At 72.3% G+C, this 93128-nt stretch carries 88 protein-coding genes and 2 tRNA genes; 65 read left to right on the forward strand and 25 right to left on the reverse strand.

Annotated elements, in window-relative coordinates:
- On the forward strand, positions 1-307 hold a 307-nt coding region (locus TR48_RS03720), incomplete at its 5' end, for an aminotransferase class IV (protein WP_174501664.1).
- A 51-nt stretch (positions 308-358) separates the two neighbouring features.
- The gene (locus TR48_RS03725; protein ID WP_042364368.1) at positions 359-1255 is read left to right on the forward strand and encodes a GNAT family N-acetyltransferase; all 897 of its coding nucleotides are present in this window, start codon (positions 359-361) and stop codon (positions 1253-1255) included.
- A 28-nt stretch (positions 1256-1283) separates the two neighbouring features.
- On the opposite strand, the gene TR48_RS03730 is transcribed toward TR48_RS03725, so the two are convergent.
- Positions 1284-1772, reverse strand: coding sequence for a DsbA family protein (locus TR48_RS03730; RefSeq protein WP_042364369.1), 489 nt, complete (start codon positions 1770-1772; stop codon positions 1284-1286).
- Between the two features lie 80 nt (positions 1773-1852).
- Between TR48_RS03730 and TR48_RS03735 the strand changes: the two genes are divergently transcribed.
- The gene (locus tag TR48_RS03735) at positions 1853-2302 is read left to right on the forward strand and encodes a hypothetical protein (protein ID WP_052442376.1); all 450 of its coding nucleotides are present in this window, start codon (positions 1853-1855) and stop codon (positions 2300-2302) included.
- Here TR48_RS03735 and TR48_RS03740 read toward each other — a convergent pair.
- The 3 genes from TR48_RS03740 to TR48_RS03755 all read right to left on the reverse strand — a co-directional run bounded on the left by TR48_RS03740 (position 2283) and on the right by TR48_RS03755 (position 4830).
- A complete protein-coding gene (locus TR48_RS03740) occupies positions 2283-3575 on the reverse strand; it encodes a low temperature requirement protein A (RefSeq protein ID WP_052442377.1) in 1293 nt (430 codons plus the stop codon). The two genes, TR48_RS03735 and TR48_RS03740, sit on opposite strands and share 20 nt — an antisense overlap.
- Entirely contained in the window at positions 3572-4165 is a 594-nt protein-coding gene (locus TR48_RS03750) for a CGNR zinc finger domain-containing protein (RefSeq protein WP_042364371.1), read from the reverse strand. Before TR48_RS03750 ends, TR48_RS03740 begins: the two co-directional genes overlap by 4 nt.
- A gap of 251 nt (positions 4166-4416) precedes the next feature.
- Complete coding sequence (locus TR48_RS03755; protein ID WP_034091203.1) at positions 4417-4830, reverse strand: SsgA family sporulation/cell division regulator; 414 nt, start codon at positions 4828-4830, stop codon at positions 4417-4419.
- A gap of 287 nt (positions 4831-5117) precedes the next feature.
- On the opposite strand from TR48_RS03755, the gene TR48_RS03760 reads away from it, so the two are divergent.
- A tRNA-Val gene (locus tag TR48_RS03760) sits at positions 5118-5189 on the forward strand.
- A 122-nt stretch (positions 5190-5311) separates the two neighbouring features.
- On the opposite strand, the gene TR48_RS03765 is transcribed toward TR48_RS03760, so the two are convergent.
- Positions 5312-5749, reverse strand: coding sequence for an isochorismatase family protein (locus TR48_RS03765; protein WP_052442378.1), 438 nt, complete (start codon positions 5747-5749; stop codon positions 5312-5314).
- A gap of 107 nt (positions 5750-5856) precedes the next feature.
- On the opposite strand from TR48_RS03765, the gene TR48_RS03770 reads away from it, so the two are divergent.
- Positions 5857-5928: transfer RNA gene (locus TR48_RS03770), tRNA-Val, on the forward strand.
- Positions 5929-5974: 46 nt separating this feature from the next.
- Here the strand turns inward: TR48_RS03770 and TR48_RS03775 are convergent.
- Positions 5975-6700 carry an exonuclease domain-containing protein gene (locus TR48_RS03775; RefSeq protein WP_042364372.1) on the reverse strand — a complete coding sequence of 242 codons (726 nt, stop codon included), beginning with the start codon at positions 6698-6700 and terminating at the stop codon, positions 5975-5977.
- 223 nt (positions 6701-6923) lie between these two features.
- Between TR48_RS03775 and TR48_RS03780 the strand changes: the two genes are divergently transcribed.
- From TR48_RS03780 to TR48_RS03795, 4 genes are all read left to right on the forward strand, one after another.
- Entirely contained in the window at positions 6924-7487 is a 564-nt protein-coding gene (locus tag TR48_RS03780) for a DUF4365 domain-containing protein (RefSeq protein ID WP_042364373.1), read from the forward strand.
- 115 nt (positions 7488-7602) lie between these two features.
- Positions 7603-8847: a hypothetical protein gene (locus tag TR48_RS03785; protein WP_152627777.1), complete on the forward strand. Its 1245-nt coding sequence runs from the start codon at positions 7603-7605 to the stop codon at positions 8845-8847.
- A gap of 231 nt (positions 8848-9078) precedes the next feature.
- The gene (thrS, locus tag TR48_RS03790) at positions 9079-11055 is read left to right on the forward strand and encodes a threonine--tRNA ligase (protein ID WP_042364375.1); all 1977 of its coding nucleotides are present in this window, start codon (positions 9079-9081) and stop codon (positions 11053-11055) included.
- Positions 11056-11125: 70 nt separating this feature from the next.
- The gene (locus TR48_RS03795) at positions 11126-11683 is read left to right on the forward strand and encodes an HIT family protein (protein ID WP_042364376.1); all 558 of its coding nucleotides are present in this window, start codon (positions 11126-11128) and stop codon (positions 11681-11683) included.
- A 15-nt stretch (positions 11684-11698) separates the two neighbouring features.
- Here the strand turns inward: TR48_RS03795 and TR48_RS03800 are convergent, their stop codons facing one another.
- The 3 genes from TR48_RS03800 to TR48_RS03810 all read right to left on the reverse strand — a co-directional run bounded on the left by TR48_RS03800 (position 11699) and on the right by TR48_RS03810 (position 14387).
- Positions 11699-12379: a YidC/Oxa1 family membrane protein insertase gene (locus TR48_RS03800; protein WP_084728742.1), complete on the reverse strand. Its 681-nt coding sequence runs from the start codon at positions 12377-12379 to the stop codon at positions 11699-11701.
- Between the two features lie 80 nt (positions 12380-12459).
- Positions 12460-12750: a DUF6412 domain-containing protein gene (locus TR48_RS03805; RefSeq protein WP_052442379.1), complete on the reverse strand. Its 291-nt coding sequence runs from the start codon at positions 12748-12750 to the stop codon at positions 12460-12462.
- Positions 12751-12752: 2 nt separating this feature from the next.
- Complete coding sequence (locus TR48_RS03810; protein ID WP_042364377.1) at positions 12753-14387, reverse strand: AbeC-like domain-containing protein; 1635 nt, start codon at positions 14385-14387, stop codon at positions 12753-12755.
- A gap of 122 nt (positions 14388-14509) precedes the next feature.
- Between TR48_RS03810 and TR48_RS03815 the strand changes: the two genes are divergently transcribed.
- Positions 14510-14893 (forward strand): thiol-disulfide oxidoreductase DCC family protein, encoded by a 384-nt coding sequence (locus TR48_RS03815; protein ID WP_042364378.1) that lies wholly within the window; start codon positions 14510-14512, stop codon positions 14891-14893.
- 15 nt (positions 14894-14908) lie between these two features.
- Here the strand turns inward: TR48_RS03815 and TR48_RS39995 are convergent, their stop codons facing one another.
- Both TR48_RS39995 and TR48_RS03820 read right to left on the reverse strand, forming a co-directional pair.
- On the reverse strand, positions 14909-15070 hold the full coding sequence (locus tag TR48_RS39995) for a histidine phosphatase family protein (protein ID WP_236651998.1): 162 nt from the start codon (positions 15068-15070) through the stop codon (positions 14909-14911).
- A gap of 108 nt (positions 15071-15178) precedes the next feature.
- On the reverse strand, positions 15179-17329 hold the full coding sequence (locus TR48_RS03820) for an elongation factor G-like protein EF-G2 (protein ID WP_042364379.1): 2151 nt from the start codon (positions 17327-17329) through the stop codon (positions 15179-15181).
- A 257-nt stretch (positions 17330-17586) separates the two neighbouring features.
- On the opposite strand from TR48_RS03820, the gene pgsA reads away from it, so the two are divergent.
- From pgsA to TR48_RS03835, 3 genes are read left to right on the forward strand one after another with little or no spacing between them, the layout of a single operon-like run.
- Positions 17587-18255: a phosphatidylinositol phosphate synthase gene (gene pgsA / locus TR48_RS03825; RefSeq protein WP_042364380.1), complete on the forward strand. Its 669-nt coding sequence runs from the start codon at positions 17587-17589 to the stop codon at positions 18253-18255.
- Complete coding sequence (locus tag TR48_RS03830; RefSeq protein WP_042364381.1) at positions 18252-19196, forward strand: phosphatidylinositol mannoside acyltransferase; 945 nt, start codon at positions 18252-18254, stop codon at positions 19194-19196. The genes pgsA and TR48_RS03830 overlap by 4 nt, the downstream gene beginning before the upstream one ends.
- Positions 19193-20356, forward strand: coding sequence for a glycosyltransferase family 4 protein (locus TR48_RS03835; protein ID WP_042364382.1), 1164 nt, complete (start codon positions 19193-19195; stop codon positions 20354-20356). The genes TR48_RS03830 and TR48_RS03835 overlap by 4 nt, the downstream gene beginning before the upstream one ends.
- Positions 20357-20599: 243 nt before the next feature.
- Here TR48_RS03835 and TR48_RS03840 read toward each other — a convergent pair whose 3' ends face one another.
- Positions 20600-21601: a DUF2332 domain-containing protein gene (locus TR48_RS03840; protein ID WP_042364383.1), complete on the reverse strand. Its 1002-nt coding sequence runs from the start codon at positions 21599-21601 to the stop codon at positions 20600-20602.
- 98 nt (positions 21602-21699) lie between these two features.
- Between TR48_RS03840 and TR48_RS03845 the strand changes: the two genes are divergently transcribed.
- From TR48_RS03845 to TR48_RS03940, 20 genes are all read left to right on the forward strand, one after another.
- Entirely contained in the window at positions 21700-22926 is a 1227-nt protein-coding gene (locus TR48_RS03845; RefSeq protein ID WP_042364384.1) for a citrate synthase, read from the forward strand.
- 11 nt (positions 22927-22937) lie between these two features.
- Positions 22938-23477 carry a hypothetical protein gene (locus TR48_RS03850; protein ID WP_042364385.1) on the forward strand — a complete coding sequence of 180 codons (540 nt, stop codon included), beginning with the start codon at positions 22938-22940 and terminating at the stop codon, positions 23475-23477.
- 242 nt (positions 23478-23719) lie between these two features.
- Complete coding sequence (locus TR48_RS03855; RefSeq protein WP_052442380.1) at positions 23720-25561, forward strand: ABC transporter substrate-binding protein; 1842 nt, start codon at positions 23720-23722, stop codon at positions 25559-25561.
- A gap of 159 nt (positions 25562-25720) precedes the next feature.
- Complete coding sequence (locus TR48_RS03860) at positions 25721-26806, forward strand: ABC transporter ATP-binding protein (RefSeq protein ID WP_084728743.1); 1086 nt, start codon at positions 25721-25723, stop codon at positions 26804-26806.
- Positions 26803-27912 (forward strand): ABC transporter ATP-binding protein, encoded by a 1110-nt coding sequence (locus tag TR48_RS03865; RefSeq protein ID WP_084728744.1) that lies wholly within the window; start codon positions 26803-26805, stop codon positions 27910-27912. Before TR48_RS03860 ends, TR48_RS03865 begins: the two co-directional genes overlap by 4 nt.
- On the forward strand, positions 27909-28922 hold the full coding sequence (locus TR48_RS03870; protein ID WP_084728745.1) for an ABC transporter permease: 1014 nt from the start codon (positions 27909-27911) through the stop codon (positions 28920-28922). Before TR48_RS03865 ends, TR48_RS03870 begins: the two co-directional genes overlap by 4 nt.
- Positions 28923-28937: 15 nt before the next feature.
- Positions 28938-29897: an ABC transporter permease gene (locus TR48_RS03875; protein WP_042364386.1), complete on the forward strand. Its 960-nt coding sequence runs from the start codon at positions 28938-28940 to the stop codon at positions 29895-29897.
- 167 nt (positions 29898-30064) lie between these two features.
- Positions 30065-30979, forward strand: a complete 915-nt coding sequence (gene pdxS / locus TR48_RS03880) for a pyridoxal 5'-phosphate synthase lyase subunit PdxS (RefSeq protein WP_042364387.1) — start codon at positions 30065-30067, stop codon at positions 30977-30979.
- A gap of 87 nt (positions 30980-31066) precedes the next feature.
- On the forward strand, positions 31067-31693 hold the full coding sequence (gene pdxT / locus TR48_RS03885; RefSeq protein ID WP_042364388.1) for a pyridoxal 5'-phosphate synthase glutaminase subunit PdxT: 627 nt from the start codon (positions 31067-31069) through the stop codon (positions 31691-31693).
- 57 nt (positions 31694-31750) lie between these two features.
- Entirely contained in the window at positions 31751-32512 is a 762-nt protein-coding gene (locus tag TR48_RS03890) for a YebC/PmpR family DNA-binding transcriptional regulator (RefSeq protein ID WP_042364389.1), read from the forward strand.
- 181 nt (positions 32513-32693) lie between these two features.
- A complete protein-coding gene (gene ruvC, locus TR48_RS03895; protein WP_042364390.1) occupies positions 32694-33218 on the forward strand; it encodes a crossover junction endodeoxyribonuclease RuvC in 525 nt (174 codons plus the stop codon).
- Positions 33215-33835: a Holliday junction branch migration protein RuvA gene (gene ruvA / locus TR48_RS03900; protein ID WP_042364391.1), complete on the forward strand. Its 621-nt coding sequence runs from the start codon at positions 33215-33217 to the stop codon at positions 33833-33835. Before ruvC ends, ruvA begins: the two co-directional genes overlap by 4 nt.
- Positions 33836-33873: 38 nt before the next feature.
- On the forward strand, positions 33874-34965 hold the full coding sequence (ruvB, locus tag TR48_RS03905) for a Holliday junction branch migration DNA helicase RuvB (RefSeq protein ID WP_042364392.1): 1092 nt from the start codon (positions 33874-33876) through the stop codon (positions 34963-34965).
- A 249-nt stretch (positions 34966-35214) separates the two neighbouring features.
- A complete protein-coding gene (yajC, locus tag TR48_RS03910) occupies positions 35215-35694 on the forward strand; it encodes a preprotein translocase subunit YajC (protein ID WP_236651999.1) in 480 nt (159 codons plus the stop codon).
- Between the two features lie 146 nt (positions 35695-35840).
- Positions 35841-37703: a protein translocase subunit SecD gene (gene secD / locus TR48_RS03915; RefSeq protein WP_439654434.1), complete on the forward strand. Its 1863-nt coding sequence runs from the start codon at positions 35841-35843 to the stop codon at positions 37701-37703.
- Between the two features lie 4 nt (positions 37704-37707).
- Positions 37708-38829 carry a protein translocase subunit SecF gene (secF, locus tag TR48_RS03920; protein WP_042364393.1) on the forward strand — a complete coding sequence of 374 codons (1122 nt, stop codon included), beginning with the start codon at positions 37708-37710 and terminating at the stop codon, positions 38827-38829.
- Positions 38830-38875: 46 nt separating this feature from the next.
- Positions 38876-39424, forward strand: coding sequence for an adenine phosphoribosyltransferase (locus TR48_RS03925; RefSeq protein WP_042364394.1), 549 nt, complete (start codon positions 38876-38878; stop codon positions 39422-39424).
- A 267-nt stretch (positions 39425-39691) separates the two neighbouring features.
- Entirely contained in the window at positions 39692-42124 is a 2433-nt protein-coding gene (locus TR48_RS03930; protein WP_042364395.1) for a RelA/SpoT family protein, read from the forward strand.
- 87 nt (positions 42125-42211) lie between these two features.
- Complete coding sequence (locus TR48_RS03935; RefSeq protein ID WP_042364396.1) at positions 42212-42982, forward strand: class I SAM-dependent methyltransferase; 771 nt, start codon at positions 42212-42214, stop codon at positions 42980-42982.
- 55 nt (positions 42983-43037) lie between these two features.
- Entirely contained in the window at positions 43038-44240 is a 1203-nt protein-coding gene (locus tag TR48_RS03940; protein WP_042364397.1) for a cytochrome P450, read from the forward strand.
- A 225-nt stretch (positions 44241-44465) separates the two neighbouring features.
- On the opposite strand, the gene TR48_RS03945 is transcribed toward TR48_RS03940, so the two are convergent.
- Complete coding sequence (locus TR48_RS03945) at positions 44466-45695, reverse strand: DUF349 domain-containing protein (RefSeq protein ID WP_042364398.1); 1230 nt, start codon at positions 45693-45695, stop codon at positions 44466-44468.
- A gap of 208 nt (positions 45696-45903) precedes the next feature.
- Positions 45904-46770, reverse strand: a complete 867-nt coding sequence (locus TR48_RS03950; protein WP_042364399.1) for a peptidylprolyl isomerase — start codon at positions 46768-46770, stop codon at positions 45904-45906.
- Between the two features lie 230 nt (positions 46771-47000).
- Between TR48_RS03950 and TR48_RS03955 the strand changes: the two genes are divergently transcribed.
- The 3 genes from TR48_RS03955 to aspS are packed head-to-tail and all read left to right on the forward strand — an operon-like array spanning position 47001 to position 50782.
- Positions 47001-47708, forward strand: a complete 708-nt coding sequence (locus TR48_RS03955; RefSeq protein WP_042364400.1) for an MBL fold metallo-hydrolase — start codon at positions 47001-47003, stop codon at positions 47706-47708.
- Between the two features lie 12 nt (positions 47709-47720).
- Complete coding sequence (gene hisS, locus TR48_RS03960; protein WP_042364401.1) at positions 47721-49001, forward strand: histidine--tRNA ligase; 1281 nt, start codon at positions 47721-47723, stop codon at positions 48999-49001.
- A complete protein-coding gene (aspS, locus tag TR48_RS03965; protein ID WP_042364402.1) occupies positions 48998-50782 on the forward strand; it encodes an aspartate--tRNA ligase in 1785 nt (594 codons plus the stop codon). Before hisS ends, aspS begins: the two co-directional genes overlap by 4 nt.
- A gap of 66 nt (positions 50783-50848) precedes the next feature.
- On the opposite strand, the gene TR48_RS03970 is transcribed toward aspS, so the two are convergent.
- Positions 50849-51505 (reverse strand): TetR/AcrR family transcriptional regulator, encoded by a 657-nt coding sequence (locus TR48_RS03970; protein ID WP_042364403.1) that lies wholly within the window; start codon positions 51503-51505, stop codon positions 50849-50851.
- Between the two features lie 156 nt (positions 51506-51661).
- Between TR48_RS03970 and TR48_RS03975 the strand changes: the two genes are divergently transcribed.
- Positions 51662-53137 (forward strand): MFS transporter, encoded by a 1476-nt coding sequence (locus TR48_RS03975; RefSeq protein ID WP_042364404.1) that lies wholly within the window; start codon positions 51662-51664, stop codon positions 53135-53137.
- 58 nt (positions 53138-53195) lie between these two features.
- On the opposite strand, the gene TR48_RS03980 is transcribed toward TR48_RS03975, so the two are convergent.
- Positions 53196-54533: a cation:dicarboxylate symporter family transporter gene (locus TR48_RS03980; protein ID WP_042364405.1), complete on the reverse strand. Its 1338-nt coding sequence runs from the start codon at positions 54531-54533 to the stop codon at positions 53196-53198.
- A gap of 161 nt (positions 54534-54694) precedes the next feature.
- On the opposite strand from TR48_RS03980, the gene TR48_RS03985 reads away from it, so the two are divergent.
- From TR48_RS03985 to TR48_RS03995, 3 genes are read left to right on the forward strand one after another with little or no spacing between them, the layout of a single operon-like run.
- The gene (locus TR48_RS03985) at positions 54695-56404 is read left to right on the forward strand and encodes an ATP-binding protein (protein ID WP_042364406.1); all 1710 of its coding nucleotides are present in this window, start codon (positions 54695-54697) and stop codon (positions 56402-56404) included.
- Complete coding sequence (locus TR48_RS03990) at positions 56401-57138, forward strand: response regulator (RefSeq protein ID WP_042364407.1); 738 nt, start codon at positions 56401-56403, stop codon at positions 57136-57138. Before TR48_RS03985 ends, TR48_RS03990 begins: the two co-directional genes overlap by 4 nt.
- A gap of 10 nt (positions 57139-57148) precedes the next feature.
- Positions 57149-58534 (forward strand): replication-associated recombination protein A, encoded by a 1386-nt coding sequence (locus TR48_RS03995; protein WP_042364408.1) that lies wholly within the window; start codon positions 57149-57151, stop codon positions 58532-58534.
- Here the strand turns inward: TR48_RS03995 and TR48_RS04000 are convergent.
- Positions 58499-59953, reverse strand: a complete 1455-nt coding sequence (locus TR48_RS04000) for an amidase (protein ID WP_042364409.1) — start codon at positions 59951-59953, stop codon at positions 58499-58501. The genes TR48_RS03995 and TR48_RS04000 overlap by 36 nt on opposite strands.
- Before the next feature lie 399 nt (positions 59954-60352).
- Between TR48_RS04000 and rpsD the strand changes: the two genes are divergently transcribed.
- Positions 60353-60967 carry a 30S ribosomal protein S4 gene (rpsD, locus tag TR48_RS04005; RefSeq protein WP_042364410.1) on the forward strand — a complete coding sequence of 205 codons (615 nt, stop codon included), beginning with the start codon at positions 60353-60355 and terminating at the stop codon, positions 60965-60967.
- On the opposite strand, the gene TR48_RS04010 is transcribed toward rpsD, so the two are convergent.
- Positions 60955-63117, reverse strand: coding sequence for an ATP-binding protein (locus TR48_RS04010; RefSeq protein ID WP_042364411.1), 2163 nt, complete (start codon positions 63115-63117; stop codon positions 60955-60957). The genes rpsD and TR48_RS04010 overlap by 13 nt on opposite strands.
- A 245-nt stretch (positions 63118-63362) precedes the next feature.
- Here TR48_RS04010 and TR48_RS04015 point away from each other — a divergent pair, with 245 nt between their 5' ends.
- The 11 genes from TR48_RS04015 to TR48_RS04065 all read left to right on the forward strand — a co-directional run bounded on the left by TR48_RS04015 (position 63363) and on the right by TR48_RS04065 (position 74412).
- Positions 63363-63848, forward strand: coding sequence for a DUF948 domain-containing protein (locus tag TR48_RS04015; protein WP_042364412.1), 486 nt, complete (start codon positions 63363-63365; stop codon positions 63846-63848).
- Positions 63849-63852: 4 nt separating this feature from the next.
- A complete protein-coding gene (locus tag TR48_RS38580) occupies positions 63853-64257 on the forward strand; it encodes a DUF6167 family protein (protein ID WP_052442381.1) in 405 nt (134 codons plus the stop codon).
- On the forward strand, positions 64257-66929 hold the full coding sequence (gene alaS / locus TR48_RS04025; protein WP_042364413.1) for an alanine--tRNA ligase: 2673 nt from the start codon (positions 64257-64259) through the stop codon (positions 66927-66929). The genes TR48_RS38580 and alaS overlap by 1 nt, the downstream gene beginning before the upstream one ends.
- Before the next feature lie 20 nt (positions 66930-66949).
- Positions 66950-67417: a Holliday junction resolvase RuvX gene (ruvX, locus tag TR48_RS04030; protein ID WP_042364414.1), complete on the forward strand. Its 468-nt coding sequence runs from the start codon at positions 66950-66952 to the stop codon at positions 67415-67417.
- 211 nt (positions 67418-67628) lie between these two features.
- Positions 67629-69320, forward strand: a complete 1692-nt coding sequence (mltG, locus tag TR48_RS04035; RefSeq protein ID WP_052442382.1) for an endolytic transglycosylase MltG — start codon at positions 67629-67631, stop codon at positions 69318-69320.
- Entirely contained in the window at positions 69311-70141 is an 831-nt protein-coding gene (locus TR48_RS04040) for a shikimate dehydrogenase (RefSeq protein WP_042364415.1), read from the forward strand. Before mltG ends, TR48_RS04040 begins: the two co-directional genes overlap by 10 nt.
- Positions 70142-70444: 303 nt before the next feature.
- Positions 70445-71629, forward strand: coding sequence for a chorismate synthase (gene aroC / locus TR48_RS04045; RefSeq protein ID WP_152627779.1), 1185 nt, complete (start codon positions 70445-70447; stop codon positions 71627-71629).
- Positions 71629-72144: a shikimate kinase gene (locus TR48_RS04050; RefSeq protein WP_042364416.1), complete on the forward strand. Its 516-nt coding sequence runs from the start codon at positions 71629-71631 to the stop codon at positions 72142-72144. The genes aroC and TR48_RS04050 overlap by 1 nt, the downstream gene beginning before the upstream one ends.
- Entirely contained in the window at positions 72141-73232 is a 1092-nt protein-coding gene (gene aroB, locus TR48_RS04055; protein ID WP_042364417.1) for a 3-dehydroquinate synthase, read from the forward strand. Before TR48_RS04050 ends, aroB begins: the two co-directional genes overlap by 4 nt.
- A complete protein-coding gene (aroQ, locus tag TR48_RS04060; RefSeq protein WP_042364418.1) occupies positions 73232-73669 on the forward strand; it encodes a type II 3-dehydroquinate dehydratase in 438 nt (145 codons plus the stop codon). The genes aroB and aroQ overlap by 1 nt, the downstream gene beginning before the upstream one ends.
- A gap of 47 nt (positions 73670-73716) precedes the next feature.
- The gene (locus TR48_RS04065; protein ID WP_042364419.1) at positions 73717-74412 is read left to right on the forward strand and encodes an AAA family ATPase; all 696 of its coding nucleotides are present in this window, start codon (positions 73717-73719) and stop codon (positions 74410-74412) included.
- Here the strand turns inward: TR48_RS04065 and TR48_RS04070 are convergent.
- The gene (locus TR48_RS04070; protein ID WP_084728747.1) at positions 74409-74816 is read right to left on the reverse strand and encodes a DUF5958 family protein; all 408 of its coding nucleotides are present in this window, start codon (positions 74814-74816) and stop codon (positions 74409-74411) included. The genes TR48_RS04065 and TR48_RS04070 overlap by 4 nt on opposite strands.
- Before the next feature lie 98 nt (positions 74817-74914).
- On the opposite strand from TR48_RS04070, the gene TR48_RS04075 reads away from it, so the two are divergent.
- The 10 genes from TR48_RS04075 to TR48_RS04120 all read left to right on the forward strand — a co-directional run bounded on the left by TR48_RS04075 (position 74915) and on the right by TR48_RS04120 (position 84349).
- Positions 74915-76000: a M24 family metallopeptidase gene (locus TR48_RS04075; protein WP_042364420.1), complete on the forward strand. Its 1086-nt coding sequence runs from the start codon at positions 74915-74917 to the stop codon at positions 75998-76000.
- Between the two features lie 95 nt (positions 76001-76095).
- Positions 76096-76662, forward strand: a complete 567-nt coding sequence (gene efp / locus TR48_RS04080) for an elongation factor P (protein ID WP_042364421.1) — start codon at positions 76096-76098, stop codon at positions 76660-76662.
- Positions 76663-76664: 2 nt separating this feature from the next.
- A complete protein-coding gene (nusB, locus tag TR48_RS04085; RefSeq protein WP_042364422.1) occupies positions 76665-77105 on the forward strand; it encodes a transcription antitermination factor NusB in 441 nt (146 codons plus the stop codon).
- A 255-nt stretch (positions 77106-77360) separates the two neighbouring features.
- Entirely contained in the window at positions 77361-78206 is an 846-nt protein-coding gene (locus TR48_RS04090) for a DUF8829 domain-containing protein (protein WP_042364423.1), read from the forward strand.
- 117 nt (positions 78207-78323) lie between these two features.
- Positions 78324-79388 (forward strand): glutathione S-transferase family protein, encoded by a 1065-nt coding sequence (locus TR48_RS04095; RefSeq protein WP_084728748.1) that lies wholly within the window; start codon positions 78324-78326, stop codon positions 79386-79388.
- Positions 79389-79402: 14 nt separating this feature from the next.
- Positions 79403-80554: an NAD(P)/FAD-dependent oxidoreductase gene (locus TR48_RS04100; protein ID WP_084728749.1), complete on the forward strand. Its 1152-nt coding sequence runs from the start codon at positions 79403-79405 to the stop codon at positions 80552-80554.
- Entirely contained in the window at positions 80551-80862 is a 312-nt protein-coding gene (locus TR48_RS04105) for a (2Fe-2S)-binding protein (protein WP_042364424.1), read from the forward strand. The genes TR48_RS04100 and TR48_RS04105 overlap by 4 nt, the downstream gene beginning before the upstream one ends.
- Positions 80846-82306, forward strand: coding sequence for an FAD/NAD(P)-dependent oxidoreductase (locus TR48_RS04110; protein WP_042364425.1), 1461 nt, complete (start codon positions 80846-80848; stop codon positions 82304-82306). The genes TR48_RS04105 and TR48_RS04110 overlap by 17 nt, the downstream gene beginning before the upstream one ends.
- Positions 82293-83195, forward strand: a complete 903-nt coding sequence (locus tag TR48_RS04115) for a dihydrodipicolinate synthase family protein (protein WP_042364426.1) — start codon at positions 82293-82295, stop codon at positions 83193-83195. Before TR48_RS04110 ends, TR48_RS04115 begins: the two co-directional genes overlap by 14 nt.
- 146 nt (positions 83196-83341) lie before the next feature.
- Positions 83342-84349, forward strand: a complete 1008-nt coding sequence (locus TR48_RS04120) for a proline racemase family protein (RefSeq protein ID WP_042364427.1) — start codon at positions 83342-83344, stop codon at positions 84347-84349.
- 13 nt (positions 84350-84362) lie between these two features.
- On the opposite strand, the gene TR48_RS04125 is transcribed toward TR48_RS04120, so the two are convergent.
- Positions 84363-85475, reverse strand: a complete 1113-nt coding sequence (locus TR48_RS04125; protein WP_042364428.1) for a sugar ABC transporter substrate-binding protein — start codon at positions 85473-85475, stop codon at positions 84363-84365.
- 148 nt (positions 85476-85623) lie between these two features.
- Positions 85624-86931 (reverse strand): alpha/beta fold hydrolase, encoded by a 1308-nt coding sequence (locus TR48_RS04130; protein ID WP_042364429.1) that lies wholly within the window; start codon positions 86929-86931, stop codon positions 85624-85626.
- A 136-nt stretch (positions 86932-87067) separates the two neighbouring features.
- Here TR48_RS04130 and TR48_RS04135 point away from each other — a divergent pair, with 136 nt between their 5' ends.
- Positions 87068-87715: a GntR family transcriptional regulator gene (locus TR48_RS04135; protein ID WP_042364490.1), complete on the forward strand. Its 648-nt coding sequence runs from the start codon at positions 87068-87070 to the stop codon at positions 87713-87715.
- Between the two features lies 1 nt (position 87716).
- Here the strand turns inward: TR48_RS04135 and TR48_RS04140 are convergent, their stop codons facing one another.
- Both TR48_RS04140 and TR48_RS04145 read right to left on the reverse strand, forming a co-directional pair.
- Positions 87717-88109, reverse strand: coding sequence for a hypothetical protein (locus TR48_RS04140; protein WP_052442383.1), 393 nt, complete (start codon positions 88107-88109; stop codon positions 87717-87719).
- A gap of 116 nt (positions 88110-88225) precedes the next feature.
- Positions 88226-88837, reverse strand: coding sequence for a LysE/ArgO family amino acid transporter (locus TR48_RS04145; RefSeq protein WP_042364430.1), 612 nt, complete (start codon positions 88835-88837; stop codon positions 88226-88228).
- Positions 88838-88902: 65 nt separating this feature from the next.
- On the opposite strand from TR48_RS04145, the gene TR48_RS04150 reads away from it, so the two are divergent.
- Positions 88903-89829 carry a LysR family transcriptional regulator ArgP gene (locus TR48_RS04150; protein WP_042364431.1) on the forward strand — a complete coding sequence of 309 codons (927 nt, stop codon included), beginning with the start codon at positions 88903-88905 and terminating at the stop codon, positions 89827-89829.
- Positions 89830-89893: 64 nt separating this feature from the next.
- Here TR48_RS04150 and TR48_RS04155 read toward each other — a convergent pair whose 3' ends face one another.
- Together TR48_RS04155 and TR48_RS04160 are read right to left on the reverse strand one after the other, a co-directional pair.
- Complete coding sequence (locus TR48_RS04155; protein WP_152627780.1) at positions 89894-91354, reverse strand: MFS transporter; 1461 nt, start codon at positions 91352-91354, stop codon at positions 89894-89896.
- A gap of 103 nt (positions 91355-91457) precedes the next feature.
- Complete coding sequence (locus TR48_RS04160) at positions 91458-91835, reverse strand: nuclear transport factor 2 family protein (RefSeq protein ID WP_042364432.1); 378 nt, start codon at positions 91833-91835, stop codon at positions 91458-91460.
- A 175-nt stretch (positions 91836-92010) separates the two neighbouring features.
- Between TR48_RS04160 and TR48_RS04165 the strand changes: the two genes are divergently transcribed.
- The coding region (locus tag TR48_RS04165; protein WP_042364433.1) for an AAA family ATPase at positions 92011-93128 on the forward strand (1118 nt) is incomplete at its 3' end.

The following is a 93128-nucleotide window of genomic DNA, read 5'->3' on the forward strand; positions in this document are numbered from 1 at the left end:
CCGGGGAGGCCCCGGTCAAACCTTTTCCTTCGCCCCCGGCGGCCGCCTGCTCCCCCCGCCGCTGAGCTCCGGCTGCCTCGCCGGCATCACCCGCGCGCTCGTGCTGGAGTGGACCGACGCGGAGGAGGCCGACCTGCCGTACTCGGTGCTGGAGGAGGCCGAGGAGGTCTTCCTGACCGGGACGCTGCGCGACGTCCAGGCGGTCGCCCGGATCGACGGGCGCGACCTGCCGGGCGCCCCGGGCCCCGTCGCAGCCAAGGCCATGTCCGTCTTCGTCGAGCGGATGGCCGCCGACTTCGAACCCTGACCGCCCCTCTCCCAGCGTCCCCTGAGGCCAGCGACCCGTGAGGAGCACTGCTTGACCACCACTCTGCGGCCGACCGGCCCTGAACGCGTCGACGAGCACGGCAGCCGGGAGCGCGGGTACGTCGTCTGCGTCAACGGCCGTACCGTCGGCGGCATCCAGCTCCAGGCCTCAGCCGCGGGGAGCGGACGGATCCGCGGGCTCGCGATCGAGGAGCGGGACCGCGGACGCGGACGCGGCACCACGGCGGTGCTGGCCGCCGAGGAGATCCTCCGCTCGTGGGGCTGCACCCGGGCCGAGGGATCCGTCGTCGGGGCGGAGGGCCCGGAGATCGAGCGGGTGCTGCGCTGGACGCGGAGCCTCGGCTACGGGCCGACCGCGCGCAACATGGTCAAGGCCCTCCCGCCGGTGCCGCCGGAGCTGCCCGCCGGTCTCACCCCCCGGCCGCTGACCGCCGCGGAGTTCACGGTCTGGCACGACGCGCAGCAGGCGAGCTACGCCGAGATGCTGGTCCGGCACACCGGGCACAGCCCCGAGCAGGCCGCTGCCAAGTCGGCCGCGGACCACGCGCACCTGTTCCCGCAGGGGCAGCACTCCCCGGGCGTCTCGATCGACAACCTGCTGGCCGGGGACGAGGTGGTCGGCACGATCTGGGTCTCCACCCTGACCGCGGACACCGCCGCGGAGGCAGGCGCGGGCACCGGCACGGACGCCGGTACGGACGCGGTCGCGGAGCCGCGGGCCGCGTGGGTCTACAACGTCAAGGTGCGCGAGGCGTTCCGCGGCCGCGGCTACGGCCGCGCGCTCATGCTGCTGGCCGAGCGGGTGACGCTCGCCGCGGGCCTGCGCGAGCTCGCACTGAACGTCCACGCGGGCAACGTGCCGGCCGAGCGGCTCTATGAGTCGCTCGGCTACCGCACCTTCCGCTGGGCGGTGGCCAAGCAGCTCTGAGCCGCGCCCCCGACGGCTCGGGATCAGGTCATCCCAGGAGGGACTCGATCCGCTCCCGCAGCCCGTCCTGGCTCTTCGAGCCGTCGAGGAGCTTGCCCGCGACGACGTAGGTCGGCGTGCCCTTGACGCCGATGGCCTTGGCCTCGGCGTGGTCGGCCTCGACCGTGAAGCTGTGGCGGCCGTCGATCAGCGCGGTGTCCAGCTCCTCGCCGTCCAGCTCCAGCTCGTTGGCCAGCTTGACCAGGAAGCCTGTGCCGCCGCGGTCCAGCTCCTCCACCCGGCCCAGCAGCGCCTCGACGAACGGCCAGCCACGGCCCTGGGCGAAGGCCTCCTCCGCCGCCTCCGCGGCCGGGAAGGCGAACTTGTGCTTCTCGAGGGGGAAGTGCCGCAGCACGATGTCGACGGCGTCACCGTGCGCGGCGCGCAGGGCCCGGACGTCGTCGAGGGCGGTCGCGCAGTCGGGGCACTGGAGGTCGCACCAGAACTCGACGGTCCTGGGCGTGGAACTTTCGGTCATGCTCGCAAGTCTCCCATTGTGGGAAGGAGTGAACGCAGCGGGCAGGATGGAATGGCAGCCGCAGCAAGGGGAGCACGATCATGACAGCGATCATCTGCATGGCACTCTCGGCCCTCGGCGTCGTGATCGCCGTGCTGACCGCCCTGCGCGGCCGGAGGCGGGCGGCGTTGCGCTGGCTCGCGGTGGCGCTGGTGCCTACGGGCCTGTATCTGACGGGCCTGATCCCGGTGTTCCACACCATCGGCACCACGCTCGCGCACTGGGCGACCCACCTCGTCTTCGACCCCAGGGTCTGGGTCGGCATCGCCATGCTGGGCGGCACCGTGCTGCTCCTGCTGGCGACGGGCGTCCGCTTCGGGCGAGGAGGGGGCGGCAAGGAGAAGGGCGAGGTGCCCGCCCGCGGTGGGAAGCCCACCGCTCCGTCCGGACGTCCCGCCGGGGCCGCGCTGCCGGCGAAGAAGGACGCGCCGACGGCGGATCTGGGCGACTTCTCGGACGTCGAGGAGATCCTCAAGCGTCGAGGGATCTGAACGGGGCGGGGGAGCCGGGCTGCGGCCTCACCCGGGCCTGCCGCTCCCAGAGGACGAGGCCGACGAGCAGCGCCGTCGTCACGGCGAGCGCCGTGCCGCCGCCGGACCACCGCAGCGCGGGGACGCCGGCGGCGAGGACCGCGACCGCCGCGACGAGGCGCCGCAGCGGCCAGTCGTCGGCCAGCGCGCGGTGGAAGCAGGTCATGCCCAGGAGGAACAGCGCGACGCCGAGCGGGAGCAGGACGGCGGAGAGCGCGTGCAGGGGGTGGGTGAACGACTCCAGCGACTTCTGCATGCCGACCGCCGTGACCGCGATCCCGAAGATCAGCACCAGATAGGCGTACCCGAAGGACCAGAGCGCGGCGTGCGGTCGCCGTTCGGCCGGGATCCGCTCCAGCAGGGCGGCGCTGTCCTCCTCCTCGCGGTCGAAGTAGAGCCACCACATCGCCGCGGTGGCCGCCAGCGCGAAAAGCGAGCCGACCAGGACGGTGGTGAGGTCGTCCAGGCGGCTCGCGGCTGCGCCGACCTCCGTGATCGACTCGCCCAGCACGATGATCACCGCGAGCCCGTGCCGTTCGACGAAGTGGCCGACGCCGACGGTGAATCCGCCCACGCCGGAGAGGAACGGCGTGACCCACTCCATCAGGCATGCGAGCAGCCACACCCAGGCACGCTGCTCGGCGGGCACGAAACCGGCGCCCAGCACGACCAGCGCGCTGGCGATGTTGTACGGGCCGATCCGGTGGATGCCGCGCTGCCCGGACGTGCCCAGGAATCCGACGAAGTGGACGGCGACCACGGCCAGGTAGGCGGCGCCGAAGACCACGCCCCACGGCCCCGGTCCGGAAGCGCGCGGCACGGCCAGCGACATCACGAAGAAGCCCGCCGTGCCGAGCAGCAGGTGCAGCCGGGGCCCGGTGCGCTCCAGATCGAGCGCGTTGGTCAGCCAGGCGAAGCCCCCGTACATCCACCAGGTGATCGTCAGCAGCAGAGCGGAGCGGGCCAGCCCGCCGAGGTCCGGGTGCTCGGCCAGGACGCCCGCGATCTGCGTGATCGTGAAGACGAAGACCAGGTCGAAGAAGAGCTCCAGCGACCGCACCGACTCGGCGGCGTCCGGAGCGGCCCCGGAAGCCTCCGGAGCATCCGACGCGGGCGACGCGGGCGACGCGGACGGCTCGGACGACGCGGACGGCTCGGACGACGCGGACGGCTCGGGCGGCTCGGACGGCTCGGAGGAGGCTGAGGGATTGCCGGCGGAGGGGTCCGGCGTCACGAACCGACGCCCACGCCGCCGCGCTCGGCCTCCGCCGGCGGCGCGGTGCGCTGCCGCGCCCGGTAGGCGGCGACGTGCAGGCGGTTGCCGCAGGTGCGGCTGTCGCAGTAGCGGCGGGAGCGGTTGCGGGAGAGGTCCACGAAGACGCGCACGCAGTCGGGGGCCTCGCAGTGGCGCAGCCGGTCGCGCTCACCGGCGACGATCACCATCGAGAGGGCGATGCCGGACTCGGCGGCCAGCCGGTCGGCGAGGGCGGCGCCGGGCGCGAAGTAGTGGACGTGCCAGTCGTGGCCGTCGTGGTCGGTCAGCCGCGGCGTGGTGCCGGCCCGGGCGATCATCGCGTTGAGCAGCTCGGCCGCGTCCCGGGTGCTCGTCGCGTCAAGCACCTCCCAGAACCGCTGCCGCAGCCGGCGCACGGCGTCCAGATCGGTCTGCGTGAGCTGCCCGACGTCGCTCAGCTCGCGCCGGACGACGAACCCGCGCAGCGCGGCGAGGTCCGCCAGCCCCTCGTGGCCGCAGGCCTGGGGGGAGGTGTTCAGCAGTTCCACCAGCGCGTCGAGTGCGCACTCGGTGTCGTGGGTGATCAGCACGGCGGGGCTCCTGGCTCGTCCGTACGTGGCGCGACTGGTAGCGGAGAGCCTACATGGACCGGCTCGTTGTCGTTCATGTCCACGCCGAGTCGCGTCACGCCGGTGCGACCTGCAACGACGACGCCGCCACGATCGCTTGGATCGCAGCGGCGTATCGCGCCGCGCCGCGCGCCCCCGAGTCAGCACGCCTGCGCAGTTGGTTGAGTGCGTTGTACGGGCCTCGGACGCCCGGGGTACGGGCGCCGGAAGCCTCAGCTCTCGGCCAGGATGTGGCTCAGCTCCCTGTCCAGGTCGAAGTGGCGATGCTCCGTCCCCGGAGGGACGGCGGCGTCGGTGCGCTTGAGGAAGGACTCCAGCGCTCGCGCCGGGGCCTCCAGCAGGGCTTCTCCTTCCGGAGAGCTCAGGGCGATGCAGACGACTCCTTGTCCGTGGCTGCGGGAGGGCCACACCCGGACATCGCCGGTCCCGGTCGGCCGGTGCAGCCCCTCCGCGAGGAGGTCGCGGGCGAACACCCAGTCGACGGTCTCGTCGGCGCCCGTGTGGAAGGTGGCGTGCACGGCATAGGGGTCGGCCGTGTCGTAGCGCAGCCCCGCCGGAACGGGGAGGGAAGACTCGCTCGACACGATGAGGCGCAGGTGCAGCTCGCAGCTGACCGTGGTGTTCATAAGCGCCAAGGCCTTTCGCTCAGTGTGCGCTCGGGGATCGCACGTCGGCGAACGGACCATCCCACCTTCCGGCCCGGTGTAAACCCGTCTGTCCGGATTAGTGCGCTGCTGATACCCCATCCGGCGCAGCAGTCACAGTCGTCACACACGTCACAGTCTTGGCTGGTCGGAGCGGGCGAGCGGGCGAGGAAGGAAGGCTTACACGGATCATTTTCAGCCACCGCGTCCGCAGGGCGTTGGGCGTGCCGGAGCAGGTCCCGGCATGCGGTAGTGTTTTCCCTGCACCCGGGCGATTAGCTCAGTGGGAGAGCGCTTCGTTCACACCGAAGAGGTCACTGGTTCGAACCCAGTATCGCCCACCCGGATGCAAAGGCCCGCAGGTCAGCGACCTGCGGGCCTTTGTCGTTCGAAAAGTTCACCCGGGCGGCTCAGTCCGTCGGCTCCGGTCGGCCCGCGCTCGGGTCGGGCCGGGTCGGCCGCTTCAGCTGAAGGCCACGGCGTCCGCTCCGGCGATCACCGCGCCGGCCGTCGCCAGCTCGTGTTCGATCCGGGGGGCCGCATCCGGGGCGTAACCCTCGTGCGCGCCGGAGATCAGCACGACGCGGTAGCCGCGCTTGATCGCGCCCAGCCCGGTGGTGCGCACCGCCTCCTCGCTCCACACGCCCGCGAGCGCGATGCGGCACCCGAGCGGAAGCGCGTCCGTCAGCGCCGAGCCGAGGAAGGCGTCGTCGGCGGTGTGCTCGACGATCTGCTCGCCCGGCCACGAGCCGAAGATCAGCTCCTCTCTGCCCGTGCGCAGGTGGACCACGGGTGCGCCCTCGTTGCGGGCCCGGTTCAGCAGCTCCCGCAGGGCGGTGGTCACGGAGGGGGAGAGCAGCATGTCGCGCTGCACATTGATCAGGACGAGCACGGTGGGCATGCCCTCAAGGTAGCACTGGCGTTCGATTCGTTCGAGGCGAAACGCCGCTCGTCGGAAACGCGTTTTTCGGCATAGGCCCTGGCAGTGCTAATGTTCTCTGCGTGCCCGGGCGATTAGCTCAGTGGGAGAGCGCTTCGTTCACACCGAAGAGGCCACTGGTTCGAAACCAGTATCGCCCACCCGTGCAGCACCTGAAGGCCCCTCAGTCGAGGGGTCTTCAGTCGTTCAGGCCGCCTGCTCCAGTGGCAGCCGCAGCGGCCAGGCCCGCTCGACCCGGGCCGGGGAGCCGCTGCGGGCGAACCACTGCTCCAGGCCCCGGGCTTGGGCCGCGTGCCAGGTCGCCTGGCGCAGATGCAGCTCGGCCACGCTCAGCCCCTCCAGCGCACCGTGGTGCCGCCGCCCTATCGCGCGCGCCAACTCCAGTGCGGCGGTGGCGTCCGCAGCCGCGTCGTGCGCGGCGGTCAGCGGCACCTCGTAGTGCGCGCACAGGGCGGTCAACGTCCGGCGTCCCTTGCGGTAGCGGTCGACATGGCGGTCCACCACCCACGGGTCGACGACCAGCAGCGGTGATCCGGACGTGTACTGAGCAAGCGTCAGCCCCCGATGCCGACGCAGCTCGCGGTCCAGCAGGGTGAGGTCGTACGGGGCGTTCATCACCACCAACGGACGCCCCGTTCGAGCGTTTTCGGCCAGCGCCCGGGCGATCCCCTCCATCGCGGGGCCCGGCGCCGCGCCGTGCTCGCGCGCCCAGGCGTCGGTGAGTCCGTGCACGGCGGTGGCCTGCGCCGGGATCGGCAGGCCCGGGTCGACGACCCAGTTCTGACGCAGCAGCGGACCTCCCGGCCGCTCCTGGACCACGAGCGCGGCTGTCACGATCCGGTCGCGTTCCACGTCCACGCCGGTCGTCTCGGTGTCGAAGGACGCGAGTGCGCCCTCGTACCAGAGCGTCATCCCCGACCGCCTCCCTCGCCCTTCTCGCCTGGCTCCGTCTCCGCCGTTCCCCGAGAACCGCGAAGTGCTCACGATCGGGTGATACCCGGTCACTTTCCGCATTCAACCCTCGATCTGCCAGGTGTTTTTTCGTTTCATGCCACCCGCCGGTGGAAAGACCGGATTTGACGGGGTGTCCGGGACCGGACGGGCTTCCCCGTCGCCCAGACCGAGAGCGGCAGTGATGGCAATCTCCCTGCCCGAGCCGGCCGAGCGACCGGACGACGGGCGCACGCTTCGCGGCCAACTGGCCGTCACTTCCTGCATGGAGACGCTGCAGGTCGGCTATCTGCACGCAGTGGCCGCCGCGGCGGGCTGCGCGCTTGCCTCCCCCTTTCCCGACAACGGGATCGACTGGCACCTCAGCCACGGCAGCCCGCTGCACGTCGAGGATGACGAGGTCACCATCAAGGTCCAGCTGAAGTGCACTTACCAGATCGCGCCGAATCCGGGCGGACCCTCGTTCGGCTTCACGCTCGACAACGAGCACCTGCGCAAACTCGCCCATCCGCGGGTCGCGGTCCACAAGATCCTCGTCGTGATGCTGGTACCGCGGGAGGTCGACCAGTGGCTGCTGGCTGGACCCGACCGGCTGGAGGTGCGGCACTGCTGCTACTGGGTCAACCTGGCCGGCCATCCCGTCACCGGGCGGCGGCGGACGAATGTCCGGATACCGACTCAGCAGGTCTTCGACGATCGCGCGCTGTGCGCCATCATGGCGCGTGTGGGGGCAGGCGAGCGGCCCTGATCGACCTGATCCAGGGCACCCGGCCGCGGACCGCGGCCACCGATCGGCACAGCACCCCACCGGCGCGGGAGGCGAGGGCGTGACAGCCAGGCGGCGTGACACCACGGCAGATGCGGTGACCCCCGTGGCGCGCGCCGCCGTACGCGCGAGGGGCCCGCGTGCGGCCCTCACGGACAGCGAGGCGACCGGTGACGAGCCGGCCGTCCCCGACGCGAGCCGCGTCGACCCCGACGTGCTCACCACGCTGCTGACCCGGCATGGCTGGGTACGACGCGGCGGCGCGGGCGGCCGGTACAGCCGCTGGGCGCCACCGGAGGACCAGGAGCCCGACACCAGCCTGCTCGTCCCCGCCGACCGCGGGTTCGACGACAGCGTGGACCTGATCGAGGAGAGCCTCGGCACGCTCGCCCGCTCCGGCGTGCCCTCCGCCCGCGCCATCCTTGCGGCGCTGCTCGTGCCCGGCGACGAGATCCACTGGCGCCGGGAGGTGCCGGGCGTCGGCGGCGCGGTGTCGTGGGCGAGCGAGACGGAGCTGCGAGACGCGGCGACCGCGATGCTCGCTGCCGCCGCGAAGGCCGGACGCGCGCGCTGCGCCTACTTCGGCGCGCGGCTGGACCGGCACGCCGCCCGCTTCCTCGACCGCGTCCTGGTCGTCGCCCCGGGCACCGGCGCGGGGCTGCTCACCGCCTACACGCCGGCGCCGACCGACCGTCCCGCCGCGACCACCCTCGTGCTCGCTCTGGAGGCGCTGCGCGAGGCCGTCGACCTGCAGCGCGCCACCGGACGCACGGACGCCTTCGACAACGGCGTCCGGCTCGGGCTGAGCCGGGAGCTGATCTGCTCCGTCGTGCTGCTGGTGCGCGGCAGCGAGGGCGCCCGGGTCAGCCTGCACTGGTCCGCGCAGGTCGGCCCGCCGCCGGGCTTCGGCAGCCGGCGCCCCGCGATCGAGTTCTCGCCCGGCGACCTGCCCGCGCTCACGGACGCGGCGGCGCGGCTCGAACGCAGCGAGCCGCCGGTCGAGGTCGAGCTCACCGGGGCCGTCGTCCGGCTCAAGCGTGCGGCGCCCGGCAGCGCCGGCACGGTCCGCCTGCGCGTCCTGAGCGGCGCGGACGTGGACGAGGTCCGCGTCAAGCTCCCCGACGCCGAGTACCGCGTCGCCGTGGCCGCGCACCTCGACGGCACCCCCGTCCGCCTGCGCGGCCGCCTCGAACGCAAGGGCGGCTTCCGCAGGGTCGCCGGCGCGCGCGACCTGACCCCGGTCGAGCTGGACGACGCCGAGCGCGAGCGGCTGGCCAAGACCCTCCGCCTCCGCGCGGGCCTGGCCGGAGGCGGCGCGGACCCGGAGGACGAGACGGACTGAGCCGGTCGCACCGCCCAGGGGCGTGAGGCTCTGCCCGATACGCGGCTCCGCCGCTCCGCCGCGTGGGCGCGAGAAGCCCACCCGAGCGGGATGGCTCTGCTCGCTCGGGATCTCCATGCGGCGGGTGGCTGGTCCCGCAGAGCCTCGCGCCCCTGATGAGTGCGACTTCCCGGGTAACATCGTGCTCGCGCAGCGTTCCAGCTGCCGTCAGCCGAGAGTCAGGAGAGTCCGGTGTCGGACGTCCGTGTGGTCATCAGTCGCGAACCCGATCGGGAAGACCGCGTGGTGACGACGGGCACGACGGCCGCCGAGCTCTTCCAGGGCGAGCGCGCCGTCATCGCCGCCAAGGTCGGCGGCGAGCTCAAGGACCTCACCTATGTCGTCCAGGACGGCGACGAGGTCGAGCCGGTCGAGATCACCAGCGAGGACGGCCTCAACATCCTGCGCCACTCCACCGCGCACGTGATGGCCCAGGCCGTGCAGGAGGTCTTCCCGGAGGCCAAGCTCGGCATCGGCCCGCCGATCAAGGACGGCTTCTACTACGACTTCGACGTCGAGAAGCCGTTCACTCCCGAGGACCTCAAGGTCATCGAGAAGAAGATGCAGGAGATCCAGAAGCGCGGCCAGCGCTTCCAGCGCCGCGTGGTGACCGAGGACGCCGCCCGCGAGGAGCTGGCGAGCGAGCCGTACAAGCTGGAGCTGATCGGCCTCAAGGGCTCCGCGAGCTCCGAGGACGGCGCGAACGTCGAGGTGGGCGGCGGCGAGCTGACCATCTACGACAACCTGGACGCCAAGACCGGCGAGCTCTGCTGGAAGGACCTCTGCCGCGGTCCCCACCTGCCCAGCACGCGCCTGATCCCGGCCTTCAAGCTGATGCGCAACGCCGCGGCGTACTGGCGCGGCAGCGAGAAGAACCCGATGCTCCAGCGCATCTACGGCACCGCCTGGCCGTCCAAGGACGAGCTGAAGGCGTACCTCGACTTCCTGGAGGAGGCCGAGAAGCGCGACCACCGCAAGCTCGGCTCCGAGCTGGACCTCTTCTCGATCCCCGAGCAGATCGGCTCCGGCCTCGCGGTCTTCCACCCCAAGGGCGGCATCATCCGCCGGGCCATGGAGGACTACTCGCGCAAGCGGCACGAGGAGGCGGGCTACGAGTTCGTCTACACCCCGCACGCCACCAAGGGCACCCTGTTCGAGCAGTCGGGCCACCTGGACTGGTACGCCGACGGCATGTACCCGCCCATGCAGCTCGACGAGGGCGTGGACTACTACCTCAAGCCCATGAACTGCCCGATGCACAACCTGATCTTCGACGCCCGCGGGCGCTCCTACCGTGAGCTGCCGCTGCGCCTGTTCGAGTTCGGGACGGTGTACCGGTACGAGAAGTCCGGCGTGGTGCACGGCCTGACCCGCGCCCGCGGCTTCACCCAGGACGACGCGCACATCTACTGCACCAAGGAGCAGATGGCGGACGAGCTCGACTCGCTGCTGACCTTCGTGCTGGATCTGCTGCGCGACTACGGCCTGAACGACTTCTACCTGGAGCTCTCCACCAAGGACCCGGAGAAGTACATCGGGTCGGACGAGGTCTGGGAGGAGGCGACCGAGACGCTGCGCAAGGCCGCCGAGAAGCAGGGCCTGCCGCTGGTCCCGGACCCGGGCGGCGCGGCCTTCTACGGCCCGAAGATCTCCGTCCAGGCCAAGGACGCGATCGGCCGCACCTGGCAGATGTCGACCATCCAGGTCGACTTCAACCTGCCGGAGCGCTTCGACCTCGAGTACACCGCGCCCGACGGCTCGCGCCAGCGCCCGGTCATGATCCACCGCGCCCTGTTCGGCTCGATCGAGCGCTTCTTCGCGGTGCTGCTGGAGCACTACGCCGGCGCGATGCCGCCGTGGCTGGCCCCGGTCCAGGCGGTCGGCATCCCGATCGGCGACGCCCACGTCGAGTACCTGCAGGAGTTCGCCCGCGAGGCGAAGGCCAAGGGCCTGCGGGTGGACGTGGACGCCTCCGGCGACCGGATGCAGAAGAAGATCCGCAACCACCAGAAGCTGAAGACCCCGTTCATGATCATCGTCGGCGACGAGGACATGGCGGCCGGCACGGTCTCGTTCCGCTACCGCGACGGCTCCCAGGAGAACGGCGTCGCGCGCGCCGACGCCCTGGCCAAGCTCGTCGACGTGGTCGAGCGCCGGGTGCAGGTGTGAGCGGCAGCCGAGTCTGACCGCCGAGTAGGGCGAAGGTGAGGGCGGTCCCGACCGGACCGCCCCCACGTCTATGCTGATCAGCATGACGACGGAGCCGGAGCAGCAGTACGGAGCGGGCGCCCCCGACGGGTTCGGGCGCCTGTGGACCCCGCATCGGATGGCGTACATCCAGGGCGAGTCCAAGCCCACCGGCCCGGCCCCCGACGACGGCTGCCCGTTCTGCGCGATCCCGTCCATGACGGACGAGGACGGCCTCATCGTCCGCCGCGGCGTCCACGCGTACGCGGTCCTCAACAAGTACCCGTACAACGGCGGTCACTTGATGGCCGTCCCGTACCGCCACGTGGCCGACTACACGGAGTTGACGGCGGACGAGACCCTGGAGATCGCCGAGCTCACCAAGCAGGCCATGACGGCCCTGCGCAAGGCGTCCAACGCCCACGGCTTCAACATCGGCATCAACCAGGGCTCCGCCGGCGGCGCCGGCATCGCCGCCCACCTCCACCAGCACGTGGTCCCGAGGTGGGGCGGCGACACCAACTTCATGCCCGTCGTCGGTCACGTGAAGGTGCTGCCGCAGATGCTCGGCGACACCCGCAAGCTGATCGCCGACGCCTGGCCGGAGTAGCCGCCGGGCAGCCGGCTACATCAGCAGGGCGCGTTCGCCGAAGGTCCAGGCCGTCGTGGTGAGCAGGTAGAGCGCGCCGGCCAGCGGCAGCACCAGCGCGAACAGCGCCGTACCGAACGGCAGCAGGGCCAGCAGACGCGGGCCCTGCGGTGAAAGACGCCGTCCTCGGCGGTAGTTGAGAAAGCCGAGGGCCAGCAGGACGAGCAGGATCGCGCCGAAGACCATCGCGGTGGGCAGGCTCGTGCCGGCCACGGCCAGGTGGGCGCCGAGCGGCACGCCGAGAAGCGTGTGCGCGAGCAGGGCCTGGCCGGTCGGGTCAGCGACGCCGGTGAAGAGCCGGTACATCACCGAGAAGACCGGGATCTGCAGCAGCATCGGCAGGCACCCGGCCAGCGGCGAGGCGCCCTCCTCCCGGTAGAGCGCGGAGAGCTCGCGCTGCATCCGCTCCGGGCTTCCCGCGTGCTTCCTGCGCAGCGCGGCCACGCGCGGCGCAAGGCGGGCGCGGGTCTTCTCGCCCCGGGCGGCGGCCCGGGCGAACGGGTGGAGCAGCAGCCGGATGACCACCGTGAACAGGACCACGGCGAGCGCGGCCGGGACCAGGTGGGCGAGGGCGGCGACGAGCTGTCCCGCCTCCCGGGCCACCGGATCGAGGAGCGCGAACGGGGAGAGCGCGGGCAGCGCGAGGTAGGCGTGCATGACAGAGGAACCCTTCGACGGCGTCGCGTGACGCGGTGATGTGCCGGGACGCGGAAGGGCGGGTACGGACTGCGGCTGCGCTAGTCGGTGACCGCCCGGAGGCGGGCGGCCGGGGCTCGTGGGCGGCGTCGGCCGCGCGCGTCCGGGTCGCGTTGCGGCATGAAGTCGGTGTGCCACGCGTACGCGCGCAGCGGCCCCCGCCGCCGTGCGGCTCCAGCGTCGGCCGCCAGCAGCCGGACGCTCTCGCGGACCGCGCGGTGGGTCGCGGAGCTCACCAGCAGGGCGAGTGTGGCGAGGGCGGCGACCGCGAGGAGCGGCCCGTGAGCGGGCAGCAGCAGGTGGAGCGTCTGCGCAGGCAGCAAGGTCAGCACGGTCAGTCCGCGTCGTAGACGTCGGCCTTGAAGGGCCGGATGTTCTGGACCTCGCCGCTGAGCATCGCGGAGCGGGCCTGGAAGCGCTCGAGGTTGATGTCGTGGTCGGCCAGCAGCTCCATCGCGCCCGCGTGGCAGGCACGGAGGAACGGGGTGGCGACGCGGATCGCGTCGTCCGCCATGAAGCGGTGGGTCCACGGACGGCCCGCCCAGGCGGAGCGGATGCCGAAGGGCTCGGGGAGCTTGACCGAGCCGCCGAGCCAGTTGAGCAGCGTCGCGCTCCACGGCCAGGTGAAGGGCGCGCGGGTGGCGAGGCGGACCACCTCGGCGTTGTTGACGATCGGCAGCTTGACCGTCACCTCCTCCCAGAACTTGCCGCGCTTGGCGACGGTCTTCTCCGGGGGCGCCGCCTTCTTGCCGAAGAGCGGGTTGACCGGCCCGAGCGCGTGGCCGGTCACCTCGATGCGCAGGGTGTCGTGCAGGACGGAGACGTTCGCCATCAAGGTGACGATCAACTGTCCGTTCCAGAGCACGAACTGGGCCCCCAGGTAGTGGCGGGGGCCCTCGCCGAAGGTCTGCTTGTTGGCCAGGTCCGCGACCGAGACCTGGCGCATCCGGAAGCCGTCCATGTCCGGGCCCGAGGGCCGGGAGATCTCGTCGGCGCCCTCGCCGACCGGTAGCAGCACCCAGTGGTCCACCCGGACGCCGGGGATGCCGCCCTCGGAGACCGCGCTGCGCCCGAGCCGGTGCAGATGCTCCTCGATCTTGCGGACCAGGTCGAAGTTGTGGAACGGCCGGATCTCCTGGTGCCCCTCGGCCGGGGTCAGCTGCTCCGCCAGACTCCAGGAGGCCCAGCGCGGGCCTATCCCGAGGATGCCCTTGGAGCCCGCGTAGTGGCCGATGTTGGAGTCCTGCTCGGCCAGCAGCTCGGCGAGGCGCTGACGCTGGTTCTCCGCCTTGTGGTCGTCCGGCCCCTTCGGCACCGCGCCCGGCACGGTCGGCCCGAGGGCGGTGCCCTCCAGCAGCCCGTTCCACCGGTCGCGCAGCTTCTGCGCCGTGTTGAGGCAGATCCGTCGCGCCAGGTACCAGCCGACCAGCGGCACGATCGTCATCACGCGCAGGTAGAGCCCCCAGAACCCGCTGGTGTGCGGCCGCCAGGCGAGCAGCCCGGCGATCACCATGACCACGCCCAGGCCGATGTTCTGGTACAGCTCGCGGTTCTTCTCGGGCGTGCGGCGGGCGATCTCGAACACCAGCAGCCACAGCAGCGTGCCCGGCAGGAAGAGCAGCCCGAAGACCGCCGCGACCAGCGTCAGCTGCTTGTCCCGCTGGTGCCGCACGTCCTCCGCCTCGAGGCAGTGCTCGACGACGATGCGCGGTTGGAGGCCGTACGACGGCACGATCGGCTTGCGCTTCGCGCCCAGGGTGCGGGCGATCAGCGCCTCGCAGAAGGCCTCGCCCAGGTTCGGGGAGAGCAGCTTGATCCGTCCCGGCTTGGACTTGGTCTCCGGGTGCAGATCGATCAACTGCTTGAAGTCGCCGTCCCGGTAGGCCATGGACGACAGGGAGGTCGTGGCCCCGGAACTGGGCGACGGGTCGGTACGGAGCACCTGGGGCCCGAAGGGTCCATCGCTCATCGTCGCGGTTCCTCCCCTGAACGCGTGTCAACGGGCGTGCCCTGCCAGGGTATCGCTGTGGATCACGCCATGTCAGCGGGTTGCCCCCACGCACTCGCGGAGGGACCTGCGAGAATGCGTTCATGGACATCTCGGCGGGCACACCGGTCCTGGTCTACGACGGCGACTGCGCGTTCTGCACGTCCTCGCTGCTGTTCGGCGAGCGCCTGCTGGGCACGGAGGGGTGGGCCTCGGTCCCGTTCCAGTTCGCGGACCTGGACCCGGCGCTGCGGGCCCGCGCCCGGACCGAGGTCCTCTGGATCACCCCGACCGGCCGCGTCTACGGCGGGGCCGACGCGGTCGCCAAGGTCCTGCTGCGGACCCGCCGCGCGCCGTGGAACGCGCTCGGCGGGGCGATGCTGCTCCCGGGCGTGCGTGCGGCCACGGCCGCCCTCTACCGCCTGGTGGCCCTGAACCGCCACCGCCTCCCGGGCGGCACCCCCGCCTGCGCCCTCCCGCCCCGCTAGGGCCGGTCCGGGGAGCTACCCCTGGACCAGCCCCGGAGCCCGGCTTTCCGGCCGTCCCAGCTCCGCGGCCTGACGGCGGCCCAGCTCCGAGAGGCGGCTCGGGAGCCGGCCGGTGGCGATGCCCGCCGCGTTGTCGGTGGTCGTGCAGTGGGTCTCGTAGACGATCTCTACGGCCATCGGACTCCCTCGGCGGAGTCGCCGGGTCGGCCCGGTCGAGCCCTTCGGCGCCGAGTGGCTCCCCCAGCCGGGGCCGGGGGAGCCACTCGCAGGTGGATCGGGAAGGTGCTACTTCGCCGCGGCCTTCAGAACCTTGGTGGAGATCGCGTCCGGGAGGGTCTCGTGGCGGGCGTAGGCGCGGGTGAAGGAGCCCGCGCCGTGGCTGAGGCTGCGGAGGTCGACCGCGTAACGGACGATCTCGAGTTCCGGGACCTCCGCGTGGACCGCGGTGCGGCCGCCCGTGCCGACCGGCTCCGTGCCCAGCACCCGGCCCCTGCGGCCGGAGAGGTCGCTGAGGACGGCGCCCACGTAGTCGTCGGGGACGAGCACGTGCACCTCGGCCACCGGTTCCAGCAGTCGCACGTTGTCCGCCGCGGCCTCGCGCAGCGCCAGCGCTCCCGCCGTCTGGAACGCGGCGTCGGAGGAGTCGACGGAGTGGGCCTTGCCGTCGACGAGGGTGACCCGGACGTCGACGAGCGGGAAGCCCGCCGCCACGCCGCGCGCCAGCTGCGCGCGGACGCCCTTCTCGACGGAGCCGATGAACTGGCGCGGGACCGAGCCGCCCACCACCTTGTCGACGAACTCGAAGCCCCCGCCGGTCGGCAGCGGCTCGACCTCGATCTCGCAGATGGCGTACTGCCCGTGGCCGCCGGACTGCTTCACGTGCCGGCCGCGGCCCGTCGCCGGACCGGCGATCGTCTCGCGGAAGGGGACGATGTAGTCGACCGTGTCGATGTGGACGCCGAACCGCCCGCGCAGGCGCTCCAGCATGACGTCCGCATGGGCCTCGCCGAGGCACCACAGGACCAGCTGGCGGGTCTCGGGGTTCTGCTCCAGACGCAGCGTCGGGTCCTCGGCCGCGAGGCGGGCCAGACCCTGGGAGAGCTTGTCCTCGTCGGCCTTGCTGTGGGCCGCGATGGCGACGGGCAGCAGCGGCTCAGGGAGCGCCCAGTGGTCCAGGCCCACGTGGTGCTCGGGGAGGCTCAGGGTGTCCTCGGTCGTGCCGTGGCTGAGCTTGGCGACGCAGACGATGTCGCCGGCCACTGCCTGCGGGACGGGGCGCAGCGTCTTGCCGAAGGGGGACGACAGCGCGCCGACGCGCTCGTCGGTGTCGGCGTCGGCCATGTGGACCTGGCCGTCGGGCCGGAGCGTGCCGGAGAAGATCCGGCACAGGGTGAGCCGGCCGACGTACGGGTCGCTGGTGACCTTCAGGACCTGCGCGGCCAGCGGTCCGGCCGGGTCGCAGGCGATCGCCTCCTCGCCCTCGTGGACAGGCGTGACGTGCTCGACGGGGGAGGGGAACGCCGAGGTGACGAGCTCCAGCAGCTCGGCGGTGCCGACGCCCTCCTTGGAGCCGTCCGCCGCCGGGAGGACCGCGATGACGGGGTGGAAGTGACCGCGGGCGACCGCGCTCTCCAGGTCGTCGATGACGGTCTTGGTGTCGATGGTCTCGCCGCCGAGGTAGCGGTCCAGCAGCGTCTCGTCCTCGCTCTCGGTGATGACGCCCTCGATCAGCCGTTCCCGCGCGGCGTCGATCTCCGCGGTCAGCTCGGGGCCGGCCTCGGCGTCGACGCGCTTGCCGCTGGCGTAGTCGTAGGTGTGCCGGCTCAGCAGGCCGACCAGGCCGGTGACGGCGGGGACGCCGTCGGAACCGGGCGCGCCCTCGCGCAGCGGCAGGTAGAGCGGCAGGACCGTCTCGGGGGCGTCGAGGGCGAACGCCTCGCGGCAGCGCTCGACGGTGGCGTCGAAGTCGCCCTGGGGCGCGTCCAGCTTGGTGACGAGCAGGGCGCGGGGCATGTTCACCGCCGCGCACTCGTCCCACAGGCCGCGCGTCGCGCCGTCGATCTCCTCGTTCGCCGGGACGACGAAGAGCGCGGCGTCGGCGGCCCGCAGACCGGCCCGCAGCTCGCCGGTGAAGTCGGCGTAGCCGGGGGTGTCCAGGAGGTTGATCTTGAAGCCCGCGTGTTCCAGCGGGACCAGGGACAACTGGACCGAGCGCTGCTGGCGGTGCTCGATCTCGTCGTAGTCGGAGACGGTCGTGCCGTCCTGCACCCGGCCGGCCCGGTTGATCGCCCCCGTGGCCAGGGCGAGGGTCTCGGCGATCGTCGTCTTCCCCGCTCCGCTGTGGCCGACCAGCACCACGTTCCGAATCTGCTCGGGCCGGTCGGCCGCCGGTGCCCTGCCGGCGGCTCCTGCGGCTGTGTTCGCCTTGTCAGCCATGTTCGTGATCTCCTCCCGCACGCGCGCTGCAGAGACGCCACGGGGCCGCGTCGGTTGAACCGGTCGGTGATTCTGGAGGGACGTCTGATGTGACGCAGGTCACCCGCGGTACTTTGGAGCCTCCCACTCTGTTCGCCGCAGGTCCATACGCCGGTCAGGTGCAGTCGGCCCGATACCATGACGCTCACCTGGACAACGCGCTGCCGACGCGTGCGCACCCGCCGGAACCTGCCTGAAACGGAGCGGTCGGAAGACCCATGCTCAACAAATACGCCCGAGCGTTCTTCACCCGCGTCTTCACCCCTCTCGCGGCGTTCCTGCTGCGCATGGGCGTCAGCCCGGACGCGGTCACCCTGGTCGGGACCGCCGGGGTGGTGGCCGGGGCGCTCGTCTTCTTCCCGCGCGGCAGCTTCTTCTGGGGGACGCTGGTCATCACCGCCTTCGTCTTCTCCGACCTGGTCGACGGCAACATGGCTCGTCAGGCCGGCCGCTCGGGGCCGTGGGGCGCGTTCCTGGACTCCACGCTCGACCGGGTCGCCGACAGCGCGATCTTCGGCGGCATCGCCATGTGGTACGCAGGCAAGGGCGACAACCTGATGCTCTGCGCGGTGACGCTGTTCTGCCTGGCCAGCGGCCAGGTGGTCTCCTACACCAAAGCCCGCGCCGAGAGCCTCGGTCTCAAGTGTGCCGTCAACGGCGTCGTCGAGCGCGCCGAGCGGCTGGTCGGCACACTGGTCGCGGCGGGCCTCGCCGGCCTGCACCAGTTCGGCGTGCCGGGTATCGAATGGCTGCTGCCGGTCGCCCTGTGGGCGGTCGCCGCAGGCAGCCTGATCACCGTGTTCCAGCGGGTGCTCACGGTCCGCCGCGAGGCGGCGGAGTGGGTGGCACTGAACGCCGCACCGGCGGCGGAGGGGGAGGCCCAGTGAAGGACCAGCTCACCTATCTCGCCTACGCGACCGGCTGGGGCCTGGTGAAACGCCTGCCCGAGCCGGCCGCCGACGCGCTGTTCCGGCGCATCGCCGACTCCGCGTGGAAGCGGCAGGGCAAGAGCGTGCTGCGCCTGGAGTCCAATCTGCGCCGGGTCCGTCCGGACCTGGACGAGGCGGGCATCCGTGAGCTGAGCCGCGAGGGCATGCGCTCCTACCTGCGCTACTGGTGCGAGTCCTTCCGCATGCCGGTGTGGAGCAAGGACAAGATCCGCGGCTCCTTCACCCCCGAGCACATCGAGCGCCTCGACGACACCCTCGCCGCCGGGCGCGGCGTGATCCTCGCCCTGCCGCACATGGGCAACTGGGACCTGGCCGGCGCCTGGGTCGTGGTGCGCGGCTACCCGTTCACCACCGTCGCCGAGCGGCTCAAGCCCGAGAAGCTGTTCGACGCCTTCGTCGCCTACCGCGAGGGTCTCGGCATGGAGGTGCTGCCGCTGACCGGCGGCGCCCACACCATGGCCACCCTGGCCAAGCGGCTGCGCGCCGGCAGGCTGGTCTGCCTCGTCGGAGACCGCGACCTCTCCGCCTCCGGCATCGAGGTCGAGTTCCTCGGCGAGAAGACCCGGATGCCGGCCGGTCCGGCCGCGCTGGCCGCGCAGACCGGCGCCGCGCTGCTGCCGGTCACGCTCTGGTACGACGAGACGAAGACCATGCGCGGCTGCGTGCACGAGGAGGTCCTCGTCCCCGAGGAGGGCACCCGCCGCGAGAAGACGGCCGCGATGACGCAGGCCATGGCCGACGTCTGGGCCGAGGGCGTGCGCGCCCACGCCGAGGACTGGCACATGCTCCAGCGGTTCTGGCTGGCCGACCTCGAGCCCCGGCCGGGCAGTCCCGCCGACCCGGACTCCGACGCGCAGCCCGTGGAGGCCCAGGCGTGAGGATCGGCATCGTCTGCCCGTACGCCTGGGACGTCCCCGGCGGCGTCCAGTTCCACGTCCGCGACCTGGCCGAGCACCTGATCGGCCTCGGCCACGAGGTCTCCGTGCTCGCCCCCGCCGACGACGAGACCCCGGTGCCGCCGTACGTCGTCTCCGCCGGTCGTGCCGTCCCGGTGCCCTACAACGGCTCGGTGGCCCGGCTGAACTTCGGCTTCCTCTCCGCCGCGCGGGTGCGCCGCTGGCTGCACGAGGGCAAGTTCGAAGTCCTGCACATCCACGAGCCGGCCACGCCCAGCCTCTCGCTGCTGGCCTGCTGGGCCGCCAACGGCCCGATCGTGGCGACCTTCCACACCTCGAACCCGCGCTCGCGCGCGATGATCGCCGCGTACCCGATCCTCCAGCCCGCGCTGGAGAAGATCTCCGCGCGCATCGCGGTCAGCGAGTACGCCCGCACCACGCTCGTCGAGCACCTCGGCGGCGACGCGGTCGTCATCCCCAACGGCGTCGACGTCGAGTTCTTCGCGAGCGCGGAGCCGCGCCCCGAGTGGCAGGGCGACACCATCGGCTTCGTCGGCCGCATCAACGAGCCGCGCAAGGGCCTGCCGACGCTGCTGGACGCGCTGCCGACGATCCTCGCCTCCCGCCCGCAGGCGCGGCTGCTGGTCGCCGGCAAGGGCGACGAGGAGGAGGCCGTCAAGGACCTCCCGGCCGAGATCCGCGAGCGGATCACCTTCCTCGGCATGGTCTCCGACGAGGAGAAGGCGCGGCTGCTGCGCAGCGTGGACGTCTACGTCGCGCCGAACACCGGCGGCGAGAGCTTCGGCATCATCCTGGTCGAGGCGCTGTCGGCGCGAGCGCCGGTCGTCGCCTCCGATCTCGACGCCTTCCGGCAGGTCCTCGACGGCGGCTCCAGCGGCGAACTCTTCCCCGTCGAGGACGCGGACTCGCTCGCCAAGGCCGTCCTCCGCCTTCTCGCCGATCCCGCCCGCCGCGAGGCGCTGCGCGACACCGGAGCGCGGCACGTCCGCCGCTTCGACTGGTCCACGGTGGGCGCGGACATCCTCGCCGTCTACGAAACCGTCGCCACGGGCGCGGCGGCGGTGACGGAGGCCGAGCCCACCCCGGGCTGGCGCTCCAAGCTGGGCCTGGCCCGCGACTGAGCCAAGGCTCTGCTTCCGCAGACGGCCGCACCGTCCAGGGGCGCGGGGAACTGCGCGACAAGCCACCGGCGTGCGGATGGTCCTCGTCGAACAGGGCCCTCCGCACAGGGTGTTGCTCGCGCAGTTCCCCGCGCCCCTGAAGAGTGCGACTGACGGGGGGAAGGACGCCTGCGGCTGCCTCGCGGTCACGCTGCGGAGCCGCACATCAGCAGAGCCTCGCGCCCCGTTGTGGTGGCAACTTGCTCAGTGGGAGAACCAGTCGAGGCGTTCGCCGTGGGGGCCGGTGAAGGCGACGGGCTTGCCGTCAAGGGCGAGGATGTTGACGCCGCGTTCGGTCGGAGCCGGATAGGGGAGGCGTGCGTCGATGTCCGTCAGGACGTCGGGGGCCTCGTTGGAGATCCAGCGGCAGGGCAGGTCCCGGACCGTGGTGGTGAAGGCGTGGCGGGCCTCGGACGGCAGGTAGCAGAGCACCGAGGTGTGGAAGACCACCGGCGTGCTGCCCTGCGGCGCGGCCGCGACCAGCTCGGCGACGCGGGCGTTGAGGTCGCCGCGCACGATCCGGGCCGGATCGGACGCGTCGCGGGCGACGGAGAGCGCGGCCCGGAGCCGGTCGAAGCGTGCCTGCTGGCCGGGCCAGACCAGGCTCTCCAGCCAGCGGGCGTCGTCTGCGTCGGCGGGGTCCAGCGGGTTGAGGTCCACCCCCGTGCGGGAGACGACCCGCGGCAGGCGGTCGGGCCGGGGGAGCGGGACGGGGCCGGTCGTCGCGCAGGGGATCGTCACCGGGCTCCCGTCTGCGCCGAACGCGGGGGTCCCGTCGTAGCGGTACCGGTAGCGGTCCGGGTAGAGGCAGAGCCCCGCCGAGGCGCCGACCTCTATCAGGGCCAGCGGCTGCGGGAGGGACGCGAGCAGCGGCAGCAGGGTCGCGCAGCGGCCCGCCTCGTTGGTCTGCGTGGCACGCGCCAGGATCACCGGACGCACCTCCTCCCAGTGGTCCAGCGCCCAGGCGACGAACGCGTCGCCGGAGTCGACCGGGCCGCCGAGATAGCGCACGGCGGCCAGCAGCAGGTTCGGCTGCCGCTTGATCGGCGGCAGCGCCGTCAGGCGCTCCACCAGCTCCGGCGACTCGGCGACGGCCACGCCGATCCGCTCGTAGGCGGGGGAGTGGTCCTTGGTGTGCACCGTCCCGAAGACGTGGTAGGCCTCGGCGGTCTCTTCGCGCAGCTGCTGCAGCTCGTCGGCGTTCATATTGCCAATCTCGCCCGGGTCGTCAATAGTTGTCAACGTTGATCGACTCAATCAATGTAAGAGCGGAGGCGGCGCACATGCCGGGTGCCGGTGGGGGAATGCTGACGACGCAGCAGGCCGCGGAGCGGCTGGGGGTGAAGCCGCAGACGCTGTACGCGTACGTGAGCCGTGGGCTGATCACCCGCGTGCGCGCCGCCGACGGCAAGGGGAGCCTCTTCGCGGCCGCCGACGTGGACGCCCTCGCCGACCGCGGCGCCGTGGGCCGCGGCGGTGCGGCCGGGGCCGCGCCCGCCATCCGCACCGAGCTGACCCTGCTGGAGGACGACCGGCTGTTCTTCCGCGGTCGCGACGCGGCCGGGCTCGCCGAGCGGGGGACCTTCGAGGCGACGGCGGTGTGGCTGTGGACCGGCCGGGACGAGCCCGAGGCGCGGTTCGCCCCGCTGCGCCCCGGGCTGCGGGAGGCGGTGCGGGCCTGCGCCGACGCGCTGCCCGCCTCGGCACGGGTGGTCGACCGTTTCAAGGCCGCCGTGCTGGCCGCGTCCGTGGCCGATCCGCTCAGTCTCGACCTGCGGCCGGAGAGCGTCGCCGCCACGGGCCGCGCGCTGATCGGCGCGCTGCTCGCCGCCGTGCCGGAGCGGAGCGCGGCCACGGGGGAGTCGGTGGCCGAGCGCCTCTGGGCGCGGCTGAGCGCGGACGCGCCGAGCGCGGAGGCGCTGCGGGCGTTGGACGCGGCGTTGACCCTGTTGGCCGACCACGACATCGCCACCTCCACCTACGCGGCCCGGCTCGCCGCGTCCACCCGGGCCAATCCGTACGCCGTGGTCACCGCAGGCCTCGCCGTCCTCGACGGCCCGCTCCACGGCGGCGCGGGGGCGCTGGCCCGCCGTGTGCTCGTGCGCGCGCACGAGACCGACCCCGTCACCGCGCTGGCGGCGACCCTGCGCGAGACGGGCTCCGTCCCGGGCTTCGGCCACGTCCTCTACCGCACGCGCGACCCCCGGGCGGAGACGCTGCTGCGCCTGCTCGACCCGCTCCCGGACCCGCGCGGGCTGCGCGGCGTCACCGCCGAGCTGGTCCAGGTCGCGGCGGACCGCTTCGGCGCGTTCCCGAACAGCGACCTCGCCCTGGCCCTCCTCGCCGAGCTCTGCGCCTTCCCCCTGGACGCGGAGGAGGCGATCTTCGCGCTGGCGCGCACGGTCGGCTGGATCGCCCACGCCCTGGAGGAGTACGCGGCCCCGCCCCTCCGCCACCGGCCAGCCGGCCTCTACACCGGCCCGCGGCCCGGAGCCGGTGCAGCGGCTCTCCAGCCCCGGCGTGCCCGATAGGGTCACCCCCTGTGAGCACATGGATCTGGATCGGCGTCGTCGTCCTCGCCTTCGGGCTGTACCTGAGCTGGACCGCCGGGCGTCTCGATCGGCTGCACGCGCGGATCGACGCGGCGCGGGCCGCGTTGGACGCGGCGCTGCTGCGGCGCGCCTCCGGTGCGCTGGAGCTGGGGACGTCGACGATGCTGGACCCGGCCGCGTCGATCCTGCTCTACCAGGCCGCGCACGCCGCGCGGACCGCGCAGGAGGACGCCCGGGAGGTCGCCGAGAGCGAGCTCTCGCAGGCGCTGCGCGCCGTCTTCGCGGAGCAGGAGCAACTGGAGGCGCTGGCCGCGCTGCCCGGCGGCGCGGAGGCGCTCGTGGAGCTGGGCGAGGCCGTGCGACGGGTGCCGATGGCACGGCGGTTCCACAACGACTCGGTACGCGCGGCGCGCGCGGTGCGGCGGCACCGGATCGTCCGGCTGTTCCGCCTGGCGGGTCGCGCGCCCTTCCCGTTGGCCTTCGAGATGGACGACGAGCCGCCGCGCACACTCGAAGCAGTACGCACCTGAAGGGGTGACAATCGGTGGCGATCTGATAACGACATCAGGTCGATGACGTCCGCCCTGTGGACAGAACGCCCCGTCGCCCGGAAATTACTGACGGTGCCTCACCCGGCACCGCGACGTCGTGGACTCCGAGCGGCGGCTCGACCCAGGGGTGCGCCTCCGCCTGCCCGTGGTTCGGCGCCTGACGCCCCCACGGCGCCACTTGTGCATCGAACCTCGTACCTCGATCGCAGGAGGCGCTCCACATGCCACGCACACCCCGAAGAACCCGCACCCTGGCGCTGGGCGCCATGCTGACGACCGTCGCACTCGCGGCCGCCGGCTGTTCCTCCGGAAAACCCGCGCCCGGTCCCAGCCAGGGGACCTCCTCCGACAACGCGGCCAACATCAACGCCACGGGTCAGCCGGTCAAGGGCGGCACGCTCAAGCTGATCGGCAGCGGAGACGTCGACCACCTCGACACCGCCAGCGGCTACTACACGGCCACGTACACCCTCGAACGCGCCTACACCCGACAGCTGTTCACCTACCCGGCGTCGACGGACCCGACCAAGTCCACCACGATCGTCCCGGACCTGGCCACCGAGATTCCGACCACCGCCAACAACGGGATCAGCGCGGACGGCCTCACCTACACGGTCCACCTGCGCCCGGATGCGATGTGGGACACCTCCCCGGCCCGCGCGGTCACCGCCCAGGACGAGGTCCTGGGCATGAAGCGGCTGTGCAACCCGACGCCCAACGCGGTCGGCGCGCCGGGCTACTACGAGGGCGTCATCGCCGGCTTCCAGCAGTACTGCGACGGTTTCGCCAAGGTCAGCCCGACCATCCCGGCGATCAAGGCCTACATCGACGGCCACGACATCTCCGGCATCAAGGCCGTGGACGCCACGACCGTCCAGTTCACGCTGGTGAAGAAGGCCAACGACTTCCTGAACATCCTGGCGATGCCGTTCTCGTCGCCGGCGCCCGTGGAGTACCTGAACTACCTCCCGGACGACGCCAACTTCCGCTCGCACACGATCTCCGACGGTCCGTACGCCATCACGTCGTACACCGCCAACCAGTCGATCAAGCTGGACCGGAACCCGGCCTGGACCAAGGCGTCCGACCCGGCCCGCGACGCCTACGTCGACCACATCACCGTCACCGAGGGCCAGGACGAGGGCCCGGTGCAGCAGCAGCTCCAGGCGGGCACCGCCGACATGCAGTGGGACACCACCGTGCCGACCGCCTCCGTGCCGGCGCTGAAGGCCACCAAGGACCCGCGGCTGGGCGTCTACCCCTCCGGCAGCACCAACCCGTTCCTGGTCTTCAACGAGCAGAGTCCGAGCAACCAGGGCGCGCTCGGCAAGGTGGCGGTGCGTCAGGCGCTGGAGTACGCGGTCGACAAGGTCGCGATCGGCCAGATCTACGGCGGCCCCACGCTCAACACCCCCCTGGGCCAGGCCATCCCGCCGGGCAGCCTCGGCTACGAGAAGTACGACGCGTACCCGACCCCGGGCAGCAAGGGCGACCCGGCCAAGTGCAAGTCGATGCTGGCCGCAGCCGGTTACCCCAACGGTCTGGTGCTCAAGGACCTGGCCCGCAACGCCGGCAAGCACCCGGCCGTGGCCCAGTCCGTCCAGGCGGACTTCAAGGCCTGCGGCGTCACCACGCAGATCGTCCCGGTCTCGCAGGGCGACTACTACGGCAAGTACCTGAACCTGCCGAGCGCCGCGAAGGCGGGCAGCTGGGACATCACCGAGCCTGGCTGGGTGCCGGACTGGTTCGGCAACAACGGCCGCGCCAACCTCGAGCCGCTCTTCGACGGCCGCAACTACGGCCCCGGCTCGACCGACTGGGGCGACTACAACAGTCCGGCCTTCAACGCCCTGCTCGACCAGGCCATGACCGCGCCCGACCAGGCCACGGCCGAGTCGCTGTGGCACCAGGCCGACCAGCAGGTCATGAAGGACGCGGCGATCATCCCGTTCGAGACGCAGAACGACGCGATGTTCCGGTCCAGCCGGGTCCACAACGCGATCTTCGAGCTGTTCTCGCAGAACTACGACGTCACCGAGGTCTGGCTCTCGCCCGGCAGCTGAGCCGCAGCTGACGCGCCGTCGGCTCCTCGAAGCCGACGGCACCGTGGCCCCACCCCGTCCGGCACGGCGACCCCGTGCCGGCGGGGTCCCGCATGTCCCCACGCCCCAACGGGCCGGGGGCGCGAGCCCCCCTCGCCCGTTCATGAGCTGCGAGGCGCCATGAGCCTTCTCGAGGTCTCCGACCTCCATGTCTCCTTCCGCACCACCGACGGCGACGTCCAGGCGGTGCGAGGGGTCTCCTTCGAACTCGATGCCGGCCGCACCCTGGGCATCGTCGGCGAGTCCGGTTCGGGCAAGAGCGTCTGCACCCAGACGCTGCTCGGCCTGACGACCGGCGCACGCGTCCGCGGCACCGCCCGCTTCGAGGGCGAGGACCTGCTCTCCGTGAGCGAGGACGAGTTCCGCGCGGTGCGCGGCGCGAAGATCGCGGCGATCTTCCAGGACCCGCTCTCCAGCCTGCACCCGCTCTACAAGGTGGGTTGGCAGATCGTGGAGATGATCCGCGCCCACGAGCCGGTGAACCGGGCGGTGGCCCGCAGGCGCGCCGTCGACCTGCTCGGCCTGGTCGGCATCCCGCACCCCGCTCAGCGCATCGACGACTACCCGCACCAGTTCTCCGGCGGCATGCGCCAACGCGCGCTCATCGCCATGGCGTTGGCGCTGGATCCGAAGCTCGTGATCGCGGACGAGCCCACCACCGCCCTCGACGCCACCGTGCAGGCCCAGATCCTGGACCTGCTGCTGCGGTTGCAGCAGGAGAACGGGATGGCGCTGATCATGATCACGCACGATCTCGGCGTCATCGCCGGTCTCGCGGACGAGGTCATGGTCATGTACGCGGGCCGCGCCGCCGAGCGCGCGGACCGGCGCGGGCTCTACTACCGCGCCCACCACCCCTACACCAACGGCCTGTTGGAGTCGATCCCGTCCTCCGGCGCGGCCGGCGCCCGGCTGCGCCCGATCCCCGGCCAGCCGCCGAGCCTGATCCGCCTGCCCTCCGGCTGCGCCTTCCACCCGCGCTGCGAGTTCGCCATGGACCGTTGCACCCGCGAGCAGCCCGAGCTGGTCCCCGTCGAAGACGGAGTCCGGCACGCCTCCGCCTGCTGGCTGCCGGGCCGTCTGCTCGGCACGACCGAGGAGATGAAGCGGGCCCGGCAGGACGCCGGCGCCGCCGGACGCACGGTGGAACGCGTGCCGGGACAGAGCACGGGCCAGGACGCAGCAGTCGAGGAAGGCGCGGCATGAGCACCGACAGCACGAGCGGCGGCGCCGAGGTGGGGCAGCCCCCGACGGCCGAGTCGGCGGCGACCGGGCCGCTGGTCGAGGTCCGGGAGGCGGTCAAGTACTTCCCGATCAGGCAGGGCATCGTCTTCAAGCGCGAGGCGGGCCGCGTCCACGCCGTCGAGGGCGTGTCCCTCACGGTCCGCCGCGGCGAGACGCTGGGCCTGGTCGGCGAGACCGGGTGCGGCAAGTCGACCCTGGCCCGGTGCATCACCAAGCTGCACCCGCTGACGTCCGGGACGCTGCTGTTCGAGGGCCAGGACATCACCGGACTCAGCCGGTCCCAGGTGCGCCCGTTCCGGCGCCGGATGCAGATGATCTTCCAGGACCCGTACGGCTCGCTCAACCCGCGCCGCCGGGTCGGCTCGATCATCGGCGACCCCTTCGCCATCCACGGCGAGGGGGCACGGGACGAGCGCAAGCCCAAGGTCCAGGAGCTGATGGAGCTGGTCGGGCTCAACCCCGAGCACTACAACCGGTTCCCCGCCGAGTTCTCCGGCGGCCAGCGCCAGCGCATCGGCGTCGCGCGGGCGCTCGCGCTCAAGCCCAGCCTGATCGTCGCCGACGAGCCGGTCTCCGCGCTGGACGTGTCGATCCAGGCGCAGATCCTCAACCTGCTGGAGGACCTCCAGCGGGAGTTCGGGCTGACCTACGTGTTCATCAGCCACGACCTGTCCGTGGTGCGGCACGTCAGCGACCGGATCGCGGTGATGTACCTGGGGCAGGTCGTCGAACTGGCCGGGTCCGAGGAACTGCACGGCCGACCACGTCACCCGTACACCAACGCCCTGCTCTCGGCGGCGTCGGTCGCCGACCCCGACCAGGCGGCGGCCCGGCAGCGGATCGTGCTCACCGGGGACGTGCCGTCCCCGATCGCGCCGCCCACCGGCTGCCGGTTCCATCCGCGCTGTCCCAAGGCGCAGGAGATCTGCGTGGAGCAGACCCCGCCGCTGGTCGCCCGTGCGGGCGATCCCGACTCACACCTGACGGCCTGTCACTTCCCGGTGGCGCCGGGAGAGGACCTCACCCGCGTCACCGCGACCATTCCCGAGGAGGAGCGGGCCGAATGAGCGCAGACCCGACCCCCGGCGGCGCCCCCGAGCCCGCCGACCGCACCCCTGCCCTCGACGGCGCCGGCCTGGCCCTCGCCGAGCCGCCCGCCGCAGCCGCGCCCCGGCCTGGGGCCGCCGACATCGAGGGCCGCAGCCCCTGGCAGCTCGCCTGGATCCACGTGCGCAGGGACCGGGCCGCGATGATCTCGCTGGCCTTCATCCTGCTTCTCGCGCTGCTCTCCGTCTCCGCCCCGCTGCTCGCGCACTGGATCGGCTGGAGCCCCACCGACCAGGACCGCACCCAGGGCCTGACGGTGGACGGCCTCCCGGTCGGCCCGAGCGGCCGCCACCTGCTCGGCACCGACAACCTCGGCCGCGACATCCTGGTCCGCGTCCTGTACGGCAGCCAGGTATCGCTGCTGGTCGGCGTGGTGTCCACGCTGCTGGCGGTGGCCATGGGCGTCCTGGTCGGCCTGGTGGCCGGCTACTTCGGCTCCGCCGTGGACACCGTGCTGTCGCGGGTGATGGACCTGGTGCTCTCGTTCCCGTTCCTGCTCTTCGCGATCGCGCTGGTGTCGATCTTCGGCTCCAGCCTCGCCATCTCGGTGTTCGTGATCGCCTTCTTCTCCTGGGCGGCGGTCGGCCGCATCGTGCGCGGGCAGACGCTCTCGATCCGGGAGAAGGAGTACATCGAGGCGGCCCGCTCGCTCGGCGCCAACGACCTGCGGATCATGTTCGTGGACGTGCTGCCCAACCTGCTCGCGCCCGTGATCGTCTACACCACGCTGCTGATCCCGATCGCGATCGTCTTCGAGGCCACGCTGTCCTTCCTCGGCCTCGGCGTCGTCCCGCCGTCGCCGACCTGGGGCAACATGCTGAGCGACTCGCTGGACTTCTACCAGGTCGCCTGGTGGTTCCCGCTCTTCCCCGGCCTGGCGCTGCTGCTGACGACGCTGGCCTTCAACCTGCTCGGCGACGGGGTGCGCGACGCGCTCGACCCGCGCGCCGAGCGCCTGTTCCAGGACTGAGCGGGAGGCTCGTCGATGTTGCGGTTCCTCGTCCGCCGGGTCCTCTCCGGCGTCCTGGTGCTCTGGCTGATCAGCCTGTTCACCTTCGGGCTGTTCTACGTGGCGCCGTCCAACGTGCCGCGGATGATCTGCGGCCGTCTCTGCACCCAGAGCCAGGTCGAGCTGATCACCAAGCAACTGGGCCTCAACCAGCCGCTGCCGGTGCAGTACTGGCACTTCCTCGACCGTCTGCTCCACGGCGACCTCGGCTACTCGTACTACAACTCCCAGCCGGTCTCCACGCTGATCGGCAACGCGCTGCCGATCACCGCCTCGCTCGCGATCGGCGCCGCCGTGCTCTGGCTGGTCGGGGGCGTCGCCATCGGCGTCGTCTCCGCCGTGCGCCCGCGCAGCCTGCTGGACCGGGCCGGGACGATCTTCGCGCTGATCGGGCTGTCGATGCCGTCGTTCCTGATCGGCATCCTGTTGCTGTACTTCCTCTTCTTCAAGCTCACCACGGCGGGGCTGGCCTGGTTCCCGCCCTCGGGATACGTGGGCATCACCAGCGACCCGCTCGAGTGGGCCCACCACCTGCTCCTGCCGTGGTTCGCGCTCGCCTTCATCACCGCGGCGACCTATGTGCGGCTCACCCGCAACCAGATGCTCGAGGTGCTGGGGGAGGACTACATCCGCACCGCCCGCTCCAAGGGCGTCGCCCGCAGCCGGGTCACCATCCGGCACGCGCTGCGGGCCGCGCTGACGCCGGTGGTCACCCAGTTCGGCATCGACCTCGCCGGGCTGCTCGGCGGGGCCATCGTGACCGAGCGGCTGTTCGGCCTGCCCGGCCTCGGAGAACTGGCCGTGAGCTCGGTCACCCGGCAGGACCAGCCCGTCGTCATCGCCACGGTGCTGCTGGCCGCGGTGTTCATCGTCGTCGCCAACATCGTGGTGGACCTGCTGTACGCGGTCCTCGACCCACGCGTCCGCCTCGGCTGAGCGGGGGGGCGGGAGGGGGAGCGGAGGCACACGAACCGGCCTGCGAGGTGCTACGAATCGGCGCGATCGGTGGCGTCCGGCTGGACCGGGTGGAGCATCGGATAAGGTCGGTACACGCCTACCATTGGGCTTATCGCACCGAATCCGCGTCTTCAGTGAGGTCATTCGTGTCCACCAACACCCCCTCCACCTCCGACCAGCCTGCGGTCGGCACCGCCCGCGTCAAGCGCGGCATGGCCGAGCAGCTCAAGGGCGGTGTGATCATGGACGTGGTCACCCCGGAGCAGGCGAAGATCGCCGAGGACGCCGGTGCCGTGGCCGTCATGGCCCTCGAGCGCGTCCCCGCCGACATCCGCAAGGACGGCGGCGTGGCCCGCATGTCCGACCCGGACATGATCGAGGGCATCATCAACGCCGTGTCCATCCCGGTCATGGCCAAGTCGCGCATCGGCCACTTCGTCGAGGCCCAGGTGCTGCAGGCCCTCGGCGTCGACTACATCGACGAGTCCGAGGTGCTGACCCCGGCCGACGAGGTCAACCACTCCGACAAGTGGGCCTTCACCACCCCCTTCGTCTGCGGCGCCACCAACCTGGGCGAGGCCCTGCGCCGCATCGCCGAGGGTGCGGCCATGATCCGCTCGAAGGGTGAGGCCGGCACCGGCAACGTCGTCGAGGCCGTCCGCCACCTGCGCCAGATCAAGGGCGAGATCGCCAAGCTGCGCGGCTATGACAACAACGAGCTCTACGCCGCGGCCAAGGAGCTGCGCGCCCCCTACGAGCTCGTCGCCGAGGTCGCCGAGCTGGGCAAGCTCCCCGTCGTGCTCTTCTCCGCCGGTGGCGTGGCCACCCCGGCCGACGCCGCGCTGATGCGCCAGCTGGGCGCCGAGGGCGTCTTCGTCGGCTCCGGCATCTTCAAGTCGGGCGACCCGGCCAAGCGCGCCGCCGCCATCGTGAAGGCCACCACCTTCTACGACGACCCGAAGATCATCGCCGACGCCTCCCGCAACCTGGGCGAGGCCATGGTCGGCATCAACTGCGACACCCTGCCGGAGACCGAGCGCTACGCCAACCGCGGCTGGTAGTCCCGGTTCTTCGCGCGTGGTAGCCCCGGCCCTTCCAGGACCGGGGCTCCTCCCGTTCGTCCGTTCGTCCATTGAAGAGGTCCTCTCGTGTCGTCCAGCTCCACTCCCGTCATCGGCGTCCTCGCCCTCCAGGGCGACGTGCGTGAGCACCTGATCGCCCTCGCCGAGGCCGACGCGGTCGCCCGCCCGGTCCGCCGGCCCGAGGAGCTGGCGGAGATCGACGCCCTCGTCATCCCCGGCGGCGAGTCCACCACCATGTCCAAGCTCGCCCTGCTCTTCGGCGTGATGGAGCCGCTGCGGGCCCGCGTCGCGGCTGGTATGCCCGTCTACGGCACCTGCGCGGGCATGATCATGCTGGCCGACAAGATCCTCGACGGCCGCGACGACCAGGAGACGGTCGGCGGCATCGACATGGTCGTCCGCCGTAACGCCTTCGGCCGCCAGAACGAGTCCTTCGAGCAGGGCGTCGCGTTCAAGGGCCTGGAGGAGGACGGTGACGTCCACGGCGTCTTCATCCGCGCCCCCTGGGTCGAGTCGGTCGGCGCCGACGTCGAGGTGCTGGCCTCGCTGTACGCCGACACGGCGGACGAGCACATCGTGGCGGTCCGTCAGGGCAACCTGCTCGCCACCTCGTTCCACCCGGAGCTCACCGGCGACCACCGCGTGCACGCCTACTTCGTGGAGATGGTCCGGGCCGCCCGTCACGGCGGGTGACGGTAAGATCTCTTCGTTCGTTCACTTCCACCTGGGCCTGTTCTAAGGAGCAACTCGATGTCCGGCCACTCCAAGTGGGCTACCACCAAGCACAAGAAGGCCGTCATCGACGCGAAGCGCGGCAAGCTCTTCGCCAAGATGATCAAGAACATCGAGGTGGCGGCCCGCACCGGCGGTGGAGACCCCACCGGTAACCCGACGCTCTACGACGCCATCCAGAAGGCGAAGAAGAGCTCGGTCCCCAACGACAACATCGACCGCGCCGTCAAGCGCGGCTCCGGCGCGGAGGCCGGCGGCGCCGACTACTCCACCATCATGTACGAGGGCTACGGCCCGAACGGCGTGGCGGTGCTGATCGAGTGCCTCACCGACAACCGCAACCGCGCCGCGTCCGACGTGCGCGTCGCGATGACCCGCAACGGCGGCTCCATGGCCGACCCTGGCTCGGTGTCGTACATGTTCTCCCGCAAGGGCGTCATCATCGTGCCGAAGGCCGACAAGGTCGACGAGGACACGATCATGGAGGTCACCCTCGAGGTGGGCGCGGAGGAGGTCAACGACCTCGGCGACAGCTTCGAGATCCAGACCGAGGCCAGCGACATGGTCGCGGTCCGCACGGCGCTGCAGGACGCGGGCATCGACTACGACTCGGCCGAGGCGAACTTCGTCCCCTCCGTCCAGGTCCAGCTGGACGCGGACGGCGCGCGCAAGATCTTCAAGCTGATCGACGCGCTCGAGGACAGCGACGACGTCCAGAACGTCTTCGCCAACTTCGACCTCACCCCCGAGGTCGAGGCGGAGCTCGACGCCGAGGACTGAGTCCCCCAGGGGCGCGGGGAACTGCGCGAGCAGCCATCGCCTACGTGACTGGGTGGCTGGGCGCGCAGTTCCCCGCGCCCCTGATGTGCACGGTCCCCGTGCCCCTGATCAGTCCCCGTGCCCCTGATCGGTCCCCGTGCCCCTGAACAGTTCTGTCGGTCGCAGCCGATAGCCTGCGGGCATGCGTGTTCTCGGGGTGGATCCAGGGCTGACCAGGTGCGGGGTCGGGGTTGTCGACGGTGCGCCCGGGCGGCCGCTCACGATGGTCGCCTGCGGTGTCGTGCGGACCCCGGCGGAGGAGGACGTCCCGCTGCGGCTGCTCAGGATCGAGCAGGGCATCGAGGAGTGGCTGGACCTGCACCGGCCGGACAAGGTCGCCGTCGAGCGCGTCTTCGCCCAGCACAACGTGCGGACGGTCATGGGCACCGCCCAGGCCAGCGCCGTGGCCATGCTGTGCGCCACCCGGCGTGGGATACCGGTCGCGCTGCACACCCCCAGTGAGGTCAAGGCCGCCGTCTCCGGCTCGGGGCGGGCCGAGAAGGCCCAGGTGGGCGCGATGGTCACGCGCATCCTGCGGTTGGACGCGCCGCCCAAGCCCGCGGACGCGGCCGACGCGCTCGCGCTCGCCATCTGCCACATCTGGCGCGGCACCGCCACCAACAGGATCGCCGCCGCCCTCAGCCGCGTCAGGGAGCCCCGACCGTGATCGCCTTCGTCAGCGGCCCCGTAGCCGCGCTCACGCCCTCCAGCGCCGTGATCCAGGTCGGCGGCGTGGGCATGCTCGTGCACTGCTCCCCGGGCACGCTCGCCCGCCTGCACCTGGGGGAGGAGGCGCGCCTGGCCACCTCCCTCGTCGTGCGCGAGGACTCCCTGACGCTCTACGGCTTCGCCGACGACGACGAGCGGCAGACCTTCGAGCTGCTGCAGACGGCCAGCGGCGTAGGGCCCAAGGTGGCCCAGGCGATGCTCGCCGTGCACAGCCCGGAGGCGCTGCGGGTGGCCGTCGCGCGCGGCGACGCGAAGGCGCTGACCGCCGTGCCCGGGATCGGGCCCAAGGGGGCGCAGAAGCTGCTCCTGGAGCTCAAGGACCGCCTCGGCGCGCCGACGGGCGCCGTCCCGCCCCAGCAGGCCGCCGCAGCCGTCGCCACGGCCCCCGCGCCGTGGCACGAGCAACTGCACGCCGCGCTCGTCGGCCTCGGGTTCGCGCCCAGGGAGGCCGAGGAGGCCGTCGCGGCGGTGGCGCCCGAGGCCGAGGCCATGGAGAAGCCGAACGTCTCCGCGCTGCTGCGCACCGCCCTGCAGAGCCGCAACCGCACCCGCTGAGCCCGCCCGACCCCGTCCGACCGAGGAGCCGAGAGAGCATGTACGACGACGCCGCAGCCGACCGCCTGGTCACCGCCGCCGCGGACGGCGAGGACCGGGCCGTCGAGGCGGCGCTGCGCCCGCGCGACCTGGGCGAGTTCATCGGCCAGGAGCGCGTCCGCGAGCAGCTCTCGCTCGTCCTGCAGGCGGCGCGCCACCGCGGCGCCTCGCCCGACCACGTGCTGCTCTCCGGCCCTCCCGGGCTCGGGAAGACCACGCTGTCGATGATCATCGCGGCGGAGATGGGCGCGCCGATCCGGATCACCTCCGGCCCGGCCATCCAGCACGCCGGCGACCTCGCGGCGATCCTCTCCTCGCTGACCGAGGGCGAGATCCTCTTCCTCGACGAGATCCACCGCCTCTCCCGGCCCGCGGAGGAGATGCTCTACATGGCGATGGAGGACTTCCGCGTCGACGTGATCGTCGGCAAGGGGCCGGGCGCCACCGCCATCCCGCTGGAGCTGCCGCCGTTCACGCTGGTCGGGGCCACCACCCGGGCCGGCCTGCTGCCGCCGCCGCTGCGCGACCGCTTCGGCTTCACCGGCCACATGGAGTTCTACGCGCCCGAGGAGCTGGAGCAGGTCATACACCGGTCCGCCCGGCTGCTGGCCGTCGAGATCGACCCGAAGGGCGCCGCCGAGATCGCCCGTCGCTCGCGCGGCACGCCGCGCATCGCCAACCGGCTGCTGCGCCGGGTCCGCGACTACGCGCAGGTCCGCCACGACGGCCTGATCACCCCCGAGATCGCCGACGCCGCGCTCGCCGTCTACGAGGTGGACCCGCGCGGGCTGGACCGGCTGGACCGGGCCGTGCTGCACGCGCTGCTGAAGCTCTTCGGCGGTGGGCCGGTGGGCCTGTCCACACTGGCCGTGGCGGTGGGGGAGGAGGCCGAGACCGTCGAGGAGGTCGCCGAGCCCTTCCTGGTCCGCGAGGGCCTGCTGGCCCGCACCCCCCGCGGCCGGATCGCCACCGCGGCCGCCTGGCAGCACCTGGGCCTGACCCCGCCGCCGCAGGCCGCCGGGCCTGGCGTCCCGATGCAGGCGGAGCTGTTCGGCCCGGCGACGCCCCCGGAGGGGCCGACGAAGGCCTGAGCGGGGGCCTGCCGGCCACCCCGGGAGCGGGTGGCCCACGGGTGCCCGGGCGGCCTCGGAGCAGCCCTTGACGGGCTATGTGCACGTCGAGTCCGTCACGTCACTCGCCATTCGGCTCTCTCGGATGACATGCTGGACGTTGTTGTACTGCGTGCGGTCCCCTAGACTCCGCCCGCTCCCGCCCTTACGGGGTGGGCCCCGATATCGACTGGCCGCCGCCTCCTGCGGCCTCGCAAAGGACTGTCTGCCGTGGGTAACCCGCTCATCTTCATGGTCATCGTCTTGGCCGGACTCATGTTCGTGACGATGCGGAGCAACAAGAAGCGCCAGCAGCAGGCGCAGGACATGCGCACCCGCCTGGAGCCGGGCGCGGGTGTGCGCACCATCGGGGGGATGTACGCGCTGGTCAAGGACGTGACCGACGAGGCTGTCGAGCTCGAGGTCGCCCCGGGCGTCCACGCCCTGTACGCGAAGCAGGCCATCGCGCAGGTGCTGGACCCGATCGAGTACAACCGCATCGTCCACGGCGAGGAGCCGGAGACGGACGAGGCGGCCGACGGCGCCGAGGCTGACGCCGAGGCCGTCGTCGAGGACGCCACCCCCGCCGAGGCGGCGAAGGACGAGGCCGGCCAGGCCGAGACTCCCGCTGAGACCCCCGCCGCGGCCGACACCGAGGCCGGGAAGGTCGACGCCAAGGTGGGTGGCGACAAGGACGCTTCCGCCAAGTAGCCTTGCCCGCTACGGAACCCGGTCGGTCGTAACCGTCCGACCGGGCCCAAGGACCGCTGCGTCGTGGCCGAGCCGCCCCCTGTCCGCCGGTACGCCGGTGTGGGCGACTTGACCTGCCCACGGCATGGACAGAGAGAATCGAGAAGGTGGCATCACCCAAGTCCCGTCCCCGTGACGGATACCCGGGGCGTGCGCTGAGCCTGATCCTCGTGATCATGGTGGCCCTGGTGGCGACCATGGTCGGGACCGGCAACATCAAGCCGCGGCTCGGCATCGACCTCGCCGGTGGTACCAGCGTGACGCTCCAGGCGACGTCGAGCGACAAGAACGCGATCAACCCCGCCAACATGGGGATCGCCTCCGGCATCATGCGCGACCGCGTCAACGGCACCGGCGTGACCGAAGCGACGGTGCAGGTCCAGGGCAACGACGAGATCGTCGTCAACGTTCCCAAGGGCACCAGCTCGACTCAGCTCGCCACGGAGCTGGCCCAGACCGCCAAGCTGTACTTCCGCCCGGTGCTCGCCGAGCAGCAGCAGGTCAACGCGGCCTCCCTGCCCAAGAGCAGCGCCTCGCCGTCCGCCTCGTCCAGCGGCGGCGCCAAGCCGTCCGGCTCGGCGAGCCCGGCCGCGAGCAGCTCCGGCAAGCCGAAGGCGTCCGGTTCCGGCGCGGCCGCCGCGCCGAGCGCGAGCAAGACGCAGGGTGACGCCCTCTCGCAGGACCTGAAGGCGAGCTCGTCGGCCTCCGCGAAGGCCTCCGCCTCGGCCAGTGCGCACGCCTCCTCCTCCGCGGCCGCGGCCGGCACCCCCAAGGCCGCCGCGACCCCGAGCGCCGTCCCGACCACCGGCACGGTCGCCGGTCAGCTCGGCGGCACCGTGCCCGCCGCGCTGCAGCAGCAGTTCAACGCGATCGACTGCACCACCAACGCCGGCCGCCTGGCCGCGCAGAACGCGGCGAACAACGCCCACGAGACCGACCAGGTCGTCTCCTGCTCCACGACCGCCGGCAGCAGCGGCGCCTGGACCAAGTACGCGCTGGACAAGGTCGCCGTCGACGGCACCTCGATCAGCAAGGCCCAGGCCAACCTGAGCACCCAGACCGGGCAGTGGGAGGTCGACCTCTCCTTCAACTCCCACGGCAGCAGCCAGTTCGCCGCCATCACCGGTCAGCTCGCCAAGAACCAGACGCCGACCAACGAGTTCGCCATCCAGCTCGACGGCCTGGTCCAGTCCTCGCCCTATGTCAGCAACGCGATCACCGGCGGCCAGGCGACGATCTCCGGCAGCTTCGACCAGGCGAGCGCGACCTCGCTGGCCAACGTGCTCAGCTACGGCTCGCTCCCGCTGAACTTCAAGCAGCTCGAGGTCGTGACGGTCTCGCCGGAGCTCGGCGGCAGCCAGCTCGACGCGGGTCTGATCGCCGGCCTGATCGGCCTGATCCTGGTCGTGCTGTACTCGCTGGTCTACTATCGCGGCCTCGGCCTGGTGGCGGTCGCCTCGCTGCTCGTCTCCGCGATCCTCACCTGGTCGCTGATGTCGCTGCTCGGTGGCGCGATCGGCTTCGCGCTGAACCTGCCCGCCGTCTGTGGCGCCATCGTCGCCATCGGCATCACCGCCGACTCGTTCGTCGTCTACTTCGAACGCGTCCGTGACGAGCTGCGCGAGGGCGCCACGCTGCGCCCGGCCGTCCGCAACGCCTGGCCGCGCGCCCGCCGTACCATCCTGGTGTCGGACTTCGTGTCCTTCCTGGCCGCCGCGGTGCTGTACTTCTTCACCGTCGGGAAGGTGCAGGGCTTCGCCTTCACGCTGGGCCTGACCACCCTGCTCGACGTCGTCGTGGTCTTCCTGTTCACGAAGCCGCTGATGACGCTGCTCGCCCGCCGGAACTTCTTCAACTCCGGTCACCCGTGGTCGGGGCTCTCGCCCGAGCGCCTCGGCGTCCGCAACCCGCTCCGTGACAGCCGCGGCTCGCGGCGTCCGGTCCGTCCCACCGCCGGCAAGGAGGCCTGACCCGATGTCTCGCTTCGGCAATATCGGCCACCGCCTCTACACCGGTGAGGTCAGTTTCGACTTCGTCGGTCGGCGCAGGCTGTGGACGATCATCTCGGGCGTCATCCTGGTCGCCGCCATCCTGGGCCTGTCGGTCCGGGGCCTGAACCTCGGCATCGAGTTCAAGGGCGGCCAGATCTACACCGTCACCAAGCCGGGCGTCACGGTCGCCCAGGCCCAGAAGGCGGCCAACGACCTGACGCACGACAGCTCGGCTCTCGTGCAGACGGCCAACGGCGCCAAGGGCGAGCAGATCCTCATCCAGATCAGCTCGGCCGAGAAGATCGACCCCACCACCGGGCAGAACACGCTGTCGCAGTCGCTGGGCCTGAGCCAGAACCAGATCAGCACCCAGTCGCTGAGCGCCAGCTGGGGCCACGACATCAGCCAGAAGGCCCTCGAGGGTCTGGTCGTCTTCATGGTGCTGGTGACGTTGTACCTGGCCTTCGCCTTCGAGTGGCGGCTCGCGCTCGGCGCGCTGGTCGCGCTGCTGCACGACCTGGTGATCACCGTCGGCGTCTACGCCCTGGTCGGCTTCGAGGTCACCTCGGGCACGGTCATCGGCTTCCTGACCATCCTCGGTTACTCGCTCTACGACACCGTCGTCGTCTTCGACGGCCTCAAGTCCGCGACGAACAAGCTCACCAAGCAGAACAAGCTGACCTACAGCGACGCCGCCAACGCCTCGCTGAACAGCACCCTGGTCCGCTCGATCAACACCTCCGTACTGGCGCTGCTGCCGGTCGCCGCGCTGCTCTTCATCGGCGGCGGCCTGCTCGGCGCGGGTGTCCTCAACGACATCTCGCTGGCGCTGTTCGTCGGTCTGACCGCCGGCGCCTACTCCTCGATCTGCGTGGCCACCCCGATGGTCGCCTGGCTCCAGGAGAAGCGCCCGGAGTACATCGAGCTGGCCCGCAAGGTGAAGCAGCGCCGCGCGGCCGAGGCCAAGGCCGCGGCCGAGGGCCGCACGCTCGAGGACGACGCCCCGCAGGCCGAGGTCACCGTCCCCGCGCCGACCGGCGGTCCGCGCAACCAGCCCGTCAACCGCACCCGCAGCGAGCGCCGGTCCTCCGGCGGCCGCCGCTGACGGCGTCGAAGCAGACGCCGTCAACACCAGAGGAGCAGACGACCGCATGAGCGGCAACGACCTGGCGGGCCTTCTCGCCGCCAAGATCCGCGACGTCCCGGACTACCCGAAGCCCGGTGTGGTCTTCAAGGACATCGCACCGCTCCTCGCCGACGCCGAGGCGCTGGCCGCGCTGGTGGACCACCTCGCGGCCCGCGCGAAGGCGCTGGGCGTGACCAAGGTCGTCGGCCTCGAAGCCCGAGGCTTCATCCTGGCCGCGCCGGCGGCGTACGCCGCCGGCGCCGGCTTCGTCCCCGTCCGCAAGGAGGGCAAGCTCCCCGGGGACTGCTACCGCCAGGCCTACGACCTCGAGTACGGCTCGGCGGTCATCGAGGTCCAGATGGACGCGTTCCTCCCGGGCGAGCGGGTCCTGGTCGTCGACGACGTGCTGGCCACCGGCGGCACGGTGGAGGCGGCCCTGGACCTCATCCACCGCGGCGGCGCGGAGCTCGCGGGCGTCGAGGTCCTGATGGAACTCGGCTTCCTCGGCGGCCGCGCCCGGCTGGCCCCCCTCATGGGGGACGCACCGCTGAAGACCGTGATCTCGATCCAGTAGTTGCACTGTCGAGGGGGCGCGGGGAACGGCGAGAGCAACCACCCCCCAGCCTTCGGCCGGGAGGCGCCCCTATGCGGATGGCCCTGCGGGTTCGGGGCTCTCCGTGGGTGAGTGGCTTGTCGCGCAGTTCCCCGCGCCCCTGACGTTTGCAACGGATCCCGGGTAGCCCAGGCCGAGGCGCCTCTGGGCGTTCGCGCGGGGCCGTGAACGCAGGTGGCTGTGACGCTCGGTACCATTGAGATCCGGTCTCGCTCCCGAGGAGTGCAGTTGCCCGAAGAGGTCGTGCCCAAAGCCGCTGGAACGCAGGAGGAGCGTCCGAAGCCGGCTCCCGCCGCGCCGAAGCCCGCGCCGCCGGCCGTACCGGCCACGTTCCAGCGCGACGGCGGCGCGCCCGCCGTCGCACCGCGCCCCGTCGCGCCCTCGCCCTCTCGGGTCCGTGCCCGGCTCGCCCGTCTCGGCGGCCAGCGCAGCAGCACCTTCAACCCGGTGCTCGAACCGCTGTTCCGGATAGTGCGCAGCAACTACCCGAAGGCCGACCTGCACCAGCTCGAGCGTGCGTACCAGATCGCGGAGAAGTGGCACCGCGGCCAGAAGCGCAAGAGCGGTGACCCGTACATCACCCACCCGCTCGCGGTCGCGACGATCCTCGCCGAGCTCGGCATGGACGCCCCGACGCTGATGGCGGGCCTGCTGCACGACACCGTGGAGGACACCGACTACGGTCTCGACCAGCTCCGCCGCGACTTCGGCGACACCGTCGCCATGCTGGTCGACGGCGTCACCAAGCTGGACAAGGTCAAGTTCGGCGAGGCGGCGCAGGCCGAGACGGTCCGCAAGATGGTCGTCGCCATGGCCAAGGACCCGCGCGTCCTGGTCATCAAGCTGGCCGACCGCCTGCACAACATGCGCACCATGCGTTACCTCAAGCGGGAGAAGCAGGAGAAGAAGGCCCGCGAGACGCTGGAGATCTACGCCCCGCTGGCGCACCGGCTGGGCATGAACACCATCAAGTGGGAGTTGGAGGACCTCGCCTTCGCGATCCTCTACCCCAAGATGTACGACGAGATCGTCCGGCTGGTCGCCGAGCGCGCGCCCAAGCGGGACGAGTACCTCGGCACAGTGCTGGAGCAGGTCACCGACGACCTCAAGACCGCTCGCATCAAGGCCGAGGTCAAGGGCCGTCCGAAGCACTACTACAGCGTCTACCAGAAGATGATCGTGCGCGGCCGGGACTTCGCCGACATCTACGACCTGGTCGGCGTGCGGGTCCTGGTCGACTCGGTCCGCGACTGCTACGCGGCGCTGGGCACCATCCACGCACGGTGGAACCCGGTGCCGGGGCGGTTCAAGGACTACATCGCCATGCCCAAGTTCAACATGTACCAGTCGTTGCACACGACGGTCATCGGGCCCGAGGGCAAGCCGGTCGAGCTGCAGATCCGCACCTTCGACATGCACCGCCGCGCCGAGTACGGCATCGCCGCGCACTGGAAGTACAAGCAGCAGGCCGTCGCCGGCGCGTCCAAGGTCCGCACCGACACCCCCGCCGGGCAGGGCGAGACCGTCAACGAGATGGCCTGGCTGCGGCAGCTGCTGGACTGGCAGAAGGAGACCGAGGACCCGAGCGAGTTCCTGGAGTCACTGCGGTTCGACCTCTCCAACAACGAGGTCTTCGTCTTCACCCCCAAGGGCGACGTCATAGCGCTGCCCGCCGGGGCCACCCCGGTGGACTTCGCGTACGCGGTCCACACCGAGGTCGGCCACCGGACCATAGGGGCGCGCGTCAACGGCCGCCTGGTGCCGCTGGAGTCCACCCTCGAGAACGGCGACACCGTCGAGGTCTTCACCTCCAAGGCGGAGAACGCCGGACCGTCCCGCGACTGGCTCTCCTTCGTCAAGTCGCCGCGGGCCCGCAACAAGATCCGTGCGTGGTTCTCCAAGGAGCGCCGCGAGGAGGCCATCGAGCAGGGCAAGGACGCGATCACGCGGGCCATGCGCAAGCAGGGCCTGCCGCTGCAGCGCATCCTCACCGGCGACTCGCTGGTCACCCTCGCGCACGAGATGCGCTACCCCGACATCTCCTCGCTCTACGCGGCGATCGGCGAGGGCCACGTCGCGGCGCAGACGATCGTGCAGAAGCTGGTGCAGTCCCTCGGCGGTGAGGAGGGCGCGAGCGAGGACATCGAGGAGCTGACCGCTCCGTCCCCGACGCGTAACCGCCGCCAGCGGCGCGCGACGCAGGACCCGGGCGTGGTCGTCAAGGGCGTCGCGGACGTGTGGGTCAAGCTGTCGCGCTGCTGCACGCCCGTCCCGGGCGATCCGATCGTCGGCTTCATCACCCGCGGCAACGGCATCTCCGTGCACCGCACCGACTGCGTCAACGTCGACTCGCTCGCGCAGAAGCAGGAACGCATGGTCGAGGTCGAGTGGGCCCCCACTCAGTCCTCGGTCTTCCTGGTCGCCATCCAGGTCGAGGCGCTGGACCGCTCGCGCCTGCTCTCCGACGTGACGCGGGTGCTCTCGGACCAGCACGTCAACATCCTGTCGGCGGCGGTGCAGACCTCGCGCGACCGGGTCGCGATGAGCCGTTTCACCTTCGAGATGGGCGATCCGAAGCACCTCGGCCATGTGCTCAAGGCCGTCCGCAGCGTCGAGGGCGTCTACGACGTGTACCGGGTGACGTCGGCCAAGGCGCGGTAGGGCACCACAGCGGCACCTGAGCTCCCCTGGAGACGGAATCGAGGATTCGTCCAGGGGGGCCCGAGCGCGCGGGCGAACGATCGCGCCATGACTCCAAGAGAAGAGCGGTACGGGGACCGCCTCTACTCGCACCGAAACCCTGGCGAGGCGGACCGCCTCGGGGCGCTGGCGCGGGTCTTCGACCCCTACTCGTTCCAACGCCTGCGTCCGCTCGTCACGCCCGGCCTGCGCACCTGCGACGTGGGCGCGGGCCTCGGCACCGTCGCCGCATGGCTCATGGACGCCTGCGACGAGCAGGCCACCGTCGTCGACCTCGACGTCCGCCACCTGGGCGGTCGAGGCTTCCACGAGATCCAGGCGGACATCACCGAGCCGGCCTTCACGCCCGGCCTGTTCGACCTGGTCCACACCCGGTTCCTGCTGATGCACCTGCGCGAGCGCGAGCAGGTGCTGACGCGCATGGCGCAGTGGGTCCGTCCCGGCGGCTGGCTCGTCGTCTCGGACGCCTGGGACATGGGCGCGTCCAGCTCACCCAACGCCGCCTACCGGGAGACCGCCGCGGTCGCGAGCGAGCTCGCCGCGCGGACCACCGGCAGCGACCTCAACCTGGGACGCGGCTACCCGCGGCCCCTCGCCGATCTCGGCTTCACGGAGGTCGGCCTCGCCGTCGACGTGCCGGTGCTGAACGGCGGCGGCCCGCTGGCCCGCTTCTGGTCCGGCACCGCGAACGCCTCGCGCCCCGCCCTGGTGGCACGGCTCGGTGAGGCGACCGTCGACGACGCGCTGGCCTATCTGGCCGATCCCGCCACCAAGGACCTCGGCATCGCCATGGTCACCATGTGGGGCCGACGCCCGTGAGCGCGCCCCGCCCGTCAGGTCCATGGGCAGACCCATGTGTTCACCGGAGGCATCGATGACCACCGCCGACATGCTCTTCAACCCCTTCGCCCCCGGCTTCGCCGACGACCCGTACCCCACCTACCGCCGGATGCGGGAGGTGGACCCGGTGCACCGGCACCCCTTCGGCTTCTGGGTGCTGACCGCCTACGACGACATCGCGGCCCTGCTGCGCGCGGGGCTCTCCGTCGACGACCGGCAGGTCCTCGACGGACAGATCCGCGAGCAGATGGACCGCCTCGACCTCGGCGTGATCAACATGTCGATGGTCCACCGTGACCCGCCCGACCACACCCGGCTGCGCTCGCTGGTCGGCAAGGTCTTCACCTCCCGCTCCGTCGCCGCGCTGGAGGGTGAGATCACCCGGCTTCTCGACGCCGCGCTGGACCGCATCGCGGAGGAGGGACAGGCCGACCTCGTCGAGGCGCTCGCCTTCCCGCTGCCGTTCGCGGTCATCTCGCAGATGCTCGGGATGCCACCCGCCGACCACGCCCGCATCCGCGAGCTGACCGGCATCCTGGCGCTCACCCTCCAGGTCGTCACCGACCCCGAGGAGATGCGGCGCATCAGCGAGGCGGCGCGGGAGATGACCGCGCTGGCGCGCGAGCTGATCGCCTGGAAGCGCGCCAACCCGGCCGAGGACCTGCTCACCGCGCTGATCGCGGCGGAGCACGAGGGCGGCCGGCTCAGTGACGACGAACTCGTCGCCCAGGTCGTCATGCTGTACATCGCCGGCCACGAGACGACGGTCAACCTCATCTCCAACGGCACGCTCGCGCTGCTGCGCAACCCTGAGCAGCTCGCGCTGCTCCGGGCGCGGCCCGGGTTGGCGGCCAACGCGGTGGAGGAGTTCCTGCGCTACGACAGCCCCGTCCAGCAGTCCAAGCGGATCACGCTCACCCCGCACGCGGTGCGCGACCGCACCATCCCGGCGGGCGCGTTCGTCTTCGCGTGCCTGGCCTCAGCCAACCGTGACCCTGACTACTGGGGCCCCGACGCGGACGAACTCCGCATCGACCGCCCCAACGCCCGCCATCACGTCTCCTTCGGCGCCGGCCCGCACCACTGCCTGGGCGCCGCCCTCGCCCGTCTCGAAGGCCGGCTGGCGATCGGGACTCTCGTCCAGCGCTTCCCCTCGCTCTCGCTCGGGGGCGACGTCACCTGGAACGGCCGCATCAACCTCCGCGGACCGTCCACCCTCCCCATCACCGTGGGGTAGGACCGTGAGAGCGACCAGGCAACGCCAAAGGGGCGCGAGGAACCGCGCGAGCAACCACCCTGTACGGATGGCCCTGCTCGTGCGGCGACTCACCACACTGCGTGGCTTGTCGCGCAGGTCCCCGCGCCCCTGAGGAGGTGCAACTGACTGCGGCTGGTCGTGCCCTGGCGGCGGAGCCGCAGGTCGGTACAGCCTCGCGTTCCTGAGGTAGTGCAGCCGGCTGCGTCAGCCGCTGAACTCCTCGAGGCCCTTTTGGGCCTGGGCGAGCAGTTCCTTGCGGCCGGCGAGTTCGGACTGGAGCTTGGCGACCTGGCGGGCGTCACCCTTCGCCTCAGCTGTGGCGATCTGCTTCTCCAGCTTGTCCACCGCCGCCTGCAGCAGGCCCGTCATGCCCGCGGCACGCGCCCGCGCCTCGGGGTTGCTGCGCTGCCACTCGGCCTCCTCCGCCTCGCGGATGGCCTGCTCCACGTGGCGCAGGCGGGACTCCAGGCGGGGGCGGGCGTCGCGCGGGACGTGGCCGATGGCCTCCCAGCGCTCCGCGATGTCGCGGTAGTGGGTCTTGGCGACCTTCAGGTCGCCGATCGGGAGCAGCGCCTCCGCCTCGACCAGGAGGGCCTCCTTGGCGTGCTGGTTCTCGCGCTCGTCGGCGTCGCGCTCGTCGAAGACGGCCGAGCGGGCCTGGAAGAAGACATCCTGCGCGCCGCGGAAGCGGGTCCACAGCTCGTCCTCGGCCTCGCGCTGCGCACGACCCGCGGCCTTCCACTCCGCCATCAGCTCGCGGTAGCGGGCGGCCGTGGCGCCCCAGTCGGTCGAGTCGGCCAGCGACTCGGCCTCGAGGACCAGCTTCTCCTTCTTCAGGCGGGCCTCCTCGCGCTGCTGGTCCAGCTGCGCGAAGTGCGCCTTGCGGCGCTTGGAGAACGCGGAGCGGGCGTGCGAGAAGCGGTGCCACAGCTCGTCGTCGGACTTGCGGTCCAGTCGGGGCAGGCCCTTCCAGGTGTCGACCAGGGCCCGCAGGCGGTCGCCCGCCTCGCGCCACTGGGTGGACTCCACGAGCTGCTCGGCCTCGGCGACCAGGGCCTCCTTGGAAGCGCGGGCCTCCTCCTGGGCCTTGGCGCGCGCCGCCTTCTTCTCCTCGCGGCGGGACTCGACCTCCTCGGCCAGCGTCGTCAGACGCTTGGCGAGGGCGTCCAGGTCGCCGACCGCGTGGCCCTCGGTCACCTGCGCCTGCAGGTGCTCGATGGCCGTCTGGGCGTCCTTCGCGGCGAGGTCCGTGGTGCGCACGCGGCGCTCCAGCAGGCCGATCTCCACGGCGATGCCCTCGTACTTGCGGGTGAAGTAGGCAAGTGCCTCCTCGGGGGAGCCCGCCTGCCACGAACCGACGACGCGTTCGCCGTCGGCCGTCCGCACGTAGACGGTCCCCTCGTCGTCGACACGGCCCCACGGGTCGCTGGTCACAGCGCCTCCTCCATATGGCGGCCGCGGGTCCTGCACCTGGCAGGGCGGCCGCCGTCCACGTTCGATTGCCCGGCCGGTTTGGTCTCCGCGCCGCCGGGAAGCGCAGAAGCGCACCCTACAAGACGCCAACATAGGCGACGGGCAGGGGCGCTGTCCGTATCCCCGCGAGGTTGATTTGGCTGCGCCGCCCGCCCGTCACCTAAAGCGTTCAGTTCTTGGTCGCAGTGACCGTGTTCATGACGACCGGATCGACCGGCTTTCCGTCGCCCGGACCGTTGGCGCTGTCGGAGCCCTTGGCGGCGATCGCGTTCAGCACGTCCATGCCGCCGGTGATGGTGCCGAACGGCGTGTAGTTGGCCGGCAGCGGGCTGTCCTTGTAGACGAGGAAGAACTGCGAGCCGTTGGTGTTCGCGCCCGAGTTCGCCATCGCGACCGTGCCGGCCGGGTAGGTGCCGCCCTTGAGGGACGGGGCGGTCAGGTTCTCGTCCTTGAAGGAGTAGCCGGGCCCGCCGGAGCCGGTGCCGGTCGGGTCGCCGCACTGCAGCACGTACAGACCCTCGGTGGTGATCCGGTGGCAGTACACGCCGTCGAAGAAGTGCTGGCCGGCGAGGAACACGAAGGAGTTCACCGTGTGCGGCGCGTCCTTGGCGTCCAGCTTGAGGGTGACCAGGCCCTGACCGAGGTTGATCTTCGCGGTGTAGGTCGCCGAGGTGTCGATCGTCATCGGCGGCTCGGTCTTCCAGCTGCCCTCGTTCTTCTTGGGCGTGATGGTGTAGTTCGCCTTCGCCGCGGACGGGGAGCTCGCGGCCGACGGCGAGCTGCTCGCGGTGTCCGCGGAGGCCGTCGTCTTGGGCTTGCCGCCCGACGGCCACAGGACGACCGTCCCGACCGCGATCGCCGCGACGGCGACGACGCACGCGCCGATGATCGCGGTGCGCTTGCGCGCCTCGGCGATCCGCGCGCGGCGCAGCTGGGCCTGACGCTCCAGCTTCCTGCGCTGCAGTTCGCGCCGGCGCTTCTCCGGGTCCTTGGGGAGAGGCCCAGCCTTCGGCCGCTGCGTGTCGTTGGGGGCCACCGCCCACACTCCTGCCGTGAAGTCGTTCGTACGTCGTCGGTCTGTGTGCTGTCGCGGGGGATCTTCCCACCCGACGGCGGCCCAGTGTAGGGAGCAATTCTGTAAACGCGCGGTGAAAGCGGCCGATGGGGCGACAGGCGGGCGCCGGATACGGTTCGCGATCGGTCCCCTGCCGCCGGTACCCTGCTGACAGCAGTCACCGCCATTTCTCGACGTGAGTAGGGACCCACGTGTTCATCGCCGGCTTTCCCGCTGGAGCCTGGGGCACCAACTGCTACCTCGTGGCCCCGGCCGCCGGCGAGGAGTGCGTCATCGTGGACCCGGGGCACGAGGCCGCCGCCGGTGTCGAGGAGGCGGTGCGCGAGCACGGGCTGAAGCCGGTCGCGGTGGTGCTCACCCACGGGCACATCGACCACGTGGCCTCGGTCGTTCCCGTCTGCGGCGCGCGCGGCATTCCGGCGTGGATCCACCCCGAGGACCGCTACATGCTCTCCGACCCGGAGAAGGCCCTCGGCCGTTCGTTCGGGGCGCAGCTCATGGGCGAGATCACCGTCGGCGAGCCCGACGACGTGCGGGTTCTCACCGACGGCAGCGTGCTGGAGCTCGCGGGGCTGAGCCTCACGGTCGACCACGCGCCCGGCCATACCGGGGGGTCGGTGACGTTCAGGACGCCCGCCGCCCCGGAGCTGCCTCCGGTGCTGTTCTCGGGCGACCTGCTCTTCGCCGGCTCCGTCGGACGCACCGATCTCCCCGGGGGCGACCACGACGCCCTCCTGCGGTCGCTGGCCCGCGTGTGCCTGCCGCTGCCGGACGAGACCGTGGTCCTCTCCGGACACGGCCCCCAGACCACCATCGGTCGCGAGCGCGTCGCCAACCCGTACCTGCTCCAGGTCGCCGGCAGCGCCGCGCCGACCGGCGCCCAGCGCCGCGGACTGTAGAAGAGACGAGACGTGAGCAGTACTTCCCAGGCTTTCCAGGCCCCCAAGGGCACCTACGACATCCTCCCGGCCACCGCCGGCACCGTCCTCGCCGTGCGCGAGGCGCTGGCCGCGCCGCTGCGCCGGGCCGGCTACGGCTACGTGGAGACCCCCGTCTTCGAGGACGTCAAGCTCTTCTCGCGCGGCGTCGGTGAGTCCACCGACATCGTGACGAAGGAGATGTTCACCCTCACCTCCCGCACGGAGGAGGGCCAGGACCTCGCGCTGCGCCCCGAGGCCACCGCCTCCGTGCTGCGCGCGACGCTCCAGGCCAACCTGCACCGGACCGGCAACCTCCCGGTCAAGCTCTGGTACAGCGGTTCGCAGTACCGCTACGAGCGCCCGCAGAAGGGCCGCTACCGCCAGTTCTGGCAGGTCGGCGCCGAGGCGATCGGCGCGGAGGACCCGGCGTTGGACGCCGAGCTCATCATCCTGGCCGACGACGCCTACCGCTCGCTGGGCCTGCGCAACTTCCGCATCCTGCTGAACAGCCTCGGCGACAAGCAGTGCCGCCCGGTCTACCGCGAAGCGCTGCAGAACTACCTGCGCGGCCTCGACCTCGACGCGGAGACGCTGCGCCGCGCGGAGATCAACCCGCTGCGTGTGCTGGACGACAAGCGTCCGGAGGTCCAGGACCAGCTCGGCGGCGCGCCGATGCTCGTCGACTACCTCTGTGAGGACTGCAAGGCCTACCACGAGCAGGTCCGCGAGCTGCTGCTCGCCGCGGGCGTCCGCTTCGAGGACGACCCGAAGTTGGTCCGCGGCCTCGACTACTACACCCGCACCACCTTCGAGTTCGTCCACGACGGCCTCGGCGCGCAGTCCGCGGTGGGCGGCGGCGGTCGTTACGACGGCCTGTCCGAGATGATCGGCGGCCCCGAACTGCCGTCGGTCGGCTGGGCCCTGGGTGTGGACCGCACCGTGCTCGCGCTGGAGGCCGAGGGCATCACCCTCGACATCCCCGCCACCACCGACGTCTTCGCCGTCCCGATGGGCGAGCAGGCCCGGCGGGTGCTGTTCGGCAAGGTCACCGAGCTGCGCCGGGTCGGCGTCTCCGCGGACCTGGTCTTCGGCGGCAAGAGCGTCAAGGCCGGCTTCAAGGCCGCCGACCGCTCCGGCGCTCGCTACGCGATCGTCGCCGGCGAGCGTGATCTCGCCGACGGCGTGGTTCAGTTGAAGGACCTCGGTTCCGGTGACCAGACCCCGGTCGCCCTCGACGCTCTCGTCACCACTCTGAAGGAGAAGCTCCAGTGATCCGCACCCACGAGGCCGGCACGCTCCGCCCGGAGCACGCCGGCACCACCGTCACCCTCGCCGGCTGGGTCGCCCGCCGCCGCGACCACGGCGGCGTGGCCTTCGTCGACGTGCGGGACTCCTCCGGTACCGTCCAGGTCGTCTTCCGCGACCTGGAGGCCGTGGGCGAGCTGCGCTCCGAGTGGTGCGTCAAGATCACCGGTGACGTCCGGGTCCGTCCCGAGGGCAACGAGAACCCCGACATCCCGACCGGCCAGGTCGAGGTCGTCGTGACCGACCTGACGGTGCTCTCCGAGGCAGCCGCGCTGCCGTTCCAGGTCGCCGAGTACGAGCCCGGTTCGGTCAACGAGGAGGTCCGCCTCAAGTACCGCTACCTGGACCTGCGCCGCGAGGGCCCGGCCCGCGCGCTGCGCCTGCGCTCGCGCGCCACCCACATCATCCGCACGGTGATGGAGGAGAACGGCTTCCTCGACATCGAGACGCCGTACCTCACCCGCTCCACCCCCGAGGGCGCCCGCGACTTCCTCGTCCCGGTCCGCCTGCAGCCGGGCCACTGGTACGCCCTGCCGCAGTCGCCGCAGCTGTTCAAGCAGCTGCTGATGGTCGCCGGCATGGAGCGCTACTACCAGATCGCGCGCTGCTTCCGTGACGAGGACTTCCGCGCCGACCGCCAGCCGGAGTTCACCCAGCTCGACATCGAGGCCTCGTTCGTCGACCAGGAGGACATCCTCAAGCTGGGCGAGGAGGTCGTCTCCCGCGTCTGGGGCGAGGTCCTCGGCTACGAGGTGCCGCTGCCGCTGCCGCGCATGTCCTACGCGGACGCGATGTCCCGCTACGGCTCCGACAAGCCGGACGTCCGCTTCGACAACGAGCTCACCGAGCTGACCGAGTACTTCTCCGGCACCTCGTTCCGCGTCTTCCAGGCCCCGTACGTGGGCGCCGTGGTCATGCCGGGCGGCGCCTCGCAGCCGCGCAAGCAGCTGGACGCATGGCAGGACTGGGCCAAGGCGCGCGGCGCGCGCGGCCTCGCCTACGTGCTGATCGACGAGGAGACCGGCGAGCTGCGCGGCCCGGTCGCGAAGAACCTCAGCGAGGAGCACCTCGCCGGCCTGGCCGACGCGGTCGGCGCCAAGCCGGGCGACTGCATCTTCTTCGCCGCGGGCAAGAAGACCGCCTCGCAGGAGCTGCTGGGCGCGGCGCGCCTGGAGATCGGCAAGCGCTGCGAGCTCATCGACGAGTCCAAGTGGGCCTTCCTCTGGGTCGTCGACTTCCCGATGTTCGAGCCCATCGAGGACGACAAGGGCGAGTTCCAGGGCTGGCACGCGGTGCACCATCCCTTCACGGCCCCGACGGCCGAGTCGATGGCGACCTTCGACACCGACCCGGGCAGCGCGCTCTCCAACGCGTACGACCTGGTGCTCAACGGTTCGGAGATCGGCGGCGGCTCGATCCGTATCCACCAGAAGGACGTGCAGAAGCGCGCGTTCGACGCGATCGGGCTCTCGCAGGAGGAGGCCCAGTCGCAGTTCGGCTTCCTGCTGAACGCCTTCGACTTCGGCCCGCCGCCGCACGGCGGCATCGCGCTGGGCCTGGACCGTCTGGTCACCCTGCTGGGCGGCTACGACACCATCCGCGACGTCATCGCCTTCCCGAAGACCTCCACCGGCGGCGACCCGCTGACCGGCGCCCCGACGCCGATCACCGCTGCGCAGCGCAGGGAGGCCGGCGTCGACGCGACGCCGAAGTCCGAGCAGCAGGCCGCCGCGAAGGCCGAGCAGTAACACCACGCACCCACACGCGCGAACAAGCGGGGCCCCTGCCGATGGCAGGGGCCCCGCTTGTTCTGCTCATCCGACTCGGGCCCCGGCCTGGAGGCGCAGGCCCGCGAGGGTGAGTTCCAGGGCGGAGCGGAACTGGTCGGCGTCGTCGTGGCCGTCGAACTCGTCGACGATCTCATGGACGAAGGGGTAGGCCGCCGGGTCGAGGTCCCGCCAGGCCGCGGCGGCGCGGCCGAGGTACGTGTCGCGGTCGACGGCGCCGTCGAGGACCTCCTGGGGCGGTTCCTGGCCGAGGTCGACCGCGGAGCCGACCACGACGCCGATGATCGCGGAGACGGCGTGGAAGCGCTGGCGCGCGCTGAGGTCGAGGCGGAGGGTCTGCTCTCCGAGCCGCTCGTACAGGCGGATCGAGTTGCTCTGGGCGTTGATGTTGCGCATGAAGTACGCGCCCAGCCAGGGCCGCGCCACGATCGCGTCGAACAGGGTGACCGACATCGCCCGCAGGTCGTCGATCGGGTCGGCGCTGCCCGGGAGAGCCTCGATGTCGGCCAGGACCGAGCCGATCACGTGGTCCGTGGCGAGGTCGAGCAGCTCGTCCTTGTTGGCCACGTACCAGTAGATGCTGGCGACGCCGCCGCCGAGGCGCTCGGCCAGGGCCCGGAAGGTGAGCGCGGGCGGGCCCGCCTCGTCCAGCAGGGCCACTGCCTCCGTCAGCACCGACTCCATCGAGTGCGAAGCGCGTCGGCGTCCCTGACCCGGACGGTTCTGCAGGCGTGCCATGGCTCGCGTCCCTCCACCTTGCACCAGCATCGAACGTTGTTCTATCGTACGTCATCGTACGGCGTTCGATACTCGGACGATGTTCGATCGAAGGGGGATGTCATGACGACCGCCACGCTGCAACGCCCGTTGCACACCTACCCGTCGCTACGCGCGGCCTGGATACCTCTGGCCGCGCTCTGCCTGGCCTTCTTCGTCGAGATGGTCGACAACACGCTGCTGTCGATCGCGCTGCCCACCATCGGCCGCGACCTCGGCGGCGGCACCACCGCCCTGCAGTGGGTCACCGGCGCGTACTCGCTGACCTTCGGCGGGTTGCTGCTGACGGCCGGGTCGACGGCCGACAGGTTCGGCCGCCGCCGGGTGCTGCTGGTCGGGCTGGCCGTGTTCGGCTCGCTCAGCCTGTGCGTCGTGTTCGTGGGCACGGCGGGTGAGCTCATCGCGCTGCGGGCCGCACTCGGCGTCGCGGCGGCGGCGATGGCCCCGATCACGAACTCGCTCGTGTTCCGGCTGTTCGACGAGAAGACCCTGCAGATGCGCGCGATGACGGTGATGATCGTCGTCGGCATGTCGGGCTTCGTCCTCGGTCCGCTGCTCGGCGGCACCGCGCTGGCCCACGTGAGCTGGCAGTGGCTGCTGGTCGTCAACGCCCCGATCGCGGCGCTCGCGTGCATCGGCGTCCGGCTCGGCGTGCCGGCGGACCAGCCGGAGGGTCTGACGAGCGATGCGCTCGACCTGGCGGGTGCCGCGCTGAGCATCACCGCCATCGGGCTCGCCTGCTACTCGCTGACCAGCGGCGTCCAGAACGGCTGGCTCTCCCCGCTCACCCTCGCCTCGATCATGGGCGCGCTCGTGGCCGGGTTCGCGTTCGTCCGCCACGAGCGCCGAAGCACGGCGCCGATGCTGGACCTGCGCCTGTTCGCGAACGGCACGGTCCGCGGCGCCGCCATCGCGCAGATCGGCACCTCGATCGCCATGGCCAGCGTGATGTTCGGGCTGATCCTGCACTTCCAGTACGCCTACGGCTGGAGCCCCGTCAGGGCCGGCCTGGCCAACCTGCCCATCATCGTGACGATGCTGGCCGCGACCCCGCTGTCCGAGTGGCTCGCGCGCCGGTTCGGCCACCGCATCGCCTGCCTGATCGGCGCGGCCTGCCTGGCCGGCGCGCTGGCGGGGCTGTCCTGGGCCGTCGGCCACGGCTACGCCGCCATCGCCGTCTGCATGGTGCTCATGACCGTGGGGCTCCGCACCGTGATGACGATCTGCGCGGTGGCTCTCGTCGACGCGATGCCCGGCAACCGCACCTCCGTCGGCGCGGCCCTCAACGACACCGCCCAGGAGGTCGGCTCCAGCGTCGGCACCGCCGTGGTCGGCACCATGATCGCCGCCCTGGTCACCACCCGGCTGCCACGCGGTACGTGGAGCAGCAGTCTCGTCGAGTCCTTCTTCCGGGGCGAGCGGATCACCTACGCCCTGCTGGCTGTGGTCGTGGGCGTGATCGCGGTGGGCGGCGCGCTGAGCCTCACGGACTCCCACAGCGTCGAGGAGCATCACGGCGACGAGGAGGATGCGGCCTGACCGGCGGGCGCGCCCTGACCGGCCGGGCGCCTCGGCCCGGCCGGTCTCGGGTCAGGGCTCAGGCCGTGGCCGGTGCCTGAGTCGGGACGGCCGACGGAGCGTCCGGCGTCGCCGCGTCCACCGCGGACTCGTCGAAGGCGAGGCGGCCGGTGAGGACGAGGCGCATCCGGTCGTGGTCGAGCTCGCCGGTCCAGTGGCCGATGAGAACGGTGGCGACGGCGTTGCCCGCGAAGTTCGTCAGGGCGCGTGCCTCGCTCATGAAGCGGTCGATGCCGACGATGAGGCCGACGCCGTCGACCAGGGCCGGCTGGTGGGACTGGAGGCCGCCCGCGAGGGTGGCGAGGCCCGCGCCGGTGACGCCGGCGGCGCCCTTGCTGGCGATCACCATGAAGAGCAGCAGCGAGACCTGCTGGCCGATCGACATCGGCCGGTCCATCGCCTGGGCGATGAACAGCGAGGACATCGTCAGGTAGATGGCGGTGCCGTCCAGGTTGAAGCTGTAGCCCGCCGGGACGGTGATGCCCGCGACCGGTCGGCTGACGCCCAGGTGCTCCATCTTCGCGATGAGGCGCGGGAACGCGCTCTCGCTCGAGGAGGTGGACAGGATCAGCAGGAACTCGCGGCCGAGGTAGGTGAGCAGCGCGAAGACGTTGACGCCCGCGACGAGACGGAGCATCAGGCCGAGGACCACGATCACGAAGATCGCGCAGGTCAGGTAGAAGCCCAGCATGATCATCGCCAGCGACTTCAGCGCCGCCCAGCCCGACGCGCCGACCACGGCGGCGATCGCGCCGAACGCGCCCACCGGGGCCGCCCACATGATCATCGACAGCACCCGGAAGACCAGCTTCTGCAGGTGCTCGACTCCGCGCAGGATCGGCGCGCCCGATGCGCCGAGGGACTGCAGGGCGAAGCCGACCAGCAGCGCGACCAGCAGGGTCTGCAGCACCTGGCCGCCGGTGAGGGCGGAGACCAGGGTGGTCGGGATCATCCCCAACAGGAAGTCGGAGGTCCCCTCCGCGCCGCCGGTCGCGGCCTGGGCGTGGCCCGCCTTCGCCAGCTCCGCGGTGAGGTGCAGTCCGTGGCCGGGGTTGATCACGTTGCCGACGACGAGGCCGATGGCCAGCGCGACCGTCGACATCACCAGGAAGTAGCCGAGCGCGAGGCCGCCGACCCTGCCGACCTTCGCGGCCTTGGACACCGAGCCGATGCCCAGCACGATCGTGGTGAAGATGACGGGGCTGATCATCATCTTGATCAGGTTCACGAACCCGGTGCCGACCGGCTTCAGGTTCACGGCGAAGTGCGGCGCCGCCAGGCCGACGACGATGCCCAGCACGACGGCGGCGATCACGGCCAGATACAGATACTGCGTGCGTTCCCGTGCGGCTCTCATGGCTGCGGCTCCCTTGCCGGAGTGTCGTTCCCACCGGACCGAGGTGGCGGGCCGGTTCCGACGAATATCCGGGCGGGCGTGGCGGGCGTCACGTTTGCGTTCATATCGTTCACGGCCCGCGGCCTACTCATCTCCTCGGACGACCGGGCAGACTGGCCGGCATGCCCGTACGCACCGCCCCACGTCCGCGCCGACGCCACCGCGTCGCGCGCAGCCTCGCCGGGCAGCTGTTCGCGGTGCAGGTGCTGATCGTGACGCTGGTGGTGGCCGGCTGCGCGGTCCTCGCGTACGTGCTGACCAGCGACCGGGCCACGCAGGCGGCGGAGCGGCAGGTGGTCGCGACGGCCACGACCGTCGCCGACGCGCCGACCGTCGTGCAGGCCGCCCAGCGGCCCGACCCGACCGCCGTGCTCCAGCCGTACGCGCAGCGGGTCACCCGGGACGCCGACGTCGACTTCGTCACGATCATGGACACCCACGGTGTGCGCTGGACCCACCCCGACCCGGCGGAGATCGGCAGGCACTTCCTCGGGCACATCGGCCCGGCCCTGGCCGGGCACACCTTCACCGAGACCTACACCGGCACGCTCGGCCCGTCCGTGCGCGCCGTCACGCCGGTGCGGGACGCGCAGGGCGAGGTCGTCGCGCTGGTCAGCGTCGGGATCACGGTGCAGCAGCTGAGCGGGCAGCTGCGCGGGGCGATCACCGCGCTGGTCCTGGTCGCCGTTGCGGCCCTGGCGCTGGGCGGTCTGGGCACCTGGCTGGCCAACCGCCGGCTGCGCCGCCACACCCACGGGATGGGCGCGGCCGAACTGAGCCACCTGTACGAGTACCACCAGGCGACGCTGCACGCCGTGCGGGAGGGCCTGGTGCTGCTCGACCGCGAGGGGATCGTCCTGCTGTGCAACGACGCGGCGCGCGAGCTGCTGGCCCTGGACGATCCGGCCGAGGGGCGGCCCTTCGCGGACCTGGACCTGCCCGCGCCGCTGCGCGCGGCCGTCGCCGGTCCCGAGCCCGTCCGCGACCAGCTGCACCTGACGGCCGACCGCGTCGTCGTGGTCAACACCTCGCCCATCGGTGACGGCCCCGGCCTCGGGACCGTGGTCACCCTCCGCGACCACACCGAACTCCAGGCCCTGAGTGGCGAGTTGGACTCGGTCCGCGGCTTCGCCGAGGCACTGAGCGCGCAGGCGCACGAGGCGGCGAACCGCCTGCACGCGGTGGTGTCGCTCATCGAGACCGGACAGCACCGCCAGGCGGTCGACTTCGCCACCTCCGAGCTGGAGCTGGCCCAGCAGCTCACCGACCGCGTCGTCGGCGCCGTCAACGAGCCGGTCGTGGCCGCGTTGCTGCTCGGCAAGGCCGCGCAGGCCGCCGAGCGCGGCGTGGACCTGGTGCTGACCGAGGAGAGTCGGATCGACGACGCGCTGCCCGAGCAGCTCAGCGCGCGGGACCTGGTGACGCTGCTCGGCAACCTGATCGACAACGCCATCGACGCCGCGATCGAGGGCGCCGGCGAGCACGAGGGCGCGCCGACCGTCACCGTCACCGCCCGGACGGACACCGCCCCCGGCACCGACGCCCGCGAGCTGCTGCTGCGCGTCGCCGACACCGGACCGGGCGTCGAGCCCGACGCGGTCGAGCGGATCTTCGAGCGCGGCTGGTCCACGAAGCGGCCCGGGCCGGGCGGCGCGCGCGGCATCGGCCTCGCGCTCGTCGCCCAGGCCGCGCGCCGCAACGGCGGCCGCGTGGAAGTCGACAGCGGCCGCGGCGCGGTGCTGACCGTGCACCTTCCGTTTCAGCACAGCCCTGTTCGGCACAGCCCGTCTCGGCACGGCGCCCTCCGGTCCGACGCGGTGCGTGTCCCGTGATCGACGTGCTGGTGGTCGAGGACGACCCGGTCGCCGCCGAGGCCCACGGCAGCTACGTCGAGCGCGCCTCCGGCTTCCGCTGCGCGGGCGTCGCCCACAGCGCGGCGGAGGCGCTGCGCTTCCTCGACCGCGCGCGCCGCGAGGGCGCGCCGGTCGCGCTGCTGCTGCTCGACCTCTACCTCCCGGACGGCCACGGCCTGGACCTGCTCCGTGCGATACGCACGGCCGGGCACGGCGCCGACGTCATCGCCGTCACCTCGGCCCGGGACCTGGCGACGGTGCGACGGGCGGTCTCGATCGGCGTGGTGCAGTACCTGCTCAAGCCCTTCGCGGCGGCGACGCTGCAGGACCGTCTCGCCCGGTACGCGCGCTACCGCGCCAGCCTGGAGCGCGGGGGAGAGGCGCTCGGCCAGGACGAGGTGGACCGCGCCTTCGCCGAGCTGCGCTCCCCGCGCGGCACCACCCTGCCCAAGGGGCTCACCACCCCCACGCTCGACGCGGTGGCCGCGGTCCTGCGCGCCGCCGACACCGGCCTGTCCGCCGCCGCGGTCGGCACGGCCGCGGGCGTCTCCCGCATCACCGCCCGCCGCTACCTGGAACACCTCGTCGAGACCGGCCGCGCCCGCCGCGAACCCCAGTACGGCCAGGTCGGCCGCCCGGAACTGGCCTACCGCTGGCGCTGGCCCCGGCCCCCGGGGAGTGACGAGAGCGGGGGTGTCGGCGCCCGCAGGTAGGGTCTAGACCGTGGAGCCAGACCTGTTCACCGCTGCAGCCGAGGAGATCCAGGCCAAGGAGCCCGGTCGCGCGCCCCTTGCGGTGCGGATGCGGCCGCGTTCCCTGGACGAGGTCGCGGGGCAGCGGCACCTGCTGAGGCCCGGCTCGCCGTTGCGGAGACTCGTCGCCGCGACGAGCGGGCCCGCCGCGACGTCCTCGGTGATCCTGTGGGGGCCGCCCGGGACGGGCAAGACCACGCTCGCGTACGTGATCAGCCAGGCCACCGACCGGCGGTTCGTCGAGCTCTCCGCGATCACCGCCGGGGTCAAGGAGGTCCGCGCGGTCATCGAGGGCGCGCGGCGGGCCGTGGGGACGAGCGGCAAGGAGACGGTCCTCTTCCTCGACGAGATCCACCGCTTCTCCAAGGCGCAGCAGGACAGTCTGCTGCCCGCGGTCGAGAACCGCTGGGTGACGCTGATCGCCGCGACCACGGAGAACCCGTACTTCTCGGTGATCTCCCCGCTGCTCTCCCGCTCGCTGCTGCTGACGCTGGAGTCGCTGACCGACGACGACATCCGCGCCCTGCTGCGCCGCGCGGTCACGGACGAGCGGGGGCTGGACGGCGCCGTCGAGCTCGCCGAGGAGGCGCAGGAGCACCTGGTGCGGATCGCGGGCGGCGACGCCCGCAAGGCGCTGACCTCACTGGAGGCCGCCGCCGGGGCCGCGATCGAGGAGCGGTTGGGGACGGTCACGCTCGAGCTGACCGAGTCCGCCGTCAACCGTGCCGCCGTCCGCTACGACAAGGACGGCGACCAGCACTACGACGTCGCCAGCGCGCTGATCAAGTCGATCCGGGGCAGCGACGTCGACGCGGCGCTGCACTACCTCGCCCGGATGATCGAGGCGGGCGAGGACCCGCGCTTCATCGCTCGGCGGCTGATGATCTCCGCCAGCGAGGACATCGGCGTCGCCGACCCTCACGCGCTGCCGACGGCCGTCGCCGCCGCGCAGGCCGTGGCGATGATCGGCTTCCCGGAGGCGTCGCTGACGCTGTCGCACGCGGTGATCGCCCTCGCCCTCGCGCCGAAGTCGAACTCCGCGACGATCGCCATCGGCGAGGCGCTCGCCGACGTCCGCGCCGGGCTGGCCGGCGCGGTGCCGGCGCATCTGCGGGACGGGCACTACGCGGGGGCGAAGAAGCTCGGCCACGCGCAGGGCTACGTCTATCCGCACGACCTCCCGGAGGGCATCGCGGCCCAGCAGTACGCGCCGGACACGGTGCAGGGCAAGCAGTACTACCGTCCGACCCGTCACGGCGCGGAGGCCCGGTACGCCGACGCGGTCAGCTGGACCCGAGCCCGGCTGCGCGGGGAGAGCGGCTCAGACGAGCGGTCCGACGAGCGGCCGCCGTCCTGAGACGTAGGCCCACGGCCGCGCCTCCTCGACCGCCGCGCCGACGCGGAACACCGTCGCGTCGTCGTAGCTGCGCCCGACGATCTGCACGCCCGTCGGCACGCCGTTCGCCGCGAAGCCCGAGGGGACGGAGAGGACCGGGCAGCGCGAGCAGATGTTGAACCCGATGGTCATCGCCATCGCCATGTAGTGGTCCTGCTCGACGCCCGCGATGGACAGCCGGGTCTCGGTGTACTCCTCGTCCGCGGCCAGCGCCGGGACGGCCGTGGTGGGGCAGAGCAGCGCGTCGTGGCGCTCCAGCACGGCGCCGAGCTCGGCGTAGAGACGGCCCTCCAGCTCCAGCCCCTCCAGGAAGCCGGTCTCGCGGGCGGCCCGCGCCGCCCGTTCGGCGAAGGCGCGGGTGTAGCCGTTGAGCTGTTCGGGCGCCTCGGCGGCCGCCTGGCCGATCGACGGTCCGAAGATCGCGCCGAAGTGCGCCCACGCGGCGCGGTCGAGCAGCTCGCGGGTCCACCCGAGGGTGACCTCCTCGACCACCGCGCCCGCGCCGCGCAGCGCGTCGGCGACGGCGCGCGTGTTCGCCTCGACGTCCGCGTCGAGCACGTAGTCGCCCAGGGTGAGGCAGAGCGCGATGCGCATCCCGGCGACCCCGGCCGCGCCCTGGTACTCCCACGGCACCTCGACCTTGGGCCGCAGCGAGACGACGTCGCCGGCCCAGGGCCCGGCGATGGTGTTCTGCAGCAGCGCGGTGTCCGCGACGGTGCGGGCCATCGGGCCGTCGTGGCAGTAGGTGTCGAGGTTGAACGGCGGCATCGCCGGGACCCGGCCGTAGGGCGGCTTGAACCCGACGACGCCGTTGAACGACGCGGGGATCCGGATCGACCCGCCGATGTCGGAGCCCGTCGCGAGCGGCGCGTTCCCGGCCGCGAGGGCCGCGCCGGAGCCGCCGGAGGAGCCGCCGCAGGAGTGTCCGAGCGACCACGGGTTGCGGGTGACGCCCCAGAGCTTGGACTGCGTGAAGGCGGCGCAGCAGAACTCGGGCGTGGTGGTCCGGGCGTGGACGATTCCGCCTGCGCCCCGGATCCGCTGGATCACCGGGTGGGTCTCCGTCGCGACCTCGTCCGCCAGCAGCAGGGAACCCTCGCTGCAGACGCGGCCGGCGATGGGGTGCTCGTCCTTCGCCGCCACCGGGAGCCCCTCCAGCGCACGCGGGGCGGGGCCGTGGCCGACATAGCGCCGCTCCGCCTCGCGCGCGGCGGCGAGGCCCTCCTCGAAGAGCCGCTCGCTGAGGCAGTTGACGTCGGGCTCGGTGCGTTCGGCCCGCGCGATCACGGCTTCCATGAGCTCGACGGGGGAGAGCCGCCGCGCACGGAACGCGCGCAGGGCGTCGGTCGCGGGGAGGTAGGCGAGTTCGGTTGCGTCCATGCCGGACACCTTCGCCGCGTGCCGACGGCGATGTCAATAGCGTTGACAATGACGATGACACACGAGAAGCAGGGCCGTGTCGGTCCGGGCCTCCCAGATCCCGTAGACTTTCCCGAGCGAGACGTCCCGTGAGCGCATCGTCAGATGCGACATCACCGGCGGGGCGTCATACAGGCCGCCCGCGGGCAACCGCGGACGGCAGGAGCGTTGCGCACCCTTCGGGTGTCGCGTGCAGCCCACCACCCCTCGGGTCGGTGGGCCACTCGCGTGCAGCACGTTGTGCCCGGTCCCGGGAGCGGCTGCCGGCCTGCCTTCACGGTGGGACGGTTTCCCGGACCGCGAGAGGCGACCTCCTTCAACAGCGGTGAGCCAGTAAACAACCGAAAGAGGTAATGGTTCATGGCGAACCAGAAGCGCCCCAAGGTCAAGATTGCCCGTGCACTGGGCATTCCGCTGACCCCGAAGTCCGTCAAGTACTTCGAGGCCCGCCCGTACCCGCCGGGGCAGCACGGCCGTGGCCGCAAGCAGAACTCGGACTACAAGGTCCGTCTGGTCGAGAAGCAGCGTCTGCGCGCCCAGTACGACCTGTCCGAGACCCAGCTCTCCCGTGCGTTCGACCGTGCCCGCAAGGTCGAGGGCAAGACCGGTGAGGCGCTGGTCGCTCTGCTGGAGACCCGTCTCGACGCCCTGGTCCTGCGTTCGGGCATCGCCCGCACCATCTACCAGGCCCGCCAGATGGTCGTCCACGGCCACATCGAGGTCAACGGCCAGAAGGTCAACCGCCCGTCGTACCAGATGAAGCCCGGCTTTGTCGTCACGGTCCGCGAGCGTTCCAAGGAGAAGACCCCGTTCGTCGTCGCCCGTGAGGGTGGCAACGCGGGTGAGGGTCAGACCGCCAAGTACCTCGAGGTCAACCTGAAGGCCCTGGCCTTCCGTCTGGACCGCCTGCCCCAGCGGCGTGAGGTTCCGGTCATCTGCGACGAGCAGCTCGTCGTCGAGTACTACTCGCGCTGACCCGCGAGCGGTTCTCGCAGCGCCCCCACGGCCGACCGGCCGTGGGGGCGCTGTGCTGTTCCGGCCCGCTCGGCGGGCCGCTGCTCCAGGGCGCGGCCGACGAGCTCGTCCAAGTCCAGCGTGGTGCCCCGGCGGAACGCCTCGGCGGCCTCGACCTCCCGCAGCCCCGCCCGGACGCGCCGCGCGCACGCCTCGTGGGCGGCGTTGAAGCTGGACGAGCCGAAGAGCGGCACCCCGACCGAACGCCACACGGTGTGCGCGGCGCCCTGCAGCGTGGCCGCCTCCCGCAGGTCGCCGGGTGTGCCGTCGGCCTCCGGCTCGGTGGCGAGGAGGGCCAGCAGCTCCACCCCGAGGACCAGGCCGACCAGGTCGCGGAAGGCGTGGTTCAGCCGGACGCACTCGCGCGCCCGGACCCGCGCCTGCGCGAGGTCGCCCACGGCCCAGGCCGCGTACGCGGACGCGAAGAGGCCGTACGCGTAGGCCCAGCGCTCGCCGAAGCGCTCGCACTCGACCAGCACCTTGGCGATCCACGCCGCGCCGGTGGCCGCGTCGCCGCGGAAGGTGTGCGCGAGGCCCAGCTCGAACATGCCCATCAGCACGTTGCTGTTCAGCTCGCCGAGCTGGTCGTAGTGCCACAGGGCCTCGTCGAACAGGGCCACCGCGCGGTCGAGGTCGTCGGCGATCAGGGCGGCGCAGCCCTGGCGGTGGACGGCGTAGGCGAGCGCCCGGTCGTCGCCGGTGTCCAGAGCCTGCCGCCGGCACTCCTCCAGCAGCCGCAGCGCGTGCAGCCGGTCGCCCTGGAGGATCGACAGGTAGCCGGTGACCCAGAGCGCCTTGGCCCGCGCCTCTGTCGGCTCCGGGGCGAGCTGCAGCGCGCGGTCCAGCCAGACCCGGCCCTCGCCCAGGTGGCCGCAGCCGACCCAGAAGTACCACAGGGTGCCCGCGAGGAAGAGCGCCAACTGCTCCTCGCCCGGGTCGGTGAGGCAGTACTCCAGCGCGGCGCGCAGGTTGCTGTGCGCGCCCTGGGTGCGCGCCGAGGTCTCCAGCTGACGCGGACTGAACCACTCGACCTCGCCCCAGGTGGCCAGGCCCAGGTACCAGTCGCGATGGCGACGGCGCAGCAGGCTCTCCGCCTCGGAGGCGCGCAGCCACCCGAGGCCGTACTCGCGCACCGTGTCGAGCAGTCGGTAGCGGGCCTGGCCGTCCGCGAGCCCCGGCAGCCGCAGCACCACCGACTTGGCGACCAGCGCGCCGAGCACCTCCAGCACCTCGTCGGCGGTGATGCCCTGACCGGCGCAGACGTACTGTGCGGCGTCGAGGTCGAAGGCGCCGACGAAGACCGAGAGGCGGCCCCAGAGCAGGCGCTCCTGCGGTGAGCACAGCTCGTGGCTCCAGCCGATGGCGGTGCGCAGCGTCTGGTGGCGCGGGAGCGCCCCGCGGGCGCCGCCGGTGAGCAGCGCGAAGCGGTCGTCGAGCCGCTCGGTGATCTGCGGGACGGACAGCACCGACAGCCGTCCGGCCGCCAGTTCGAGCGCGAGCGGGATGCCGTCCAGGCGACGGCAGAGCGCGACGACCTGCTCGGAGTTGTCGGCCGTGACGGCGAAGCCGGGGAGCACGGCCGCGGCCCGCTGCGCGAACAGCGTCACCGCGTCGGCCTGCGGCCCCTCGGTGGGCAGCGGCGCGAGCGGCAGCCGCTGCTCGCCCTCGACGCCCAACGGCTCGCGGCTGCTCACCAGCACCTTCAGCCCCGGTGCGGCCGCGAGCAGGCCCGCGACCAGCGGCGCGGCCTCCTCGACGAGGTGCTCGCAGCCGTCGAGCACGAGCAGCAGACGGCGCGGGGCGAGGTAGTCCCGCAGCACCTCCCGCGCCGGGCGGGCGGTGCCGTCGGTGAGCCGCAGCGCCTCGGCGACGGTGTGGCCGAGCAGCGCCGGATCGGTCAGCTCGGCGCAAGGGACCAGCCACGCGCCGTCAGCGAAGTCCGGCTCGGCCGCCGCGGCGGCGCGCAGGGCGAGCCGGCTCTTGCCGACCCCGCCGGCGCCCACGACCGTCACCAGCCGGACGCGGCGCAGCATCCGCTGCGCCATGGCCAGCTCGACCCGGCGACCCACGAAACCGGTCAGCTCGGCGGGCAGATTTCCGGTGCCTGGCACGGGACCCCCTTCGGAGGTGAACGCTCCCCTGGACGGCCCAACGAGCTGACTGATCGGTAGGTTACGTCCGCCGGTCGCGCGGGCGGCGGAATCCGTCGTTGCCCGGGCGGCTCCGCGCGTTCGGTGATATAGATGCGCGAGCAGCCACATGCGGGTCGGCGTGCCGGTCGCGCGGTCGGGATTAGTCCTCCTGGCGCGATAGGGTTTCGCAGATAGACCAGCTTTTGCTGCGAGGGAGCGCCAAGGTGTCGGGTGGAGAGGTTGCAGGCCTCGTCGTCGCCGTCTTCTGGGCGGTGCTGGTCACTCTCCTGGCCGTGGTGCTGGTGCGCCTCGCGCGGGCCCTGCGGGAGGCGACCGTCCTGGTCGAGGCGGTGACCGAGCGGGCCGTGCCGCTGCTCGACGAGGCGGCGGAGACGTTGCGCGCCGCGAACGACCAGCTCGTGCGCGTCGACGCGATCACCGCGGACGTCCAGGACGCCGCCGCGAACGCGCAGGCGCTCTCCTCGACGATGGCCGCGACCCTCGGCGGACCCCTGGTCAAGCTGTCCGCGTTCAGCTACGGCGTACGCAGCGCCGTGGCGAAGCAGCGCGCCGCCGGGCGTCCCGACAAGTACGTCCCGCACCAGTCGGAGCGGGAGATCATCGAACGGATGGTGAAGGCCGAGGTGCAGCGGGCGACGGTGCGTCGCAACGGCCTGCTGCGCCTGGTGGGCCTCGGAAGGAGGGGCTGAGCCGATGCGCAGGATCTTCTGGATGGCGGTGGGCGCCGGCGCCACCCTCTGGACCATCAACAAGGCCAACCGCGTGGCACGTTCGCTCACCCCGGGCGGCGTGGCCGAGGGCGCGGCCCTCGGATCGCTCGAAGTCGGCCGCGCCGTGCGGAACTTCAAGGACGAGGTGCGGGCCGGCATGCTCCAGCGCGAGCTCCAGCTGAACCGTCAACTCGGCCTCGACGGCAGCGTGCTGGCGACGCCTGGTTACTCCGAGGACGCCCGCGTGCTGCGCGCCGCCGCCGTCCGCTCCGCGCTGCCGCCCGGCAGCGCGCGCACCACCCCCGTGCCCGTCGAGGACGAACGGGCGCCACTCGCTCTGCAGAACCAGAACACCCCTGCCAAGCTCGACCGGAATGAGGACCTGTAATGGAGTCGGCTGAGATCCGCCGCCGCTGGCTGCGCTTCTTCGAGGAGCGCGGCCACACCGTCGTCCCCTCGGCGTCGCTCATCGCCGACGACCCCACCCTGCTGCTGGTCCCGGCCGGCATGGTGCCGTTCAAGCCCTACTTCCTGGGTGAGGTCAAGCCGCCCTTCCCGCGCGCCACCAGCGTGCAGAAGTGCGTGCGCACGCCGGACATCGAGGAGGTCGGCAAGACTACCCGCCACGGCACCTTCTTCCAGATGTGCGGCAACTTCTCCTTCGGCGACTACTTCAAGGAAGGGGCCATCAAGTACGCGTGGGAGCTGCTGACCTCCTCCGTCGCCGACGGCGGCTACGGCCTGGACCCGGAGCGCCTGTGGGTCACCGTCTACCTGGACGACGACGAGGCCGAGCAGATCTGGCGTGACGTGATCGGCGTGCCCGCCGAGCGCATCCAGCGTCTGGGCAAGAAGGACAACTTCTGGTCCATGGGCGTCCCGGGCCCCTGCGGCCCGTGCTCGGAGATCAACTACGACCGCGGCCCGGAGTTCGGCGTCGAGGGCGGCCCGGCCGTCAACGACGAGCGCTACGTGGAGATCTGGAACCTGGTCTTCATGCAGTACGAGCGCGGCGCGGGCGACGGCAAGGAGGACTTCCCGATCCTGGGCGACCTCCCGGCCAAGAACATCGACACGGGCCTCGGCATGGAGCGCCTGGCGATGATCCTCCAGGACGTCCGCAACATGTACGAGACGGACACCCTGCGCGTCGTCATCGACAAGGCCACCGAGCTGACCGGTGTCCACTACGGCGCCGCCCACAACTCGGACGTCTCGCTGCGCGTGGTCGCCGACCACATGCGCACCTCCGCCATGCTCATCGGCGACGGCGTCACCCCCGGCAACGAGGGCCGCGGTTACGTGCTGCGCCGCATCATGCGTCGTGCCATCCGCAACATGCGCATCCTCGGCGCCACCGGCCCGGTCGTCGAGCAGCTGCTCGACGTCGTGATCACCACGATGGGCCAGCAGTACCCGGAGCTGATCACCGACCGCAAGCGCATCGAGACCGTCGCGCTCGCCGAGGAGGCCACCTTCCTCAAGACGCTGCGCGCGGGCACCAACATCCTCGACACGGCGATCACCGAGACCCGCTCCGGCGGCGGCACGGTGCTGTCCGGCGAGAACGCCTTCCAGCTGCACGACACCTACGGCTTCCCGATCGACCTCACCCTGGAGATCGCGGCCGAACAGGGCGTCTCCGTCGACGAGGACGGCTTCCGCCGCCTGATGAAGGAGCAGCGCGACCGCGCCAAGGCCGACGCCCGGGCGAAGAAGACCGGCCACGCCGATGTCCAGGCCTACCGGTCCATCGCCGACACCGCGGGCGAGTCCGAGTTCACCGGCTACACGCACAACGCGAACGAGGCGTCCGTCGTCGGCCTGCTCGTCGACGGCGTTCCCGCGCCGGCCGCCTCCGAGGGCGACGACGTCGAGGTCGTCCTCGACCGCACCCCCTTCTACGCCGAGGGCGGTGGCCAGCTCGCCGACCACGGCCGGATCAAGACCGACACCGGCGCCGTCATCAACATCCACGACGTGCAGAAGCCGGTCCCCGGCGTCGTCGTGCACAAGGGCGTCGTGCAGGTCGGCGAGGTCACCGTCGGGGCCCCGGTCCACGCCGAGATCGACGTGCGCCGCCGCCGGGCCATCGCCCGCGCCCACAGCGCCACCCACCTGACCCACCAGGCGCTGCGCGACGCGCTCGGCCCGACGGCCGCCCAGGCCGGTTCGGAGAACTCCCCGGGCCGCTTCCGCTTCGACTTCGGCTCGCCGACCGCCGTCCCCGGCACGGTGCTGACCGACGTCGAGCAGAAGATCAACGAGGTGCTGGCCCGCGAGCTGGACGTCACCGCCGAGATCATGGGCATCGACGAGGCCAAGAAGCAGGGCGCCATCGCCGAGTTCGGTGAGAAGTACGGCGAGAAGGTCCGCGTCGTCACCATCGGTGACTTCTCCAAGGAGCTCTGCGGCGGCACGCACGTCGCGAACACCGCCCAGCTGGGTCTGGTGAAGCTGCTCGGCGAGTCCTCCATTGGCTCCGGCGTGCGCCGTGTCGAGGCGCTGGTCGGCGTGGACGCCTACAACTTCCTCGCCCGTGAGCACACGGTCGTCGCCCAGCTGACCGAGCTGGTCAAGGGCCGTCCGGAGGAGCTGCCGGAGAAGATCTCCGGCATGCTCGTGAAGCTCAAGGACGCCGAGAAGGAGATCGAGCGCTTCCGCGCCGAGAAGGTGCTCCAGGCCGCCGCCGGGTTGGCCGAGGGCGCCGAGGACGTGCGCGGCGCGGCGCTGGTCACCGGCCAGGTGCCGGACGGAACCGGCGCCGACGACCTGCGCAAGCTGGTCCTGGACGTGCGCAACCGCGTCGGCCAGGGCGGGCGCGCCGCCGTCGTCGCGCTGTTCACCGTCGCGAACGGCCGTCCGCTGACCGTCATCGCCACCAACGAGGCCGCCCGCGAGCGCGGCATCAAGGCCGGCGAGCTGGTCCGCGCGGCTGCCAAGACCCTCGGCGGCGGCGGTGGCGGCAAGGACGACGTCGCCCAGGGCGGCGGCCAGGACGCGACCGCGGTGCCGCAGGCTGTCGAGGCCGTGCGCGCGCTGGTCGCCGAGAAGGCCTGAGGCGCGCGGCGTTGAGTTCCATGCGTCGAGGACGCCGGATCGCCGTGGACGTCGGCGACGCCCGGATCGGGGTCGCGAGCTGCGACCCCGACGGGCTGCTGGCCACCCCGGTGGAGACGGTCCCGGCAGGTAAGAAGTCCCTCGGACGGCTCACGGCCATCGTCGAGGAGTACGAGGCGATCGAGGTCGTCGTCGGGCTGCCGCGCTCGCTCAGCGGGCGCGAGGGGCCGGCCGCGGCCAAGGTCCGCGACTACGCGGCCCAGCTGGCCGGCCGGGTGTACCCCGTGCCGGTGCGGCTGGTCGACGAGCGGATGACGACGGTCACCGCGACGGCGGGGATGCGCGCCGCCGGGGTGAAGTCCAGGCAGGGTCGCTCCCGGATCGACCAGGCCGCGGCCGTGGTGATCCTGCAGAGCGCGCTGGAGACCGAGAAGACCAGCGGACGTCCTCCCGGCGAAACCGTCCAACCGGCGGCCGAGGGGCGGTAGGCTGACGCCGATTCAAGGGGGTCCACCACCAGGTGGGCCCCCTTCGTCACTGTGAGCGACGTGTTGTGAAGCTCGCGTGGTCCGGACGTGCCCGTCGGAGCCGGTTCGGCTTCGGTCGGGTAACGTTCCGTCCACGCGAGCCCATGGGCACGCCGGTTCGAATCACAGCAGCGAACCCACCTGCCGAAATTCGCCGAATCCGAGGGGACGCATGACCGACCAGGGCCGGGGCTACGGCTCCGAACCGTGGGGCCAGGCCGGCTCGTACGGTGGACAGGGCGGGTACCAGCCACAAGGCTCCTACCCTCAGGGACAGCAGCCGCAACAGCCGTACCCCTACGGTCAGCAGCCGCCGCAGCAGCCGTACGGCCAGCCGCAGCAGCCGCAGTACCCCGGCTACCCGCAGGGTCCCTACGGCACCGGACAGCAGCCGGTGTACCCCGGTCAGCCCTACCCGGGCCAGCAGCCCCAGGCCCCCTACGGCCAGCCGCAGCAGCCGCAGTACCCCGGCCAGCAACAGCCGTACGGTGAGCCGCAGCAGCAGCCCCGGCCGCCGCAGCCGCCGCAGCGCCCGCGTCCGCAGGACCCGCCGCCGTCCGGCCCGGGGCCGGACGGGATCGACTGGGTCGCCGAGGCCGCGAAGCTCGAGGCCGAGGCGCGCGGCGAGGCGCCCGCCGAGAACGGGCACGGCGCGGAGAGCTACTCCGACGAGGACGTCTACGTCGAGGAGCGCGAGGACGGCGAGGAGGAGTACGTCCCGTTCCTCTCCGACGAGGACGACAGCCGCAGCGGCCGCCGCAAGGACGAGGCGAAGGGCCGCAAGGAGCGCAAGCGCAGCGGGGTCGCCTGTCTCGGCGTCACGGTGCTGCTGCTCGGCCTGATCGGCGGCGGCGGGTACTTCGGCTACACCTACTACGAGAGCCACTACGGCGCGCCCGCGGACTTCACGGGCGACGGCACCACCGACGTCCAGGTGCAGGTCCCCGACGGGGCGACCGGCTGGACGATCGCGAACACCCTCAAGACCGCCGGTGTCGTCGAGACCGCGCAGGCCTTCGTCGACGCCTACAACGCGGACGTCAAGACCGCCTCCACCATCCAGCCGGGCTTCTACACCCTGAAGCTGCGGATGTCGGCCGCGTCGGCCCTGAAGGAGCTCGAGGCGCAGGCCGGCGGCGAGGTCGTCATCATCCCGGAGGGCATGACGGCCAAGTCGATCTACGCGAAGGTCGACCAGGCGCTCAAGGTGGCCCCGGGCACCACGGCCAAGGCGGCCAAGGACGACGCCTCCCAGCTCGGGCTGCCGTCGGAGGCGAACGGGAACCCCGAGGGCTTCCTGTGGCCGACGCGCTACTCGATCGCCAAGGGCATGAAGCCGATCGACCTGCTCAAGCAGATGGTCGACCAGACCAAGTCCGAGATCCAGGCGATGAACCTGGACACGGCGGGCAAGAGCGCCAACCTCAACAGCGCCTACGACGTGCTGAAGGAGGCGAGCATCCTGCAGGCCGAGGGCAACAACGTCGCCGACTTCGGCAAGATCGCGCGCGTCCTGTACAACCGCCTCAACACCAACGTCACCTGGGGACGGCTGGAGCTGGACACCCCGCTCCAGTACTACCTGGGCAGCAAGACCTTCACCAACGCCCAGAAGGCCAGCTCCGCCGGCGGCTACAACACCTACGTGATCAAGGGCCTGCCGCCGACGCCCATCGACAACCCGGGCCAGGCCGCCATCCAGGCGGTGCTGAACCCGACGCAGGGCAACTGGGCCTACTTCGTCGCGGTCGACACCAACGACACCCGCTTCTCCGCCACCTGGGCCCAGTTCCTCAACGACGTCCAGGCCTACTGCGCCAAGCACGGCCAGAACGTCAACCGCACCACGGGCCAGTGCCAGTGAGGCGGGCCGCGGTCCTCGGGTCGCCGATCGCGCACTCGCTCTCGCCGGTGCTGCACAACGCCGCGTACGCGGCGCTGGGCCTGGAGGGGGAGTGGCAGTACGGCCGCTTCGAGGTGGACGAGGACGCGCTGCCCGGCTTCCTCTCTGGCCTCGACGTGGCGGGGGAGGGCTGGGCGGGCCTCTCGCTCACCATGCCGTTGAAGCGCGCCGTGATCCCCCTGCTGGACGAGGTCTCGGCCGGTGCGCTGGCCGTGGACGCGGTCAACACCGTCGTCTTCCACCCGGACGGCCGTCGCACCGGCGACAACACGGACGTGCCCGGCCTGGTGGCGGCGCTGCGCGAGCGCGGCGTGGAGAAGGTCGCCTCGGCGGCGGTCCTCGGCGCGGGGGCGACGGCGTCCTCGGCGCTGGCCGCGCTCGGGCAGGTCTGCGACGGCCCCGTGCTCGCCTTCGTGCGCGGCCCCGAGCGCGCCGCGCAGATGCGGGCTCTCGGCGAGCGGCTCGGCGTGGACGTCGTCCCCGAGGAGTGGGACCGCGCGACCATGGCGTTCGACGCGGAGCTGGTCATCTCGACGACGCCCGCGGGCGCGACGGACCACCTCGCCGAGGCGGTCCCGGAGCAACCGGGCGCGCTGTTCGACGTGCTGTACCACCCGTGGCCCACGCCTCTCGCCGCGGCCTGGGCCCGCCGCGACGGCGTGGTCCTGGGCGGGCTTGACCTGCTGGTGCACCAGGCGGTCCTGCAGTTCCGCGCCTTCACCGGCCTGGCCGACGCGGACGTGGTGGACGCGATGCGCGCGGCGGGGCAGGCAGCCCTGTAGCTGCACTCTCCAGGGGTGCGGGGCGCTGCTGATCTGCGGCTCCGCCGCGCGGGCGCGACAAGCCACCCACCCAGTGGCAGGCCGAACGCGCAGGGCCATCCACCCCCGGCCTTCGGCCGGGGGCGCCCCCACGCGGGTGGTTGCTGGCGCAGCTCCCCGCGCCCCTGGTCGTGCGTGGCTCCTCGCCTGCGCAATCCTCGCGCCCCTAGCGGGGCTCACTTACTGGACGGATTCTGCCCTTGCCCCTGCGACGTGGGAGGATCGCCGGTAAGGGATCCGCACTCTCGGGATAGGAGCACACCCTTGGGAACGCTGCGCTGGCTGACGGCCGGGGAGTCGCACGGCCCGGCACTCGTCGCGACGCTGGAGGGGCTCCCGGCCGGGGTGCCCGTCACCACCGAGATGGTGTCCGAGGCCCTGGCGCGGCGGCGGCTGGGCTACGGCCGTGGCGCGCGGATGAAGTTCGAGCAGGACGTCGTGACCTTCCTCGGCGGCGTCCGGCACGGGCTGACCCTGGGCTCGCCGGTCGCGGTCATGGTCGGCAACACCGAGTGGCCCAAGTGGGAGCAGGTCATGTCGGCCGACCCGGTCGACCCGGAGATCCTCGCGGGCCTCGCCCGCAACGAGGCGCTGACGCGCCCGCGGCCGGGGCACGCCGACCTGGCCGGCATGCAGAAGTACTCCCTCGACGAGGCCCGGCCGATCCTGGAGCGCGCCTCCGCGCGTGAGACCGCCGCGCGCGTCGCGCTCGGCACGGTGGCCCGCTCGTACCTGAAGGAGACGACGGGCATCGAGATCGTCTCGCACGTCGTCGAGCTCGGCGCGGCCAAGGCCCCGGCCGGGGTGATCCCGGTTCCGGCCGACGAGGCGCGGCTGGACGAGGACCCGGTGCGCTGCCTGGACGCCGACGCGTCGAAGGCGATGGTCGCCGAGATCGACCAGGCCCACAAGGACGGCGACACGCTCGGTGGCGTCGTCGAGGTGCTGGCCTACGGCGTGCCGGTCGGCCTCGGCTCGCACGTGCACTGGGACCGCCGCCTGGACGCACGCCTCGCGGCCGCGCTGATGGGCATTCAGGCGATCAAGGGCGTCGAGGTCGGCGACGGCTTCGAGCTGGCAAGGATCCCGGGCTCCCAGGCGCACGACGAGATCGTGAACACCCCCGAAGGCGTCCGTCGCCTCTCCGGCCGCTCGGGCGGTACCGAGGGCGGCCTCTCCACCGGCGAGCTGCTGCGGGTGCGTGCCGCGATGAAGCCGATCGCGACCGTGCCGCGCGCGCTGGCGACGATCGACACCCGCACCGGCGAGGCGGCCAAGGCGCACCACCAGCGTTCCGACGTCTGCGCCGTCCCGGCCGCCGGCATCGTCGCGGAGGCGATGGTGGCCCTGGTCCTCGCGGACGCGGTCGCGGAGAAGTTCGGCGGCGACAACGTCAGCGAGACCCGCCGCAACGTCCAGGGCTACCTCGACCACCTGGTCGTGAAGTAGTGGCCCACCCGGTGGTGATCCTGGTCGGCCCGCCCGGGGCCGGGAAGAGCTCGGTCGGGCTGCTGCTGGCCGAGCGGCTGGGCGTCGGCTTCCGGGACACCGACGCCGACATCGTCACCGTCGCGGGCAAGCCGATCGCCGACATCTTCGTCGACGAGGGCGAGCCGCACTTCCGCGCGCTGGAGGCGGCGGCCGTCCGCACGGCCGTCGCCGAGCACCCCGGCGTGCTGGCGCTGGGCGGCGGCGCGGTGATGCGCGCGGAGACCGAGGAGCTGCTGCACGGGCTGCCGGTGGTCTTCCTCGACGTGGCCCTGCACGACGCGGTCAAGCGCGTCGGCCTGGACGCGCCGCGCCCGCTGCTGGTGGGCAACCCGCGCGCCCGTTGGCGCGAACTGATGGAGCAGCGCCGCCCCGTGTACACGCGGGTGGCACAAGCCGTGGTCGACACGGCAGGGTTGACGCCGGATCAGGTGGCCGACGCGGTCCTCGACGCACTGGAGCTGAACAAGTCGTGAGTGACGACATCAAGAAGATCCGGGTCGGCGCGAGCGGCGGGGCCGAGCCCTACGACGTGCTGATCGGGCATCAGCTGCTCGGCGAGCTGCCGGTGCTGATCGGCGGCGCCGCGCAGCGCGTCGCGGTGATCCACCCCGAGGCGCTGGCCGCGACCGGCGAGGCGATCCGCGACGACCTGGCCGCGCAGGGCTACCAGGCCATCGCGCTGCAGGTGCCGAACGCGGAGGAGGCCAAGTCGGCCGAGGTCGCCGCCTACTGCTGGTCCGTGCTGGGCCAGACGGGCTTCACCCGCACCGACGTCATCGTCGGCGTCGGCGGCGGCGCGACGACCGATCTGGCCGGGTTCGTGGCCGCGACCTGGCTGCGCGGCGTGCGTTGGATCTCTGTCCCGACGACGCTGCTGGGCATGGTCGACGCGGCCGTCGGCGGAAAGACCGGCATCAACATCGCCGAGGGCAAGAACCTCGTCGGCGCGTTCCACCCGCCGGTGGGTGTACTCGCCGACCTGGACACGCTGCAGACCGTGCCGCGCCACGACTACGTCAGCGGTCTGGCCGAGGTCATCAAGACCGGCTTCATCGCCGACCCGGTCATCCTGGACCTCGTCGAGGCCGACCCGGAGGGCGCCCGCACCCCCGACGGCCCGCACACCGCGGAGCTGATCGAGCGCTCCATCAAGGTGAAGGCGGAGGTCGTCTCCAACGACCTGCGCGAGTCCGGCCTGCGCGAGATCCTCAACTACGGCCACACGCTGGCGCACGCGATCGAGCGCAACGAGCGGTACAAGTGGCGCCACGGCGCGGCCGTGAGCGTGGGCATGGTCTTCGCCGCCGAACTTGGCCGTCTGGCGGGCCGGTTGGACGACGCGACGGCCGAGCGGCACAAGGCCGTGCTGGCCTCGGTGGGCCTGCCGCTCACCTACAAGGCGGACGCCTGGCCCAAGCTGCTGGAGACGATGAAGCTGGACAAGAAGTCCCGCGCCGACCGGCTGCGCTTCATCGTCCTGGACGGGCTGGCCAAGCCCGCGATCCTGGAGGCCCCGGACCCGTCGCTGCTGGTCGCGGCGTACGCCGAGGTGGCGGGCTGATGCCGCAGCCGCAGAAGGTGCTGGTGCTGAACGGCCCGAACCTGGGCCGTCTCGGCTCGCGCGAGCCGGACGTCTACGGCGCGACGTCCTACGCCGGCCTGGTCGAGCGCTGCACCAAGCTCGGCGCGGAGCTGGGATTCGAGGTCGAGGTCCGGGAGACCAACGACGAGGGCGAGATGATCCGCTGGCTGCACGAGGCGGCCGACGGCAGGCTCCCCGTCGTCATCAACCCCGGCGCGTTCACCCACTACTCCTACGGCATGCGGGACGCCGCGTCGCAGCGGACCGCGCCGCTGATCGAGGTGCACATCTCCAACCCGCACGCGCGCGAGGAGTTCCGGCACACCTCGGTGATCTCGGCGGTGGCGAGCGGCACCATCGCCGGGTTCGGCATCGGGTCGTACGAGCTGGCTCTGCGGGCGCTCGCCGAGCAGTGATCGTTCCTGCTGGGGGACGGTATCGTCGTCCTCCGGGAGGTGACCGGATGTCAGAGAGCCAGAACGGCTACTACGGGGGCAGCCTGCCGCCTCCGGCGGCGGGGCCGCCGAGGGCCACGCTGTCGCTGCGCGCCCTGCCGGAGTCGGCGGCGACGGGCCAGTTCGTCCTGCCCGCTCCCGCGGCGCCCCCGGGGGCTCCCGGCCCGCTCGCGGTCCTCCTGATCGGCCCCGCGGGCGCGGGCAAGACCTCCGTCGCCCGCTACTGGGCCGATCTGCGGCCCACCACCACCGCGCACATCAGCCTCGACGACGTCCGCGAATGGGTCCGCGCGGGCTTCGCCAGCCCTCAGGCCGGCTGGAACGACCAGTCCGAGGGCCAGTACCGCCTCGCCCGCAGGACCTGCGGGTTCGCGGCGCGCAACTACCTCGTCAACGGGATCTCCTGCATCATCGACGACGCGGTCTTCCCGGACTTCCCCGCCGTGGGGCTGGGCGGCTGGAAGCGCCACGTGGGCCCGCAGTTGACCCCCGTCGTCCTCCTCCCCGGCCTCGACGTGGTCCTGGCCCGCAACGCCCAGCGCAGCGGCAACCGCAGACTGCCGGACGACCAGGTCGCCGCCATCCACGGCCGCATGTCCGGCTGGTACGGCTCCGGCCTCCCCATCATCGACAACTCGCGCCTGGACGTCCCCGCCACGGCAGCCGCCCTGGACTCCGTCCTGACGCAGTCGCTGAGGCGCTAGTTGTGCCACGCGTGGTGGCAGGCGCCTCGGCAGTGCGTGTGCCGGCGGCGGGTGTCGGCGACGGAGAAGGCCGCGACGAGGACGCGGAAGGCGTTGAGGTGTTCGTCGGCGGGGAGAGCGGCGAAGCCGTGGCGAGGCGGGTCCATACAGATCATCACCGAAGGGTTGGCGGTGGACTTCACGCCGGAGCGGGCGACTCCCGCGAGTCCCTCTGCCGAGGTGACGTGCGTCTGCAGCGCGTAACCGGAGAGCTGCTGCAGGACGGCCTGCCGTCCCACCGGGGGGAGTGCGGAGAACCAGGCGGCCCCGTCCTCCACGGTGCGGCGCCCCTGGGCGATCTCGTTGACGACCCGCTCGGCCTCGCGCCGAAGGGCGCTCCGGTTCTCGCCGCTCATCCCCTGCATCGCCTGATCGTTCCACAACGCCGCACGGACGCACGGTGACCGATGTGCCAGGTGGTGCCCGACAGGCGGTAACGGGCGGGCGAGCCTAGCCTCGGAGCATGGGCGAGGTGTTCTCCGAGCGGCGTGAGCGGCTGCGTGAGCGGTGCAGTGGAGCTGGGGTCGACGGCGCGCTGGTGAGCGCGCCGGCGAACGTGCGGTGGCTGACCGGTGTGGCCGGCGCCGAAGCGTTGCTGCTGGAGCGCGACCGCGCGCTGATCTGCGTGTCGCACGCGGCGCGCGAGCGCGAGGCGGGGCTGGAGGAACTGGTCCTCGCGCCCGGACAGGACCCCGCCGTCGCCGCGGCGCACGCCGCGACCGCTGAGCTGCTGGGCGTCGAGGAGCACGATCTGACCGTGGCCAGGCACCGTGCCGTCTCCGAGGCCGCGCGCTGCCGCCTGCGGGACCTGCACCATTCGGTGGAGCAGCTCAGGGTCGTCAAGGACGAGCAGGAGCTCGGCTGCCTGCGGGTCGCCGCGGAGATCGCGGACCAGGCGCTGGGGGAGCTGCTGGAGTCGATCCTGGTCGGGCGCAGCGAACGTCACCTCGCGATGGAGCTGGAGCGGCGGATGGTCGACCACGGCGCGGACGGACCGGCCTTCCCGGTCCGCGTCGGCGCCGGGGACCACTCCGGACGGGCCCGGCATCTGCCGGGGGACCGGCGGGTGGAAGAGGGGGACTTCCTCACCGTCTCGCTCGGCGCCTGCTACCGGGGGTACCGGTCCTGCGCGACGCGCACCTTCGTGGTGGGGCTCGCACCCCAGGAGTGGCAGGTCGAGCTGCACGGCGTCGTCTTCGCGGCCCAGCGCGCGGCCCGTGAGGCGCTGGCTGTCGGCTCCTCGCTGGACGACTGCGCGCGGGCGGCCGGCCGGGAGCTGGAGGCGCGCGGGTACCCGCCCGAACTGGACGAGGGCGTCGGCCACGGGGTCGGTCTCGACGTCGACGAGGAGCCTCGCCCCGGGGCCTTGGAACCGTGGCCTGGCGAATTCGGTAAGCTTGAGAGCCGTGTGCCGGTCACTGTCGGGCTGGGAGTAGCGCTCCCGGGTCGCGGCGGGGTCCGGATCGAGGACACGCTCGTCGTCCGTCCTTCCGAGGACGGGGGGCCCGAGCTGCTCACCATCACGACCAAGGAGCTCCTCGCCCTGTGATTCCGGGTCCGCCCGGGGCCGCAGGACACGTGACTTGGTTCCTTGACAAGCTACTAGCGACATACAGCTAGCGAATTCCAGAAGTTAGGGCGACTGTGGCTTCCACCAACGACCTGAAGAACGGCATGGTGCTCAAGCTCGACAACGACCAGCTGTGGTCCGTCGTCGAGTTCCAGCACGTGAAGCCCGGCAAGGGCCCGGCCTTCGTGCGCACCAAGCTCAAGCACGTGCTGTCGGGCAAGGTCGTCGACAAGACCTTCAACGCCGGCGTGAAGGTCGAGACGGCCAACGTCGACAAGCGCACGATGCAGTTCTCCTACAAGGACGGCGAGCAGTTCGTGTTCATGGACATGGACACCTACGAGCAGACGCACGTCGACCCCGCGGTCGTCGGCGACGCCGCCAAGTTCCTGCTCGAGGGCTTCGACGCGCTCGTGGCCGTCTACGAGGGCGCCCCGCTCTACATCGAGCTCCCGGCCGCCGTCGAGCTGGTCGTCGAGTTCACCGAGCCGGGCCTGCAGGGCGACCGTTCCACCGGCGGTACCAAGCCGGCTCGCCTGGAGACCGGCGCCGAGGTCGGCGTCCCGCTCTTCATCAACCAGGGCGAGAAGATCAAGGTCGACACCCGCACCGGTGACTACCTCGGCCGGGTGAACTCCTAACCGTGGCGACCGCGCGTAACAAGGCCAGGACCAAGGCCTTCCAGATCATCTTCGAGGCCGACCACAGGGGCGTGAAGCCCACGCTGGTCCTCGCCGAGTGGGTGGCGCGCGCCCGCAGCGGGGAGGAGGGCGTGCCGCAGGTCCCGGAGTACACCCAGGACCTGGTCGAGGGCTACGGCCGGCATGCCGCCCGGATCGACGACCTGATCTCCACCTACGCCGTGGGCTGGACGCTCGACCGGATGCCGATCGTGGACCGCAACGTGCTGCGGCTCGGGGCCTACGAGCTGATCTGGGAGGACTCCGTCCCGGACCCGGTGGTCCTGGACGAGTTCGTGGAGATGGCCAAGGACTTCTCCACCGACGAGTCCCCGTCCTTCGTCAACGGACTGCTGGCCCGGTTGATGGAGCTCAAGCCCTCGCTGCGCGTCGCGCGCGACTGAGCGCCGCCTGTAGGACTGTCGAAAGGCGCCCTGCCGCTCCCGCAAGGGAGCGCGGGGCGCCTTCGTCGTCCCTGAGCCGTCGCCCCCGAAACGATGGGCTGAGGTGGCCCGCTGCTTGGCCCGTTGCTCCATTCGGGATCACGGATGGTGACGAGTCTGTGACACATGGTGCGCATGGGGGGCATATGACGGGGGAGGACGAGGAGCGTGACGCCCCGACGGGCGCACCCCGACCGTCCAACCTGGGAGGCTTCCATGACCAAGCACCTTCGTCCGCGCAGCCCCCGTCCCGCCGTCTGCCACGCGTCCGCGCGCGTCATCACGCCGCGCGACCGTCGCCGCTGCACCACGTCGTCCCCGGCGGCGACCTCCCGGCGCAAGCCCACCATGGTCGGCGTCGTGACCAACCGTGCGGACTTCGAGCGTCTGATCGCCGAGGGCTGCACCACCTACACGGCCTACGCCGACTACCTGCGCGACGTCGACGCGCTGCTGGTCGGACTGGGCCGGGACGGCGTCGAGGTGCGCGGGCGCGCCTTCTCCCCGGCCGACTTCGACGACTACTGCGCGCAGCAGGGCCTGTCGCCGGCGGACGGCGACAGTCACCTCGTCTACACCGCCGACCCGGTGGCCGAGGACGAGTGGGTCCGCTGGGACGGTGAGCCGCTGGCGGAGTTCCTGCTGCGCCTCGACCGCGCCCACGAGCGCGGTCTCGTCCGCCGCCGCCTCGACGGCATGCTCGCCGAGACCGCCGAGGCGGCGCTGACCGGTCAGTTCCCCGAGCAGTTGCTGCGAATCGCCTACGCCCGCGGTGCGGAGGCCCTGCGCGGCTTCCTGCTCCGCGCGGGCGTCGGCTCGTTCACGGCGGTGTGCAGTGTCTTCGAGCCGGAGATGCCCGTCTTCGCCTGGGCGGACCTGCTGCTGGAGGAGGGCGGTGTGCTGCGCATCGACGACGAGGACCTCGACCTGCTGTGCGAGGTGCTGTGCGTCGGACACGCGCTGCAGCTGCCGGGGGTGCTGACCCTGTCCGGCAACTGCCCGGAGCGCGGTGAGGTGGGCTGGGAGTGGACCTTCGACGGTGAGTCCTTCCGCCGGGTCTGAGACGCCGTCAACCGCCCTCGCCTCGTCCACCCGGTCTCGAGCGGGAAGCGGCACCGTGTCAGGTCCGTACTGCGCTCGCGGTGGTCGGGCGCGGCCTGGCAGAGGAGAGCGAGACGCATGAACGTCGACCAGAGCCCACCCCGCGACCTCGTCCGTGCTCCGCAGCACTTCCGCACCCGGATCACCGCCGACGGCCGCGAGGGCCTGCCGGTCGAGGCGGGCCGGTACCGGCTGGTGGTCAGCCTCGCCTGTCCCTGGGCACACCGGGTGGTCATCACCCGCCGCCTGCTGGGGCTGGAGGGGGCGATCTCGCTGGCGGTGGCCGATCCGGTGCAGGAGCTGGTCGACGGGGAGTACCAGTGGGTGTTCACCGAGGAGGTCGGCGCTCCGGGCGGGCTGGACCCGGTCCTCGGCATCCACGCGCTGCGCGAGGCGTATCTCGCGGCCGAGCCCGACTACACCGGCGGCATCAGCGTTCCCGCCCTCGTGGACACCACGACGGGCAAGGTGGTCAGCAACGACTTCGCCAACCTCACCCTCGACCTCGGCTCCCAGTGGCGGGCGCTGCACCGGCCCGGCGCGCCGGACCTCTACCCCGAGCCGCTGCGCGAGGAGATCGACGCCCTGGCGGAGGAGATCTACCGTGACGTCAACAACGCGGTGTACCGGGCGGGGTTCGCGCGGGCGCAGGAGTTCTACGACCGGGCGGTGACCGCGCTGTTCGACCGGCTCGACGCGCTGGAGGAGCGGCTGAGCACCCGTCGCTACCTGCTCGGCGACCGGCTGACCGAAGCCGACGTCCGGCTCTGGCCCACGCTGATCCGCTTCGACGCCGTCTACCACGGTCACTTCAAGTGCAACATTCGCAAGATCTCGGAGTACCCCGCGCTGTGGGGTTACACCCGCGACCTGTTCCAGACGCCGGGCTTCGGCGACACGGTCGACTTCGACCACATCCGCCGTCACTACTACTACGTCCACCACATGATCAACCCCAGCCGGATCGTGGCTCACGGCCCTGACCCGGCCACGCTGCTCACCCCGCACGGCCGGGAGGCCCTCGGCGGCAGCCCGTTCGGCCCGGACGGCACGCCGCCGGCCGTGCGCGCCGCGCTGCGCATGCACCCCTGCGTCCCGACGGAATGGCCGGCGCGGGGGATTGTCCGAGGGAATGCTGTGTGACATATTACTGAGCTGTGGCAAGGGTTCCTCTCTACGACGTGGTCGTCATCGGCGCCGGAATGATCGGCGCGGCTTGCGCGGACGCGCTGGCCCGGCGCGGCATGCGGGTCGCGGTCCTCGACCGCGGGCCGGTCGTCGGCGGGACGACCGGCGCCGGCGAGGGGAACCTGCTCGTCTCCGACAAGGGCCCGGGGCCGGAGTTGGAGCTGGCGGTCGAGAGCCTGCGGCTCTGGCGTGAGCTGGCCGAGGACCTCGGCCCGCGCGCGCTGGAGTACGAGCCCAAGGGCGGGCTGGTGGTGGCCCGCGACCGGCAGGCCTTCACCGAGCTCCAGGCCTCGGCCCGGCTCCAGTGCCTCTCCGGCGTCACGACCGTCGAGGTTCCCGCCGACGCGCTGGGGGAGCTGGAGCCGCACCTCGCCCCCGGCCTGGCCGGAGGCGTCCACTACCCGCAGGACGCCCAGGTGCAGCCGGCCCTCGCGGCGGCGGCGCTGCTGCGGCGCGCCCGCGACACAGGCCGTGTTCACCTGCTCGCCGCGACCACCGTCACCGGCCTGTCCGAGGGGCGGGTGGAGACGGACGCGCACGGGACGCTCCTCTGCGCGTCGGTGGTCAACGCGGCCGGGACCTGGAGCGGGGAGATCGCCGCCCTGGCCGGAGCGACCCTCCCGGTGCTGCCTCGACGCGGCTTCGTCCTGGTGACCGAGCCGCTGCCGCCGCTGGTCCGCCACAAGGTCTACGCGGCCGACTACGTCGCCGACGTCGCCAGTGGCTCCGCCGACCTGCAGAGCTCCGCCGTGGTCGAGGGGACGGCCGCCGGGCCGGTGCTGATCGGGGCCAGCAGGGAGCGGGTCGGCTTCGACCGCGGTCTCTCCGTGCCGGTGCTGGCACGCCTGGCCGCGCAGGCGGCGGAGCTGTTCCCGGCGCTGCGCGAGGTGCGGGTGCTGCGCGCCTACCGCGGATTCCGGCCCTATCTGCCCGACCACCTGCCCGCGATCGGGCCCGATCCGGAACGGCCGTGGCTGTTCCAGGCGTGCGGCCACGAGGGCGCGGGCATCGGCCTGGCCCCGGCGACCGCCCGCCTCGTCGCCCAACTTCTGGACGGAGAGCAGCCGTTCATGGACCCGGCGCCCTTCGGCCCCGGGCGCTTCGGAAAGGAGCAGGCGTGAGACGCGGTCCGCTGGACCTGGTGCGGGCCAGGCCCGAGACCCCCTTCGAGTTCAGCTTCGACGGCGAGCCGGTCACCGCGCTGCCCGGCCAGACCGTGGCCGCCGCGCTGTGGCAGGCCGGACACCTCGCTTGGCGGCGCACCCGCCTCGGCGACCGGCCGCGCGGCGCGTTCTGCGGCATGGGCGCCTGCTACGACTGCCTGGTCGAACTCGACGGCACCCCCAACGTCCGCGCCTGCCTGGCCCCGGTGCGGCCCGGCGCGCTGGTCCGCACGCAGCGAGGGGACGGCCATGGCGAACTCCGCTGACGCCGTGGACGGCCACGACCTCGGCGACCGCCACGAGCGCTACGACCTCGCCGTCGTCGGCGCCGGGCCCGCCGGGCTGGCGGCCGCCGCGGCCGCCGCCGAGCACGGCGTCCGCGTCGCGCTGCTCGACAGCGCGCCGTGGCCCGGCGGGCAGTTCTATCGGCAGCCCGCCGCCGAACTGCGCGCCTCCCGCCCGCAGGCGCTGCACCACCACTGGCCGGCGTTCCAGCGCCTGCTCGCGCGCCTCGACGTCGCCCGCGAGCGCGTCACGCTGCTGGCCGACCACCATGTCTGGTCCGTGACAGGCGGGTCGGGCGCCTTCGCGGTGCGCGCGCTGACCGGGCCGGACCAGCGACAGGCCCGGCAGCTGACCGCACGTCAGGTGCTCTTCGCCACCGGCGCGCATGAACGGCAACTGCCGTTCCCCGGCTGGACCCTGCCCGGCGTCGTCGGGGCGGGCGGCGCGCAGGCCATGCTCAAGGCGGGGCTGGTGCTGCCCGGCCGCCACGTCGTGGTCGCGGGCAGCGGGCCGTTGCTGCTCGCGGTCGCTTCCTGTCTGGTCACGGCCGGAGCGACGGTCCCGCTGGTGGCCGAGGCCGCCGACTACCTCGGCTACGCCCGCGGTGCGCGCGTCCTGGCCGCCAACCCCGGCAAGCTGGTCGAGGGCGCCCAGCACGGCGCGACACTGCTGCGGCACGGCGTCCGCCTCCGTCCGCGCACCGCCGTCGTGGCCGCGCACGGAACCGACCGCGTCGAGGCGGTGACCCTCGGCCGCCTCGACGCAGCCTGGCGGCCTGTACCCGGGAGCGAGTGGCGCGTCCCGTGCGACGCCGTAGCCGTCGGGCACGGGCTGGTGCCGCAGTTGGAGCTGCCGCTCGAACTCGGCTGCCGCACACGGCGTCTGCCGGACGGCAGCGCCGCTCTCGTGGTCGACGCCGCGCAGCGCACCAGCGTGCCCGGCGTCTGGGCGGCCGGGGAGAGCACCGGTGTGGGCGGCGTCCAACTCGCTGTCACCGAAGGCGAGCTGGCGGGCCTGGCCGTCGCTGGGCAGACCGCCGCGCCGCGCGAACTGCTGCGGCGACGAGCCAGGCAGCGCGCCTTCGCCGAGCTCATGGCCGCGCGACACGCCCCGGGCGGCGGGTGGACACAGTGGCTCGACGACGCCACCGAAGTCTGCCGGTGCGAGGAGGTGACGGCACGCCAGGTCAGGGACGCCGTCAGCGAGCTGGGCGCTCCGGACCAACGGACCGTCAAACTCCTCACCCGTGCGGGCATGGGCTGGTGCCAGGCCCGCATGTGCGGCCCGGCCGTCGCCCGGCTCTGCGGCGCGCACGACGACGGCGCGCCCACCCGCCCTCTGTCCACCCCCGTGCCGCTGGGCCTGCTGGCCGAGTGCGACACCCCCGCACCCCCCTCCGAAGGAGCCCCCGATGACCACCCCTGAGCGCCGGGCCCCCTGGCACGGCATCATGGTCGCCACCGCCCTGCCGTTCCACGACGACGGTTCCGTCGACTACGACGCCTACGCCGAACATGTCGCCTGGCTCGTCGCCAACGGCTGTGACGGCGTCGTCCCCAACGGCTCGCTCGGCGAGTACCAGACCCTGACGGACGCCGAACGCGCCGAGGTCGTGCGAGTGGCCGTCGAGGCAGCGGGCGACGGCGGTCGCGTCATGGCCGGGACGGCCGCGTACGGGTCCGCGGAGTCGCGCAGATGGGCCGAGCAGGCGGCGGAGGCGGGCTGCGGCTCCGTCCTGCAGCTCCCGCCGAACGCCTACCGCGCGGAGCGGGAGGCCGTGCTGGCCCACTACGCGGAGGTCGCGAAGGCGGGCCTGCCCGTCGTCGCCTACAACAACCCGCACGACACCCGCGTCGACCTCGTCCCCTCCCTGTTGGCGGAGCTGCACGCGGCCGGGCACATCGTCGCGGTCAAGGAGTTCAGCGGCGACGTCCGCCGGGCCTACGAGATCGCCGAACTCGCCCCCGGACTGGACCTGCTGGTCGGCGCGGACGACGTGCTGCTGGAGCTGGCGCTGGCCGGCGCGGTCGGCTGGGTGGCCGGCTACCCGAACGCCCTGCCGACCGCGTGCGCCGAGCTGTACCGCGCGGCGGTGGCGGGCGAGTTGGCGGTGGCGCTGCCGCGCTACCGCCAACTGCACCCGCTGCTGCGCTGGGACTCCCGCACGGAGTTCGTCCAGGCCATCAAGCTCTCCATGGACCTTGCCGGCCGCAAGGGCGGCCCCTGCCGGCCGCCCCGCGGCCCCCTGACGGGCGAAGCCCTGAAGGCCGTGACCCTGGCCACCGAGAACGCTTTGGCCGAGGGACTGCGGTAAGTACCTCAGGGGCGCGGGAAACTGCGGACAAGCCACCCGAGCAGCTGGTCCTCAACGCGCAGGGCCACCCGCACGCGCAGCTGGTTGCTCGCGCAGTGCCCCGCGCCCCTCAAGGAGTTGCAACGGACTGAGCGAGGACACAATTGATGAAAACGCGTCACATCTACCACGCCGTCGACTCCCACACCGAAGGCATGCCGACCCGCGTCATCACCGGCGGGGTCGGCGTCATCCCCGGTGCGACCATGGCCGAGCGGCGGCTGCACTTCCAGGCGCACCTGGACGACCTGCGCACGCTGCTGATGTACGAACCCCGCGGCCACGCCGCGATGAGCGGGGCGATCCTGCAGCCGCCGACCCGGCCCGACGCCGACTACGGGGTGCTGTTCATCGAAGTGTCCGGCGTTCTGCCGATGTGCGGGCACGGGACGATCGGGGTGGCCACCGTGCTCGTGGAGACCGGGATGGTGCCGGTCACGGAGCCGGTCACGACCGTGCGGCTGGACACCCCTGCCGGGCTCGTCACCGTCGACGTCGCCGTGGAGGACGGCTCGGCGACAGCCGTCACGCTCACCAACGTGCCGTCGTTCTGCGCGCGGCTCGACGCGAAGGCGCACGTGCCGGGGTACGGGGAGATCCGGTACGACCTCGCCTTCGGCGGCAACTTCTACGCCATCGTCGAACTCGACGACTACCGGCTGCCGTTCGACCGCGAGCGGGCCACCAAGGAGCAGCTCCTGAAGGCGGGGCTGGCGACCATGGCGGCCGTCAACGCGGCGGACGAGCCCGTCCACCCCGAGGACCCGGGGATCCACGGGGTGCACCACGTGTACTTCGCCGCGCCCGGGTCGACCGCCGCGCACTCGCGGCACGCCATGGCGATCCACCCGGGCTGGTTCGACCGCTCGCCCTGCGGGACGGGTACCTCCGCGCGGATGGCGCAGCTCCACGCGCGCGGTGAGCTCGCGCTGGGCGCGGAGTTCGTCAACGAGTCGTACATCGGCACGCGGTTCCTCGGACGGCTGGTCGAGGAGACCACCGTCGCCGGGCGCCCGGCGGTCGTGCCCACGGTCACGGGGCGGGCCTGGATCACCGGGACCGCGCAGTACTTCCTCGACCCGACGGACCCGTTCCCCAGAGGGTTCCTGCTCTGACCGGCCGTTCGGGCTATTGCAGGCCGTCGGCGCGGCACGCCGACGCGTACGTCGGCGTGCAGATCTGGCCCACCGTGTAGAGGCCGTCCGCGATCACGGTCTGCTTGATGTTGTCCTTGGTGAGCAGCACCGGGGTGAGCAGGTCCGCGTGCACGTCGTCGCCGGAGGCGCTGATCTTCATGGCGGCGGCGAGCGCGCCGATGTCGCGGCCCTGCAGCAGGTCGACGGCGAGCTCGGCGGCGGCCTCGGCCTCCGGCTTGTACGCCTTGTAGACGGTGTAGGACTGGGTGCCGGCCACGATCCGCTGGATCGCGTCCAGTTGGGCGTCCTGGCCGCCGATCGGGACGCCGGTGAGCCCGGCCGTCCGCATCGCGCTGACGATGCCTGCGGCCATGCCGTCGTTCGCGGAGTAGAAGCCCGCGATGTTCTTCGCGCCGAGCTGGTTGATCGCGGCGGTCGCCTTCTCCGCCGCGACGTCCGGCTTCCACATGCCGGAGGCGTCGTAGGCGACGTTCACCTTGCCCTGCACCGCGGCCAGGAAGCCGCGTTCGAAGTCGATCGAGTTGGGGTCGGCGGCGTCGCCGTCGATCTCCACGACCTTGGCCGACGGCGTGGCGGCCGGGCCCATCGCGTCCAGCAGGCCCTGGCCCTGCAGTTCGCCGACCTTCTCGTTGTCGAACGAGACGTAGGCGTCGACCGGGCCCTGGGCCAGGCGGTCGTAGGCGACGACCTTGATGCCCTTGGCCTTCGCCGTCTCGATGGAGGACTTGATCTGCGCGGAGTCCTGCGCGTCGATCACGAGCACGCCGACGCCCGCGTCGATCATCGTCCGCACCTGCTGCGCCTGCGTCTGCGCGCTGCCGCCCGCGTTGGCGTACCGCACCTGGACGTTCGGGGCCAGGGCCTGCACCTTGGCCTCGAACAGCGGCTTGTCGAACTGCTCGTACCGGGTCGCGGTGTCCTCCGGCAGCAGCAGACCGATCATCTGCGGCGCGGCGCTCGCGCTCCCGTCCGACCCGGCGGCGACGGACGCGCCGCCCGAGCCGGAGCCGCACGCGCAGAGCCCGAAGCCAAGGGCCACGGCCAGTGCGGTGACGGCCGGTGTGCGCTTCAAGCTGCGGTTCATCCGGGCGGTGCCTCCTTGCCGAGGTCACCGGGTGCGGCGACCTGAGTGGCAGGGAGTCAACCGGCGCCGGTGGGCCACGTCAAGAAGTGAACACCCAGCCGTTACCACACGGACATCTTCGTTCACGCTCGAAATCGAGCCCGAGGCCTCACACCTGACCGGCCGCCATGTCCATCAGCCGTCCGAGCACCCGCTCGCCGTCCAGGCGGACGCCGTCGTGCTCCCACTCGTTGGTCACCCAGGCGCGGACCGAGCCGACATCGGCCGCGGTGTGCAGCGACAGCTGGGCGTCGACGTACATGTCGTCGAAGTAGACCGCCGCCGCGACCGGGACCTGGTTGGCCGCGAGGCGGCTCCGGTCGTAGAGGGCGGGCCAGTCGGCGCGTTCGGCGAGCAGCTCGGCCGCGTCGGCGAACGGCCGCAGCGCGGCGACGTCCCGGAACATCCAGGGGAGGATCATCTCGCCGGTCAGCAGCAGCGGGTCGGCGTCCTCGGCGAACTGCGGCAGGGAGTCCAGCACCCGCTGTGCGGCCCAGTTCGTCGCGCCGGACCCCGGCTGGCCGTAGATCGACTCGTGCAGGACGCCGAACAGCGGGTTGGCGACCAGGCCCGTCAGGCGGGCCACCTCGTCCAGGAACACGTCGGTGGGCGCTCCGTCGGCGTCGAGCGCCTCGTCCAGCAGCCAGTGCAGGCGCTCGAAGCCCGCCCCCATGCCCAGCTCCAGCCCGAGGAAGCGCAGCCGCCGGACCGTCAGCAGGTCGCCGTCCGGCAGCCGGGCGGGCTCCTGCGCGAGTCGGCGGGCGAGACGTCGCAGGGTCTCCTGGTCGTCCGGGTAGCGCGCGGCGAAGGCGGCGTTCTTGGCCTGCACACGGGGAGCCGTCGCGCGGTAGACCTCCTCCGCGGTGGCCTCCAGGCCGGCCAGGCCGCCGGTCACGTAGCAGGCGGCGAGGCCTTCGGGCGCCTGGGACAGGTATGTCAGGGTGAGAAAGCCGCCGTAGCTCTGGCCGAGTGTCTCCCAGGGCCGACCGCCGGTCAGCTGCCGCCGGATCAGCTCGGCGTCGGCGACGATCGAGTCCGCGCGGAAGAGGCCGAGGTGCTCGGCGAGCGCGGCTGCGGAGGGGAACCGCGCGGCTGTGCGCCCCGTGATCGGGGTGCTGCGTCCGGTCCCGCGTTGGTCCAGCAGCAGCACGCGGTGGGTCCGCAGCGCGCGGCGCAGCCAGGACGGGTTGCCGGCGGTCGGCCGCGGCGCCTTGCCGCCCGGGCCGCCCTGCAGGAACAGCAACCACGGCAGGTCCTGCTCGGCCTTCGCCGGATCCGCGACCTCGCGGGCGAAGACCTCGACGCTGCCGCGGGCCGGGTCGTGATGGTCCAGCGGGACGGTGAAGGTGCGGTCGGTGACGGCGAGGCCGGGGATCCGGAGGCTACGGCTGCGGGGCTCGGGCAGGGGAGCGGTCATGGGTGCGGCGGGTTCCGTTCTGCGCGGGGCTTCGGCGGTACACCGTGATGGTGCAGGATGATGTTTCACATAACCATGAGCCGAGAGGTCCGAGGTGAACCCGGAGTCCATCGACAGCGACGGCGGCGGGCTCAACCTGCCCTCGGTCCAGGCCCGCCGCAGCCTTCGCGAGCAGGTCACCCACGCACTGCGCGCCGCGCTCGTCGCAGGCGAGCTGCGGCCCGGCATCGTCTACTCCGCGCCGGTCCTGGCGGGCGAGTTCGGCGTCTCGGCTACGCCCGTGCGCGAGGCGATGCTCGATCTCGCCAAGGAGGGCCTGGTCGAGGTCGTCCGCAACAAGGGCTTTCGCGTCATCGGCCTGACCGAGCAGGACCTGGACGACTTCACCGAGATCCGCGAGCTGATCGAGATCCCGGCCACCGTCCGCGTCGCCGAGACCGCCACCCCCGAGCAGTTGGAGCCGCTGCGCGCACACGCCCGCGCCATCGTCGACGCGGCGCGCGCGGGCGACCTGGTGGGCTACATCGAGTCGGACCGCCTCTTCCACCTCGGCCTGCTCGCCCTCCACGGCAACCGCCACCTCGTCGACACCGTGCGCGAGCTCCGCAGTCGCTCCCGCCTGTACGGCCTCCAGACGCTGGTCTCCGCGGGCAGCCTGGTCGACTCGGCTGAAGAGCACGAACGCCTCCTCGACGCGATGCTCGCCCGCGACCTCCCGGCCGTCGAGCGTCTGATCGCCGAACACCTCGGCCACGTCCGCCGTCTGTGGGCGCAGGGCGACTGACTCACCCTGCGCATTGCGAGCCGACGACGTCGAACAACGGCCGGCCGTCCAGCTCTGCGGTGATGTCCGGCGCCCAGCCGCGTGCGAGCGCCTCGTCGAGCAGCGCACGGACCGCTCCGGGCTCGTGCAGGTTCAGCCACCTCCCGGCCGCGGTGCCCACCGCGCCGGAGTGCAGGTAGCCGTCCGGCACGAGCCGCCCGGGCGTTTGGCTGAACACGAGGCTCAGCCGCCCGGCCGTGCGGAACCGACGGAGCGTCAGGATCTCGCGGCAGTCGAGGAAGCGGTGGCGGCCCGTCGCGGGGTCCTCCACGCACTGGTGGTCGTGGCCGACGGTCCACAGATACGTGGCGTCGCCGACGAGGAGCCGACGGGCTCGGCGACTGCGTCTGGGCACAGCGCAGCGTAGCCCGGCGGGCACCGCGCGCGCTGCGCGCTGACCGGCCGTCCCCGTCGCGGGGTTGGGGCGCGTGGGGCGCGGGTGCCGGGTGTCGTCCGACCTCGCCGGAGGCGTCATGCGCCGGCGGCGAGGCTCAGGCCGGTGAGGAGCATGGTGGTGGCGACCAGGGCGTCCAGGGCGCGCCAGGAGGAGGCGCGGCGGAAGAAGGGGGCCAGGAGGCGGGCGCCGAAGCCGAGGGCGGTGAACCAGCAGAGGCTGGCCGTGGCGGCGCCGACGGCGAACTGCCAGCGGAGCTGGCCGTGGCCGGCGGCGACCGCGCCGAGGAGGAGGACGGTGTCGAGGTAGACGTGGGGGTTGAGCCACGTCATCGCGAGGCAGGTGAGGACCGCGCGGCGGCCGGAGTGGACGGCGGGGCCGCTCGCCTCCAGGGACGAGGGGCGGAGGGCGCGCCGCGCGGCCAGCAGCGCGTAGCAGAGCAGGAACGCCGCGCCCACGGCGCGGATCGCGGTGAGCGCGGCGGGCCAGGCCGTCACCAGCACGCCGAGGCCGCCCACGCCGCAGGCGATCAGCACCGCGTCCGAGACCGCGCAGATGGCGACCACCGGCAGCACCGCCTTGCGGCGGATCCCCTGGCGCAGCACGAAGGCGTTCTGCGCGCCGATGGCGACGATGAGCGAGAGGCCGGTTCCGAAGCCGGCCGCGGCGGCGGTGAGTGCGTTCCCCATGGCCCCACCGTAGGAACGGGCCGCCGCTAAGGCCAGCTAAAGGTTTTTACGTACCATTAGCGCTCGTGAAGAACGAGCTGCCGCACGACCTGGTCCGGACCCTCCTGGCCGTCGTCGACGAGGGCACCTTCGACGCCGCCGCGGCGGTGCTCCACGTCACGCCCTCCGCCGTCAGCCAGCGCGTCAAGGCGCTGGAGCAGCGCGCCGGGCGCGTCCTGCTCACCCGCACCCGGCCGGTGCGGGCCACCGAGTCCGGGCAGGTCGTCGTCCGCTACGCCCGCCAGCTCGCGCGGCTCGAAGGGGACGCCAGGGCCGCGCTCGGCATGGATGGGGAGTCGGACGCCGGGACGGCCGCCGCGCCGACCTGGCTCGCGATCGCCGTCAACGCCGACTCGCTCGCCACCTGGTTCGTGCCCGCCCTGTCCGCGCTCACGCAGGACGCCCGGATCCACCTCGACCTGCGGCGCGAGGACGAGGCCCACACGACGGAACTGCTGCGCGAGGGCGAGGTGCTGGCCGCCGTCACCTCCTCGCCCGACCCGGTCGCCGGCTGCTCGGTCCGCCCCCTCGGCGCGATGCGCTATCTCCCGGTCGCCACGCCGGCCTTCGCCGCGCGCTGGTTGACAGGCGAGCCCGGGGACTGGGCCCCGCGCGCGCCGGTGGTCTGCTTCGACCGCCGCGACGACCTGCAGGACGCGTTCGCCCGTGAGGCGACCGGCGGTCGGCCCGCCTCTCGTCTGCGCCACTACGTGCCGTCGAGCGAGGGCTTCGCCCAGGCCGTCACCGCCGGTCTCGGCTGGGGGCTGGTGCCGGAAGAGGAGGCGAGCGCGGGGCTGCGCTCGGGCGCGCTGGTCGCGGTCCTGCCGGACCGGACGTTCGACGTGCCGCTGTTCTGGCAGCAGTGGCGCCTCGACTCGCCCGCCCTGGCGGTCGTCGCCGAGGCCGTCGCCTCCGCCGCCGCGCACAGCCTGCGCAACCCGCCGACGGCCTGACGGACCGCTGCGGACACGCCGAAGGGGTCTTCCGCCGGGCGGCGGGAGACCCCTCGTCTGCGCCCTACCTCTCGCGCGGCAGCAACTGCGTCAGGCCTGCCAGGCCCAGCTCCATCACCGCGAGGACCAGCACGCCCGCCTCGAAGGCGTGGGCGTAGCCGCCGCCGAGGGAGCCGTAGAAGACCAGGCCCACCACCGCCACCCCGACCGCGCCGCCCAGCTGCTGCAGCGTGGTGATGACGCCGGAGGCCGCCCCGACCAGGTGGTTCGCGACGCGGCTCAGTGACGCGCCGGTCAGCGGGCCGAGGACCAGGCCCATGCCGACACCGTCGACGACCAGGCCCGGGATCAGCCACAGCACCCGGGCCGTGCCCGGCGCGTCGCCCGCGAGGCGAGCGCCCTCCCACAGCAGGCCCAGGCCGAGCGCCATGCCGACCGCGCCGAGGGTGACCGCCTGCCGGCCCAGGCGGGCGGCGACCACGTCCGAGCGCAGCGAGCTGGCGAAGTAGCCCAGCGCCAGCACGGTGAAGACCAGGCCCGAGGTCAGCGGGTCCAGACCGCGGCCGAGCTGCAGGTAGAGGGCGAGGATCAGGAAGAACGAGCCCTGCCCGGCCGCGAAGAGCACCTGCGTGACCGAGCCGAGGGCGAAGGCCCGCCCGCGGAAGAGCTCCGGCGGCACGAGCGGGAAGCCGCCGCGCGCCGCCAGACGGCGCTGGTGGGCTGCGAAGACGACGAGCAGGACCACCGAGGCGGCCATGGTGAGCCAGGTCCACAGTGGCCAGCCGGCCTGGCGGCCCTGGATCAGCGGCAGCAGCAGCGCCACCAGCGCGGTGGAGATCAGCGCCATCCCGGCGTTGTCCAGGCGTGGGCGCCTCGGCGCGCGGGACTCGGGCAGGCTGCGACGGACCATCGCCAGCGCGGCGAGACCGACCGGGATGTTGATCAGGAAGCAGGAGCGCCAGTCGCTGCCGAAGACGTCCGCCTTGATCAGCAGGCCGCCGACGAGTTGGCCGCACACCCCGCCGAGCCCCATGGTGACGGCGTAGAGGGCGATCGCGCGGGCCTGGGCGGCGCCCTGGTACGCGGTGCGGATGATGGCGAGCACCTGAGGCGCCATCAGCGCGGCGGCCAGGCCCTGCGCGACGCGGGCGGCGACGAGCAGGTCGATGTCGGGGGCCAGCCCGCAGGCGGCGGACGCGGAGGTGAACAGGCCGAGCCCGAGCGCGAACATCCGGCGTCGGCCGTGGATGTCGCCCAGTCGCCCCGCGCTGATCAGACCGGCGGCCAGGGCCAGCGAATAGCCGACCATGATCCACTGGATCGCCCCGGAGGAGGCGCCCAGTCCGCGCTGCATCGACGGGATGGCCACGTTGACGATGAAGAAGTCGAGCGCGTACATGAACGTGGCGGTCAGGACCACCGGGAGCAGCCCGCGCCGGACACCGGTTCCGCCGGCGTCGTGGGCGAGGCGCTGGTCCGGGACGGCCGGGGTGGCCTGGGCGGCCGGGACACGGGTGCTGGACATGGTCTGCTTCCGCTTCTCTGAGGACTGACGGCGTGCGGAGGTGGGTGTCGGGCCGCGCGGGGCTGTGGGAGCAGCCCCGCGCGGGGCTCGGGGATCCGCGGGCTCAGACCGCGGGCACCTTGTCGAGGAAGCCGTGGACCTGGGCGATCCGGCCCGCGGCGTCGGCGACCAGGACGTCGAAGCCGACCACCAGCGCCTCGCCGCCCGCCGGGCCCAGCTCCCAGCTGAACCGGGCGATGTCGTGATGCGCGTCGACCGGGCCGCCGAGCCGGAAGACCAGCCCGGGGAACTGCGCCTGCACCGCGCCCAGTGTGGCGTCGACCGCGTCGCGGCCCTCCGCCGCGACCAGCGGGTCGGTGTAGCGGGCGTCCTCGGCCCAGCTCGCGTCGACGAGGCGGCGGCGCGCGGCCGGGTCGGTCTCGTTCCAGGCGGCGATGTAGCGGTCGGCCAGGTCCTGCAGGGTGGTGGCGGTGGTGTCCATCCCGGGCTCCTCGTCTGCTCGTTCGCTTCCGTCTCCTTGCAGGTCAAAAAGCTACGGACGGCGGCGCGGGCCGGAATCAGTCGCGCTTAGGTACTTTCCGTAGGGCCGGTGTCGGCGGTGTCCGTCACGGGACGTCGGCCCCCTGGTGTCGGCGGCGCTGGGTAGGGTGCTGGGCATGCTGTACGGACGGGGGCCCGAACAGGCCGCTATCGACGACCTGCTGCGCGCGGCCGCATCGGAGCGGCGCAGCGGGGTGTTGGTGCTGCGCGGCGAGCCGGGCATCGGAAAGACCGCGCTGCTGGACCACGCCGAGGCGTCCGCCGGTTCGCTCGGCGGGTGGACGGTGCTGCGGACGGCCGGTGTGGAGGCCGAGTCCGACCTGCCGTTCGCCGCACTGCAGTTGCTCCTGGCCCCCGCGCTCGACGGGCTGGCCGCGCTGCCGGAGCCGCAACGGCAGGCGCTGGAGCGGGCGTTCGGCCTCGCCGATCCGGACGCTGCCGCGTCCCTGGGCAACCGGCTGCTCGCGGGCCTCGGCGTGCTCGGGCTGCTCGCGGAGCGGGCCGAGTCCGGGCCCGTGCTCTGCCTCGTGGACGACCTCCAGTGGTGCGACGCCGCCTCCGCCGAGGCGCTGCTGCTGGCGGCCCGCCGGTTGCGCGCCGAGGGTGTCGTGGTGCTGATCGCCGCCCGGGAGGGCGAGGGCGCACCCGCCGCGGCCGGCCTGCCCGAGCTGGGCCTCGCCGGGCTCGACGAGGCGGCCGCGGCGCAGTTGCTCGCCCGCCACGCTCCCGACGCCGACCAGGTGACGCGGCGTCAACTGCTCGAACTGGCGCACGGCAACCCGCTCGCGCTGCGCGAGCTGCCGAGCGCCGAGGGCGGGGCTTGCGCGCCGCTGCCGCTCGCGGGTCGGCTCCAACTCGCCTACCACGGCCAGCTCAGCCGCCTGCCCGCCGCGACGCAGACGCTGCTGCTGGTCGCCGCCGCGGAGGAGTCGGGTGAGCTGTCCGTCGTCCTCGACGCCGCCGAGCGCCTCGGCGCGTCCGCGCGGGACCTGCAACCCGCCGAGGCGGCGGCACTGGTCGGCGTCGCCGGGGGGCCGGGCGGGCGGCTCGCCTTCCGGCATCCGCTGCTGCGCTCCGCTGTGCTCGGCCGCGCCCCGCTCGCCCAGCGGCTCGCGGCCCACGCCGCGCTCGCCGCGGTGCTGGACCGGCGCGAGGTCCCCGGCGGCGACGCAGCCGTACGCCGCGCCTGGCACCTGGTGCAGGCGGCCCCCGGCCCGGACGATCCGTCGCCGCC

Source organism: Streptacidiphilus neutrinimicus, assembly GCF_000787815.1.
GTDB lineage: Bacteria > Actinomycetota > Actinomycetes > Streptomycetales > Streptomycetaceae > Streptacidiphilus > Streptacidiphilus neutrinimicus.

Excerpts from the sequence above, each read along its gene's own strand:
- TR48_RS03855 (WP_052442380.1), top strand. The coding sequence starts at position 23,720 with ATGCCACGCACACCCCGAAGAACCCGCACCCTGGCGCTGGGCGCCATG.
- TR48_RS03985 (WP_042364406.1), top strand. The coding sequence starts at position 54,695 with ATGCCCGTACGCACCGCCCCACGTCCGCGCCGACGCCACCGCGTCGCG.
- TR48_RS04065 (WP_042364419.1), top strand. The coding sequence starts at position 73,717 with ATGTCAGAGAGCCAGAACGGCTACTACGGGGGCAGCCTGCCGCCTCCG.
- TR48_RS03755 (WP_034091203.1), bottom strand. The coding sequence starts at position 4,830 with ATGAACACCACGGTCAGCTGCGAGCTGCACCTGCGCCTCATCGTGTCG.
- TR48_RS03795 (WP_042364376.1), top strand. The coding sequence starts at position 11,126 with ATGCTGATCAGCATGACGACGGAGCCGGAGCAGCAGTACGGAGCGGGC.
- TR48_RS03815 (WP_042364378.1), top strand. The coding sequence starts at position 14,510 with ATGGACATCTCGGCGGGCACACCGGTCCTGGTCTACGACGGCGACTGC.
- TR48_RS04125 (WP_042364428.1), bottom strand. The coding sequence starts at position 85,475 with ATGAACCGCAGCTTGAAGCGCACACCGGCCGTCACCGCACTGGCCGTG.
- TR48_RS03840 (WP_042364383.1), bottom strand. The coding sequence starts at position 21,601 with ATGAACGCCGACGAGCTGCAGCAGCTGCGCGAAGAGACCGCCGAGGCC.
- TR48_RS03800 (WP_084728742.1), bottom strand. The coding sequence starts at position 12,379 with ATGCACGCCTACCTCGCGCTGCCCGCGCTCTCCCCGTTCGCGCTCCTC.
- TR48_RS03845 (WP_042364384.1), top strand. The coding sequence starts at position 21,700 with ATGCTGACGACGCAGCAGGCCGCGGAGCGGCTGGGGGTGAAGCCGCAG.
- TR48_RS03780 (WP_042364373.1), top strand. The coding sequence starts at position 6,924 with ATGGCAATCTCCCTGCCCGAGCCGGCCGAGCGACCGGACGACGGGCGC.
- TR48_RS03975 (WP_042364404.1), top strand. The coding sequence starts at position 51,662 with ATGACGACCGCCACGCTGCAACGCCCGTTGCACACCTACCCGTCGCTA.
- TR48_RS04130 (WP_042364429.1), bottom strand. The coding sequence starts at position 86,931 with ATGACCGCTCCCCTGCCCGAGCCCCGCAGCCGTAGCCTCCGGATCCCC.
- TR48_RS03810 (WP_042364377.1), bottom strand. The coding sequence starts at position 14,387 with ATGAGCGATGGACCCTTCGGGCCCCAGGTGCTCCGTACCGACCCGTCG.
- TR48_RS03775 (WP_042364372.1), bottom strand. The coding sequence starts at position 6,700 with ATGACGCTCTGGTACGAGGGCGCACTCGCGTCCTTCGACACCGAGACG.
- TR48_RS39995 (WP_236651998.1), bottom strand. The coding sequence starts at position 15,070 with ATGGCCGTAGAGATCGTCTACGAGACCCACTGCACGACCACCGACAAC.
- TR48_RS03935 (WP_042364396.1), top strand. The coding sequence starts at position 42,212 with ATGACTCCAAGAGAAGAGCGGTACGGGGACCGCCTCTACTCGCACCGA.
- TR48_RS03970 (WP_042364403.1), bottom strand. The coding sequence starts at position 51,505 with ATGGAGTCGGTGCTGACGGAGGCAGTGGCCCTGCTGGACGAGGCGGGC.
- TR48_RS03860 (WP_084728743.1), top strand. The coding sequence starts at position 25,721 with ATGAGCCTTCTCGAGGTCTCCGACCTCCATGTCTCCTTCCGCACCACC.
- TR48_RS04145 (WP_042364430.1), bottom strand. The coding sequence starts at position 88,837 with ATGGGGAACGCACTCACCGCCGCCGCGGCCGGCTTCGGAACCGGCCTC.
- ruvC (WP_042364390.1), top strand. The coding sequence starts at position 32,694 with ATGCGTGTTCTCGGGGTGGATCCAGGGCTGACCAGGTGCGGGGTCGGG.
- TR48_RS03875 (WP_042364386.1), top strand. The coding sequence starts at position 28,938 with ATGTTGCGGTTCCTCGTCCGCCGGGTCCTCTCCGGCGTCCTGGTGCTC.
- TR48_RS04000 (WP_042364409.1), bottom strand. The coding sequence starts at position 59,953 with ATGGACGCAACCGAACTCGCCTACCTCCCCGCGACCGACGCCCTGCGC.
- TR48_RS04110 (WP_042364425.1), top strand. The coding sequence starts at position 80,846 with ATGGCGAACTCCGCTGACGCCGTGGACGGCCACGACCTCGGCGACCGC.
- secF (WP_042364393.1), top strand. The coding sequence starts at position 37,708 with ATGTCTCGCTTCGGCAATATCGGCCACCGCCTCTACACCGGTGAGGTC.
- ruvX (WP_042364414.1), top strand. The coding sequence starts at position 66,950 with ATGCGTCGAGGACGCCGGATCGCCGTGGACGTCGGCGACGCCCGGATC.
- TR48_RS03820 (WP_042364379.1), bottom strand. The coding sequence starts at position 17,329 with ATGGCTGACAAGGCGAACACAGCCGCAGGAGCCGCCGGCAGGGCACCG.
- TR48_RS03980 (WP_042364405.1), bottom strand. The coding sequence starts at position 54,533 with ATGAGAGCCGCACGGGAACGCACGCAGTATCTGTATCTGGCCGTGATC.
- pgsA (WP_042364380.1), top strand. The coding sequence starts at position 17,587 with ATGCTCAACAAATACGCCCGAGCGTTCTTCACCCGCGTCTTCACCCCT.
- TR48_RS03890 (WP_042364389.1), top strand. The coding sequence starts at position 31,751 with ATGTCCGGCCACTCCAAGTGGGCTACCACCAAGCACAAGAAGGCCGTC.
- TR48_RS04155 (WP_152627780.1), bottom strand. The coding sequence starts at position 91,354 with ATGTCCAGCACCCGTGTCCCGGCCGCCCAGGCCACCCCGGCCGTCCCG.
- TR48_RS04070 (WP_084728747.1), bottom strand. The coding sequence starts at position 74,816 with ATGCAGGGGATGAGCGGCGAGAACCGGAGCGCCCTTCGGCGCGAGGCC.
- TR48_RS04095 (WP_084728748.1), top strand. The coding sequence starts at position 78,324 with ATGAACGTCGACCAGAGCCCACCCCGCGACCTCGTCCGTGCTCCGCAG.
- TR48_RS04160 (WP_042364432.1), bottom strand. The coding sequence starts at position 91,835 with ATGGACACCACCGCCACCACCCTGCAGGACCTGGCCGACCGCTACATC.
- mltG (WP_052442382.1), top strand. The coding sequence starts at position 67,629 with ATGACCGACCAGGGCCGGGGCTACGGCTCCGAACCGTGGGGCCAGGCC.
- rpsD (WP_042364410.1), top strand. The coding sequence starts at position 60,353 with ATGGCGAACCAGAAGCGCCCCAAGGTCAAGATTGCCCGTGCACTGGGC.
- TR48_RS03735 (WP_052442376.1), top strand. The coding sequence starts at position 1,853 with ATGACAGCGATCATCTGCATGGCACTCTCGGCCCTCGGCGTCGTGATC.
- alaS (WP_042364413.1), top strand. The coding sequence starts at position 64,257 with ATGGAGTCGGCTGAGATCCGCCGCCGCTGGCTGCGCTTCTTCGAGGAG.
- TR48_RS03865 (WP_084728744.1), top strand. The coding sequence starts at position 26,803 with ATGAGCACCGACAGCACGAGCGGCGGCGCCGAGGTGGGGCAGCCCCCG.
- TR48_RS03940 (WP_042364397.1), top strand. The coding sequence starts at position 43,038 with ATGACCACCGCCGACATGCTCTTCAACCCCTTCGCCCCCGGCTTCGCC.
- TR48_RS04120 (WP_042364427.1), top strand. The coding sequence starts at position 83,342 with ATGAAAACGCGTCACATCTACCACGCCGTCGACTCCCACACCGAAGGC.
- TR48_RS03870 (WP_084728745.1), top strand. The coding sequence starts at position 27,909 with ATGAGCGCAGACCCGACCCCCGGCGGCGCCCCCGAGCCCGCCGACCGC.
- TR48_RS38580 (WP_052442381.1), top strand. The coding sequence starts at position 63,853 with ATGCGCAGGATCTTCTGGATGGCGGTGGGCGCCGGCGCCACCCTCTGG.
- TR48_RS04115 (WP_042364426.1), top strand. The coding sequence starts at position 82,293 with ATGACCACCCCTGAGCGCCGGGCCCCCTGGCACGGCATCATGGTCGCC.
- TR48_RS03765 (WP_052442378.1), bottom strand. The coding sequence starts at position 5,749 with ATGCCCACCGTGCTCGTCCTGATCAATGTGCAGCGCGACATGCTGCTC.
- TR48_RS03730 (WP_042364369.1), bottom strand. The coding sequence starts at position 1,772 with ATGACCGAAAGTTCCACGCCCAGGACCGTCGAGTTCTGGTGCGACCTC.
- TR48_RS03925 (WP_042364394.1), top strand. The coding sequence starts at position 38,876 with ATGAGCGGCAACGACCTGGCGGGCCTTCTCGCCGCCAAGATCCGCGAC.
- ruvB (WP_042364392.1), top strand. The coding sequence starts at position 33,874 with ATGTACGACGACGCCGCAGCCGACCGCCTGGTCACCGCCGCCGCGGAC.
- aroQ (WP_042364418.1), top strand. The coding sequence starts at position 73,232 with ATGCCGCAGCCGCAGAAGGTGCTGGTGCTGAACGGCCCGAACCTGGGC.
- TR48_RS04075 (WP_042364420.1), top strand. The coding sequence starts at position 74,915 with ATGGGCGAGGTGTTCTCCGAGCGGCGTGAGCGGCTGCGTGAGCGGTGC.
- TR48_RS04090 (WP_042364423.1), top strand. The coding sequence starts at position 77,361 with ATGACCAAGCACCTTCGTCCGCGCAGCCCCCGTCCCGCCGTCTGCCAC.